The sequence below is a fragment of the Thiomicrorhabdus cannonii genome (genome assembly GCF_013391695.1).
Taxonomy (GTDB): Bacteria; Pseudomonadota; Gammaproteobacteria; order Thiomicrospirales; family Thiomicrospiraceae; genus Thiomicrorhabdus; species Thiomicrorhabdus cannonii.
Map to the genome: position 1 here is coordinate 403,501 of NZ_JACBGH010000001.1, position 115,343 is coordinate 518,843.

General features: G+C 52.9%; 111 protein-coding genes (2 of these 111 only partly in view). 46 read left to right on the plus strand and 65 right to left on the minus strand.

Annotated features, from left to right (window positions below; translation table 11 throughout):
* From HZ297_RS01975 to guaB, 9 genes are all read right to left on the minus strand, one after another.
* Positions 1–2,540, minus strand: partial view of a sensor domain-containing protein gene (locus tag HZ297_RS01975; RefSeq protein WP_178861293.1) — the 5' portion only. Its footprint begins 316 nt before the window's first position; the window shows 2,540 of its 2,856 coding nt (coding positions 1–2,540); the start codon lies at positions 2,538–2,540; its stop codon lies off the left edge, out of view.
* A 234-nt stretch (positions 2,541–2,774) separates the two neighbouring features.
* Positions 2,775–4,664, minus strand: coding sequence for a molecular chaperone HtpG (gene htpG, locus HZ297_RS01980; RefSeq protein ID WP_178861294.1), 1,890 nt, complete (start codon positions 4,662–4,664; stop codon positions 2,775–2,777).
* 185 nt (positions 4,665–4,849) lie between these two features.
* A complete protein-coding gene (locus HZ297_RS01985) occupies positions 4,850–5,773 on the minus strand; it encodes a hypothetical protein (protein ID WP_178861295.1) in 924 nt (307 codons plus the stop codon).
* A 245-nt stretch (positions 5,774–6,018) separates the two neighbouring features.
* On the minus strand, positions 6,019–6,606 hold the full coding sequence (locus HZ297_RS01990; protein WP_178861296.1) for a hypothetical protein: 588 nt from the start codon (positions 6,604–6,606) through the stop codon (positions 6,019–6,021).
* 60 nt (positions 6,607–6,666) lie between these two features.
* Positions 6,667–8,763 carry a chemotaxis protein CheA gene (locus HZ297_RS01995; RefSeq protein ID WP_178861297.1) on the minus strand — a complete coding sequence of 699 codons (2,097 nt, stop codon included), beginning with the start codon at positions 8,761–8,763 and terminating at the stop codon, positions 6,667–6,669.
* Between the two features lie 11 nt (positions 8,764–8,774).
* Positions 8,775–9,350 (minus strand): chemoreceptor glutamine deamidase CheD, encoded by a 576-nt coding sequence (cheD, locus tag HZ297_RS02000; protein ID WP_178861298.1) that lies wholly within the window; start codon positions 9,348–9,350, stop codon positions 8,775–8,777.
* 143 nt (positions 9,351–9,493) lie between these two features.
* Entirely contained in the window at positions 9,494–10,042 is a 549-nt protein-coding gene (tadA, locus tag HZ297_RS02005; RefSeq protein WP_343034751.1) for a tRNA adenosine(34) deaminase TadA, read from the minus strand.
* Between the two features lie 108 nt (positions 10,043–10,150).
* Positions 10,151–11,731: a glutamine-hydrolyzing GMP synthase gene (gene guaA / locus HZ297_RS02010; protein WP_178861299.1), complete on the minus strand. Its 1,581-nt coding sequence runs from the start codon at positions 11,729–11,731 to the stop codon at positions 10,151–10,153.
* A 72-nt stretch (positions 11,732–11,803) separates the two neighbouring features.
* On the minus strand, positions 11,804–13,264 hold the full coding sequence (gene guaB, locus HZ297_RS02015; protein WP_178861300.1) for an IMP dehydrogenase: 1,461 nt from the start codon (positions 13,262–13,264) through the stop codon (positions 11,804–11,806).
* Positions 13,265–13,586: 322 nt separating this feature from the next.
* Between guaB and HZ297_RS02020 the strand changes: the two genes are divergently transcribed.
* The gene (locus HZ297_RS02020) at positions 13,587–13,919 is read left to right on the plus strand and encodes a class I SAM-dependent methyltransferase (RefSeq protein ID WP_178861301.1); all 333 of its coding nucleotides are present in this window, start codon (positions 13,587–13,589) and stop codon (positions 13,917–13,919) included.
* A gap of 69 nt (positions 13,920–13,988) precedes the next feature.
* On the opposite strand, the gene HZ297_RS02025 is transcribed toward HZ297_RS02020, so the two are convergent.
* Entirely contained in the window at positions 13,989–14,651 is a 663-nt protein-coding gene (locus HZ297_RS02025) for an energy-coupling factor ABC transporter permease (RefSeq protein WP_178861302.1), read from the minus strand.
* Between the two features lie 106 nt (positions 14,652–14,757).
* Between HZ297_RS02025 and HZ297_RS02030 the strand changes: the two genes are divergently transcribed.
* Together HZ297_RS02030 and serB are read left to right on the plus strand one after the other, a co-directional pair.
* Positions 14,758–15,156 carry an RDD family protein gene (locus HZ297_RS02030; RefSeq protein ID WP_178861303.1) on the plus strand — a complete coding sequence of 133 codons (399 nt, stop codon included), beginning with the start codon at positions 14,758–14,760 and terminating at the stop codon, positions 15,154–15,156.
* Positions 15,157–15,201: 45 nt separating this feature from the next.
* On the plus strand, positions 15,202–16,032 hold the full coding sequence (serB, locus tag HZ297_RS02035) for a phosphoserine phosphatase SerB (RefSeq protein WP_178861304.1): 831 nt from the start codon (positions 15,202–15,204) through the stop codon (positions 16,030–16,032).
* 89 nt (positions 16,033–16,121) lie between these two features.
* Here the strand turns inward: serB and HZ297_RS02040 are convergent, their stop codons facing one another.
* Complete coding sequence (locus tag HZ297_RS02040) at positions 16,122–17,114, minus strand: MBL fold metallo-hydrolase (protein ID WP_178861305.1); 993 nt, start codon at positions 17,112–17,114, stop codon at positions 16,122–16,124.
* A gap of 238 nt (positions 17,115–17,352) precedes the next feature.
* Here HZ297_RS02040 and exbB point away from each other — a divergent pair, with 238 nt between their 5' ends.
* The 4 genes from exbB to HZ297_RS02060 all read left to right on the plus strand — a co-directional run bounded on the left by exbB (position 17,353) and on the right by HZ297_RS02060 (position 19,439).
* Positions 17,353–17,784 carry a TonB-system energizer ExbB gene (exbB, locus tag HZ297_RS02045; protein WP_178861306.1) on the plus strand — a complete coding sequence of 144 codons (432 nt, stop codon included), beginning with the start codon at positions 17,353–17,355 and terminating at the stop codon, positions 17,782–17,784.
* Positions 17,781–18,170: a biopolymer transporter ExbD gene (locus HZ297_RS02050; protein ID WP_178861307.1), complete on the plus strand. Its 390-nt coding sequence runs from the start codon at positions 17,781–17,783 to the stop codon at positions 18,168–18,170. Before exbB ends, HZ297_RS02050 begins: the two co-directional genes overlap by 4 nt.
* Positions 18,167–18,910 (plus strand): energy transducer TonB, encoded by a 744-nt coding sequence (locus HZ297_RS02055; RefSeq protein WP_178861308.1) that lies wholly within the window; start codon positions 18,167–18,169, stop codon positions 18,908–18,910. The genes HZ297_RS02050 and HZ297_RS02055 overlap by 4 nt, the downstream gene beginning before the upstream one ends.
* Positions 18,911–19,001: 91 nt before the next feature.
* On the plus strand, positions 19,002–19,439 hold the full coding sequence (locus HZ297_RS02060) for a SufE family protein (protein ID WP_178861309.1): 438 nt from the start codon (positions 19,002–19,004) through the stop codon (positions 19,437–19,439).
* Between the two features lie 38 nt (positions 19,440–19,477).
* Here HZ297_RS02060 and HZ297_RS02065 read toward each other — a convergent pair whose 3' ends face one another.
* From HZ297_RS02065 to gatC, 5 genes are all read right to left on the minus strand, one after another.
* A complete protein-coding gene (locus HZ297_RS02065) occupies positions 19,478–19,972 on the minus strand; it encodes a transglutaminase-like cysteine peptidase (RefSeq protein ID WP_178861310.1) in 495 nt (164 codons plus the stop codon).
* 139 nt (positions 19,973–20,111) lie between these two features.
* The gene (gene htpX, locus HZ297_RS02070; RefSeq protein ID WP_178861311.1) at positions 20,112–21,011 is read right to left on the minus strand and encodes a protease HtpX; all 900 of its coding nucleotides are present in this window, start codon (positions 21,009–21,011) and stop codon (positions 20,112–20,114) included.
* 222 nt (positions 21,012–21,233) lie between these two features.
* Positions 21,234–22,667: an Asp-tRNA(Asn)/Glu-tRNA(Gln) amidotransferase subunit GatB gene (gene gatB / locus HZ297_RS02075; protein ID WP_178861312.1), complete on the minus strand. Its 1,434-nt coding sequence runs from the start codon at positions 22,665–22,667 to the stop codon at positions 21,234–21,236.
* A gap of 18 nt (positions 22,668–22,685) precedes the next feature.
* The gene (gene gatA / locus HZ297_RS02080; protein ID WP_178861313.1) at positions 22,686–24,140 is read right to left on the minus strand and encodes an Asp-tRNA(Asn)/Glu-tRNA(Gln) amidotransferase subunit GatA; all 1,455 of its coding nucleotides are present in this window, start codon (positions 24,138–24,140) and stop codon (positions 22,686–22,688) included.
* Positions 24,141–24,170: 30 nt separating this feature from the next.
* Positions 24,171–24,458, minus strand: coding sequence for an Asp-tRNA(Asn)/Glu-tRNA(Gln) amidotransferase subunit GatC (gene gatC / locus HZ297_RS02085; RefSeq protein ID WP_178861314.1), 288 nt, complete (start codon positions 24,456–24,458; stop codon positions 24,171–24,173).
* 323 nt (positions 24,459–24,781) lie between these two features.
* Between gatC and HZ297_RS02090 the strand changes: the two genes are divergently transcribed.
* The 15 genes from HZ297_RS02090 (at position 24,782) to HZ297_RS02160 (ending at position 40,498) form a co-directional block, all read left to right on the plus strand.
* Entirely contained in the window at positions 24,782–25,834 is a 1,053-nt protein-coding gene (locus tag HZ297_RS02090) for a rod shape-determining protein (protein ID WP_178861315.1), read from the plus strand.
* 100 nt (positions 25,835–25,934) lie between these two features.
* On the plus strand, positions 25,935–26,732 hold the full coding sequence (gene mreC / locus HZ297_RS02095; RefSeq protein WP_178861316.1) for a rod shape-determining protein MreC: 798 nt from the start codon (positions 25,935–25,937) through the stop codon (positions 26,730–26,732).
* On the plus strand, positions 26,725–27,228 hold the full coding sequence (mreD, locus tag HZ297_RS02100) for a rod shape-determining protein MreD (protein WP_178861317.1): 504 nt from the start codon (positions 26,725–26,727) through the stop codon (positions 27,226–27,228). The genes mreC and mreD overlap by 8 nt, the downstream gene beginning before the upstream one ends.
* 9 nt (positions 27,229–27,237) lie before the next feature.
* Positions 27,238–29,061, plus strand: coding sequence for a penicillin-binding protein 2 (gene mrdA, locus HZ297_RS02105; protein WP_178861318.1), 1,824 nt, complete (start codon positions 27,238–27,240; stop codon positions 29,059–29,061).
* A gap of 19 nt (positions 29,062–29,080) precedes the next feature.
* Positions 29,081–30,208, plus strand: coding sequence for a rod shape-determining protein RodA (gene rodA / locus HZ297_RS02110; RefSeq protein ID WP_178861319.1), 1,128 nt, complete (start codon positions 29,081–29,083; stop codon positions 30,206–30,208).
* A gap of 264 nt (positions 30,209–30,472) precedes the next feature.
* Positions 30,473–31,612: a D-alanyl-D-alanine carboxypeptidase family protein gene (locus HZ297_RS02115; RefSeq protein ID WP_246261596.1), complete on the plus strand. Its 1,140-nt coding sequence runs from the start codon at positions 30,473–30,475 to the stop codon at positions 31,610–31,612.
* A gap of 28 nt (positions 31,613–31,640) precedes the next feature.
* Positions 31,641–32,531, plus strand: coding sequence for a D-amino acid aminotransferase (locus tag HZ297_RS02120; protein ID WP_178861320.1), 891 nt, complete (start codon positions 31,641–31,643; stop codon positions 32,529–32,531).
* Positions 32,532–32,612: 81 nt separating this feature from the next.
* Positions 32,613–32,897: a YbeD family protein gene (locus tag HZ297_RS02125; protein ID WP_178861321.1), complete on the plus strand. Its 285-nt coding sequence runs from the start codon at positions 32,613–32,615 to the stop codon at positions 32,895–32,897.
* Between the two features lie 80 nt (positions 32,898–32,977).
* Complete coding sequence (lipB, locus tag HZ297_RS02130) at positions 32,978–33,571, plus strand: lipoyl(octanoyl) transferase LipB (RefSeq protein ID WP_246261597.1); 594 nt, start codon at positions 32,978–32,980, stop codon at positions 33,569–33,571.
* An 84-nt stretch (positions 33,572–33,655) separates the two neighbouring features.
* Entirely contained in the window at positions 33,656–34,678 is a 1,023-nt protein-coding gene (lipA, locus tag HZ297_RS02135) for a lipoyl synthase (RefSeq protein WP_178861323.1), read from the plus strand.
* Positions 34,679–34,721: 43 nt separating this feature from the next.
* On the plus strand, positions 34,722–35,576 hold the full coding sequence (gene hslO, locus HZ297_RS02140; RefSeq protein WP_178861324.1) for an Hsp33 family molecular chaperone HslO: 855 nt from the start codon (positions 34,722–34,724) through the stop codon (positions 35,574–35,576).
* Between the two features lie 211 nt (positions 35,577–35,787).
* Positions 35,788–36,750: a hypothetical protein gene (locus HZ297_RS02145; protein ID WP_178861325.1), complete on the plus strand. Its 963-nt coding sequence runs from the start codon at positions 35,788–35,790 to the stop codon at positions 36,748–36,750.
* A gap of 12 nt (positions 36,751–36,762) precedes the next feature.
* Entirely contained in the window at positions 36,763–37,539 is a 777-nt protein-coding gene (locus HZ297_RS02150) for a type II secretion system protein (RefSeq protein ID WP_178861326.1), read from the plus strand.
* Between the two features lie 11 nt (positions 37,540–37,550).
* Complete coding sequence (locus tag HZ297_RS02155; RefSeq protein ID WP_178861327.1) at positions 37,551–39,053, plus strand: type II secretion system protein; 1,503 nt, start codon at positions 37,551–37,553, stop codon at positions 39,051–39,053.
* Positions 39,053–40,498: a type II secretion system protein gene (locus HZ297_RS02160; RefSeq protein ID WP_178861328.1), complete on the plus strand. Its 1,446-nt coding sequence runs from the start codon at positions 39,053–39,055 to the stop codon at positions 40,496–40,498. Before HZ297_RS02155 ends, HZ297_RS02160 begins: the two co-directional genes overlap by 1 nt.
* A 102-nt stretch (positions 40,499–40,600) precedes the next feature.
* On the opposite strand, the gene yaaA is transcribed toward HZ297_RS02160, so the two are convergent.
* Positions 40,601–41,377 (minus strand): peroxide stress protein YaaA, encoded by a 777-nt coding sequence (gene yaaA / locus HZ297_RS02165; protein ID WP_178861329.1) that lies wholly within the window; start codon positions 41,375–41,377, stop codon positions 40,601–40,603.
* Between the two features lie 187 nt (positions 41,378–41,564).
* Here yaaA and HZ297_RS02170 point away from each other — a divergent pair, with 187 nt between their 5' ends.
* The 3 genes from HZ297_RS02170 to HZ297_RS02180 all read left to right on the plus strand — a co-directional run bounded on the left by HZ297_RS02170 (position 41,565) and on the right by HZ297_RS02180 (position 45,903).
* The gene (locus HZ297_RS02170) at positions 41,565–44,360 is read left to right on the plus strand and encodes a bifunctional diguanylate cyclase/phosphodiesterase (protein ID WP_178861330.1); all 2,796 of its coding nucleotides are present in this window, start codon (positions 41,565–41,567) and stop codon (positions 44,358–44,360) included.
* Positions 44,361–44,467: 107 nt separating this feature from the next.
* Positions 44,468–45,118: a rhodanese-like domain-containing protein gene (locus tag HZ297_RS02175; protein ID WP_178861331.1), complete on the plus strand. Its 651-nt coding sequence runs from the start codon at positions 44,468–44,470 to the stop codon at positions 45,116–45,118.
* Between the two features lie 116 nt (positions 45,119–45,234).
* Entirely contained in the window at positions 45,235–45,903 is a 669-nt protein-coding gene (locus tag HZ297_RS02180; RefSeq protein ID WP_178861332.1) for a rhodanese-like domain-containing protein, read from the plus strand.
* A gap of 27 nt (positions 45,904–45,930) precedes the next feature.
* Here the strand turns inward: HZ297_RS02180 and HZ297_RS02185 are convergent, their stop codons facing one another.
* On the minus strand, positions 45,931–47,184 hold the full coding sequence (locus tag HZ297_RS02185; RefSeq protein ID WP_178861333.1) for a TsoY family (seleno)protein: 1,254 nt from the start codon (positions 47,182–47,184) through the stop codon (positions 45,931–45,933).
* A 339-nt stretch (positions 47,185–47,523) separates the two neighbouring features.
* Here HZ297_RS02185 and HZ297_RS02190 point away from each other — a divergent pair, with 339 nt between their 5' ends.
* Both HZ297_RS02190 and HZ297_RS02195 read left to right on the plus strand, forming a co-directional pair.
* The gene (locus HZ297_RS02190; protein WP_178861334.1) at positions 47,524–47,787 is read left to right on the plus strand and encodes a hypothetical protein; all 264 of its coding nucleotides are present in this window, start codon (positions 47,524–47,526) and stop codon (positions 47,785–47,787) included.
* Positions 47,788–47,987: 200 nt separating this feature from the next.
* On the plus strand, positions 47,988–48,848 hold the full coding sequence (locus HZ297_RS02195) for a bile acid:sodium symporter family protein (RefSeq protein WP_178861335.1): 861 nt from the start codon (positions 47,988–47,990) through the stop codon (positions 48,846–48,848).
* 64 nt (positions 48,849–48,912) lie between these two features.
* Here the strand turns inward: HZ297_RS02195 and HZ297_RS02200 are convergent, their stop codons facing one another.
* The 6 genes from HZ297_RS02200 to HZ297_RS02225 form a co-directional block, all read right to left on the minus strand.
* Positions 48,913–49,179, minus strand: a complete 267-nt coding sequence (locus tag HZ297_RS02200) for a hypothetical protein (RefSeq protein ID WP_178861336.1) — start codon at positions 49,177–49,179, stop codon at positions 48,913–48,915.
* A gap of 131 nt (positions 49,180–49,310) precedes the next feature.
* Positions 49,311–50,027, minus strand: coding sequence for a pseudouridine synthase (locus tag HZ297_RS02205; protein ID WP_343034752.1), 717 nt, complete (start codon positions 50,025–50,027; stop codon positions 49,311–49,313).
* Positions 50,024–51,304 carry an arsenic transporter gene (locus HZ297_RS02210; RefSeq protein ID WP_178861337.1) on the minus strand — a complete coding sequence of 427 codons (1,281 nt, stop codon included), beginning with the start codon at positions 51,302–51,304 and terminating at the stop codon, positions 50,024–50,026. Before HZ297_RS02210 ends, HZ297_RS02205 begins: the two co-directional genes overlap by 4 nt.
* A complete protein-coding gene (locus HZ297_RS02215) occupies positions 51,301–51,633 on the minus strand; it encodes an SMR family transporter (protein WP_178861338.1) in 333 nt (110 codons plus the stop codon). Before HZ297_RS02215 ends, HZ297_RS02210 begins: the two co-directional genes overlap by 4 nt.
* 13 nt (positions 51,634–51,646) lie before the next feature.
* Entirely contained in the window at positions 51,647–52,393 is a 747-nt protein-coding gene (gene murU / locus HZ297_RS02220) for an N-acetylmuramate alpha-1-phosphate uridylyltransferase MurU (RefSeq protein ID WP_178861339.1), read from the minus strand.
* Between the two features lie 2 nt (positions 52,394–52,395).
* Positions 52,396–53,451 carry an aminoglycoside phosphotransferase family protein gene (locus tag HZ297_RS02225; protein ID WP_178861340.1) on the minus strand — a complete coding sequence of 352 codons (1,056 nt, stop codon included), beginning with the start codon at positions 53,449–53,451 and terminating at the stop codon, positions 52,396–52,398.
* A gap of 57 nt (positions 53,452–53,508) precedes the next feature.
* Here HZ297_RS02225 and HZ297_RS02230 point away from each other — a divergent pair, with 57 nt between their 5' ends.
* The 6 genes from HZ297_RS02230 (at position 53,509) to HZ297_RS02255 (ending at position 60,621) form a co-directional block, all read left to right on the plus strand.
* Positions 53,509–55,914, plus strand: coding sequence for an LPS-assembly protein LptD (locus HZ297_RS02230; RefSeq protein WP_178861341.1), 2,406 nt, complete (start codon positions 53,509–53,511; stop codon positions 55,912–55,914).
* Positions 55,915–55,935: 21 nt separating this feature from the next.
* Entirely contained in the window at positions 55,936–57,234 is a 1,299-nt protein-coding gene (locus HZ297_RS02235; protein WP_178861342.1) for a peptidylprolyl isomerase, read from the plus strand.
* Positions 57,235–57,312: 78 nt separating this feature from the next.
* Complete coding sequence (gene pdxA, locus HZ297_RS02240; protein ID WP_178861343.1) at positions 57,313–58,302, plus strand: 4-hydroxythreonine-4-phosphate dehydrogenase PdxA; 990 nt, start codon at positions 57,313–57,315, stop codon at positions 58,300–58,302.
* Positions 58,295–59,146 carry a 16S rRNA (adenine(1518)-N(6)/adenine(1519)-N(6))-dimethyltransferase RsmA gene (gene rsmA / locus HZ297_RS02245; RefSeq protein WP_178861344.1) on the plus strand — a complete coding sequence of 284 codons (852 nt, stop codon included), beginning with the start codon at positions 58,295–58,297 and terminating at the stop codon, positions 59,144–59,146. Before pdxA ends, rsmA begins: the two co-directional genes overlap by 8 nt.
* A gap of 8 nt (positions 59,147–59,154) precedes the next feature.
* Positions 59,155–60,024 (plus strand): symmetrical bis(5'-nucleosyl)-tetraphosphatase, encoded by an 870-nt coding sequence (locus HZ297_RS02250; protein ID WP_178861345.1) that lies wholly within the window; start codon positions 59,155–59,157, stop codon positions 60,022–60,024.
* Positions 60,025–60,063: 39 nt separating this feature from the next.
* The gene (locus tag HZ297_RS02255; protein ID WP_178861346.1) at positions 60,064–60,621 is read left to right on the plus strand and encodes a hypothetical protein; all 558 of its coding nucleotides are present in this window, start codon (positions 60,064–60,066) and stop codon (positions 60,619–60,621) included.
* A 29-nt stretch (positions 60,622–60,650) separates the two neighbouring features.
* Here HZ297_RS02255 and HZ297_RS02260 read toward each other — a convergent pair whose 3' ends face one another.
* Positions 60,651–60,953: a BolA family protein gene (locus tag HZ297_RS02260; RefSeq protein ID WP_178861347.1), complete on the minus strand. Its 303-nt coding sequence runs from the start codon at positions 60,951–60,953 to the stop codon at positions 60,651–60,653.
* Between the two features lie 144 nt (positions 60,954–61,097).
* Between HZ297_RS02260 and HZ297_RS02265 the strand changes: the two genes are divergently transcribed.
* On the plus strand, positions 61,098–61,619 hold the full coding sequence (locus HZ297_RS02265; protein WP_178861348.1) for a DsrE family protein: 522 nt from the start codon (positions 61,098–61,100) through the stop codon (positions 61,617–61,619).
* 98 nt (positions 61,620–61,717) lie between these two features.
* Here the strand turns inward: HZ297_RS02265 and HZ297_RS02270 are convergent, their stop codons facing one another.
* The 5 genes from HZ297_RS02270 to ectA all read right to left on the minus strand — a co-directional run bounded on the left by HZ297_RS02270 (position 61,718) and on the right by ectA (position 66,346).
* Positions 61,718–62,593: a TPR end-of-group domain-containing protein gene (locus HZ297_RS02270; RefSeq protein ID WP_178861349.1), complete on the minus strand. Its 876-nt coding sequence runs from the start codon at positions 62,591–62,593 to the stop codon at positions 61,718–61,720.
* On the minus strand, positions 62,581–63,996 hold the full coding sequence (locus HZ297_RS02275) for an aspartate kinase (RefSeq protein WP_178861350.1): 1,416 nt from the start codon (positions 63,994–63,996) through the stop codon (positions 62,581–62,583). Before HZ297_RS02275 ends, HZ297_RS02270 begins: the two co-directional genes overlap by 13 nt.
* Positions 63,997–64,056: 60 nt before the next feature.
* The gene (locus HZ297_RS02280) at positions 64,057–64,449 is read right to left on the minus strand and encodes an ectoine synthase (RefSeq protein ID WP_178861351.1); all 393 of its coding nucleotides are present in this window, start codon (positions 64,447–64,449) and stop codon (positions 64,057–64,059) included.
* 30 nt (positions 64,450–64,479) lie between these two features.
* Positions 64,480–65,748: a diaminobutyrate--2-oxoglutarate transaminase gene (gene ectB, locus HZ297_RS02285; protein WP_178861352.1), complete on the minus strand. Its 1,269-nt coding sequence runs from the start codon at positions 65,746–65,748 to the stop codon at positions 64,480–64,482.
* Positions 65,749–65,836: 88 nt separating this feature from the next.
* Positions 65,837–66,346, minus strand: coding sequence for a diaminobutyrate acetyltransferase (gene ectA / locus HZ297_RS02290; protein ID WP_178861353.1), 510 nt, complete (start codon positions 66,344–66,346; stop codon positions 65,837–65,839).
* 542 nt (positions 66,347–66,888) lie between these two features.
* Between ectA and HZ297_RS02295 the strand changes: the two genes are divergently transcribed.
* Positions 66,889–67,140, plus strand: coding sequence for a 2Fe-2S iron-sulfur cluster-binding protein (locus HZ297_RS02295; RefSeq protein WP_178861354.1), 252 nt, complete (start codon positions 66,889–66,891; stop codon positions 67,138–67,140).
* Positions 67,141–67,254: 114 nt separating this feature from the next.
* Here the strand turns inward: HZ297_RS02295 and HZ297_RS02300 are convergent, their stop codons facing one another.
* Positions 67,255–68,217 (minus strand): PstS family phosphate ABC transporter substrate-binding protein, encoded by a 963-nt coding sequence (locus HZ297_RS02300; protein WP_178861355.1) that lies wholly within the window; start codon positions 68,215–68,217, stop codon positions 67,255–67,257.
* Positions 68,218–68,452: 235 nt separating this feature from the next.
* Between HZ297_RS02300 and HZ297_RS02305 the strand changes: the two genes are divergently transcribed.
* A complete protein-coding gene (locus HZ297_RS02305; protein ID WP_178861356.1) occupies positions 68,453–70,024 on the plus strand; it encodes an inorganic phosphate transporter in 1,572 nt (523 codons plus the stop codon).
* 63 nt (positions 70,025–70,087) lie between these two features.
* Here the strand turns inward: HZ297_RS02305 and phoR are convergent, their stop codons facing one another.
* The 6 genes from phoR to HZ297_RS02335 all read right to left on the minus strand — a co-directional run bounded on the left by phoR (position 70,088) and on the right by HZ297_RS02335 (position 77,724).
* Positions 70,088–71,401 (minus strand): phosphate regulon sensor histidine kinase PhoR, encoded by a 1,314-nt coding sequence (phoR, locus tag HZ297_RS02310; RefSeq protein WP_178861357.1) that lies wholly within the window; start codon positions 71,399–71,401, stop codon positions 70,088–70,090.
* Between the two features lie 2 nt (positions 71,402–71,403).
* Complete coding sequence (phoB, locus tag HZ297_RS02315) at positions 71,404–72,102, minus strand: phosphate regulon transcriptional regulator PhoB (RefSeq protein ID WP_178861358.1); 699 nt, start codon at positions 72,100–72,102, stop codon at positions 71,404–71,406.
* Between the two features lie 35 nt (positions 72,103–72,137).
* Complete coding sequence (gene phoU / locus HZ297_RS02320; RefSeq protein WP_178861359.1) at positions 72,138–72,866, minus strand: phosphate signaling complex protein PhoU; 729 nt, start codon at positions 72,864–72,866, stop codon at positions 72,138–72,140.
* A gap of 16 nt (positions 72,867–72,882) precedes the next feature.
* Positions 72,883–73,701 carry a phosphate ABC transporter ATP-binding protein PstB gene (gene pstB / locus HZ297_RS02325; protein WP_178861360.1) on the minus strand — a complete coding sequence of 273 codons (819 nt, stop codon included), beginning with the start codon at positions 73,699–73,701 and terminating at the stop codon, positions 72,883–72,885.
* An 82-nt stretch (positions 73,702–73,783) separates the two neighbouring features.
* Positions 73,784–75,430: a phosphate ABC transporter permease PstA gene (pstA, locus tag HZ297_RS02330; RefSeq protein WP_178861361.1), complete on the minus strand. Its 1,647-nt coding sequence runs from the start codon at positions 75,428–75,430 to the stop codon at positions 73,784–73,786.
* A gap of 23 nt (positions 75,431–75,453) precedes the next feature.
* Complete coding sequence (locus tag HZ297_RS02335; protein WP_178861362.1) at positions 75,454–77,724, minus strand: ABC transporter permease subunit; 2,271 nt, start codon at positions 77,722–77,724, stop codon at positions 75,454–75,456.
* A gap of 378 nt (positions 77,725–78,102) precedes the next feature.
* Here HZ297_RS02335 and glnA point away from each other — a divergent pair, with 378 nt between their 5' ends.
* Positions 78,103–79,509, plus strand: a complete 1,407-nt coding sequence (glnA, locus tag HZ297_RS02340; protein WP_178861363.1) for a type I glutamate--ammonia ligase — start codon at positions 78,103–78,105, stop codon at positions 79,507–79,509.
* Between the two features lie 125 nt (positions 79,510–79,634).
* Here glnA and glnE read toward each other — a convergent pair whose 3' ends face one another.
* Together glnE and HZ297_RS02350 are read right to left on the minus strand one after the other, a co-directional pair.
* On the minus strand, positions 79,635–82,373 hold the full coding sequence (gene glnE, locus HZ297_RS02345) for a bifunctional [glutamate--ammonia ligase]-adenylyl-L-tyrosine phosphorylase/[glutamate--ammonia-ligase] adenylyltransferase (RefSeq protein WP_178861364.1): 2,739 nt from the start codon (positions 82,371–82,373) through the stop codon (positions 79,635–79,637).
* Positions 82,374–82,591: 218 nt separating this feature from the next.
* A complete protein-coding gene (locus tag HZ297_RS02350; RefSeq protein ID WP_218644506.1) occupies positions 82,592–83,401 on the minus strand; it encodes a class I SAM-dependent methyltransferase in 810 nt (269 codons plus the stop codon).
* A gap of 187 nt (positions 83,402–83,588) precedes the next feature.
* On the opposite strand from HZ297_RS02350, the gene HZ297_RS02355 reads away from it, so the two are divergent.
* The gene (locus HZ297_RS02355; protein ID WP_178861365.1) at positions 83,589–83,927 is read left to right on the plus strand and encodes a P-II family nitrogen regulator; all 339 of its coding nucleotides are present in this window, start codon (positions 83,589–83,591) and stop codon (positions 83,925–83,927) included.
* Positions 83,928–83,962: 35 nt separating this feature from the next.
* Entirely contained in the window at positions 83,963–85,207 is a 1,245-nt protein-coding gene (locus HZ297_RS02360; protein ID WP_178861366.1) for an ammonium transporter, read from the plus strand.
* A gap of 77 nt (positions 85,208–85,284) precedes the next feature.
* Here the strand turns inward: HZ297_RS02360 and HZ297_RS02365 are convergent, their stop codons facing one another.
* A complete protein-coding gene (locus HZ297_RS02365) occupies positions 85,285–85,713 on the minus strand; it encodes a hypothetical protein (RefSeq protein WP_178861367.1) in 429 nt (142 codons plus the stop codon).
* A gap of 74 nt (positions 85,714–85,787) precedes the next feature.
* On the opposite strand from HZ297_RS02365, the gene HZ297_RS02370 reads away from it, so the two are divergent.
* The 3 genes from HZ297_RS02370 (at position 85,788) to HZ297_RS02380 (ending at position 90,196) form a co-directional block, all read left to right on the plus strand.
* Positions 85,788–86,576: a flagellin N-terminal helical domain-containing protein gene (locus tag HZ297_RS02370; protein WP_178861368.1), complete on the plus strand. Its 789-nt coding sequence runs from the start codon at positions 85,788–85,790 to the stop codon at positions 86,574–86,576.
* 175 nt (positions 86,577–86,751) lie between these two features.
* Positions 86,752–89,523, plus strand: a complete 2,772-nt coding sequence (locus tag HZ297_RS02375; protein ID WP_178861369.1) for a valine--tRNA ligase — start codon at positions 86,752–86,754, stop codon at positions 89,521–89,523.
* On the plus strand, positions 89,501–90,196 hold the full coding sequence (locus HZ297_RS02380) for a TIGR04211 family SH3 domain-containing protein (RefSeq protein WP_178861370.1): 696 nt from the start codon (positions 89,501–89,503) through the stop codon (positions 90,194–90,196). The genes HZ297_RS02375 and HZ297_RS02380 overlap by 23 nt, the downstream gene beginning before the upstream one ends.
* A 68-nt stretch (positions 90,197–90,264) precedes the next feature.
* Here the strand turns inward: HZ297_RS02380 and HZ297_RS02385 are convergent, their stop codons facing one another.
* From HZ297_RS02385 to ffh, 7 genes are all read right to left on the minus strand, one after another.
* Positions 90,265–90,996, minus strand: coding sequence for a DsbC family protein (locus HZ297_RS02385; protein ID WP_178861371.1), 732 nt, complete (start codon positions 90,994–90,996; stop codon positions 90,265–90,267).
* A 103-nt stretch (positions 90,997–91,099) separates the two neighbouring features.
* Positions 91,100–92,017, minus strand: a complete 918-nt coding sequence (xerD, locus tag HZ297_RS02390; protein ID WP_178861372.1) for a site-specific tyrosine recombinase XerD — start codon at positions 92,015–92,017, stop codon at positions 91,100–91,102.
* A 147-nt stretch (positions 92,018–92,164) separates the two neighbouring features.
* Positions 92,165–92,509 (minus strand): 50S ribosomal protein L19, encoded by a 345-nt coding sequence (gene rplS, locus HZ297_RS02395; protein ID WP_178861373.1) that lies wholly within the window; start codon positions 92,507–92,509, stop codon positions 92,165–92,167.
* Between the two features lie 137 nt (positions 92,510–92,646).
* Positions 92,647–93,348: a tRNA (guanosine(37)-N1)-methyltransferase TrmD gene (gene trmD, locus HZ297_RS02400; RefSeq protein WP_178861374.1), complete on the minus strand. Its 702-nt coding sequence runs from the start codon at positions 93,346–93,348 to the stop codon at positions 92,647–92,649.
* Positions 93,345–93,881 (minus strand): ribosome maturation factor RimM, encoded by a 537-nt coding sequence (rimM, locus tag HZ297_RS02405; protein ID WP_178861375.1) that lies wholly within the window; start codon positions 93,879–93,881, stop codon positions 93,345–93,347. The genes trmD and rimM overlap by 4 nt, the downstream gene beginning before the upstream one ends.
* Positions 93,882–93,910: 29 nt before the next feature.
* Positions 93,911–94,147: a 30S ribosomal protein S16 gene (gene rpsP / locus HZ297_RS02410; RefSeq protein ID WP_178861376.1), complete on the minus strand. Its 237-nt coding sequence runs from the start codon at positions 94,145–94,147 to the stop codon at positions 93,911–93,913.
* Positions 94,148–94,423: 276 nt separating this feature from the next.
* Entirely contained in the window at positions 94,424–95,806 is a 1,383-nt protein-coding gene (gene ffh, locus HZ297_RS02415) for a signal recognition particle protein (RefSeq protein ID WP_178861377.1), read from the minus strand.
* A gap of 219 nt (positions 95,807–96,025) precedes the next feature.
* Here ffh and HZ297_RS02420 point away from each other — a divergent pair, with 219 nt between their 5' ends.
* The 3 genes from HZ297_RS02420 (at position 96,026) to HZ297_RS02430 (ending at position 99,062) form a co-directional block, all read left to right on the plus strand.
* Positions 96,026–96,808: a cytochrome C assembly family protein gene (locus HZ297_RS02420; RefSeq protein WP_178861378.1), complete on the plus strand. Its 783-nt coding sequence runs from the start codon at positions 96,026–96,028 to the stop codon at positions 96,806–96,808.
* A 191-nt stretch (positions 96,809–96,999) separates the two neighbouring features.
* Positions 97,000–98,232 carry an HlyC/CorC family transporter gene (locus tag HZ297_RS02425; RefSeq protein ID WP_343034753.1) on the plus strand — a complete coding sequence of 411 codons (1,233 nt, stop codon included), beginning with the start codon at positions 97,000–97,002 and terminating at the stop codon, positions 98,230–98,232.
* A gap of 11 nt (positions 98,233–98,243) precedes the next feature.
* Positions 98,244–99,062, plus strand: coding sequence for an inositol monophosphatase family protein (locus tag HZ297_RS02430; RefSeq protein ID WP_178861380.1), 819 nt, complete (start codon positions 98,244–98,246; stop codon positions 99,060–99,062).
* A gap of 71 nt (positions 99,063–99,133) precedes the next feature.
* Here HZ297_RS02430 and HZ297_RS02435 read toward each other — a convergent pair whose 3' ends face one another.
* The 18 genes from HZ297_RS02435 to HZ297_RS02520 form a co-directional block, all read right to left on the minus strand.
* Positions 99,134–100,405, minus strand: coding sequence for an OmpP1/FadL family transporter (locus HZ297_RS02435; RefSeq protein ID WP_246261570.1), 1,272 nt, complete (start codon positions 100,403–100,405; stop codon positions 99,134–99,136).
* A gap of 97 nt (positions 100,406–100,502) precedes the next feature.
* Positions 100,503–101,861: a DNA repair protein RadA gene (gene radA / locus HZ297_RS02440; RefSeq protein WP_178861381.1), complete on the minus strand. Its 1,359-nt coding sequence runs from the start codon at positions 101,859–101,861 to the stop codon at positions 100,503–100,505.
* Positions 101,862–101,950: 89 nt separating this feature from the next.
* Positions 101,951–102,616, minus strand: coding sequence for a cytochrome c1 (locus HZ297_RS02445; RefSeq protein WP_178861382.1), 666 nt, complete (start codon positions 102,614–102,616; stop codon positions 101,951–101,953).
* Positions 102,616–103,854 (minus strand): cytochrome b, encoded by a 1,239-nt coding sequence (locus HZ297_RS02450; protein ID WP_178861383.1) that lies wholly within the window; start codon positions 103,852–103,854, stop codon positions 102,616–102,618. Before HZ297_RS02450 ends, HZ297_RS02445 begins: the two co-directional genes overlap by 1 nt.
* Positions 103,854–104,468, minus strand: coding sequence for a ubiquinol-cytochrome c reductase iron-sulfur subunit (gene petA, locus HZ297_RS02455; RefSeq protein WP_178861384.1), 615 nt, complete (start codon positions 104,466–104,468; stop codon positions 103,854–103,856). The genes HZ297_RS02450 and petA overlap by 1 nt, the downstream gene beginning before the upstream one ends.
* 166 nt (positions 104,469–104,634) lie before the next feature.
* Entirely contained in the window at positions 104,635–105,375 is a 741-nt protein-coding gene (locus HZ297_RS02460; RefSeq protein WP_178861385.1) for a Nif3-like dinuclear metal center hexameric protein, read from the minus strand.
* 78 nt (positions 105,376–105,453) lie between these two features.
* Entirely contained in the window at positions 105,454–106,755 is a 1,302-nt protein-coding gene (gene hisD, locus HZ297_RS02465) for a histidinol dehydrogenase (protein ID WP_178861386.1), read from the minus strand.
* Positions 106,748–107,389 (minus strand): ATP phosphoribosyltransferase, encoded by a 642-nt coding sequence (gene hisG / locus HZ297_RS02470; RefSeq protein ID WP_178861387.1) that lies wholly within the window; start codon positions 107,387–107,389, stop codon positions 106,748–106,750. Before hisG ends, hisD begins: the two co-directional genes overlap by 8 nt.
* Positions 107,390–107,456: 67 nt before the next feature.
* Positions 107,457–108,719: a UDP-N-acetylglucosamine 1-carboxyvinyltransferase gene (gene murA / locus HZ297_RS02475; RefSeq protein ID WP_178861388.1), complete on the minus strand. Its 1,263-nt coding sequence runs from the start codon at positions 108,717–108,719 to the stop codon at positions 107,457–107,459.
* 44 nt (positions 108,720–108,763) lie between these two features.
* The gene (locus HZ297_RS02480) at positions 108,764–108,982 is read right to left on the minus strand and encodes a BolA family protein (RefSeq protein ID WP_178861389.1); all 219 of its coding nucleotides are present in this window, start codon (positions 108,980–108,982) and stop codon (positions 108,764–108,766) included.
* 18 nt (positions 108,983–109,000) lie between these two features.
* Entirely contained in the window at positions 109,001–109,771 is a 771-nt protein-coding gene (locus HZ297_RS02485; protein WP_178861390.1) for an ABC transporter permease, read from the minus strand.
* Positions 109,768–110,685 (minus strand): ABC transporter ATP-binding protein, encoded by a 918-nt coding sequence (locus HZ297_RS02490; protein WP_178861391.1) that lies wholly within the window; start codon positions 110,683–110,685, stop codon positions 109,768–109,770. Before HZ297_RS02490 ends, HZ297_RS02485 begins: the two co-directional genes overlap by 4 nt.
* 21 nt (positions 110,686–110,706) lie before the next feature.
* Positions 110,707–111,009, minus strand: coding sequence for an STAS domain-containing protein (locus HZ297_RS02495; RefSeq protein WP_178861392.1), 303 nt, complete (start codon positions 111,007–111,009; stop codon positions 110,707–110,709).
* Positions 111,006–111,656, minus strand: a complete 651-nt coding sequence (locus HZ297_RS02500) for an MlaC/ttg2D family ABC transporter substrate-binding protein (RefSeq protein ID WP_246261571.1) — start codon at positions 111,654–111,656, stop codon at positions 111,006–111,008. The genes HZ297_RS02495 and HZ297_RS02500 overlap by 4 nt, the downstream gene beginning before the upstream one ends.
* A gap of 11 nt (positions 111,657–111,667) precedes the next feature.
* Positions 111,668–112,129: an outer membrane lipid asymmetry maintenance protein MlaD gene (gene mlaD / locus HZ297_RS02505; RefSeq protein ID WP_178861393.1), complete on the minus strand. Its 462-nt coding sequence runs from the start codon at positions 112,127–112,129 to the stop codon at positions 111,668–111,670.
* 12 nt (positions 112,130–112,141) lie between these two features.
* Positions 112,142–112,918 (minus strand): lipid asymmetry maintenance ABC transporter permease subunit MlaE, encoded by a 777-nt coding sequence (gene mlaE, locus HZ297_RS02510; protein WP_281357386.1) that lies wholly within the window; start codon positions 112,916–112,918, stop codon positions 112,142–112,144.
* Between the two features lie 5 nt (positions 112,919–112,923).
* Positions 112,924–113,736, minus strand: a complete 813-nt coding sequence (locus HZ297_RS02515) for an ABC transporter ATP-binding protein (protein WP_178861395.1) — start codon at positions 113,734–113,736, stop codon at positions 112,924–112,926.
* A 108-nt stretch (positions 113,737–113,844) separates the two neighbouring features.
* The gene (locus tag HZ297_RS02520) at positions 113,845–114,444 is read right to left on the minus strand and encodes a DUF72 domain-containing protein (RefSeq protein WP_178861396.1); all 600 of its coding nucleotides are present in this window, start codon (positions 114,442–114,444) and stop codon (positions 113,845–113,847) included.
* Positions 114,445–114,637: 193 nt separating this feature from the next.
* Here HZ297_RS02520 and HZ297_RS02525 point away from each other — a divergent pair, with 193 nt between their 5' ends.
* A protein-coding gene (locus tag HZ297_RS02525; RefSeq protein ID WP_178861397.1) for a calcium/sodium antiporter crosses the window boundary here: on the plus strand, positions 114,638–115,343 show its 5' portion. 281 nt of this gene lie beyond the right edge of the window; the window shows 706 of its 987 coding nt (coding positions 1–706); it begins with the start codon at positions 114,638–114,640; its stop codon lies beyond the right edge, outside the window.

The window sequence follows — 115,343 nt, forward strand, 5'->3', positions numbered from 1 at the left end:
CCCAGATCGCGTATCTGTTGCAGCTTGGCGGTCATCTCGTCGAGATTTTTCATAATGTCGCTTTCGGTGATCTCGAACTCCAGCCAGTGCGGATCGCAGCCGGTGGCTTGCAACAGCGCCTGCAAATGATCGATGAAATCGGTCTGCTGCAACTGCTTGACCGCCAGATTGAGCGACAGGATGCCGTCGAACAAACCCTCGCCGCGCCATTGATACAGCTGACGCATCGCCTGCTGCATGACCAGCCGGTCGAGCTCCACAATCAGGCCGATCTCCTCGGCAATAGGAATGAATTTGGCCGGCGAAACGATGCCCATTTGCGGATGCTGCCAGCGCACCAGAGCCTCCAGTCCCACCAGTTTGTCCTGCTTGGCATCCACCTGCGGCTGGTAGTACACCACAAATTCCTGATGCGATATCGCCAGACGCAGACTGGTCTGCATGGCGATATGTTCAAACGCCATCAGGGTCATGTCGTCGGTGTAGAACTGGAAGTTATTGCGCCCTTCGTCCTTGGCGCGGTACATGGCCGCATCGGCGCATTTGAGCAAGGCTTCGTAGGTGTTGGCGTCTTTGGGATAAAGGCTGATACCGACGCTGCCCGACAGGAAAAACACATGCTCCCCGACCTTGATCGGCTGACGGGTCGCCTCAATAATCTTTTGCGCCAGATCGGTGGCTTCGTGCGGATGCTTTAACGACTCCTGAACAATGGTAAATTCGTCGCCGCCGAGACGGGCCAGCGTATCCCCCTCTGTGGTAATGGCCTTGAGATTGTTGGCCACCTGCTGCAATACCTGATCGCCGACGTCGTGTCCCAGGGAATCATTGATTTTCTTGAACTGGTCCAAATCCACAAAAAACAGCGCAAACTGGGTGTTTTTCAACCTGGCCTGTTCAATCGCGTGTTCGATGCGATCCTGCAGCAGAACGCGGTTGGGCAACTGCGTCAGCGCATCGTGATGCGCCTGATGGTGCAGAATTTCGGCCTGTTCCTTGAGCTTGTGTTCCATCTCGCGAATCGAGGTGATGTCCTCGTAGGAACCCAACATGCCGATGGTATTGCCATCACCGTCTTTCAGCGGCACGCGCGAGGTCAGCCAGACACGCATGTTGCCCTCGTCATCCATGCTGACGTCTTCGTTGTGCAGACGGGTTTCGGCGCTATGCACAATTTTCATATCGCCATAATAGTAGTGATCGCCCTCGGTCTCGCCCCAAGGCATATCGTAGTCGGTTTTGCCGATCAGCTCGGCCCGATCGGTTATGCCGGCGTCCTGCAAAAACAGTTCGTTGGCGCCGAGATAACGCCCCAGATAATCTTTCCAGAAGATACGCACCGGTACGCTGCTCAGGATGTTCTCCAACAACTGGTTCTGATGCAACAACTCGGTTTCGGTACGTTTCAGTTCGGTGATGTCGGTATCGAACAGTACAACGGCATCATGCCCCTGAAAACGGACATGCTGCAAACTGGCTTTAACCGGATAAGTGGAGCCGTCCTTGCGCTGATGCACACTGACATTGCTCACCGTTTGCTGGGTCGACTCCAACGATTTGAGGTGAGTCACGATGTCCGGTGTCAAAAACGGATTGGTATCGTAGACGGTCAGCTGTTTCAGCTCCTCCAGAGAGTACCCGAGGTTGTCGAGCGCGCTCTGGTTGGCGTACAGATAATTGAGCGTGTTGTAATCGAAGATATAGACTTCCTGATGGGATTTTTCCAGCAGGATGGCCAACTCCTCGTTGCGCTGTTTTAACTCCACCAGATGGGTCACATCCATCGAAGAGCCGACCATTTTCACCGGCTGACCGGCGGCATCGTAAATAACATGGCCGCTGACTTCGACAATGGCGGTGCTGCCGTCGGAACGGATATGGGTATGCGTCATGCGCTGCGGTTTGCCGGTGCGGATAGCCTCTTGCAGCTTGGCCTTAATCGCCGGAATCTCGTCGGGTGCGGCATGTGCCAAGAAGTTTTCATAACTTGGGGTGAAGTGCTGGGGGTCTTCGCGGTAAATCTCATACAGCGAGGCCGACCACTCGATCTGCATGGTGCGCAAATCCAACTCCCACGTTCCCACCCTCGCCAAATGCTGGGTGTCGTCCAGACGCTTTTCGCTGAGCGCCAGCTGCGCCTGTGATGCGGCCAGCGCCTCGGTCAACAGCGCTATACTGCGCTGCATTTTCTCCATCGAATCGAGCACGTCAAACGCCAACAGGCGATAGAACCCGCCATCCAGCATGAGCTCCCGGCTGCTCAACAGAAACCAACGCGATTGGCTGTCGCCGCATACCAACTGCAACGGTGTGTTTTGCGGTGCGTTTGTCCACAGGTTCTGCCAAGGATCGGCGTCGGGACACAAGGTCTCGCAACACAGGCCGAACTGCTCGCTAAACGCCTGATTGACGAAATAGACCTGCTCTGCAACCACTGCGTTTTCCAGAGACAACAACATCACGGGAACGGTCTGTGCGTTCAACTCGGCCAAAAATTCCGTAACATCATTAACATCGGTGGGAAGGTGTGAAAGGGTCATCAAAACGGTTCGGTTATTATGAATCGGTATCATGCTGCCACACGGCGGCGGCATCCAATCCCTGCACTGCCACTTACTTGCAGGGAAACCAAAAGATAACAGAAAGCGCCAACGCAATCCATAATTTCAGTGCGGAAATTATCGTATTTCGGTAACAGCATACAAAAAAGCCCCGTCAAACTCAGCAGGCCGGCTGAATTGGACGGGGCTGGATCGCTAAAAGCGCAGCGACAATTAAAGCATTTCGCTCAACAGCGCATTCATGCGTTTGATGAACGCGGCCGGCTCTTCAAGCTGATCGCCCTCGGCCAGTTGCGCCTGCTCCAGCAGGAACAACGACCACTCTTTGAGCTTGGCTTCATCCTCGACGGAATCCAGCTTCTTGACCAGAGCATGCTCCGGATTCAGCTCCAGCACCGGCTTCTGCTTGGGCACGCTCTGCCCCATCTGCTCCATCAGACGCGCCATGTGCGCCGACATATCGCCGGCCGCACTGACGACACACGCCGGGGAGTCGGTCAGACGGTGGGTAATCTTGACGTCCGACACCTGCTCTTCCAGTGCTTTCTTGACCTTCTCGGTCAAGGCTTCACGCGCCTTTTTCTCGTCGTCGGAGAGGGTTTTTTCGGCCTCTTCGTCAAGCTTCAGATCGGCCGAGGTGACCGACTGCAGCGACTTGCCTTCAAACTCAAACAGATGCGATACCAACCACTCGTCGATACGGTCGGAAAGCAACAACACCTCGATGCCTTTCTTGCGGAAAATCTCCAGATGCGGGCTGCCTTTGGCCGCTGCATGGGTATCGGCGACGATATAGTAGATCTTGTCCTGATCGGCCGGCATGCGGTCGATATACTGCTGCAAGGAGATGCGCTGCTCGGCGGCATCATCGTGCGTGCTGGCAAAACGCAACAGGCCGGCAATCTTCTCCTTGTTGGCGTAATCTTCGATCACCCCCTCTTTCATCACCTGGCCGAATTGCTCCCAGAAGGTGTTGTAGGCGCTTTGATCCTCGTCCTTGGCAAGTTTCGCCAGGTGATCCAAGACACGTTTTACCGAAGCGGAGCGAATCTTATCGACGACCTTGTTGCTTTGCAGGATTTCGCGCGACACGTTCAGCGGCAGATCGGCCGAGTCGATCACCCCGCGCACAAAACGCAGATAGGCCGGCATCAGATGTTCGGCGTCATCCATAATGAAAACGCGCTTCACATACAACTTCAAACCGTAACGGCGCTCACGGTCGTAGAGGTCAAACGGCGCTTTTTTAGGGATATACAGCAAAGAGGTGTATTCGAGCGTGCCTTCGACCTTGTTGTGGATGTGCGCCAGCGGCTCGGTAAAGTCATGCGACAACGTCTGGTAGAAGTTGGTGTAATCCTCGTCCGTCAGATCCGACTTGGACTGCGTCCAGATCGCCGTGGCTTTGTTGACCTGCTCCAGTTCATCGGTGGTTTTCTGCTCTTTGGCGTCATTGTCCCACTCGGTTTTGAACATTTTGATCGGGAAATTGATGTGATCCGAATAGGTCGTAATGATGTTTTTGAGACGGTAATTGTCCAGGAACTCGTCCATATCGGCCTTAAGATGCAGCACGATCTCGGTGCCTTTGGTCGGCTTTTCCACGGTTTCCAGCGTGTACTCGCCTTCGCCCTTGGAAACCCAGCGCGTGCCCTCGGCGGTCGGCGTGCCGGCTTTGCGGGTAATCAACTCCACTTCGTCGGCCACAATAAACGACGAATAGAAACCGACCCCGAACTGACCGATCAGGTTGGAGTCTTTGGCCTGATCGCCTGTCAGACTTTCCAGAAACTTCTTGGTGCCGGAGTTGGCGATCGTCCCGATATTGGCGATCACCTCATCGCGCGTCATGCCGATGCCGTTGTCGCGGATGGTGACAGTACGCGCGTTCTTGTCAAACCAGACGCTGATCGCCAGCTCGTCCTCGCCTTCATGCAGGCTGTCGTCCGATACCGCCTGAAAACGCAACTTGTCCAACGCGTCGGAGGCGTTGGAGATCAGCTCGCGCAAAAAGATCTCCTTGTTGGAATACAAGGCGTGAATCATCAATTTTAACAGTTGGTTGACTTCCGTCTGAAACGCATGGGTTTCTACTACACTCATCAATCGTCTCCAATGATGTTACAAATAGTTGGCTTAAAAATTCTCAACAGGCCGGGTATACGGCTTAAAAAGGTCTTATACAACTGGGGATAATACGGCTATTTTTCAAGTGCCCAAAAGCAAAAAAGCGCGGAAAACCGCGCTAAACAGGAGGTGAAATTCACAGCAAGCGTGAATGCAGGCTATTAATAAAGGCCGCTTTCCTTTTCGACCGCCTGGTTTTTGGCGACCGCCTTCAACGCCTTGATAATGTCATCCGGCGCATTGGAGATACTCATAAAACTGCCGTCCCCCATCATCGACAGGCTTGGCCAGTTCAAGGCAATACGGAATTTACCGTTCAAGGCGACAACTTCATCGTCCACCACCAGCAACTCGTAAGGAAAATGCGCGGCGTGGCTTTCGACATTCACATCGATTTTCGACTGGATAAACTGGTCGGCCGCCTCACCGTTCGTCAAGGCAACGCCAAACACGCTCATCTTGGTACCCGGGATATCAATACGGTAAACCTTTTTGGCGCCTGCTTTGCCCGATGCCAGTCCTGCCTCGACCTTTTTGACCGCTTCATCATAAGAACCGTATTCGGCCAATTCGTCCTCATCGTCAAAGTACGGCATCATCATTTTATAGTGATACTCGCGCAACTCATCGGCACTCAAGCCCTTCTCGGCACCAAACTCCTTGGTTGCGCCGAGTGCGGCCTGCATGGCTTTTTGCACCGGCATAATATCGCCTTTCATGCGATAGGCGTTCCACATATACACCGGGTTGGTATAGCTAACCTGCACCTGACCGTTGCGATTGACGATCGAAACACGCTCCATTGCGCCAAACCCGCCCTTTTCGGAGGCCGCCGCCAAGGCTTTCAAGGCATTGTTGGTAACCACCAACACCTGCGTATCCGCGTTGGGCGCATAACTGCCGACCACTTCAAAGCCGTTGTTTTGCAGGGCATTTTGCGTTTTGGCAACGACACTTTGCAGATCAGCAGATTCAACGCTTCCCAAAATAAAAGGCATATGGTTCGATGCCCAAGCCGCTGCCGAGGTACTGCTTAAGATCAGTCCGAAAAGAGCCGAAGCCCAAAGTTTGTGTAGCTGTTTCATGTTGTATCCTTCTTTCTGCGTACTGTTAGCAAAAAATCCTTAGCAAAAGTCGCTCTGATTCATGTCGGCGTTGTGACGCTCTGTTTCTGTCCGGCAACCATTGTCATAAATTTTTTTAAAGTTTGAAAAGCAAATATTTTTATGACCTAATAAACACCCGGTAAGTAATAAACAGTAATCGCTCAGAAAAAAGCTATAAAAAAAACCCCATAAAGGGGTTTTAGTAATCAGGCGTCAACACAGTATTAAAACAGTTCAATCTCGTCGTCTGCCGCTTGCTCTTCCTCATGCATCCTCTCCAGCATGCGCTGACGCATGATGTTAATCGCCTCTTCAGTCGGAATATGCTGATCGAAAATCAGCTCAAACAGCTCTTCCTCTTCACGCATCGTGGTGCCCTTGCGCACGCTTTGCTTGAAAGCCTCCCACTCTTCGCGATTTTTGACGCGCATCTCATGAGAGACGATTTCCGCCAATCCGGACAAACCATGCGAGACATGATTGAGGCGTTGACTCAGCTTGTCATAAAACTGGAAAGCAATGATCGCCTGCTGCATTTTGGCCGCCAATTCGGCGGTATGACTGGTGAGCAATGCATTGTGCTCCTGCACCGCTGCATTATCACCGACCGCTTGCAAAATATTGGCGCTGGAGTTCTGGATTTCCTCTATGTGCTGCGACATAAACGTAAAGGAGTCGATTAAGGTATTAACGGAGTGATCGCCTTCGGTAATCGAAAGATCGATTTGAGCCACCGATAAATTTAAAACCAGAATGGTCTGCTGAACCTCTTCAGCCCCCAAAGCAAATCCTTCCGCAAACTCCGTTGTCATCCAAACTCCTCAATTAATCTATTTTTTTTATACCGTCATGCAGGCCGCAAAGGGCTTTTGTTAAGCCACATTCATTTGTGGATGCACGCCGCCTTTATGGCTGGAAACCGCCTCTTTAACATCCAGAATCAACGACACCGTGCCATCGCCCAGAATGGTTGCACCGGCAATGCCGTCAATTTTCATGAAGTTGCTTTCCAGGCTCTTAATCACCACTTGCTGTTGCCCTAACAGGTCATCCACAAAAATGCCGGCACGCTTGCCGCCGTCTTCAACCACCACCAACAAGCCTTCCGACAAATCTTCACAGGCATCTTTGACGCCCAGTTTCTGATGCAGGCGGATCACCGGAATATAGGTATCACGCAACTTGTAAAGTTCGGCCTGGCCGGCAATGCCTTTGACCAGGGCTTTGTCCACCTGAATAGACTCGATAATCGAAACCAGCGGGAAAACATAGGTTTCGCTGCCGACTTTACACAACTGTCCGTCGAGGATCGCCAGCGTCAATGGCAGGCGAATCGTGAAAACACTTCCCTCACCCTGCTTGGTTTTGACCTCGACCGATCCGCCCAGCCCTTTGATATTACGGCGTACCACGTCCATACCCACGCCACGCCCGGAAATATCACTGACCACATCGGCGGTTGAGAAGCCCGGATGGAAAATCAGATCGATAATCTCCTCACGCGACAAATTGTGATCCGGTTCGATGACGCCTTTTTCAATCGCTTTGGCTTCCACTTTGGCATAGTTGATGCCGGCACCGTCATCGGTAATCTGAATCAGGATATTGCCGCCTTCATGGAAAGCGGCCATTTTCACCGTGCCTTTTTCAGGCTTACCTGCCGCAACACGAACATCAGGATTTTCGATACCATGATCGATCGAGTTGCGCACAATGTGCACCAGCGGATCGGTCAGCTGTTCCAGCATGGTCTTATCCAGTTCGGTGCCCTCACCTTCCATAACCAGCTCGATCTGTTTGCCCAGTTTCTGGCTGACGTCATGCACGATACGCGGCATACGGTTAAAAGCAAAACTCACCGGCAGCATACGGATATTCATGACGCTTTCCTGCAGCTCGCGGGTATGTCTCTCGAGATGCGTCAGCCCCTCCTTGAGTTTGTCGATCCACTCGGAACTGCCGCTTCCCTGTTCCTGCTCAGCCTGCTCGCCGAACTGACTCAACATCGACTGGGTGATGACCAGTTCACCGACCAGGTTCACCATCTGGTCGATCTTGCTCAGATCGACACGGATAGAACCTTCCTGTTTGGGTGCGGCCTTGGCATCGGCCTTAACTTCGGCAGTTTCTTTGGCCGCAGGTGCGGCGGCTTTTCGCGCTTCCGCAATCGGGGTAACCGTAGCAACCTGCGGTGCAGCGACCTTAGGCGCCGCCTCAGGCTGTTCTACAACCTGGACTTCAGGCTGGGATTGCTCGGGGGCCTGGATCGTAATGTCGGCGCCGTCGCCATCAATCCACTCAAATACTTCTTTAATGTCGTCTTCTTTGACATCATCACCGCTAAGTGTCAGCTCCCAGTTGATATAGAGATTTTCCGGTTCAAACGTTTCAATCGCCGGCAGGGCTGACAAATCCGCCTTGGCCGTTAACTCGCCCAAGGTTTCAAGTTCTCTGAAAATGCGCAACGGCTCGTTACCGGTTTGCAGCAACTCCTTTTCAGGAACGATTTTGATCTGCCACGTACCGCCGCCAACCTGGGGAGCGACCTGGGCGGCTGCCTGTGCCGGAGCCTCGGCCTCATCCCCCATCCCCAGAATACGTTCCAACTCACCCTGCACCTGGGCGGCACGCGCTTCATCAATCGGCTGGTGGTTTTGCAGTTTGGTGAGCATATCGCGCAACACGTCAACCGCCGCCAGCATCGCATGGATAGCCGGCTGGGTCACGTCGCGGCGGCCGTCACGCATCTCATCCAACAGGGTTTCCAAAACATGGGTAAAGCCGGCGATTTCAATAAAACCGAAGGTACCACTTCCCCCTTTGATGGAGTGCGCCGCACGGAAAATTTCGTTAATCTTCTCATTGTCAGGCGTGCCGGGCGGCAAATCCAGCAGCCCGCGCTCCATGACATCCAAACCTTCAAAACTCTCTTCCAGATAAGTTTGGCGAAACGTTTCCATCATATCCATAGCAAATAACCTCAGAACAGTTCTACATCACCTTCAACAGGCTTAGATCCAATATTGTTAATATAGCGATTTTCTTGATCAGCCAGCGACTGATTATGCATCGGATTCAGACGACGCACTCTGACTCGACCGGTCAACGGGTAATACAGCACCTTGCGCGGATACACATCGCCAATATCCTGGGAGACGACTTTGAAACCCTCAGTGTATACATAATCAAAAGCGAATCCGATATTGTACCAACCGATGTTGGTCATCGAACTCATAATGCGGCCGCCGCCAAACAGCTTGAACTCCAGACGCTCACGCTTGGCGCCCCTCGATAGAAGCGCGTTGACGAGATTTTCCATTGCATAGTTGCCGTAACGGTTGGCATCCGACAATTCGCCGACACGCGAATTACCTTTGTCCACAGGCAACATAAAGTGATTCATACCGCCGACACCGGCAATAGGATCGCGCACACAGGCGGAAATGCAAGAACCCAGAACCGTTTCAATACGCTCGTTTTCATGGGTGACATAAAACTCACCCGGCAGTATTTTGATCGTCATGATCCCTTCTGCCGGATCGACACTTTTTTGCATAATAAAATCTAAAACTCGTCCAAGCTATTATTATTGTTAGAGGTACGGACTACAATCAATCTATCAGCACGCCTAAGACGGGCCTTGCCTCTTCCAGCGGTTCCGTGGACTATATTCGCATTGTTTACATGGGGTATCAAGATTTAAGAAGATGAATTTTTCTTTAACAACGCCCTTAACCCTTTATTCTGCTCCCTCTTGGCCTTAAAAAAGGCGCTGATCTTTTGGCTGCAGGCGTCTTGCAACACTCCCGCCGTGACCTCAAGGCGATGGTTTAGCAACGGCGAATCCACCAGATTAAACACCGATTGCGCCGCGCCGGTTCGCAAATCCGGCGCGCCGTACACCAGCCGTTTGACCCGCGCATGCACCATGGCACCGGCACACATCGGACAGGGTTCCAACGTCACATATAAAGTGGCCTCCACCAGCCGGTAGTTCTCGACAACTTCACCCGCACGCCGCAGCGCAAGAATTTCGGCGTGCGCGGTCGGATCATGCCGCTGAATCGGCTGGTTCCACCCTTCGGCAATCAGCTCGTTGTGCAGCACCACCACCGCACCGACCGGCACCTCGCCTTCCGCCTCGGAGCGCTCCGCCAAACGATAGGCATGCGCCATCCAGAAGGCATCCTGTTCCGCCTGACTCAGCCCTTCCGGACAACGGATAGGCTCCATATCCTCTGCTTCCACTTTCACTTCCTATCAAACAAAAAAGGCTTTCAATTTGAAAGCCTTTTGCAACTTTAGCAAACTCAACAGGCCGGGTAGAAAACGACTTTACCCGGCCTGTTGAATTTTTTATTCCCACTCGATTGTCGCTGGCGGCTTGCTCGAAATATCGTACACCACACGCGAAACACGCGGAATTTCGTTGATAATGCGGTTGGAGACTTTTTCCAGGAACTCGTATGGCAGATGCGCCCAGCGCGCCGTCATAAAGTCGATGGTTTCGACCGCGCGCAACGCAATCACATAATCGTAACGGCGCGCATCGCCGACCACACCGACCGATTTGACCGGCAAAAACACCGCAAAGGCTTGCGAGGTTTTGTCGTACAGATCCGCCGCACGCAACTCTTCGATGAAGATATGATCCGCCAGACGCAGAATGTCGGCATACTCTTTTTTGACTTCACCCAAGATACGCACGCCCAACCCCGGACCCGGGAACGGATGACGATAAACCATGTCGTAAGGCAAGCCGAGCGCCACACCGAGTTTACGCACTTCATCCTTGAACAGTTCACGCAACGGCTCGATCAACGACATTTCCATATCTTCCGGCAGGCCGCCGACGTTATGGTGCGACTTGATGACCTTGGCTTTACCGGTTTTAGAACCCGCCGATTCGATCACATCCGGATAAATCGTCCCTTGCGCCAACCACTTAACGCCTTTCAGCTTGGCTGATTCTGCATCAAACACCTCGATAAATTCGCGGCCGATGATCTTACGCTTGACTTCCGGATCGGTCGCGCCGGCCAAGGCACCCATGAAACGGGCTTCGGCATCGGCACGGATGACGCGAATCCCCATGTTCTGGGCAAACATCGCCATGACCTGATCGCCTTCCTGATAACGCAACAAACCGTGATCCACAAACACACAGGTCAGCTGATCGCCAATCGCCTTGTGCAGCAGTGCCGCCACCACGGAGGAATCCACGCCGCCGGACAGCCCCAGCATCACCTGATCAGAACCGACCTGTTCGCGAATACGGGCGATACTGTCATCAATGATATTTTGCGTCGTCCACAGCTTTTCACAGCCGCACAACTCCACCACAAAACGCTCGATAATACGTTTGCCCTGTTTGGTATGCGTCACTTCCGGGTGGAACTGAATCGCATAAAAACCTTTATCTTCATTTGCCATGCCGGCAATCGGGCAGCTCGGCGTGCTCGCCATCAGCTTGAAGCCTTCCGGCATCACATCGACGCGGTCGCCGTGCGACATCCACACATCCAACATGCCGTAGCCTTCAGGCGTAACATGGTCTTCGATGTCAATGAACAATTTGGTGTGACCGTGCGCCCGCACCTGAGCGTAACCGTATTCATGCTCGTCGGCGTGAATCACCTTGCCGCCGAGCTGTTCCGCCATGGTCTGCATACCATAACAGATGCCCAGTACCGGCACACCCAGTTCAAATACCACCTCGGGCGCCGCAGGGGCGTTATCACCGATGACCGTTTCCGGACCGCCCGACAGAATAATGCCGCGGGCGCCGAAATCGGTCACGGCTTGCGGATCGATATCCCAAGGTTCCACTTCGCAGTAGACCCCAATTTCACGGATACGACGCGCTATGAGCTGGGTATATTGCGAACCGAAGTCCAAAATGAGAATTCGATGTTCATGGATGTTTGCTTGACTCATAAGGGTTCCAAAAATCAATAGGCGTTAAATACTAGAAATAAGAAAAGGCCTGCTTGGCAGGCCTAAAGATGATTACAAACGGTAGTTAGGGGCTTCTTTAACCATGGTCACGTCGTGAACATGGCTTTCGGCCATACCGGCAGAGGTGACACGTACAAACGAAGGTTTGCTGTTCATCGTCGGGATATCCTTACAGCCGGTGTAACCCATGCTCGAACGCACGCCACCCATTAACTGGTGGATGATCGGCGACAGCGGGCCTTTATACGCCACACGACCCTCAATCCCTTCCGGAACCAACTTGTCTTCGGCATTAGACGCCTGGAAATAACGGTCGCTAGAACCGGTTGGCTGCGCCATTGCGCCCAATGAACCCATACCACGATAGGACTTATAAGCACGCCCTTGATAATATTCGATTTCGCCCGGGGATTCTTCCGTACCGGCAAACATACTACCGATCATGCACGAAGAAGCGCCGGCCACCAATGCCTTGGCGATATCGCCCGAGAAACGCAATCCGCCATCCGCAATCAAAGGCACACCGGTACCCTGCAAAGCTTTGGCGACGTTAGCAATCGCAGAAATCTGCGGCACACCCACACCGGCAACAATACGTGTCGTACAGATAGAACCGGGGCCGATACCCACCTTCACCGCATCGGCACCGGCCTTAACCAAATCCAATGCCGCTTCGGCCGTCGCGATATTACCGCCGATAACATCAATTTGCGGATAATTCTGCTTAACCCAGGCTACACGATCCAATACCCCCTGTGAATGGCCATGCGCAGTATCAACGATGATCACATCCACACCCGCTTCAACCAAGGCCGCAACACGCGATTCGGTCTCTGCACCGGTACCCACGGCGGCACCCACACGCAAACGGCCGTTTTCATCTTTACAGGCATTCGGGTGGTCAGACGACTTCATCATATCGGAAACGGTAATCATCCCCTTCAATTTGAAATCGTCATTGACAACCAAGACACGTTCAATGCGGTGCTTGTGCAACAAATCCAGTACGACCTGACGATCTTCTTTCTCTTTAACCGTGACCAAACGCTCTTTTGGCGTCATGATTTTGGAAACCGGTTGTGTCATATCGGTGACAAAACGGATATCGCGACTGGTGACAATGCCAACCAGATTACTGCCATCCATAACCGGTGCGCTGGAAACACGATTTTTCTTGGTCTTGGCAATCACGTCGGCCACGCTATCGGTTACCTGAACGGTGACCGGATCCAAAATCACACCGTGCTCGTATTTTTTCACTTTGCGAACTACATGCGCCTGCTGCTCAACTGTCATGTTCTTGTGGATAATCCCGATGCCGCCTTCCTGAGCCATCGAAATAGCCAAACGCGCTTCGGTAACAGTATCCATGGCGGCCGAAACAAGCGGAATGTTTAAACTGATATTACGCGTCAATTTGGTTTTCAAAGAGACATCTTTTGGCAGCACCGTCGAATGCGCCGGAACCAGTAGAACATCATCAAAAGTTAAAGCTTCTTGTAAAATTCGCATCTTTTCGCACCTTAATATAAAACTTATAGGCTAATCAGTTATTTTTCTAAACACCCCGGCCAACTCTTAAATAAAACATGAAAACCTTAATTTTCAACACCTTACCAATAAAAAGCCGAATTTATACGTGAAAAATAGCCAATTTTTAATTTATTAGCAGCCATTATAAAGATTGACACGACCGGGGTAAACTGAATAACGTATGCATCTAAACGAAAACAGTAAAAAAACTGTTCGTTATTAGCTTTTATATGACAAAGACTTCACCTAGAATAAGGTGGGCTAAACAGAATAGAGCTCTTTCAACTGGAGGAAAACAATAATGAAGAAATTTTTAATCGGTGCCGCTTTTGTCTATGCTACCGCCAGCCTGACTGGCTGCACAGGCAACGAAACCAAGGCTGAAACTTACGATGCCATCGTAGCGGATGCAACGGCTGCTCATGCAGAAGCCAAGAAAATGAACAACGTCTGGAAGCAGAAAGCAATGAAACTGTCTTACGTTGATCATTACCTGGATTTGGCGGCCAAAGCCAAAGAGAAAGGCGATGAAGCTGGCGCAATCAAACACGCCAAAGCAGCTCAAAAAACAGCCCACGCTGAAGTTGCTCAAATGAACAACAATCAAAACATCAAAGCAGCTTGGGAAAAATAATCCCTCTGTTCAGATGATCAAAAAAACCGGCTTAATGCCGGTTTTTTTATGGCCGTCATTTTTTAATGACTACTTGAAATATTCCCGATCATTAAACGAACTGACCCACTGCGGCTTAAACAGCACCAGCGCCGTCATCAGCATGCCGTTCAAAAATCCCTCCGGAACGACCAACAACGGAATATACGGTATAAAACTCTGCTTCAATACCGACAAACTGTGAATTTCCGCAGCGTACATCACCGTCGCGATCAATCCCAACGACAGCAAACTTCCCACTGCCGCCGATAAAAAACCGTTAAAAAACACAAATACAAAAAAGTTGTGATCCAGAAACCGGTAGGCCCAACGCGCCATCCACCAGGTGATGAAAATCGGCACCGCCCCCATCAGCACGGCATTCATACCGAACGCCAACCATCCCAAATCCTGCTGAAACGTCACCCCAGCCATCGCCAGACTCACAGCCATCAGCGCAAATTGCGGCCCAAACAACAACGTCAAGGTCGTCATCAACAGAAAATGGAAGCCGATACCGTTATCCAGCTGCGCCCCGAACTGCCAGACCAGAAACACGACCAGCGCCGCACCCAGCAATACGTGCTGCGCGCTCCTGTCCCCGTTGACCTTATACCAGGGCGCAGTGCGTAGCGCCCAAATCAGCAACGCTGCCCAAATCAGCAGACTTCCGACCATCCAGGGCAGATTCAAACCCACAGTTGCTAAATTCATATCCATTCCAACCTAAAATTAATTGATGCCCGCCAAGCAACGCATAACCTCGATAAACGTGTACAATAGGTTCACATTATAAAGGACTCTGCTTCAACTGTTAGCCATGAACCGTTTTAAAATCCTGTTTGCCCTCGTTTACGATCTGATTCTACTCCTCGCCGTCTGGTTTTTTGCCGCACTGCCCTATGTGCTTTGGCAAGGAGAGAATTTTCAAAACAGCCCAGTCGCGAGCTTAGGATTCCAGCTTTATCTGTTAGCCATCACCTATTTGTATCTGACCTATTTTTGGACTAACAGCGGTCAAACCCCCGGCCTGCGCACCTGGAAATTGCAGCTGGTGCGCGAAGACGGTTACCTGCTGACGCGCCATAATGCCAACGTGCGCTTTATCTGGGCGGTGCTGTTCTGTCTGATTGGCTGGCTCACCCTTTTTCTCTCTCCCAAACAACAATCTTTGCAGGACATCCTGGCAAAGACTAAAATAGTCCCCATTTCAGATTAAGACTTGAGCCGATCACGGCCCACTACCCACACCAACAGGACAACTATGGCAACCTTAATCATTCACACTAATGTCTTGAACTTTGAACAAAGCAAAACACTGGAACGCAAATTCGGCAAACTGACTGCCGTGCAAAACCACTTCCGCGCCGAAGTCGAAACCGCGCCCACGCATGAAGAGCTTAGCCAGTTGCGTGAAGAGTTGCTGCTGGACATCAACGTCCTGCCGGCCAATTTCGATGCCGATGCGATCAAACTCGTGATCAGCGACATGGATTCCACCCTGATCAGCATCGAGTGTATTGACGAGATTGCCGATTTCATCAATGTCAAACCGCAAGTGGCTGCCATTACCGAAGCCGCGATGCGCGGCGAATTGAATTTTGAACAATCGCTGACACAGCGTGTTTCCCTGCTCAAAGGGCTGGATCAATCCGCCCTGCAGCACGTTTATGACGAACGTCTGACGCTCAACCCCGGCGCGGAAATCTGGATTGACGGCCTCAAAGCCAATGGCATTAAGTTCGCACTGGTTTCCGGCGGCTTCACCTTCTTTACCGAACGCCTGCAAAAGCGTCTTGGAATCGATTTTACCCGTGCCAACACGCTGTCCATCAGCGACGGCAAATTGGACGGCACCGTGGTTGACGGCATTATCGGCGCCAAAGCCAAAGCGGATTTTCTGATTGAACTGTGTGACCAGATGGAAATCCTGATGAGTCAAACCATTGCGGTCGGCGACGGCGCCAATGATTTGATGATGATGCAGGAAGCCGGCTTGAGCGTTGCCTACCACGCCAAACCCAAAGTCCAGGAACAGGCCGACACCGCCCTCAATTATCGCGGGCTGGACGCCATTCTCGACTTTATCGCCTAAACACCCCTACCCGGCCTGTTGAGTTTTTCAAAGGCCCAAAAAGCAAAAAGCCGGAACATGTCCGGCTTTGTCATTTCAGCGATTTACGCTTAGAACATGCTCTTTTCGACTTCCGCAACCGCCACGGCAATAAACTTGCCGACTGTGCCTTCATATCCAGGCCACTGGCTCGCCACATCCTTCATAAAAGGCTCAGCCATAATTTTCGGCTTCATTTCAAAATCCGACAAACCTTCATCGTAGTACTTGGCGGCATTCTCATAAATCACTTCACAGAAGGTCTGCATATCTTCGCAGATAGACACATTGTCGTGCGGACCATGCCCCAGGATATAGTGGTTACAACCCAGTGCTTTAGCCTGCTTCATGGTCTCGATCGTTCCCTTGAAAGAGCCGTCCGCCATATTGGCTACACGGCGCATGGCGGTATCGCCCAGAAACGCAACCTTATCTTCCACCACTTCCACAATCAGATCCGACTCGGTATGCGCACGGCCAAACTGGTGGATCTTCAAGGTAGTATCGCCAAGCTTAACGGTTTCGCCGCCGTTAAACGTTTTGGTTGGCAAGGTCACGACCGTACCGGAAATACCGTTATTGGAGTTGCGCTGCATAAAGCCATACCAGAAATCGCCACCGCCGGATTTAATATTCTGAATGGCCGTTGGGTGGCTATAGATGTCAACATTCGGATAGGCTTCGACAAACGCGTGGTTACCCAGGAAGTGGTCACCGTGATAGTGAGTGTTAATCACCATAATGACCGGCTTGTCGGTAACCTTCTTGATTTGACGCAGCACCATCTCACCAATCTGCACCGAACTGCCGGTATCGACAACCACTACGCCTTTGCTCGTGACAATAAAGCCCGGGTTGTTGAAGAAAGCATGGTTTTCCGGAGATGGCTCGGGATCGGCCGCCAAAATATAGTAACAACGATCCGACACCTTGGTGGCCGGCACATCATACATCGGATCGGCTTTGACCATCAGCTCGTCCGCATACAAAGGCTTAAGCGCAGACACACCAATCAAACCGGCCGTTAAACCAAACGCAGACTTCAATAATTCGCGACGTTTCATCTGGAAACCACTCCTCTATTTCCAATTACAATTTAACGAGCCAATATACCGATACAGACAACAAACCGCAATACGCAATCTCTTCTAGCAACTTAAGGAACCTCTGATTAAATAAGAGCTTCCTTAACACTCTTTAAAGGCTTTAAGGTTGCATTGCCCCGCCGCATTTGGCAGACTAAGCCGATTTAAACAACACAGATCTAGCCACCCGGCCTGTTCACTTCTAAATAATGGCGCTATGGAATTCTTAAAACTCTACCTCGACCCCTTTATTTTCGGGACCCTCGGTCTAATGGGCTTTATTGCCTTATGGATCACCCTTGAAAGAACCTTCTATTACCAGAAACTCAACCTCAACGACTTCAATCAGGGTGAACTCCTGCAAATCGCCATCACCAAAAACCTGACCACCCTCTCCACCATCGGCGCCAATGCGCCTTATGTCGGATTGCTGGGAACGGTGCTTGGCATCCTCATCACCTTTTTCGACCTTGGACAAGAACAAAGCATCGACACCGGCGCGATTATGACCGGTCTGGCACTGGCGCTCAAAGCCACCGCGGCCGGCATCGCCATCGCCATTCCCAGCATCATGAGTTACAACGGCCTGATGCGCCGTGTCGATGTGCTGCAAGCGCAATTCACCGCCCAGCAAGCGCCTAAGCCATGAAACGCTTCGATTCCATCAACGTCATCCCCCTTATCGACGTTATGCTGGTGCTGCTGGCCATCGTCCTGACCACCGCGAGCTTTATCGTCAAAGACAGTCTGAACATCGAACTGCCGGAAACGCAAAGCACCCAGGCCTATAAACCGCCGCAGGAGCAGAAGCCGTTTAAACTCCATATTGACCACAGCAACCAACTGTTTGTAAACGAAACGCCCCGCAACCTGCTCGAACTGGACGGCATTTTCAGCCAACTGGATTCGCAGCAAGCCATTACCCTGGAAGTGGACAAACACGCTAATTTCGGCACTTTCGTTGAACTGGTCGACACCCTTAAACGGCATAAACTACACAACCTGACGATTCTGACCCAAGCCAAAGCGTCATGAAATCCTGCTCCACCAAAGCACTGCTGCTCTCTATCGTCATTTACGGCCTGTTGCTGACCGTGGGGGTTTGGCTGTTTAACCGCCCGATTGAAGAGATCAAACCATTGCAAACCGTGCCGATTAGCTTGGCCATGTTTCAAACACCGAGCGCGGAACCTAAGCCCGAACCTAAGCCCGAACCTAAGCCCGAACCTAAGCCCGAACCTAAGCCCGAACCTAAGCCCGAACCTAAGCCCGAACCTAAACCCGAGCCTAAACCCGAGCCTAAACCCGAGCCTAAACCCGAGCCTAAACCCGAGCCTAAACCCGAGCCTAAACCCGAGCCTAAACCCGAGCCTAAACCCGAGCCTAAACCCGAGCCTAAACCCGAGCCTCAAATCACCGCTACCAAAACAGAGGCGGCCCCCATTGCCCAATTCAGTGCGCAACAGACCGCCAATGACGAGCAGCAATATCTGTCAGAGCTGCGCAATACCATTATGCAACACGCGGCGCACAGCTATCCCCGTCAGGCCAAACGCCGTCACTGGGAGGGGATTGCGACTCTCCAATTCACACTTCTGCCCGACGGCAGAATAACCGGTCTTGCGCTACTCGACTCCTCGGGCAAAAGCCTGCTCGATGAAGCCGCTTTGGACATTATCCGGGAGCGCATGGCCAATCGTTTCCGGCCTTTTCCCGACTCCGTTTCGCGCCGTCAGTGGTCGATTCAAGTTCCCGTAAGCTTCCGTTTGCAATAAAACACTTCCTCAACTCGCAACGCCGACTATTTAGCTCTTAACGCAAAAATGTTAAGATGTGCGCCTTTAATGAATAACCGAGGAATTGAGTGTGGAATTCATCCCACCCAAACAAACTATCGAAGAAGTGCAGGCCGACTTAATCAAGCGCTTTACCCATTTCGCCAACCCGAAAGACCGCTATAAGTACCTGATTGATATGGGCAAACAACTGCAGCAGATGGATAGTGACTTTGCCACCGAAGAAAACCGTATTCACGGCTGTCAGTCACAGGTTTGGATTCATATTGAAGAGCACGACGGGCGTTTGTATATGCAGGCCAAAAGCGATGCCGCCATCGTGTCCGGGCTGATCGCCCTGCTGTTACGTGTTTATAACGGCCGCACACCACAGGAAGTGGCCACGGCGCCATTGGAGTTTCTGGGAAAAATCGGCCTTTTACAGCAACTCAGCCCAAACCGCTCAACCGGTTTATACCACATGATTAAACGCATTCAGGCCGAAGGCCAGAAACGTTTAACTGCCTAACAACTGCGGCACCCTCCCTGTGTGGATGCCGACAACCTTTAGCCGGCCACGGCGACCAACCCTCTTTTTCTTGCCAGAATATCGGCGCGACTGGGCAGCTTCGCCAGACTGTCCGCATCGGCTTTAACGCGCTTGATAACATTGGTTCGATTATCCAACAGCAGCGCTTCGTCTTCATGCTCGACCAACAAGAGAATATGCTCGTTGTGAATCAGATAATGCATGGATTCGGGCGCAATCCCCGCCTTAAGCAGGAAATACTCCTTGAGCATGACAAACTCTTCGCAATCGCCCGCGGCCAATTGCCAGCTCTGCTCCGGCCCGACCCATTTTTCCGACAGGCCGAAAAGCTGCTGGTCTTCCACATAAGTCAGGTGAGCGTTCACCTTAAGATTAATGGCCGACACCTTCAGAAAGAATGGATTCCCCCCTACCACTTTGGCCATTTTGCTGGCCGCTTCATCCAGTGAACCCGCATAGGCCTTGGAAAAAACCGGCAAGGCCACCACCAAAAAAAGGACAATTCCGCGCATCATTCTGCTCTTATCTCATTATTCGTTTAAACAGCACACGGTTAAGCAGGCAGAGTGCCAACCAGGCGTTTTATTCCCTATAAACAAAAAACCCGCGCTTTTGGCGCGGGTTCGATCAACCAATCCCTATTTAAAAGGATTAGGCGACTTTCAATGCATTGCTAGGCGTCGCTTCCAGGCGTGCAATACGGTCTTCCAAATCCGGATGAGACTTGAACAAATCACCGAAAGAAGACTTCTTCGCAGAGATACCGAAGGCGGCCATCTGATCCGGCAATTCGCCCGGGTGCATGGTCTGCAAGCGGCGCAAGGCTGCAATCATGTTCTCTTTACCGGCCAGGTAAGCCCCACCGTTGTCGGCATGGAACTCGCGGTAACGCGAGAAAGCCATCGCCACCATGCTCGCCAGAATACCGAACAGAATCTGCGCCACCAGATCGGTAATAATAAACGCCCAGCTATGGCCTTCTTCTTCATTTTTCAGCACCACGCGGTCAACCACGTAAGCGACGATTTTGGCAAAGAAAATCACAAAGGTGTTCAATACGCCTTGCAACAGTGCCATCGTTACCATGTCACCATTGGCGACGTGCGCCACTTCGTGACCCAATACCGCTTCCACTTCGTTCTGGCGCATAGAGCGCAACAAACCGGTCGATACCGCCACCAGCGAGTTGTTTTTGGTCATACCGGTCGCAAACGCATTCGGTTCCGGCGAATCGTAAATCGCCACTTCCGGTGTCTTGATACCGGCTTTTGCCGCCTGGCGGCTCACCGTTTCCAACAACCACTGTTCGTCCGCGTTACGTGGTTGCTCGATCACCTGCGCACCGGTGGTCATTTTCGCCATCCATTTTGACATCGCCAACGACACGAAAGAGCCGGCAAAACCGAAGATCAACGCAAACATGAACAGATTGCTCAAATTAAGGCTGGTGCCTTCCATGTAATTGCCCACACCCAGAAGGTTCATGGTAATCATCGCCACCGCAATGACCGCAATGTTTGTCAGTAAAAACAGACCAATACGTTTAAACATATTTTTCTCCTTAGAAAAAATCGGTGTCGGCATAACCAGCAATCAGAGAGTTCTGCAGCCTGATTAAGCCCTTAACGCTACTATAAGGATTTTTTATATCCTTTCAAGAAAAGAAAAAATAATTTTTCACAAAACAGCCAAAAAAAAACTGAACAGGCCGGGTAGCCGGTTCAGTTTTCAATTGCCCGTCGGGCGATTCTAAAACCCTCAAAATCAGGCGGTTCAACCGCCCAGCTTGGCTTTCAGAATCTGGTTGACCTGGCCGGGGTTGGCCTGACCGCCGGAGGCTTTCATAATCTGCCCGACAAAGTAACCCAGCATCTTCTCCTGACCGGCCTTGTACGCCTCGACTTGAGCAGGGTTGTTGGCCAACACCTCTTCCACCAGCGCTTCGATCGCGCCGCTATCGGTAATCTGCTTCAAGCCCTTGCTGGCAATGATGTCGTCTGCCGAACCTTCGCCGCTCCACATCGCATCAAACACCTGCTTGGCGAGCTTGCCGGAGATGGTATTGTCCTGGATACGGGCAATCATCCCCGCCAGATGCTGCGCAGAAATCGGCGATTGCGAAATCGACAGGCCGGCTCTGTTCAAGGCCCCGGACAGGTCACTCATAATCCAGTTGGCGCATACCTTGGCGTCCTTGCCGCCGGTGGCCGCCAATACGGCTTCAAAATACTCCGCCAGCTCGCGTGATCCGGTCAGCACACCGGCATCGTAGTCGCTCAAACCAAACTCGGCAACGTAACGCGCCCGTTTTGCGTCCGGCAATTCCGGCATCTGCGCACGCACCGCCTCGATATCCTCATCGGTAATCACCACCGGCAACAGGTCGGGACACGGGAAATAACGGTAGTCGTTGGCCTCTTCCTTAGAGCGCATGGAGCGCGTCACATCATTGTCGGCGTCATACAGGCGGGTTTCCTGCACGATCTTGCCGCCGCTTTCCAGCACTTCAATCTGACGGGCAATTTCAAACTCAATCGCCTTCTCGATAAAACGGAACGAGTTGATATTTTTCAACTCGGTGCGCGTGCCCAGCGGTGCGCCCGGACGGCGTACCGAGACGTTGGAATCGACACGGAAAGAGCCTTCCTGCATATTGCCGTCACAAATCCCCAGGTACTGCACCAACTCATGCATTTTGCGCGCATAGGCCACCGCTTCCTTGGCGGAACGCATATCCGGCTCGGAAACGATTTCCAGCAGCGGCGTGCCGGCACGGTTCAAATCGATGCCACTCATGCCCGGCAGAATACCATGCACCGACTTACCGGCATCTTCCTCCAGGTGAGCGCGTGTCACACCGATGATTTTCTTGACGCCGTCCACCTCGATTTCCAGCGTGCCTTTGCCGACAATCGGATATTGCAGCTGCGAGGTCTGATAGCCCTTCGGCAGATCAGGATAAAAATAATTCTTACGCTCAAAAACAGACTTCTTGCCGATCTCGGCATTCAACGCCAGCGCCAGACGGATCGACTTGCCGATGACCGCCTCGTTCAACACCGGCAGCATGCCCGGCATCCCCAGATCAATCGAACAGGCCTGCGTGTTCGGCTGGGCGCCATACGCAATGGAGGAGCCCGAAAAAATCTTGGTATTGGTCGTCAACTGCGCGTGGATTTCCAATCCGATTACCACTTCCCAACTCATTGTGTTCACTCCTTCCTGTTACTGGTATTGCGCCGGCATCTGTTTATGCCAGTCGGTCGCCTGCTGATATTGATGGGCAATATTCAACAGCTTCGCTTCACTGAAATAAGGACCCACAATATGCAGCCCCACAGGACGGTTGTTCACAAAACCGGCCGGCACGGAAAGCCCCGGCAAACCGGCCAAATTGACGGGAATCGTGTAAAGATCGGCCAGATACATGCTGGTCGGGTCATCGGTTTTTTCACCGATATTGAATGCCGGCGTCGGCGCGACCGGCCCCATAATCACATCGCACTGTTCGAATGCGCGCGTGAAATCATCGCGCACCATGCGGCGCAACTTCTGCGCCTTCAGATAATAGGCGTCATAGAAACCGGCCGACAGCGCATAGGCACCGACCATGATACGGCGCTTGACCTCGGCACCAAAACCTTCGGCACGCGAGCGCGTGTAAAGGTCTTGCAGATCTTTCGGTTTCTCGCAACGATGGCCGAAACGCACCCCGTCAAAACGCGACAGGTTGGATGAGGCTTCCGCCGGTGCAAGAACATAGTAAGAAGGCACGGCCAAATCCTTGTTCGGCAGGCTGACTTCAACGATTTCAGCGCCCTGCTTCTGGATTTCGGCAATCGCGTCTCTGACCACTTTCTCGACCTGTGGATCCAAGCCTTCACCAAAATATTCGGCCGGCACACCCACTTTCAAACCGTTGAGCGGCTGATTCAGCTCGGCGGCATAATCCGCACCATCGCGCTGTAAGCTGGTTGAATCACGCTCGTCAAAGCCGGCCATCGCATTGAGCAACCAGGCCGCCTCTTCCGCGGAACGCGTCATCGGGCCGGCCTGGTCAAAACTGGAGGCATAGGCCACAATACCAAAACGCGACACGGTGCCGTAGGTCGGCTTGATGCCGGTAATACCGCAGAAAGCCGCCGGTTGGCGGATTGACCCGCCCGTATCGGTGCCGGTCGCCATTGGCGCCAGACCGGCTGCAATCACCGCTGCCGCACCGCCCGACGACCCGCCGGGCACGGCCTGATGATCCCACGGGTTTCTGGTCGGACCATAATAACTGCTCTCCGACGACGACCCCATCGCGAACTCGTCCATATTGGTCTTGCCCAAAATCGGCATACCGACCTTCTTCAGCTGCGTCACCACATGGGCGTCATAAGGGGCGATAAAGTTATCCAGCATTTTCGAGCTGCACGAGGTCTTGACGCCGTCGGTACAGAAAATATCCTTGTGCGCCACCGGAATGCCGGTCAATAACTCAGCGGTTCCATTCTGTAGGCGTTCGTCCGCTTGCTTGGCCATCTCCATCGCCAATTCCGGCGTAACCGTCACATACGCGTTCAACTCGCCGTCATATTTAGCAATGCGGTCAAGATAGTGCTGCGTCAATTGCACGCTGGTGATCTCACCGGCGTGGAGCTTTTCGCTCATCTGTTTAATCGTTAAATTATGCATCTTTTCTACTCTTTCCAAATCTCGCGCAACTTACTCAATGACCTGCGGCACCAAATACAACCCTTCCGACGTCGCCGGCGCGACACTTTGCAGCTTTTCATGCTGGTCGGTTTCGCTAATCACGTCGCGGCGCAAGCGCTGCACCTGATCCAAAGGATGCGCCATGGGCTCGACACCCTGCGTATCCGCCGCTTCCATCTGTGCAAACAGATCCAAAATATTCGACAACTTCGCGGCGACCTCGTCCACCTCGCCATCTTGTACCGCAATGGCCGCCAAACGCGAGATATACTCGACTTCGGTTTTTCCTAAAGACACACCTAACTCCTCATGCTTTTGCGTACGTGAATGCACCCGCACGCAACCAGCCCAATTCAGACAAAAAACAATGCCGCGTAACATACCACATTTTGCGGTTACACTAAAGAGCCAAGCCGCCTGCCGGGCGCTTAAATAATGCTCCGCCATATGCGCCGGATTACAGGCAATTCCAGCTTCCTCTTGCTAGAAAAACCCATTAAAAACCCTTGAAAACACCCCTAATATTTTTTATCCGTCAATCCATTTTTTTCTACTTCGATTCAACCAGTTGTTATAGAATAACCGGATTATTTTTGCCTACTCTTCGAGGACAAGACCGCATGTTTCGCAAACTAATGGGACTTTTTTCCAACGACCTTTCCATCGACCTTGGAACCGCCAATACACTGATCTACGTGCGCGGCAAAGGCATGGTACTAAACGAACCTTCCGTCGTTTCTATCCGTAATAACCGCCGCGGCTCGGGCTCCAACAGCCGCTCAATCGTCGCCGTGGGTGAAAATGCCAAACTGATGCTCGGCAAGGAAAACCAGGATATTCAAACCATCCGCCCGCTGAAGGACGGCGTTATCGCCGATTTCGAAGTCACCGAAAAAATGTTGCAGGCCTTTATCCGCAAAGTGCATGAAGCCAAATTCTTCCAGCCAAGCCCACGCGTCCTCATCTGCGTGCCTTGCGGTTCTACGCAGGTGGAGCGTCGTGCGATTCGTGAGTCTGCAGCCGGTGCCGGCGCCCGTGAAGTTTATCTTATCGAAGAACCGATGGCGGCCGCCATTGGTGCCGGCATGCCGGTCAGCGAACCAACCGGTTCCATGGTTGTTGATATCGGCGGCGGCACCACCGAGGTCGCCACACTGTCACTGAACGGCATTGTCTGGTCCGACTCCGTTAAAGTCGGCGGCGACCGTTTCGACGACGCCATTATCAAATACGTACGCCGCAACTACGGCATGGTGATTGGCGAGAGTACCGCAGAAAAGATCAAGAAAACCATCGGTACTGCTTATCACATGGTTGAGCCCGATACGATGGAAGTACACGGCAGCAATATCGCCGAAGCGGTACCGCGCCGCTTTACATTGAACAGCAACGAAGTGTTGGAAGCCCTGCAAGAGCCGCTTTCGGCGATTGTCAGTGCGGTGCGTACCGCATTGGAAAACACCCCGCCTGAACTGGGTGCCGACATTGCCGAGCACGGCATTGTGCTGACCGGCGGTGGCGCATTGCTTCGCAACCTGAATACATTGCTGTCCGAAGAAACCGGCATTCCGGTGATTATTGCCGATGACCCGCTGACCTGCGTGGCTCGCGGAGGCGGACGTGCACTTGAATTGATGGACGAAAAAGGTTTGGACGTTTTCTCGTTTGAATAATTTGTCCTACCCGTCTGGCGGCGCACACCAAACGCCGCCAGGCTTATAATTCAGGAGCAAAACCATCAATCCCAACGTTTCCAGCCCGCAACAAGAGGGGATGCAATTTGTCGTTGCATTTATCTTCGCGATTGCCTTGATGGCGGCCGATCACTACGGCCACCTGCTGGGCAGTGTGCGCAGCGCGCTGCTGACGACACTAAATCCCATCGAACATCTCGCGCAAATACCGTCGCAACTCTACGAAACCGTCACTCAGGACTTCACCTCCATTGACGAACTGCGCCAGGAAAATCAAAAACTCAAAACCGAGTTATTGCTGATCAAAGCCAAAATGCAGCAACACGCCAATATGGAACTCGAAATTGAGCGTTTGCAGGCATTACTGGGCACAACGGGGAAGATACGCAATCAAAATGTGCAGATTGCCACCATCACCTTTTTCAGCAGCAACCCCCTTTCACAATTCCTTTCACTCAACAAAGGCCAGCTCGACAACATCCGGCCGCATCAGGTCGTGATTGATGACCAGGGCATTATGGGACAGATCATCGACACCACACCGACCTCCTCACGGGTGCTGCTGATCAGCGACCCCGATCATCAACTGCCGGTGCGCATCCAGCGTACCGGCCAGCGCGGCATTCTGACAGGCACCGGACACGACCAGCTGACATTGCGCTTTATTCCCAAAAACAGCTCGCTGCAGATCGGGGATATCATCGAAAGCTCAGGCATGGGAGGGATTTTCCCGGAAGGCTATCCTGCCGCCAAAATCACCCAGATCAACGAACTGAAAGAAGAACCTTATCTTGAAGTGCTTGCCGAGCCTATCGCCAAGCTCCGCCAGGCCCACAAAGTGTTAATCCTCTCCAGACAAGAGGTTGCAAATGACTGATCGCTTTATCAATGTCGCATTCCATCAAGCGCGCTGGCTCGTCATTTTCAGCTACTTTGTCGGCATTACGCTGGACACCATGCTGGTATTGAACAGCGCCAACCTGTATCTGCCGCCTTTCACCCTGCTGCTGTTGCTTTACTGGTCAGCGCAATTTCTCAAACAGACACACTTTATCAGTGCCTTTCTACTCGGGTTGCTGCTGGATGCGCTGTACCAAACGACGCTCGGAGCGCACGCCCTGCAATTTATTGTTGTGACCTTCATCATGTTGCGCTATCGCCTGCTTTTCCGCTCGCACTCCGTGTTGCAACAAGCCCTGGTGATTTTCTTCTATCTTTATGCCTACCAGCTTTTGAGCTTTGTCGTTCTGGCGCCGGTGTTGCCAAGCGATGCACAAGTCGCCTACTGGCTCATGCCCTTTTCCTGTCTGCTGATCTGGCCTGTGCTGGCATTAAGCCTGCGCTGGCTGACGCAACGACTCATCAGAGCCTAATCGACGACCATGAGCGAACGTCTCGACTTCAACAGCGATGCAGAAGCCTTTGCGGAAAAAAAGCTGTTCCGTAACCGTTTGCTCTTCGGCTTTATTTTTGTACTGACTTTGTTTGGCGTTTTAATCGGCCGCATGGTTTATCTGCAATGGTTCAACTTCGAACACTACCATTTGCTGGCGGAAGACAACCGCATCTCCATCGAAACGCTGCCCCCGACCCGCGGCAAAATATACGACCGCAACCATGTACTGCTGGCGGATAACCAACCGGTTTTCACCCTCAAGTTTACCCGCGAGAAAATCGACGACCTTGCCCAGACAGAAGCTTTTATCAGTGAACTGTTACCCAATCTGAGCGAAGCGCAACGCCATAAATTTTTTGAAAAGCTGCGCCGTACCGGACGCTCCAGATCGATTCTGCTACCTTATAGCTTGAGCGAAGAAGAGGCCGCGCAGTTCGCCGTACAAAGCTATCAACACCCCGGACTCTCGCTGACAGCCCGACTCAAACGGGTCTACCCGTTCGGGCCGACTGCGGTTCACGCTCTGGGCTATGTGGGGCGGATTAACAGCAAGGAGCTGAGCCAACTCGATGAACGCGATTACCGCGGCACGGAGGTCATCGGCAAACTCGGCATCGAAAAATACTACGAATCCAGACTGCACGGCGAGCCCGGCATCCAGCAGGTTGAAACCAATGCCAAAGGACGCGTGTTACGCAAACTGGAAAACATTCCGGCCATTCCGGGCGACGACATTCAGCTGACACTGGACATCCAACTGCAGCAATATGCCGAATCGCTTTTCAGCGAGCATAAACGCGGCTCCATTATCGCCCTCGACCCTAAAACCGGTGAGGTGCTGGCGTATGTCAGCATGCCGGTATTTGATCCCAATCTGTTTGTGGACGGCATCGACCAGACCACCTACTCGGCGCTGTTGAACAACCCGCACAGACCCATGATTAACCGCGGCATTAACGGACAATACCCTCCCGGCTCAACCATCAAACCTTTTGTCGCGCTGGGCGCGATCGAAAACAACTATATTTCGCCTTTGAAAAAAATATTTGATCCCGGTTATTTCGAATACAAAAACCACCGCTACCGTGACTGGAAACGCACCGGACATGGTCTGGTCGACATGAATGACGCCATTACGCAGTCGTGTGACACCTATTTCTACGAACTCAGCCTGGATATGGGGATCGACGCCATACACGACGCGCTGGCGCCCTTCGGCTTCGGCAATGTCACACAGATTGACATCCCCGGAGAATCCAAAGGGATTCTGCCTTCCCAGGAGTGGAAAAAAACCACCAAAGGCGAACCCTGGTATCGCGGCGAAACCATCATCAGCTCAATCGGCCAGGGTTACAACCTAACCACTCCGGTGCAACTGGCGAAAGCGACGGCCATCCTCGCGAATGGCGGTAAAATCATTCAGCCGCACCTGCTAAAAGATGCCAAACTGCCTGCACCACAGCAAATTGAAATAAAAGACATTCAAAACTGGAACCGCGTGATTGCGGCGATGCACAACGTCATGCACAGCCCAAGAGGCACCGCCCGCAAGCACGGTCAGGGCTTGGGATTTGAGATGGCCGGCAAAACCGGTACCGCCCAGGTTTTCAGTTTGAATGAGGCGGATTACGATGCCGACAGTATCGACAAACGTCTGCACGACCACTCCTTATTTGTTGGTTTCGGCCCGATCGAAAATCCGCAAATTGCCGTGGCCGTGATTGTTGAAAATGGCGGTAGCGGTAGCGGCACGGCAGCGCCCATGGCGGTTGATGTCATCAAAAAATACCTGGAACTCAACACCCCCTAAAAGCAGTCAGTGACACGTTATGAAAATCACCTTGAACCCCTCTCACAACGTCTATCGCCGCAATAAGACGATTTTGCAGATGCTGCATATCGATGGCTGGCTGCTTCTGGGCATTTTATTACTCTTGGCGGCAAGTACACTTTTGGTGTACAGCGCCTCCGGCGGCGAAGTCGAAGTGGTGACACGCCATTTGATGCGTATAGGTTTTGCTTTCGCACTGATGCTGCTCTTTGCGCAGATTCCGCCCAACATCCTCTATGTCTTCACCCCCTGGCTGTTCGGCGCAGGCATTGTGATGCTGATTGGCGTATTGCTGTTCGGAGACATCGGCAAAGGCGCGCAGCGCTGGCTGGAACTGGGGCCTATTCGCTTCCAGCCTTCTGAACTGATGAAACTGGTATTGCCGATGACGGTTGCCTGGCTGTTTGCGCACTCCAATTTCCCACCCAGCTATAAACGCCTCGGCGCCGGTGCCGCTTTGATTGCGCTGACGGCCGGACTCATTGTGGTGCAGCCCGATTTGGGCACCTCCATCCTGATTGCGATGAGCGGTCTTTTTGTACTGTTTTTCGCCGGCCTGCCGTGGAAGATCATCTTCGGATCAATCCTCTCCGTCGTGGCCAGCCTGCCGGTGGTATGGCATCTGATGCACGACTATCAGAAACAGCGCGTACTGACGTTTTTGGACCCCGAATCCGACCCTTTAGGCAGCGGCTACCATATCATCCAGTCCAAAATCGCCATCGGTTCGGGGGGAGTTGAAGGCAAAGGCTTTATGGGCAGCACCCAGGCCCATTTGGAATTTCTACCCGAAAGCACCACCGACTTTATCTTCTCGGTGCTTTCCGAGGAGTTCGGCTTGGTCGGCGTGATACTGTTGCTGGCAATGTATGTGTTTGTCATCGCCCGTGGACTCTATATCGCCTCACAGGCGCAGGACAATTTCACCCGCCTGATCGCCTCGAGCATGATGATGACCCTGTTTGTGTATGCCTTCGTCAATATCGGCATGGTCAGCGGCTTGCTGCCAGTTGTCGGTCTGCCTCTTCCGCTCATCAGTTACGGCGGCAGCGCCCTGGTGACCCTGATGATCAGCTTCGGCATTCTGATGTCAATTCACACCCACAAAAAAATGTTGGCCAAATAACACTGCGCTTATCCGGTTTCTTTATTCGGTTTCTTTATCCGCCGGATAAGAAACCTTCAACAAACCCTTGAGATGGCACCAAACTCCGCTGTTCGGCCGTTCAGATTTGCGGCGAATTATGGTAAATTATCGCTCTTACAGAATTCATTGAATTCAACGCGCTAGAATCCGCTTTTTAACCCCACTGCCCCTAAACAAGGCCCGATGACTATGCAACTATTCAAACTTCCATTCCTGATGCTTCTGCTTGTTCTGACTCCGTTCATGGCGCAGGCAAACCCACAGCCCCTTCCCGAACCTGCCGAGATTCCGCATGTTGTTCCCTCTCCACCGCAAATAGCCGGAACTTCTCACCTGCTGATCGATTTTGACAGCGGCAAAGTACTGGCGGCCAAAGACCCCGATGCGCGCATCGAACCGGCCAGTTTGACCAAGATCATGACAGGTTACGTGGTTATCAACGAGTTGACCAACGGCAACATGAGCCTGGACGAAATGGTCACCATCAGCGAAAAAGCCTGGAAAATGCCCGGCTCGAAAATGTTCATTGAAGTCGGCAAACAGGTATCGGTACGCGATTTGATCAAAGGCATGGTGATCCAATCGGGTAATGACGCCAGTGTCGCTTTGGCCGAATATGTCGCCGGCAGTGAAGGGGTGTTTGCACAGCTCATGAACAAATATGCCAAAGCGCTGGGCATGAACAATACCCACTTTGTAAACGCTACCGGCATGCCTGATCCCGACCATTACACCACCGCGAATGACCTGGCTATCTTGACCAAGGCGCTGATCACCAAATTCCCGGAAGAGTACAAATGGTATTCAGAGAAAAAATTCACCTACAACGGCATCACCCAATACAACCGCAATAAACTGCTGTGGCAAGACCCGACGGTGGACGGTCTGAAAACCGGCCATACCGAAACCGCCGGTTACTGTCTGGTTTCCTCCGCCAAGCGCGACGACATGCGTCTGATCAGTGTGGTACTGGGCACCAACAGCATGGAACAGCGCATCCAGGAAACCCAGAAACTGTTGAACTACGGTTTCCGTTTCTTTGAAACCCATCCGCTCTACAAAGCCAACCAGCGTCTGAATGATGTCAAAGTGTGGGAAGGCAGCAAAGATCTGTTGGGCGTGGGGCTGCAAAACGACCTGTTTGTGACCATTCCGCGCGGCCAATATAAAAACCTGGTGATTGAAAGCACTCTGGAGCCTGAAATCGTCGCGCCGATCACAACCAATCAGCCGCTGGGCACCCTGCATGTGTCGCTGAACGGCCAGACCGTTGCCGATCAGCCGCTGGTGGCGCTTTCGGACGTGGAAGAAGGTTCGTTCTTCAAGAAACTGATCGATCAGATCAAACGCATGTTCAGTTCACTGTTCAGCTTTTTAGATTAATTTTTCGTGTGTTAGGAACCGCATTTATATGAGCCAAAATCTTTCCGTCGTCAGCCAACAGATCGTCTATCTGAACGGCGAATATATTCCCATGTCAGAATCGCAGATCTCCACGCAGGATCGCGGTTTTCTGTTTGGCGACGGTGTTTACGAGGTCATCCCGGTTTATCAGCAAAAACTGTTTGCCTGGGAAGAACATCTGCAACGCCTCAAGAACAGTCTGGCGGCGGTGAGCATTCCCAACCCGCTGACGGATGACGCCTGGCTCGATTTGCTCAACACCCTGATTGCCAAACACCCCTGGCAAGACCAGTTCGTTTACCTGCAAGTGACCCGCGGCATTCAGATGCAGCGTGACCACCTGCCTGCGGACTGTCTGACGCCGACCATCTATGCCTATACCAACCCGTTGAAACCGGTTGATGCCAAAATCCTCACGCAGGGCATTCAGGTGGTCACCCTTGAAGATATCCGCTGGCTGCGTTGCGACATCAAAGCCATCGCCCTGCTGCCGAATGTATTGATGAAACTGGCGGCCAAACACCAAGGGGCCGACGATGCGATTTTGGTGGGCCGCGACGGCACGATTTCCGAAGGCAGCGCCAGCAACGTCGTCATCGTTAAAAACGGCGAACTGCTCACGCCGCCTAACAGCCATAAACTGTTGCCGGGGGTCACGCGCATCGTGATCGAACGCGTTGCCGCCTCGCATCAGCTGTCTTTTGTAGAACGCGAACTGACCCTGCAGGATTTACAAAGCGCCGATGAAATCTGGCTGACCAGCTCCACCAAAGAGGCGTTGCCGGTCACCCTGCTGGACGGAGTGAAAGTCGGTTCCGGTGTTCCCGGCCCGGTGTGGAACAGAATGCGTGACCACTATCAGCAATACAAGGCACAATTTGTCTCTGGGCTTGTATAAACCGCCCCGAGTCACTACTTTACGAATTTAGGCAAATTTTCGCTGATAACAGCAGTAACCGAACAAACGAGCGAGAATCGTATGACAAAAGATTTACATGCCCCGGATACGGAAACGCTACTCGAGTTTCCGTGCGATTATCGTTTAAAAGCGATGGGACACAACACCCAAGAATTTATCGACCTCGTCTTTGAGGTCACCAAACGCTATGCACCGGAAGTCACCCGTGAGCACATTCAAATCAAAGGCTCCTCGGAGAAACGCTTTATTTCCGTCAACATCACTATTTATGCCACCTGCATCGAACAGCTTCACGGCATCTACGGCGATTTGAAGAAACATCCTGAAGTGCTCTTTACGCTGTAATGGCGGGAACTGGCTTGTCCGTTTTAACACCGCAAATCAAATACCTTGGCCTGCAACCCTATGAAGCAACCTGGCAGGCCATGCAAACCTTCACCGACAACCGTCTTGCCGATACGCCCGACGAACTCTGGATTGTGGAGCACCCGCCGGTTTTCACCCAAGGGCTTAACGGCAAAGCCGAACACCTGCTAAAACTCGCCCCCAACATCCCACTGGTGCAGACCGACCGCGGCGGCCAGGTCACCTATCACGGCCCCGGACAACTGGTGCTCTATATCCTGATTGACCTGAAACGCGCCCATCTCGGCGTGCGTGCGTTGGTCACCGCTATGGAGCAGGCGGTCATCGGCCTGCTCGCGGAGTTTGGCATTGCCTCCCTCGCCCGCAGCGACGCCCCCGGCGTGTATGTTGACGGCGCCAAAATCGCCTCGCTCGGCCTTAAAATCCGCAAGCAGAAAAGCTATCACGGTCTGGCGCTGAATGTGAAGATGGATCTCGCCCCATTTCAAATGATCAACCCCTGCGGCCTGCAAGGCATGCGCATGACCCAGCTATCCGACCTGCTCTCTTCTAACGACGCCGCCGACCCGGCCTGTTCAGATTTGCAAAGCCTCGGCCAACGCCTTGCCAATCTGCTGACGAAGCAGATTCACCAAGCGCAAACCACCCGCTAAGCGCTTAAATCAGCAGAGTTTTTGACAATCCTTTATAATACGCGGTTATCGAAACAAAACGGCACCTAACGCCCGATTAAGCCTATGCAAAACGCACCGCAATATCAAGAAATCAAGCTGGACGACATCGGCAACCGCCAGTCGCTGAAAACGCGAAACGACGCCATGCCTAAAGGGGAATACAAAACCAAATCCCTCAAACACCGTCCCGACCCGGAAGCCGAGCGCCTGCAAAAACCGCGCTGGATCAAAGCCAAGCTGCCCAAAGCCAAAGACATCCACCGCGTTGCCGAGCTCAAGGCGATTATGCGCGAAAAAGGCCTGCACTCCGTCTGCGAAGAAGCCTCCTGCCCCAATCTGGGAGAATGCTTCGGCCACGGCACCGCCACCTTTATGATTATGGGCGACATCTGCACGCGCAAATGCCCGTTCTGCGACGTGACTCACGGCCGCCCCAAACCGCTCAATCCCAATGAACCGGCCCATCTGGCCGAAACCGTCGCCGCCATGCGCCTCAAATATGTGGTCATCACCTCGGTGGACCGCGACGACCTGCGCGACGGCGGCGCCCAGCATTTTGTGGAATGCGTCAGCGCCCTGCGCGAACAACTGCCGGAACTCAAAATCGAAACCCTGGTGCCCGACTTCCGTGGCCGTTTGAGCGTCGCGCTGGAAACCTTAAGCGAGTGTGTGCCGGATGTATTGAACCACAATCTGGAAACCATTCCCCGCCTCTATGAAGAAGCCCGTCCAGGAGCGGATTACCAATCCTCACTCGATCTGTTGAAGCGCTTCAAACAGATGAATCCCAACGTCATCACCAAATCGGGTCTGATGGTGGGACTTGGCGAAACGCTCGACGAACTGCTGCAAGTGATGCGCGATTTGCGCGCCCATGATGTCGATATGCTCACCGTCGGCCAGTATCTGCAACCCAGCAAATTCCATCTGGCGGTCAAAAAATACTGGACGCCGGACGAGTTCCAGCAAATTGAACAGGCCGGGTACGACATGGGCTTTAGCAATGTCGCCGCCGGGCCGATGGTGCGTTCTTCGTACCATGCCGATTTGCAGGCGCATGAGCTCGCAAACTCACTGGCAAACTAATTTTTTTATCGTTTTTCACTGGTTAAGGCAAAGAGAACACACCATGTCCAACACCGTTCAACGCTTTTTATTCAAAGAACTCAATATCCGCGGCCAGCACATTCATCTGCAGGAAAGCTGGCAGGCCATGCTCAAAGACCGTCACTACCCGCTCTCCATTATCAAACTGCTGGGCGAACTGACCGCCGTGTCGGTGTTGATGGCCAGCGGCATGAAACACCAAGGCCGCATCACACTGCAGGTTCAGGGCTCCGGCCCGGTCACGCTACTGGTGGTGGAAGTCACGCACGATCTTAAAATCCGCGGCATGGCCAAAACCGACCGTACTATCACCACCGAAAACACACTGGATGAACTCTTGGGCGACGGCCAGATTCTGGTGACGCTGGAAAACATCCAGACCAACCATCACTTTCAGTCTTATGTGCCGCGCCAGGGCAACAGCATCAGCGAAGCCTTTGAAGAGTTCTTGAGCCAGTCGGAACAACTTCCTTCCAAACTTTGGTTGGCGGCCGACGAACAGGCCATTGGCGGCGTCATGATTCAGAAAATGCCCGATACCGACGGTCATGATTCTGACGGCTGGGAGCGTGTCATGCACATCACCACCACGGTTCAGGACCAGGAACTGACGCAACTGCCTACCGAAGAACTGTTGCACCGCCTCTTCCACGAAGAGTTGCTGGAGTTGTTTACCCCGTCCGAGGTGCAGTACGAATGTCCGCAAGACCGCGAGAAGGTCGATAATATGCTGCGCTCGCTGGGCGAAGAAGAGGTCCGCAAACTGCTCGAAGAGCAAGGGGAAATTGTGATTCATAACGAAATCTGCAACTTCCACCTGCGTTATGGGCAAAAAGAGGTGGATAGTCTGTTTCATGGCAAGGCTACCATTCAATAAAACTCCCCTCGCAATCACATCTCAAGCCTGTTTGGCATCTAACAGGCTTGAGATGCATTCCACTACAATCTCTCCAAGTTATTAACTTGACAGGTGCTTATGGCGTAACAGTATAAGATTACATTTTCTTGCAATTAATTATAAAATCGAGCCATTAAATAACTTCAACGTGATCTGCCATAATCGTTCAGGCTTCGCTGAGACAGTCATCATGAATAAAGTCACACAACACAAGATTCCAAATCCGTCTAAACAGCGCGGATTTATCGTACTGATGACAATGATGATGTTAGCAGTCGGCACCGCCATATGGTTTGGAACTTTGGGACAAATTCGTTCCAATACCATGAAAATAGAAAGTGAGGATCGCCAACTCCTGGAATTACAGGCCATTAAGGAACGTATGCTGGCCTATGCGGTGCTCCAACCAGAAATTTTCTCCGATCAGGCGGTCATCCCCGGCGTGGGGTATTTCCCTTGTCCCGATACTAACGGCGATGGTACGGCTGACAGGCCCTGCGGCTATGATTCAGCAACCAACCAACTGTTTGTCATCGGTCGGGTGCCCACACAGGAAACCAGCCATTTCTTCTCATTCATTGATTCTGGCATCGATCCCTCGCTTTACTGGTTTGCCGTCGATGCACGATTGGTTGACCACCATGCCTACTATGCCTATGACAATGCGTTGCGCTTTGCGCCGGTTAGTGTGCAAATGCCGGTTGAGGTGCCGGACCAATCAAACAATGATGTTCCACCGCTAACGGTAGATGGCAAAGACGAAATTGTGATGGCACTTTTTTATGCCGGCCCTGCTTTGAGTAATCAAACACGTCCAAGCAATAGCATCAACGACTACTTGGAACAACCTACTGCAACCCTCGGTTACAGCATAAACTTTCAATCCGTTGGCGCCACGCCGGATGTATTTAATGACTATGTCATTACCATTACCCGCAAGGAGTGGGAAGCGGCCATGTTGGCTAGAGTCAGTCAGGATATTTCGCCCCAGGATGGCGTGCCCGATTTATGTTCACTTGTTGCTGAAAATACTGCCGACTGGTTCAACGCCTGCGCCTATACCCATCCGACAAATCGCCCTGTTTACACCTGTGATGGCACAGCTGTCAACAATCTCGCCGGCCAAGACTGGCGCAGTTTGGTTTGCCCATAAGGAACGCGTAAAATGAAGCCCATGTCATCTTATCGCTCTTGCCATTACCAATCTGGATTTTCACTGCTGGAAATGGCTATCGTAGCCGTCATTCTCAGCATACTCTCAATCCAACTCATCCATTCCAGAACGATCAACGAAGATTATGACCGCCAACGTGAAAACCGCTCACTCACGCTTGAAGCCAAAACCCTTCTGATCAGTTTTGTGCAAACCAACGGTTACCTTCCCTGCCCGGATACCGACAACAATGGCTGGGAAAATCGTACAGGTAATCAATGTACCGCAACAATAGGAAAACTGCCGCACCTGATGTTGGGGGCACCACCGGATGATGCCTGGAATGAGTCTCTCTTCTACCAGGTCAATACGCATGCCAACAGTGCCGACATAGAGGATAGCAACTCAGCAGCCAGCTACTTTTCAGCCTCATCTGCACCCTTATTCACGCTAAACACACCTCCCATAGGGGTCACAGCCGGCGCAGGCACCATGACCGTATGCTCCGAAACCGAAGCCTCTCAGTGCAATGCCTCGACTAATGGTGACGATATTCTGGAAAAAGGTGCCATCGCCGTGATTGTCAGCTTTGGCAAAAACAGTACGCAAACCTGGAATCTGATCGACACCGCGAGTGTGAATGCTCTGTCTGCCGTTGAAAAGGAAAATGCCGATGGCGACGCTTACTTCTGGCAATCTTCCATCAATCAGGCAGACGATGCGTTGGCTTGGCTAAACGGCTATGAAGTGAAATACGCTGTTTTGAAATCCGAGCGCGGTTTAAACTGAGGAACAAATTAATGAACAATCATCCCCGTCGATCGCATCATCAAGGCTTCACCTTACTTGAACTCGCTGTCGTTATTGCCATTGTCTCGGTACTGGGTGCCGGTTCGCTTGCGGTTTACTCGGAATTTCACGACCATGCCAAATGGCAGGAGAGTCAGGCAAAATTACAGGTCATTAAAAAGGCGATTCTCAAATTCACCGAAAAAAATAATTTCGTGCCCTGTCCCGACGCCAACCAAAATGGCTATGAATCCCGAACAAACGCCAGCGGAAGAATTCCGGCCGTTCCGGCAACCCCCGCCATTCCAGCCGTTCCCGGAACAGAAACCAGACCGACTATTCCTGCGATTCCAGCCGTTCCGGCACAGCCTGCCATTCCTAATATTCCGGTTTCTACCTGTAGCGCTCATACCGGCACAGTGCCTTATGAAACGCTGGGATTAAGCCGCGCCTCCGTCGAGGATAGCTGGGGGAATTTAATCGTCTACGCGGTGGATCAAGGCGTGACCGATGCCGATCTGATGCTGGAATGCCCGACAGATACCTCCTGCTTTTTTAACCGCAACCCGATTCCCTCTCTCCCGGCCAACCGGGTTTTTCCGGGCAGTGCACTTCCCGCTTTTAATGACGCCACCTTACCCACCGAAACGCAATTGGGTGCAAACAATTTAAGAATCTGTGCCGATAGTGCCTGTTCAGAAATCGTTGCCAATGGTCAGGTGGTGATTTTGCTTGCCAAAAACCAAAACGGCCAGTTATCAAGCGGATTGGATGCCGACGAAGCTGACAATATAGATCTTGATCGAAACTTTGTGGTGCGCTCCTACTCCAAAAACCCATTCTATGATGACTCTTTGCTGGGAGTCAGCGCCTACGAATTGAAAAAACAAACGGAAACCGAGACTTATGAAACCGTTAATAACATCAACACCAACACCAACGTCACGCTGAAAAGCGGCGAGAACATTTTGGGCGGCGGCGCCGATAAAAGCATCGGCAATATCGGCGACAACAACCCCTATAGTCAGAATGTACAGACAGCGGTAGCCAGCCAGACGATCAGCTTTGGTGCGGAAAACGCCGGTAAAACCGTCATCATGCAGCTCGATACCAAGGCATACGGCACCTGGGATCAACCCAGCAGACGAGATTCGGGGCTTACCAGTGACCAAGCCTTTATTGCCGCCAACGGTGAGATTTTGGAAACGCTGGCTTACGATTCCACCCAAAATGATCACGACGGTTATTACAACTACTACGACCCCGCTCTGGGCGGTGACCCAAACACGCCCAACAGAACGGAAAAGTACTGGGAAGATTCGCATGAAGTCAGCTTTATCCTGGACGGAAACGGCGACGCTAATCTCGAATTTGCCGTGGCGACAACGGGCACGGATGAACAAGTCGACTTTACCAACATTCAGCTGATTCTCTATAGCACACCGCCATTGATGCCCGATTTTCCAAGCGTCCAACCGATTGATGGCATTTCACAGACACAGGGGTTAGAGTGATGCTTAAGAACCCTATGCCAACTCCCGCCACACTGAACAAGATGACTGGCTTCACGCTTGTCGAACTGGCCGTCGTGACGGCCATCTTGGGCATTATTCTGATTGGAGTCTCTTCCAATATCGGTTCAATTCATCATGTGCAAAAACTCCAAGAATCTCAGCACAGCTTAAACAATATTAAGCAAGAACTTCTCAATTTCGGCCGGATTCACAAATACTTACCCTGTCCCGATTCGGACAACGATGGCCATGAAAACCGCATTTCTGTGACGGTTGGAAGCGATACTATCGAAAAATGCACGGCAAACAACGGCACCCTTCCCTATCTTGACCTGGGCCTTCAAAAAGCCGAGGTCTATGATCCTTGGAATAATCCGCTGCGTTATGCGGTGAATACAGATACGACCGATGCAGCCCAGATTTGCGACAAACGCAGTTCAGCCAGTTTTTTCTGCAATCTGGGAGCGAATGCAGTGCCTTGGTTCAGCATGACCAGTACTCCGCCCAATTCTGCCGATCGCGGCAATGGCAACTACTACGTCTGCAATCAAAGCACTAATGCATGCAATGCTGCTACCGTGACCAACCATGCTAATCTTGCTATCCACACTGCCAGCGTGGTCTTAGTGGCTTTTAACCAGGATGGTGAAAACGCATTGAGCAACTGTGCGGGGCAAAATGCCGCATCGCAAGAGAACTGTGACACCGACCTTTATTACCATCAGGCCGCAGCAAGCAACGCGGACAACGCCTTTTTTGACGATACCATCGTGCCTATCAGCGGTTATGAAATCAAAGCTCATGTATTGGCAAAAAACGTTAGCTGGGACAGCTTTACTTCCACCAGCACCTCAACCGGCCTCACTCCTACCTACGAAGACTTTGATATTACCGCCGATGACACCGTGCCGGTTTCAAATGATGCCGACAGCCCGGACGTGATACTGGTCAACCACAATGTCGAAACCGACATCAATCTGGGAGGTGGCGACGACTATCTGGCCATCGGCAACAACCTCACATCCGGCAGCGATATTGATACCGGTTACGCTAACGACCAGCTCTATATCGTCGGCAATGCCCAGGGTGATGTCGATTTAAGCCGCGGTGATGATGAGTTCGTCCTCGGTGGCGATCTCTATGGCGACATGCTCGGAGACCGTGGCGATGACAAGGTGTGGATTCAAGGCAATATCCAATCCGGTTCAGGATTGAATATGGGACGGGACGATGACGTATTGTGGATTGGTACAGCAGGCCAGGACAGCACCGGCCAAATCAACGCCTCCATTAACGGTGGTTTGGGATATGACATCCTAGTTTTGGAAAATACCAGCAAAAGCGAATGGTTGGGCAACAGCACCTTGCGAAGCCGGGTGAGCAACTTTGAACTGGTCATTTTTGAAGCCGATTCATCCGGCAACAGAGAGTATATTGAACTCTGAGCATTGCAAAATAATCTGTTTTAAAAATTGAACAGGCCGGGTAAAGACGTCACTTTACCCGGCCTGTTCAGTTTTTAAACCGCCTTTTTAAGCCTGATTCACTCAGTCCTCAATACGACGGGTAAACACCCAGTCGGTTTCCGAAGAGAGTTCCGGCATAAAGGCGTAGCCTTCGCAATCGAAATACTTGAGCTCCTCGGCATTTTCGATCTGCTGGTCGGCCGCATAACGCGCCATCAGGCCGCGCGCTTTCTTCGCATAGAAGCTGATGATTTTATACTGGCCGTTTTTCCAGTCCTTGAAAATCGGCGTGACAATGCGCGCTTTCAGCAACTTGGGCTTCACCGCCTTGAAGTATTCGTTGGAAGCCAGGTTCACCAAGGTCTGGCTGCCCTGCTCCGCCAACTCCTTATTTAACTGCTCGGTTATCGCATTAGCCCAGAACGCATACAGATCCTTGCCCTTGGCATTGGCAAAGGCCGTACCCATTTCCAGACGGTAAGGCAGCATCTCGTCACAGGGTTTCAGCAGACCATACAGGCCCGACAAAATGCGCAGATGGGTTTGCAGGTAATTCACGCCTTTTTCATCCAATGAATAGGCATCCAATCCCTGATAGACATCGCCTTTAAATAGCCACGCCGCTTGCTTGGCCTGTTCGGCCGGAAACGGCAGCCGCCAGTTCTGAAAACGCTCGTAATTCAACTCCGCCAATTTGTCGCTGATATGCATGAGCTGCCCGATTTCAACCGGACCGACTTTTTGCAATTCATCAATCAGTTCGGCAGCGCGATCCAAAAACACACATTGCGTATGCAGACGGGTTTGTACAGGGGTGTTCTCATCCAGTGACTTAGCCGGAGAAACTAGCATTAACATGACATTTCCTTTTCTGTTTAGTCCAACAGGCGAGGCTATTATACCTAAATTACGCCCTTCATTTTTACGGCAGTGGATGAGCCTATCGGACTTTTTGGGTAAATTAATAATTGACGCAAATAAAACTACTGTTAATATGGTTTTATATGTAATTAGCCGTATTAGAATTCATGCCATTTAGAAGACTATGAAAACACTCAATCATCTCTTTTCCACACAGGCAGAACTGGATGCGTTCCTACACGACGAGATGATCACTGCCTATCAGGGTGACGTGCTGTTACAAGTGTTCAGCAGCACGCGGAATCATGCAACCATTGAATCGATACTCCATGCCGTCATTCGCCAATGCCCTGATATACACATTATCGGTGCCAGCAGCGGCGGCGAAATCATTAACGGACACATAACCCATCAACAGACGGTGCTGAGTTTTACCTTATTTGAAAACACCCGGGTCACCACATTCATCCATCCCGACAAGGTTCCTGCAGAGGCCAATCTACTCGCAAAAGACCACATAAAAGACACGACGCGCTGTGCTATCGTTTTTGCGGAAGCCGGTCATCCCATGGCACAGCAGTTGTTACATGATCTTGCCGCCATTGCGCCGCAGCTGGTGGTTGCCGGCGGCTACGCGGCAGACACCTCCCATTCGGCTCAAACCTATGTGATTCACCAGAACCGCCTGTATCCCCACGGGGTGGTAATCGCTTTTCTGCATGGAGAGCAACTACGTGCGGCCAACGGTTATCTGCTCAACTGGGTCCCGCTTGGGCAGACTTTTGAGGTAACCGCAACCCGCGACAATACGATTATCTCTCTGAATCATAAGCCGGTTAAACAGGTCTATCAGGAGTATCTGGGTAAAAACGTTACCGAAAACCTGCCTGAAAACATCATCCAGTTTCCCATTATCAAAGAAACGGAAAACATTCCGGTTGCGCGCTGCGTCATCAACGCCAATAGTCAGGGAGAGTTCGTCTATGCAGGTGCATTTGAACCCGGCGACAAGGTGCGTTTTAGCACGGTGGATGACTCGACCCTGATTCATGAGGCCTATCAAAAAGCCTGCCATCTAAAATACCAGCTACAGCCGCAAAGTTTGTACGTGTACTCCTGCAGCGCGCGTAAAATGTTTCTTAAAGAGCTTATGCAGGATGAAATTGAGGCCCTGTGTGATGCCCGCGCCTGCAGCGGTTTATTTACCTATGGCGAATTTTTCCACACCGCTAGCCACAACTATATTCTCAATATCACCACCACCTATCTGGCGCTTTCCGAAGCACCGCTAAAACCGGTTTCCATTTCCGAAGCGGAGGTGATGGATTCAATCGGCGAAAACCATCAATCCACCTTGAGATCGTTGATGCATCTCGTCAACAAGACCACACATGATCTGCAAAGCCAACTCAGTCTGAAGCAGCAGTACAAACAGGTACTGGAACAAGCCTCCATAATGGTGGAAACCGATGCAAACGGCGTGATTCTGAGGGTCAACCATGCCTTTGAGAAAGTTACGGGATATTGTGCCCATGAAGTAGTCGGACACACGCACCGCATGATCAGCCACCCGGATACTCAGGACGACGTCTTTGCAGAACTCTGGCAAACCATTACGCAAGGCAATATCTGGCAGGGAGTAATCAAAAACCGCTGCAAAAACGGCAGCAGTTATTATGTGCAAACCGTCGTCGCCCCGATTTATGGAGAAGATGGCGAGCTTTTGCATTATCTGGGAATCAGTAACGACATCACCGAGCAAATCCACATACAGCGTCAAATCGAGGCGGAACGAACCGACAGCCTTACCGGCCTGCCCAGTCGCATGCAACTGATGGAGGACAAGAAACGCCTGAATGCCGACAAACTCGCCCTCATCAACCTCCAGAACTTCAAAGCCTACAATGACTTTTACGGTCTGAAAATAGGCGATAAAATCCTCATGAATTTTGCCTCTTTTCTGGAAGCGCTGGCGGCAACCGAACGCTTAATCCTTTACCGGGTCTACGGCGATCGTTTTGCCCTTTTGCCGCTTGACTCCATGCCTTTGGAAACGTTTATGATAGTGCTGCGCAAAATAATCGGCGCCGTTCACGATCATGAAATCCCCATCGAAAACAGCGTGATCGATTTGGAGATTGAAATTGGCGTAGGCTACGGCAAACAACATCTTCTGCAGCTGGCAGAAACCGCCCTGCAGAGCACCAAACAGAACAACCAGCATACGATTGCGATCGCCAGGGAAGAACCGCAGCGCGATCAAGAGCATTTACATTGGCTCAAACACATCCGCCAAGCGCTGCAAAGCGGACATATTATCAACCTCTATCAGCCGATCTTTAATCCCAAAGATCCGGGCACGCCAAAATACGAAGCCTTGGTGCGTTTAAAGTTACCGAACGGCGAAATCATTCCTCCCAGCCGTTTTCTGGAAATTGCCAAACCCACCCGCCACTACCTGCGCATCACCCAAACGGTCATGCGCAACGCCTTCCAAATGGCCGCTAAAAAAGGCCACAGCGTTTCCATCAACCTCTCTATACAAGACATTGAAAACCCCGGATTGCACGAAGAAGTCCTGCTGCATTTGGCCACACATCAGGGCGGGAAAATCATTTTTGAAATTACCGAAAGCGAATCGATATCCGATTTTGAAATCGTTAAGGAATTCATTGACGATGTGAAACGACACGGTGCTGAAGTGGCCATTGATGACTTTGGCAGCGGCTATTCCAACTTCTCCTATTTAGTCAACCTCAATGCCGACTACATCAAGATCGACGGTTCACTCGTGCAAAAAATCCTCACCGATGACAAAACCGCCATGGTCGTGGAAGGCATCATCCAAATGGGCCGGGGCTTAGGCTTCAAGACGGTTGCCGAATTCGTCAGCGACCAACAGATTGCCGAACGTCTGCTGTTAATGGGAATCGACTTCATGCAGGGTTATTACTATGGTAAACCGCAGTATCTGGAGTAAATTTCTGCTGACAAAACAAGCCTCTATATACCACTAACCGTCAGGCGTATAATAAAACGCAAAAGGTTTCCTGCCTTTACTCAAAGATTGTGCCTAGGAGGTTCCTGATGCAATGGCTTAGACTGATGGCTCTGTTTGTTGCTTTGTGTTGCTTGCATGGTGTCCATGCGGAAGAAGATTCGGCTGTTGTTCTGATCGACAAGGGAGTCCAATCCATCACCCTGCATCTGCAAGGCAAAACCTATGTGATTGAGCGCAACCAGAACCCTGAAAACACCCTGACCGACCTGTACACCAACACCACCGTAGGAACCTTGCAGCCCTTTCACCTCGCGCCCGGCGTCGAAACAATCGGGGAGTTAGAGGTGTTGGATTACCTGCAACGCATGCAAACCGATGCCTCGATTATAGTAGTCGACACCCGCCCCCCCATCTGGTTTGAACGCCTGCGTATTCCGGGTTCGATCAATGTCCCCATGTCCACCTTCAATAACGAACTCGGCGCCATCGAAGCCCTGGAAAAATACTTTAACGTCAAAACCAAAGCCAACGGCGAACTGGATTTCAGCCAAGCCAAAACCATCGTCGCCTACTGCAACGGCCATTACTGCGGACAAACCCCGGCGGCCGTAAAAGCCAACCCTTTTGCACTGCTAAAACTGGGGTATCCGCCGGAAAAAATCAAATATTATCGCGGCGGCATGCAGGCCTGGACCTCGGCGGGGTTGACCGTGATCGGCAAAGAGGCGTTTAACTGAGCCTCTTTGCCATAAAAAACCGTGATAACCTGTTGAAACCCAATAACAAATTCAATTAATAATCAAACTCATTACGGTTAAAATTAAGACATGAACCTTTCAGAAGGGAGGTCATCATGTCCATCTTGACAAGGATTTTAATCCCATTCATCGGCACCAGCCTATTGATCTTTGCGTGTTCTCTGCCCGCTGCCGACACCGGGCCAGTTCAGGGCAGGGTGTTCATTGCGCCTGGCGTACTCGCCATCCCGTTGGAATTGCACGGCGAAAAATGGCTCATTCAACGCAATCAAGACCCAACCCTGACTCTCACGCCGTTGTATACCAATACCACGGTGGGATATCTGCAGCCCATCAAACTCGCTTTCGGAGTCGACACCATCGGCGAGCTTGAACTCTTGGACTATCTGCAGAAAATGCAGCATGACGACTCGATTGCCCTGATCGACACCCGCCCTTTTCAGTCCTATGAACGCCTGCATATTCCGGGTGCGGTCAATATCCCGCTGTTGCTTTTCAAAAACGAATTATCGGCTATTGAAACGCTGGAACGTGAATTCAACGTCACCTCCAACGCGAACGGCGAACTGAACTTCGACAAGGCAAAAACCCTCATTGCCTATTCCAACGGTCACTTCTGCGCCATGACCCCTTATGCCCTCAAAAATGCGCGTTACGCCCTGCTCAAGCTGGGTTATCCGCCGCAAAAGATCAAATACTACCGCGGCGGTATGCAGGACTGGACATCGGTGGGTTTGACCAGCGCCGGACAGGATCACTTTTAAGCTCACATCCCATAAGGCTGAAAGCCCCTATCGCGGAGGCAGTTGCGACTGTACTTCGTGCATTTGCCAGCAGCGCATATTACCTTTTAGCAACATGCGGAATACCAAGATGCTCACGGTGGCCAGGGTCAATCCCACCAGCATCGCTTCCAAGCCCCAAAGGGTATTCCATGTCAGATCGTATTTGGCAAACCAACCCAGTTTTGCAGCCGTCATGGTAAACAATGCGGTCAACACATAAGTAGACACCAGCATACAGATCAAGCCCAATGTAAAGATCAATTTGCGGCTGCGATCAAACAGATGCGCCATAAAACCACTGCGCCAAAACGCCCACAACACCAACAGCAGCAACGGCCAGGTTAAAACCAGTCCCCAGGTCAGACTGTTTTTAAGCGCCAAGTCGAAGTTGCCCATTTGTTCGCTGTAATTAAGATAGTTACGGATAGTGGTAATCTGCCAGACGTTGAAGGTTGTTACCGCCGTAGCCAGATTCATCATGTGCCCCCATTGCCGCACTTGCTCCTGACGCTCCGCCAGCCGCACTTGGCCACCCTTGATGGCCCAAGCCAATGCCTTCAAGCCGGAACCTATGGCAGCACGCTTCTCCCACACCAACGCCACCGACAGCGCAATAAACAGCATGGACGCCAGCATCGACACCGCCGATACCGTCACCTCGGCACTCAAGGCACCCGGACCGGCCAAATTCAACCCCATGAAACCGATGGCAAACGGTACCACCATGGAATAGTGTTCGGGATTATCCGCCTGTTTACGCAACGCCCGGTACCACGCCAACTGAAAAAGCGCCATCAACGCAATCGCCACATCGTAAACCAACCAAAACGGCCACAGAATATCGTCAGCCGCACTATCCAACCCCAGCAGCATAATCACCGCAAAGCCGCTCACATTGCCAAACATCGCCAAACTCAGAGGCATCCCAAACCAACCGGCGGTTTCCATCACATTGCGATCGGACATCTGATGCGCGCCAGCGCGCAAGAACTGCACCGACTTGTAAATGAACCACACCAGCAACAGAGTACCAACCAGATACAGAACCCAAAAGAGTACCGCAGCGCCTGCAATCACAACCGGCATCAGCCCTGCGCCGGCCGCTACCTGCTGCCACACCTGATCCATAGCGGGCAAGAAAGCCCCCTTATGAGGAACAAATACATTCAAAACAAACACCATCATGATACTCATGCCCATCACACCCAAAGGCATGAGCCAGTGTCTGGGATACCATTTTTGCAAATGCAGCTCATTCATAATCATTCCCTTATATAAATTAATGAAATATACTCATAGATATTATTAATCGATAGATATGATAATGATTTCCAATTACAAAGATACGTATTTATCTTAATTCAATACTTTATCAAGCGTTTCTCAATACTTTAAAAACACATCCAAAATCAGAGCTTTATTCTTATATTTCAACATGTTAAACATACACTGTATGACAAAACCCATCCTGCGAACATAAAACGGGACAAACACCACTTGCAGAGAAAATATAAATAAGTAAACTCTTATATAGATTTTGATTATTTATGCATTATTTTTGTTTATTTCAATTTTATGACCACATCCCCAGGAGTCGCCATGAAAACCACTTTGCACGCCTTAGCCTTCGCCGCCGCGAGCGGTGCACTTATGTTCACCTCGCAGGCCCAAGCGGATAGCTGGACGTTTGACGGCAACGAACAAGAAATCAGCGCCCTAGTCAGCCAGGCAGAAAAAGCCCGCGCACAACAAAATTTGTATGTAGAGGTCTACCAAAACCAGATGAACTGCTGGTCGTGGGACGCTTGTGCAGACAAAGCCCGAGTGTACGGCATCGTTCGCGACAGCCACGCATTCAACTGAGACAGGCGCATGGCGCAGGGAGTGTGCTCTCTGCCAAACCGCGCCTCATCAGGTTGTACTCTCCTCCGTTACCTTATTTCGGCTTAGCCTGAAATAAGGTTTTTTTATACGTAACACACAGACTTTCCGTTAAAATCCGCATTCTCTAAGCGACGTCACCCCCTTTCAACGACTTCGCGCGTCACTACTACGGAGCCTGTATGTCCAGCGATATTCTCACCACTCTCATCCTGCCCGCCGCCCTGTTCCTGATCATGTTCGGCATGGGCTTGTCACTCCGTCCCGACGATTTCAAACGGGTCGCACTGGCCCCCAAAGCGGTCGGCATCGGCTTGATCGGGCAGATGCTGCTGTTGCCGCTGGTGGCTTTCGGGATTGCGGTGGCGCTGTCGTTACCCGCCGAAATCGCCGTGGGGCTGATGATTATCGCGCTGGCGCCCGGCGGCGCCACCTCCAATATGTTCACCTACCTGAGCAAAGGCGATGTGTCGCTGTCCATTACCCTCACCGCCGTGGTCAGCCTGATCACCCCTTTTACCATCCCGCTGCTGGCCGCTTGGAGCATGACCTATTTTATGGGCAGCGGCACCGAATTCAGTCTGCCACTGGTGAAAACCATCGTGCAACTGCTGGTGATTACGGTGATTCCGGTGGCGCTCGGCATGTTTGTGCTGTCACGCTGGCCGCAGGTGGCCGCCAAACTCGAAGCCTTTTTCAAATGGTTCTCGGTCGCTTTTCTGCTGCTGGTCATCATCCTGATTGTGCTTAAAAACGCCGCCAACATGGCGAGCTTTTTTGCACAGGCCGGGTTGGCAACGCTGCTGCTCAATGTCAGCGTGCTGATTCTGGGCTATCAGTTGGCCAAACGCGCCCGCCTGTCCCAGCCGCAGGCGGTTTCCGTCGGTTTTGAAGTGGGCATCCAGAACGGCACCTTGGCATTGGTGGTGGCCGGAACCTTGATCGGCAACGCCGCCATGATGATTCCCGCCGTGACTTACTCGTTGTTGATGTTTGCCAGCGGTGCGGCCTTTGCCTGGTGGGTCCAGCGCCGCACAGTCTGACCCCCGGAAAGCAAAAAGGCCTGAAAACCAGGCCTTTTACGCGAAAGAAGCGATAACGCAAATCTCAGTGTGCGTGCGGTTTGACGCCCACGCTTTCCAGAAAATGACGCAACTGGCTGATCTCCGTCTTATCGGAAATTTCATGACCGTGGTGCGGCAGACTCATGACAAACTCTGCGCCGTTCAACACAATCTTGGCACGGTTGGAAGCGGTAATCTCGATTTCCGCACCGTAGTGTTCCAAAGCATGTTGAATTTTCGTCCAATCCAGGTTGGTCGAAATCGGGTGAGCATAAATTTTCTCAATCATCGCTTCGTGTTTGTGACTCATAGCTTTTCCTTTTGGTTTCTTGTTGTTTATTGGGTTTGATTTCATTTTAAAAACAAACCCGCCAACCTGCTCCAAAAGCGTTTTAAAAGTTATTCCAGATTAAGCAGATTATCGTCTTTATCATGACTGATCTAACTTTGAGAGTGCTGCAGACTCTCCTGCAACGTCGCCAACTCCCCATCGCTCAGATGACGCCAAGCCCCAACCGGCAAATCGCCGAGCTGCAGATGCACTATCGCCAACCGCTGCAAACGCATCACCCGGTAACCCAACGCCTTGCACATGCGCCGAATCTGCCGGTTTAGCCCTTGGGTAAGCACCAGTTCAAACACGTTTTCTTCGGTCTTGAAAATCTCGGCAGGCCGGGTCACCGTATTCAAAATCGGCACGCCTTGCGCCATCTGCTGTAGAAATTCCGGCGTGATGGCTTTATCGACCGTCACCCGATAACGCTTGGCATGGCCGTTTTCCACCCGCAAAATGCGGTTGACGATCTCGCCCTGATTGGTCAGCAGCATCAAGCCTTCGGAATCCTTATCCAAACGCCCCACGGCAAACACCCGCTCGGGAAACGCCAGCGCCTCCGCCAGATTGTTTTTCACCGTCACATCATGTGTGCAGACCACGCCCACCGGTTTGTGATAAAGCAGATAGAGCGGTTCAACCGCTGTCCGAATGCGCTGACCGTCCAGCAAAATCGCATCGGACTCGGACACGAGCATGCCCATCTTGGCGGTTTGGCCGTTGACCTGCACCCGACCGGCGGCAATCCAGCGGTCCGCCTGCCGGCGCGAGCAGGCCCCGGCGCGGCTGAAAAACTGGTTGATGCGGATGTTTTTTGGCGTCACATTGACCACGCCAGCGCCAACAAGGTTGCCAGCAATACCGGCGGTGTCAGCAACAGACCGTATGCCATATAACGCTGCCAGCTGATCGCCACCCCTTTTTGCATCAGCACGTGCAACCAAAGCAGGGTCGCCAACGAGCCCCAAGGCGTCATCTTCGGCCCGAGATTGCTGCCGATGACATTGGCATACGCCAACGCCGTCTGCCCGGCCTGCCCGGTTTGCGCAATGGCAATATCCATCAGCATGACCGTCGGCAGATTATTCATCAAGGCGCTCAACACCGCGGAGAGAAACCCGGTGGCGACAATCTGCGCCGTCACGCCCCAAGCCGCAAAATCGCCGACGCTTTCTGCCAGCCAATCGGTCAGGCCGGCGTTTTTCAGCCCCCATACCACCACATATAGCCCGACACTGAACCACACGATCTGCCAAGGTGCGATCTTCAACGTCATCCACACCTTGCAGGTGCCAAAATACTGCCCCATCCACAGCAACACTAGCGCCCCGCCCAAGGCGAACAGACTGATCGGCAAGCCGAACTCGTCGCCCACGCCCATGCCGATAAAAATCAGTGCCAAGACCAACAGACTCCAACGGAACATGGCGGTGTTTTTAATCGCTTTATGCGCCGGTTTAAGCTGGGAAAGGTCGATTCGTTTGGGCAGATCACGATAAAACAGCGTCCACAACAACAGCACACTCACTGCCACGGCCACCAGATTGGGAAGCCACATGACGCTGGCGTACTCCCAAAAACCGATGTCAAAGTAATTGACGGTGACAATATTCGTCAGATTGGAGAATACAAACGGCAGACTCGCCGCATCACTGATAAAACCCGCCGCCAGCGCAAACGCCAGCAAGGCTTTAAGATTAAGCTGCAACAGACGCATTTTGGCCAGAATAATCGGTGTCAGAATCAAGGCCGCGCCGTCATTGGCAAAAAACGCCGCCACCAACGCACCCAACAGCAACGTATAGATAAACATCAGATGGCCGTTGCCGTTTGACCAGTGCGCCATTTTGATCGCCGCCCACTCGAAAAATCCGAGCTCGTCCAGCACCATCGAAATGACGATAATGCCGATAAACGCCAGGGTCGCATCCCACACAATCTGCGTCACCTGCCACACATCGGCCAGGCTCACCAGCCCCAACAGCATCGCCAGGCCCGCCCCCAACACCGCCGAGGTACCGATCTGCAAGCCGCGCGGCTGCCAGATCACCAGCGCCAAGGTCGCCAAAAACACCGCGCCCGGCAACCAAAGCCCACTCATTGTCCGGAAACCTTAGAAAACACCTGCAACACGACCACGCCGCTTATAATCAGTGCAATGCCCAGCAGTGCTGGCCAGTCAAGTTTCTGCGCAAATACCAACCAGCCGATCAGCGTAATCAAGGCAATGCCCGCGCCCGACCAAATCGCATAGGCGACCCCCACCGGAATCTGCTTCAAGGTCAGTGCCAGCAGATAAAACGCCAAGCCGTAACACAGCGCCACGACTAAAACCGGCCAGGGTTTACTGAAACCGTCGCTCAACTTAAGCGCCGTGGTGCCAATCACCTCCACCACTATTGCCAGCCCCAATAAAAACCAGACATTCATCTGCGGCCTCCCGTTAGTCTATGCTTTCGGCACAGAGCTGGGCTTGCATGGTCGTCAACCGCTCCAAGGTACCAATATCCGACCATAGACCTTCATACAGTTGCCCGCTGACTTTTCCGGTCTGCATGGCGTCGCGCAGAATCGGGGCGAGTTTGATAAAACCGGCTTGCATATTTTTGAACAGGCCGGGGTGCAGCACGCTTAAGCCCGCAAAGGTGTATTGACCCTCTGCCAAGACCCGGCCTGTTGAGTTTGTTTGAGCCGGATTTTGCGGTAAATCATGCGCGCCATCTTGCACCAGGCCGAAATCGCCTTTGGCATTGAATTCGGGACTGGGAACGAGTACCAGATGTGCCAAACGCCCATTCTGCAGCGACCCGGCCTGTTGAATCAGTTCGGCAAAATCGAATTCGCAGTAGACATCACCGTTGATTACCAGAAACGGCGCGTCGCCAAGCAGCGGCAAGGCGTTGATAATGCCGCCGGCGGTTTCCAGCCCGCCTGCCGGCTCCGGCGAATAATGGATGGTGATGCCCCAGCGCTCCCCATTGCCAAGCGTCTGCTCGATCTGCTCGCCGAGCCAGGCGTGATTGATAACAATCTCCTGCACCCCAGCCGCCACAAGTTTCTCGATATGATATTCAATCAGCGGTTTGCCGCACAAAGGCACCAGCGGTTTGGGAAGGGAGTCGGTCAACGGGCGCAGACGGTTGCCGCGCCCGGCGGCCAAAATCATAGCCTTGACGGTACGTTTTTGCATCCTCAGCCGACCTTCTTCTGCAAAAGCGGATGCGGCAGCATGGCGCTTTCAATCAGGTTCACCAGCCATTTCATCTCGGGATAAGCGCGACCCACCTCAACGATATACTGCAAGGTCTGCGGAATATCGTTCAGATAGCCGTCCTTGCCGTCGCGGTGATCGAGGCGCGCGAAAATCCCCGCGGCTTTGAGGTGACGCTGAATGCCCATATAGTCCATCGCTTTCAGAAAACCGTTCCATTCGTCCTGACACAGCAGACCGCGGGCACACAGCTGCAAAAAGTAAAAACGCTGCCACTCGCGCACCTGCTCCGCCGGCCAGGCGATATAACAGTCGCGCAGCAAGGAGACCGCGTCATAGGTCAGCGGGCCGTAAACGGCATCCTGAAAATCCAAAATGCCGGGGTTGGCTTTGGCGGTGATCATCAGGTTGCGGCTGTGATAGTCGCGGTGCACATAGGTTTTGGGCTGCGCCAAGGCGGATGCCGCCAACACTTCCTTGACCTTCTGCCAATCGTCCTGCTGCAAAGTGGAAAGCGGCTGCTCCAGATGGGTACCCAGCAACCAGTCACTGAAGAGGTTCATTTCGTTATTCAACAGGGTCGCGTCGTAAGGCGGCAGCTGCTGCGCGGCTTGCTTGCCTTTGGCCTGCAACTGCACCAGTGCATGCAGGGCATCGCGATACAAACGGTCCACTTCACTTTCTTCGGCGGAATTCAGCACCGACAGATAGGTGGTATTGCCCAGATCGGTCAGCAACAGAAAGCCCTTGCTTAAATCCTTGGCCAATACCTTCGGCACATTCAAGCCCATCTCGGCGAGTTGCGCCGACACGGCTATGAACGGCTCGCAGTTTTCGTGCGTAGGCGGCGCGTCCATAATAATAAAGGTCTGGCCGGCGCTAACCTCGGCGTGGCGCTCGGCGTCTTTAATGACCAGCCGGAAGTATCGGCGGAAGCTCGCATCGCTCGAGGCCGGCTGCGGTTCGTCATACAGACTGTCCGCCAGCATCGGCAGTTTTTGCAGCCAGTCCAACATCAGTTGAAATCTTTCATTCATCGTAAAAATACTCGGTTAAAATAGGCAATTCACGAATAATTAATGATTCCACGCTTGATGTCAAACCTCAAACCCGGCTTTTATCGACTTTTTGTGGCGCGCGCGCAAAACCGCGTAAAAACTCAACAGGCCGCCCTTTTTGGGAGTGTCTTTGCGCCGCGCTTAAAATTACCGAAACTGATCGGTGCCCTGGCCTTAGCCTGCTATGGCGTTGCCGCCCAAGCCGATAACTGCCAACCGCAGTGGATCGCCGAGCCGCTCGATGTGCCGGCACTTAAAGGCGACGACCAGGCGACCCATCTGGAAGCCGACGAGCTGACCCAGCCCAACAGCAATGTGCTGCAAATGCGCGGCAATGCGCGCATCGCCCAGCCGGGCACGGTGCTGCTGGCCGACGAGGTGCAGTACCAGAAAGCCGAGCAACAGGCACACGCCTTTGGTCAGGTGCAGTTGCACCGTCCCGATGTGATGATGACCGCGACCGAAGCGCACCTTGACAATCAGGCGCAAACCGCCGAACTGCAGGAAACGCGCTACCAGATCAAGCAGAACCGCGCCCACGGCCAAGCCAAAAGCATTCAACTCGATAAACAAAGCGAAATCGCCGATCTGGACAACGCGACCCTCACTACCTGTCCGCTGGAAAACCTCAAAAACGGCATACAACCGGACGAAAAACGCAAAGTCGGCGAGCATGTTGCCTGGGAGTTGGAGTTCGACGAACTGCAGATCAACAATCACACACGCCGCGTGGTCGGCCACAACACCACGCTGTTTTTCAAAGGCGTGCCGGTGTTCTATACGCCCTACTTCGACTTTCCGCTCGACGACCGCGCCAGCGGCCTGCTGATTCCCGAATTCGGCGGTTACAAAGCCATCACCGAAGATCGCTCAAGCTTCTATGTCAGACTGCCCTACTATTTCAATCTGGCGCCCAACTACGACGATACGTTGAGCGTCCTCTATATGGAAAACCGCGGGCCGATTGTCGAAAACGAATTCCGTTACCTGCTCGATACGCACGGCATCCGCCACAGTGCGGAATTCACCGTGACGCTGCTTAACGACGCCAAAACCGCCGATGAAGGTCTGGCCTATGTCGACAACAGCGGCAATATTTATTACGGCGACAAGATCGAACAGCGCTGGCGCGGCAAACTCTTGGCCAGCCAGCAGTGGAATCCCAACTTGCGCAGCGAAATCGTCTGGCACGAAACCTCCGACGAAAACTTCTTTGCCGACATTCCGGTGGAGAGCGCCTTCAAAAGTGTGACCTCCACGCCACGTTGGGCGCGCATCGACTACAACGACCAGAACTGGCAGGCCTATGCCCAGGTATACAGCTACCTGCGTCTGCGCGATGCGGCCAACAACTACGAGAAACGCCCGGAAGTCGGCCTGCGTTACCGCGAACGTTTCGGCAATCTCAATCTGAACGTCGTCACCGAAGCCACCGAATTCGACATTCCGCTGAGCGACCCGCAAAAACCCGAGGCGCTGCGCACGCGCCTGGCGCCCGAACTCAGCTACAGTCTGCGTCGCCCGTGGGGTCATCTAAAAGCCACCGCCATCGCCAATGGTTTGAACTACGCCATGCACGACAACGGCTATAACACCACCGGCGAAAATCAGATTCAGCACACCGTCATGCAATATGCGCTGCAGGGCGGCCTGGTGTTTGAACGCGACTGGCAGTTCGGCGAGAGCCGCTATGTGCAGACCCTGGAACCGACGCTGCAGTATCTGCATGTGCCCTATGCAAACCAGTCCAAAGCGCCGTTGTTTGACACCACCACCAAGAGTCTGGACTTTTCCAACCTGTTTGCGCTCAACCGCTTTTCCGGTTACGACCGCATCGGCGACACCACGCAGGTTTCTGCGGCGCTGACCAGCAAACTGCTGACCGCCGACGGCGCGCCGTTTCTGGAAGCCGGTATCGGCCAGATTTATTATCTGGCGGACCGCAAAGTGGCGCTCGGCAATGATGTACTCGACACCACGGCCGAATCGGATTACTTTGCCAAACTGGCCATGACCGGCGGCGACCTCGCTTTCAGCTCCACCAGCCAGTTCGACAAAACCGATCTCGCGCTCGTCAACACCAACAGCCGGGTGCACTGGCAGCTGTCGGATAAAAATAAGGTGTTACTCAACTACATCTTAAGCAATAATAACACCGCCAACGAACAGGCCACGCTGGGCCTGGGCGGCACGGTGCGTCTTAACCGCAACTGGGAACTCGGCACCTACTGGAACTACGACTTCACCCATGAGGTGCGTAATGAAGTGCAATACGCCGCACGTTACGACGACTGCTGCTGGGCGGCCGAATTCTCGCTGGAAGAAACACAACTCGAAAATGGGCTGTATAATTACAGCGTCCAGTTTATGATTGAGTTCAAAGGCTTGAGCGCCAGCGGCCGCACCTTTAAAAACTACTTGGACAACAAACTCAACTTTTAATGACTTAAAACAGGCCAACGCATGACAACATCTCTTTCCAAGCGACTTTACACGCTGTTTTTCGCACTGTTTACCGCCCTGCTGGTTTACGCGCCGGCGAGTCAGGCCGACCAGCTGATCGACCGCATTGCCGCGGTGGTTGACCACCAGATCATCCTGCAAAGCGAACTGCAGCAAAAAACCATCGAAGCCGCCCAGGAGTTGCGTGCCAAACAGATTCCCATCAGCAATCCGGCCGAACTGCAAGCCCAGGTGCTTGACAATATGATTATGGAAATCCTGCAAAAACAACGCGCCGCCCAGCTTGGCCTGTCGGTATCGGACGACGAGATCAACCAGCGCCTGCTGGAGATCGCCAACCAGAACAATATGACCCTGCCGCAGCTGCGTGACCGCCTCAACAGCGAAATGAACGACGGCTTTATGAAATTCCGCGCCAAACTGCAAACCCAGCTGCTGATTCAAAAAGTGCGCGAGCAGGAGATCATCAGCCGCACCATGGTCACCGACGATGAGATCAACAACTACCTGCAGCGCAACCGCCTGGACAGCAGCAGCACCGAATACCACCTGCGCCATATTCTGGTCACCCTGCCCGAATCAGCCACGCAGGCCGACCGCGATGCGGCGTTGCAAGAGATCAACGAGATCGCCGCACGCATCCGCAGCGGCGAGGATTTCAGCCAGATGGCGGTGCGTTATTCCAAAGGTAGCCAAGCGCTAAGCGGAGGCGACTTGGGCTGGCTTAAACAGGAGCAGATTCCAACCTTCTTCGACAAGGAACTTAAAAACTTGCAGCCCGGCCAGGTCAGCGAGGTGATTTCCAGTCCGAGCGGCTTCCACCTGATCAAGCTCGAAGAGGTGCGTGATGCGCAGCGTCAGATGATTACCCAATACCATCTGCACCGCTTCCTGATTTTGGACGACTCTGCCCGCCAAAACCGCATTCCGTTGGAAATCCGCCAGTTGTTAGAACAGATTCGCTCACTTGAGGAGTTCAATGCGCTGAAATCCCGCTATGCGGACATTCCGGCCGAGGTGAATGCCAATATGGATCAGGGCTGGAAAGTGGCCGACGAGCTGACACCGGCGCTGCAGCGCGAGTTGAGCCAATTACAGCCCAACCGGATGGCCACCCCGATTGCCACCGAAAAAGGCTGGGTGTTGTATTTCACCGAAGCCGTGCGTCAGGTGGATGCCAACGAGAACAGCGAACGCCAGCAGGCGATTCAAGCCATCCGCATCCGCAAGGCCAACGAAACCTTTGAAATCTGGTTGCGCCGCCTGCGTGACGAAGCCTTTGTGGATATTAGAATTTAACACCATTCAACATTTTCAACAGGCCGGGTTGACCCGGCCTGCTCACTTTTGGAAACCCCATTTTCAGGAAACCGTTTTATGACTCGACGTTTAGTGATTACCTCCGGCGAACCTGCCGGCATCGGCCCCGATCTGGTGATTGCGCTGGCGCAATGCGACTGGCCGGTCGAACTGGTGGTGCTGGCCGACCGCGACGTGATTGCGCAGCGTGCCGCACAGCTGGGCGTGGCAATCGAGCTTGTCGACTACCGTGCCGAGGCCGCCGCCCAACCCAGCCGGGCCGGCAAAATGATCTTGGAACACCTTCCTGTGGCGCAAACCGTTATTCCCGGCAGACTCAATGCCGCCAACGCCGGCTTCGTCATCACCATGCTGAAACGCGCCATTCACGGCTGCCTGAGCGGCGAATTCGCCGCCATGGTCACTGGCCCGGTGCATAAAGGCATTATCAACGAAGCCGGCCTGCCGTTCAGCGGCCACACCGAACTGCTTGCCGAAGAGAGTCGCACCGACCGCGTGGTCATGATGCTCGCCACCCCCGGCCTGCGTGTTGCCTTGGTGACCACGCATCTGCCGCTGGCGGAGGTTCCCAAAGCGATCACCCAGCCGTTGCTGACCGAGATTCTGAGCATCACCCACCGCTCTCTCAAAGAGCAGTTCGGCATCAAGGAACCGCATATTCTGGTGGCCGGACTCAATCCGCACGCCGGCGAAAGCGGTCACATGGGGCGCGAGGAGATCGATGTCATCGAACCCGTGCTGGAACGACTGCGCAGCAGCATGAAACTCTACGGCCCGCTGCCGGCCGACACCCTGTTCACCCCCAAATACCTTGAAAAGGCCGATGCGGTGGTGGCGATGTACCACGACCAGGGCTTGCCGGTGTTGAAACACATGGGCTTCGGCAATGCGGTGAATGTGACCTTGGGATTGCCGTTTGTGCGCACCTCGGTCGATCACGGCACGGCGCTCGATCTGGCGGGCAGTGGCAAAGCCGATACCGGCAGCTTCCGCTACGCGATTGACGTGGCCCTGGAGATGATCGGTGCGGAGGCTGACAATGGCTAAACAAGAGCGCCGTCCATCGCGCAAAAACGGTTCTTCAGGTTCGGCCAGCTCCGGCCACAAACACAAAAAACAGTTCGGCCAGAACTTCCTCAACAACCCGCAGATCATCCGCCAGATTGTCGCCTCCATCCGCCCGCAGGCCGATGACCATCTGGTCGAAATCGGCCCCGGTGAAGCCGCACTGACCGCCCCGCTGCTGGAGGTAGTGCGCAAGATGGACATTATCGAAATCGATAACGACCTGATTGGCCCGCTGACCAAAAAGTTCGGTTCCAACCCGGCCTTCCATCTGCATCACACCGACGCCCTGAGCTTCGACTACGCCACCCTGTTGGGCGAAAATGAAGAGACGCTGCGGGTGGTCGGCAACCTGCCCTATAACATTTCCAGCCCGCTGCTGTTCCATCTGCTGGAGTACGCCGAGCACATCAAAGACATGCACTTCATGCTGCAAAAAGAGGTGGTGGATCGCATCTGCGCCGCCCCCGGCAGCAAGACCTTCGGCCGTCTGAGTGTGATGATGCAGTACGCCTGCGAAACCGAATACCTGTTTACCGTCGGGCCGGAAAATTTCACGCCGCCACCCAAGGTAGATTCCGCCATCGTGCGTCTGCTGCCTTACCGCCAAAAACCGTTTGTGGCGGCCAATGAAACCGATTTTGCCGAGGTGGTCAAGCAGGCCTTCAGCCAGAAACGCAAGACCCTGCGCAATACGCTGAAGGGCTGGCTGGATGGTGAGGCGATTGAAAGCCTGGGGATCGACCCGGGCGATCGCGCCGAAAGTTTGAGCGTGGCGCAGTTTGTGGCCTTAGCGAACTTGTATACACAGAAAAAAGGGCAGTAAGGCAGGCTATGGCAACCTACATTATCGGCGATCTGCAAGGCTGTTATGACGAACTGCAAGCGCTTTTGCAGCAGATCGGCTATGCAGCGGAAACGGATGAGTTATGGTTTGTCGGCGATATTGTCAATCGCGGGCCGAAATCGCTGGAGTGTCTGCGCTTCGTCAAACAGCTCGAAGAGCAGGGGCGCGCCAAGATGGTGTTGGGTAATCACGACTTTCACCTGCTGGCGGCCTATTCCGGTCTGAAACGCTTCCAGTCCAAATCGGACACGCTCGACGACATCTTCGCCGCCCATGACGCGCCTGAACTCATCGACTGGCTGCGACGCCAGCCGCTGATGGTGAGCCATCCGCTGTACGAGGTGGTCATGGTGCATGCCGGCATTCCGCCGCAATGGAGCATTGCACAGGCACAGGCGCTGGCCAAGGAAGTGGAACCGCATCTGCGAGGCGACAACTGGCAGACGTTTGTGACCGAACATCTGTTTGGCGGCGAACCGGATAGCTGGTGCGACTCGCTGCAAGGCTGGGACCGCATCCGCTATATCGTCAACGCCTTTGCACGCATGCGTTACTGCAATGCCCAGGGGCAGCTGGAGTTCAAACTCAAATCGGCGCCGGGCGAACACCCTAGCGGAAATGCAGGCGCTTTCCATCCGTGGTTTGTGCACCCCAACCGTAAAAACAAAACCCATGAGATCTTTTTCGGCCACTGGTCGACACTCGGCGCGATGGACGCCTACGGCATCCACTCCACCGACACCGGCTGCCTGTGGGGCGGCCTGCTGACGGCCTACTGTCTGGAAACCAGACGGCGTCATACCTTACAATGCATACAGAAGTGCCAACCCAAAATCAAAAAGACAGCCAAACAATAAGGCTGCGACCCTATCACTGAGAGGCGGATTGAAGGAAGAATGGAAGCGACCAACCCAAGCGAAAACAACAGCGAAAACCCGATTCCCAGCGCGGAAACCATGCTGGCGCGCCTTGCAGCCGTGGATGTCAGCCAGTTTGATCTGGCGGCCACCGCCAATCAGCTAAAAGGCAACAAGCAGTGGATATCGATTCTGACCATTCCGGTCAGCGCCATTTTGCTGATGATTTTCACCCTGCTCGGCACCTTTCTGTTCGATGCCCCGATCGCCAGTTTTCTGATTTCCGCGGGTGTGATTTATGTGGTGGGACGCATGTTCGACCAGTATGAACAGCAATACCGGCTGCGCGCGCGTCAGCTGGTGATGCGCCGCATTGCCGAAACCGAAGGCGAGTTCGGACTGATTCCGCATTTCAAGCATTTTCTGCCGACCAAATACCGACACCTCTGGCAATCGCTGCGCAAAGGCAATTATCTGTATATTGACCAGTACATTCAGGCGGTTTCCCTGCTACAGAACAAGCTGGAACCGGCCAAATTCACCAAAATCTGGCATTTGCACCATCCCGAAATCGCGCCGCCGGAGGACGAAGAATAAACTCAGCAGGCCGGGTAGCCCGCCGGACATCAGTGACCGCCGCCGCACTTTGGCGAGGCGGGTGCCTGAGCGCCGAGCTGCTGCCACTCTTCGGGCGTATAGGTGTGCAACGCCAGCGCATGGAACTGCGGCATCAGTTCACTCAATGCCTTGTATACCGCTTGCTGGCGTTTGACTTTGGACTGGCCGCTAAAATCGTCGGATACCAGCGTCAGTTTGAAGTGCGATTCGGTCTGCGGGCCGGCGTGCATATGACTTTCGTTCAGCAGCTCGATAAAGCTGATTTGAAAATTTTGGCGAATGGCTTGTTCGATCTGGGGTTGTAGCAACATTTGAAAAGTTCCTGTTTAATCGGGTACGAATCCATAAAGTATAAAACTGTTGTATAGGCCATACAAAACTTTTTATCAATAAAGCCGCATATGATTTATCATGTTCGATACAGAAAATAGTGAGTCAACCATAGGAGTCCAACCATGAGCCGCATGAAATCCCTTCTCACCTTCGCTTTCACCCTTTACCTGGCCGCTTTCGGTTTAACGGCGCACGCTGCGGATCAGGTCGCAAGCGACTTCCGTCTGAAACCGGTGCCGGAATTGCAGGATCCGCCGAGCGGACGTTTTCCCGGTGATCCGGCCGAGCATAAGGCGCTGTATATGTGGAACAGCAATGATGCGTCCTATCAGACCAGTATCCTGAATTCGATTCAGGCGATGATCAAATACTATGGCGACAATGTCGAGATTGCCGTCGTCGCCATCGGCCCGGGCATGCATGCCTTGGCTAAAAAACCGTTACGCGAGGTCGATCCGCTGAACTATGCCCGCGTGGAAAGTTTTGCCAAGGATTACAAAGTGCGCTGGATCGCCTGCGGCAGCACCATGAACACGGTGCATTGGACGCATTCCGACATCCGCCCTTTTGCCGAGTTTGCCGAAGTGGGTGCGGCGGCTCTGATGGAGCTGCAGGAAGAAGGCTTTAAGATGATTGTGTGGTAATCCACCAGCGAATTCCCCACTGCCCATTTTCCTGCTTTTTCTACTTCAACACCGCGCCGGGAAAGCGTTAACAACACTGACCCGGCGAGGCTTTCTCCCTAAACGCTTTTATCCTCGTTGCCCGACAGCAATGTCTGAAACGCTGCGTTTTCGTGCAGTTCGGCAAAGATCGCATCCTCCAGAATCTGCTCGCGATAGCCTTCGGAGCCCTCCAGCGCCCTGCGCAGATACTCCACCGCCTCGACAGGTTTATGCAATAACGCGTGTGCGCCGGCCAGCTGATAAAAGGCGTGGCGGTTCTCCGGTTCAATCGCCAACGCCTGCTGGCACAGATTGATCGCCCATTGCGGTTCGTTCATCTCCAACGCCGTATCGGCCTTGTAGGTCAGCGCCTCGGCATTGTGCGGATCGAGCTTCAGAATCTGGTCATAGATCGCCAGACGGTTGCTCAAAATGGTTTCCTGAGCAGCCTTGAGCCACAGACTGTGGATATCCTGATGCTGCGCCAGATTCTGCTGCGCATGGCGGATGCCCTTGCTTTTGTGATTCAAGTCCTCTTCCAGCTTGGCCAGACGCGCCTCGTAAAGCGCCACCATCTCGTTGACCTTGCTGTCGGCCAGGTGATGCACCCTCTCCTTAATGTCGCGGATCGAGTTCCAGCCGACCAAAAGCAATACCGAACTGATGCCGGCGATCAGATAGAAGAAATAGGTCACCGTGTCGGTGGCATAAGCGACCGCCCGCTGCGTGGCGGCAAGTTCACGGTCCACCACCTCTTTGGTGAGGGTCACGTCAAGCGCGTTCATATCAACCCGCAGCTGGCGTAATTCGTCCATCACATAGCGCTCCACAAAAGGGTTGTAGAGCGGCTCCTGCAGTTCATCGACCTGCTGGGTCTGTTTGTCGTGGTACTGCGCGGCAATGGCGCTTCCAGACACCGACAACAAGCCGAGAATCAATATCAATGCACGCATATCGCCTCACCGTGGTTATGAATCTCGATCAGTTCGCGATGCAGCGCCTTCACGGCGTCCGCATAATCGTCTTCGTTGACCATGAACTGCATCTCCACCTGACGCGGATTCTGATGCACCGCCTCAATATTAATGGCTTGATCCGAAAGCGTCTGCACCGCTTTGGCCAACAGCCCCTTGAGTGCCATATCGCTGCCCATCACCGACACCAGCGCGATTTTGGAGGTGCTCACCTGCGCATTGGGAAACAGCGTTTCGATGCGCGCCGTCAACGCCTTGAGCTTACTGAGATTGGCACGGACATAAAGGGTGATGGTATTGGCGTTAAAATCCTTGGTGACCCATTCACAGCCCTGCAGACTATCGTGCAGACGCCGCTCGTAATCGGCCTGCTGGCCGAGCATCTCCTGATCGAAAATCTCCAACGCCACCAGGCGGGACATGCCGGCGATGATTTCGACCTGCGGCACCTGCGAAACATAGTCGTCGCTGATCAGCGTGCCGTGGTGCTGCGGCTCGAAGGTGTTCTTGATACGCAACGGGATTTGCGCCTGCCGCAACCCTTTGGCGGCGCGCGGATGGATCGCCTCCATCCCCAGATTGGCCAGCTGGTCGGCAATATCGTAATTGGTTTTGCCGATGGGCACGACCTGCGACTCCCCGACAATGCGCGGGTCGGCGCTGCTGAGATGGTACTCCTTGTGAATCACCGCCTCGCCGGCAGCGGTCAGCACCGCAATGCGGCTGAAGGTCATTTCGCTGTAGCCGCGGTCGAAGGTGTGCATGAGGTTCTCGCTGCAATGCGCGTAACCGGTCACAATCGGCAAGGTGGTATTGAGGTCGATAGCGTCGAATGCGTCGGTAATCAAGCTATCAAGCGGTTTGATTGTGTCGTTCTGCCAACCGGTCAGATCGATGAGTTTTGCATTGACCCCTTCGGCACGCAGCAGCTCGGTCAGGTTCCAGGCGCTGTGCGCCTCCCCCAGACTGGCAAGCAGTTCGCGCACGGTCAGCAGATGTGACTCCAGCGAGAAATGGCCGTGCCGGCAAAGGCTTTGCAAATGGCTGAGCAGTTCTTCGGTTTGCAGCAGACGCTCGGCAATAAAGGCATTGGCTCTTGCCAGCAGAAGCTCATCGTCAAACAAACCGGCATTGACCGCATGGAAGCGCTGCTGGAGCGCGTTTAGCGCGCTGCGCCAGTCCTGACCGTCGGCAAACAGCGCAAACACCCCGGCCTGTCCGGTTTTTTTATGTTCAAGCAGTGCATCGGTAATGCCGCCATAGGCGGATACGACCAGAATACGTTGGTAAAGTGCTCCCGGATAACGCACGATGTTGTCGCGCACGGCGGCGTAATGGCTCATGGAGGTGCCGCCGATTTTTTCAACTGTTAATGTAGGCATAATCCCTTTGTCTAATCGGTTAGAAGTCAGTGTGCTGATATGACAGCATCAAGATAAAAATCATTCCGGCAACGCATAGGCGCCGTCTTTGTCATGCACCTCCCGGCCGGTGACCGGCGGGTTGAAGACACACACCATGCGCATCGCCACGCCCTTGTTGGCGCGCAGGATATGCTGGTCATGTTCATTCAATGCGTAAACCGTGCCTTCGCGGATCGGGTGAACGCTACCGTCTTTTTTCTCGACGATTTCACCCTCCCCTTCAATGCAGTAAACCGCCTCGAGATGGTGCTTGTACCACAGGTGCAGGTCCTCTCCGGCTTTGATCAGGGTATCGTGCAGCGAAAACCCCATGCCGTCCTTGGCGAGCAACAGGCGGCGGCTGTTCCATTGCGGGGTGTCCACATCGGCGTCGGTGCCGATGACGTCGTCGTAAAGGTTTTTAACAATCATCTGTTCTCCTTAAATATCGATTTACTTGACTTAAGCGGCGCTATGCTGGGCCACAGCCTCGCGCATGGCCTCCTGCAAAATGGCGTAACCTTCCTCGATCAAGGCCTCGCTGATCACCAAAGGGCCGAGAAATTTGACGACCTGCCCGTCGGAACCCGCGGTTTCAATCACCAGCCCTTTGTCAAACGCCAGCGAGCAGACCCGGCTCGCCAACGCCGAATCCTTGAACTCCATCCCCCAGATCATGCCATAACCGCGTACATCGACAATCTGCGTCGGAAACAGCGTTTGCATCCCGTGCATTTTGGCTTCAATCAGCTGCGCCTTCTTTTTCACTTGCTCAGAAAATGAGGCATCCTGCCAGTAATAGCGAATCGCCGCATTGGACGCCACAAACGCCAGATTGTTGCCGCGGAAAGTCCCGGAATGCTCCCCCGGACTCCATTTATCGAGTTCAGGTTTGAGCAAGACCAATGACATCGGATGGCCCGCGCCGATCGACTTGGACAGGGTCACGATATCCGGCACGATACCGGCGCGCTCGAAACTGAAGAAGTCGCCGGAACGGCCATTGCCGGTCTGGATGTCATCGACAATCATCAGAATGTCGAAATCATCGCAGATCTGGCGCAGCTCTCTGAGCCATTCGGCGCCGGCCACATTGATGCCGCCTTCCGCCTGAATGGTTTCCAGCACAATCGCCGCGGGCAGTTCGGTACCGCTGGAGTCGTCCTCCAGAATCTTGCGCAGGTAGGCGATGGTATTGACCTTATCGCCCAGGTAGTTGTGAAACGGCACCTGCGTGGTATAGGCCGGCACGCCGTAGTTCTCGTCGTGGTAATAACGGTTGCCGGTAATGCTCAGGGAGCCCATCGACATGCCGTGAAAGCCATTGGTAAACGACATCACCTGGGTGCGTTTCTTGACCTTGCGGGCGATTTTCAGCGCGGTTTCCACCGCATTGGTGCCAGTTGGCCCCACAAACTGCAGTTTGTAGTCGAGGTTGCGCGGCTTGAGAATGTTGTTCACAAATCCCTCGATAAACTCGCGCTTGGCCACCGTGGCCATGTCGAGTGCGTGGCCGATGCCGTTGGCTTGCAGATAGTCGATGACGGCGTTATTGACCACCGGATTGTTGTGACCGTAGTTAAGCGCGCCGGCGCCGGCAAAAAAGTCGATATAGCGTTTGCCGTCCTCATCCCAGATCTCCGCGCCTTTGGATGTGGCGAAAGTGGTCGGGAAAGAGCGGATATAACCGCGCACCTCGGACTCGTATTGATTAAAAATGGATAAAGGCATAATGATTTCCTCTGAAAGTACGGTAAATAGTTAAAGCGATGCCCGGATGCAGAGTAACCGCACCTTGAGCAATGAACGTTATTTGGAACTACGTAGCAGGCGTCAGGGTGTAGAGAATCTCGGCCTCGTGCCCCTCGCTGCCAAAATCCTCGGCCTGTAAATACGGGCAGGTGGCGATGTCAAAAGCGTGGCGTTTGGCAAACGATTTAAAAAGCGCTTGTGACGCCTGATTCGAGGGGCTGATGGTCGTCAGCAACCGCTTGATTCGACCCGGCGACTGGCGCGCCACAAGGGATTCGAGCAATCTAACGGCGATTCCCTGGCCTTGGGCGTGCGGATGCACCGCGACCTGCCAGATAAACAACGCATCCGCTTGGTTCGGCGGAAAATAAGACGAGACGAAACCGACGACTTTGCCGTCCTGTTCGGCCAGCATGCAGCTTGCCGCAAAATGGTCCGCCAGCAGAAAATAGAGGTAGCGTGAATTCAGATCAAGCGGCGGGCAGGCCTTGACCAGTTCAAAAATGGCCGCCCCATCGGCGGGTGTCGGCTGTCTGAAATAAATCGGGGTTACAGGATGTAAGGGGTGATTCTCCATAAAATAAGTCTGTTTCTATTAAGGGTGAAAAATTCAACCAATCGCAAAAAACGGAAGAAAAGCTGACGGCGGATAACAGATTCGGACATAAGGCTGCCCTCCTCCTGCCGCAATGACAGAGGCATAAAACGATGCCCTACGATTGATTCCTCAGGACGCGTCCATTGGATTAGACTCGGCCCGGAAACCTCCGGACCTAAGGCAGAAAAGCGCCTAAACGCAAATGACAGTGTAGTGACTACAACTGGATAAAAGATAATCTTAACCTTTTGGGTTATGAATTTATGTGCGCTATATTATAACAAAATAATATTTAAAATCAACATGTTATAAATTGCATCCAGCTTACTTCCGGACTTTAAGCCCTGTAACCTCTTGAAAAATGGAGCATTATCCAAACAGACAAAAACACCCAAAAACCTCAGCCGGCCAATAAAACAAGCGGTAAATTTTATGCACCTTAACTGCGAGCCTCACGGCTAAAATTGGTAAAATGCTGGGAGTTTGATTTTAAAAAACATTCAATAGTTGGGAACTAAAACATGACAAAAATTGTGGTAAAAGGACAGGGAGAGTGTGAATTTGACGGTCAGTTTTCAATGCTCGAAGCGCTCGACGAAAACGGTTTTGATATGCCTTACAGCTGCCGTGGCGGAAATTGCGGTGCCTGTGCGGTGCGCCTAATTTCCGGCGAAGTCGAAGAGATTCAGAGTCCGGCTTACGAAGCGCGCAAAGGCGAGATTCTGACCTGCAGCGTGATTCCGTTGACCGATGTGGAAATCGAAATCATCTAAGATTCGATTCACCTCCGTTACCCGGCCTGTTGAGTTTTGAAACGGCCGAAATCCGCAAAACAAAAACCCCGCCAAGGCGGGGTTCGACTGGGAAAAACCGAAACTTTTAGGAGATTATTTCAATTTAGCCAGTTCTTTGGCAGCCACTTTAGCCGGAAGCGCGATATAACCGTCTTTCTCGACCACTTGCTGACCTTCTTTAGACAACACCAGCTTGAAGAACTCGCCGACAACCGGATCAACCGCTTTGTTAGGCGCCTTGTTCACATAAACGTACAACAGACGCGACAACGGGTAAGTGCCGTTCAAGGCGTTTTCAGTGGTAGCGGGAACCATTTCGCCGCCTTCTTTCTTAGACAATGCCAGAGCTTTTACGCCAGCCGTCTTGTAACCGATACCTGAGTAACCGATACCGTTGATAGACGCAGAAACCGACTGAACCACAGACGCAGAACCAGGCTGTTCGTTTACAGAGTTCTTGAAGTCACCTTTACACAGAGCGTGTTTTTTGTAGTAACCGTAAGTACCGGAAACTGAGTTACGGCCGTAAATCTGGATCGTTTTAGAAGCCAGATCACCGCTCGCACCCGCATCACCCCAAGTGGCGATATCCGCTTTGGCTCCGCACTTGCGCGTTGAAGAGAAAATCGCGTCAACTTGTGGGATGCTCAAGCCATTGATTGGGTTGTCTTTGTTGACGTAAACCGCCAAAGCATCGATGGCTACCGCAACAGGCGTTGGCTTATAGCCCCACTTCTGTTCGAATGCGGTTTCTTCTTTGTCCTTCATTTTACGGCTCATAGGACCGACGTTTGAAGTGCCTTCAGTCAACGCCGGTGGAGCAGTAGAAGAACCCGCTGCCTGGATCTGGATATTGACGTTAGGGTAAGCGCGCTTGAACTCTTCCGCCCACAAAGTCATCAGGTTAGCCAACGTATCCGAACCCACCGAGTTCAGGTTGCCCGAAATACCGGACACTTTCTGATAAGAAGGCAGGGCCGCGTCCACAGCGGAATACGCTGTCTGAGAAGCAAAAGCCGTTGCCAGGCCCATTGCTAAAAGAAGTTGACGTTTCATCGTGTGTATTCTCCGAATAAGGAATGAAAAATTAAATCCAACGGAGCAGATTATAGGAAGCCTTAATAACAGTATTTTTAAGGAAATGTGACAAGTGTGTGACACCGAACCCAAAAGCGCCTAAAATAAGCCGGCCTGTTCAGATCAACCAAAAGTTGGCCTGGACAAAGATCGCAAACGGCCCGTTGCAAACAGAGCAAACCGGCTGACGATTGACCCCAAAAGAGATGCAACTATGGAATTTCGTGACCTAAACGACATCGAACACGCCACCCAACGCAGCCGCAAAGAGATGTTCCGCTTTGGAACCGCTTTACTGTTCATCATTATCATCATGCTGTTCACCGCCAACCTGCAAACCGGCACCGGTGTCGTCAGTATCGAACTGGTCATTGCCGCCATGATCGGCGGCTATATGGCGCTGAATATCGGCGCCAACGACGTCGCCAACAACGTCGGTCCGGCCGTCGGCTCCAAAGCGCTGACCCTGACCGGTGCCATCATCATCGCCGCCATCTTTGAATCGGCCGGCGCATTGATTGCCGGCGGCGAAGTTATCAGCACCATCAGCAAAGGCATCATCAACCCCGACAATATCGGTGACAGTGAAACCTTTATCTGGCTGATGATTGCCGCGCTCCTGGCCGGTGCGCTCTGGCTCAACGTGGCCACCGCACTGGGCGCGCCGGTGTCCACCACCCACTCCATTGTGGGCGGGGTTCTGGGTGCGGGCATTGCCGCCGCCGGCTGGGAGATCGCCAACTGGGACAAAATGGGCTCGATTGCGGCCAGCTGGGTCATCTCGCCAGTCATCGGCGGTTTGATTGCGGCGCTGTTCCTGATGTGGATCAAACGCAGCATCACCTACAAAGATGACATGCTCGAAGCCGCCAGAAAGATGCTGCCGGTGCTGATTGCGCTGATGGCCTGGGCCTTCTCGACCTACCTGATTATGAAAGGGCTGAAACATATCTGGAAGGCCTCCTTTATCGAAGCCCTGCTGATCGGCCTGGCATTTGGTGTGGTGATCTACCTGCTTGTCAAACCGTTGATTTCCCGTCAGGCCGCCGGATTGCAAAACGGCAAAGCCGGCGTGAATGCCCTGTTTACCATTCCGTTGATTTTCGCCGCCGCACTCCTGAGCTTTGCGCACGGCGCCAACGACGTCGCCAACGCGGTCGGCCCGCTGGCGGCGATTAACGACGCCATTCACACGCACGGCATTTCCACTAAAGCCGAAATTCCGTTGTGGGTCATGCTGATCGGTGCCGTCGGTATCAGCTTGGGCTTGCTGCTGTTCGGCCCTAAACTGATCCGCACGGTCGGCAGTGAAATCACCGAACTGGATCAGATGCGCGCCTACTCCATCGCCATGGCCGCAGCCATTACGGTGATCGTCGCTTCACAGCTGGGGCTGCCGGTCAGCTCGACCCATATCGCCGTCGGCGGTGTCTTCGGGGTGGGCTTCCTGCGCGAATACCTGAAGCGCAACTATGCCAAAACCCTGCAAGAGATCAAAGACCATCACCACGGCCAGGATCAGGCAGAATTCGAGCGCTTTGTGAAAAAGTTCGAGAAGGCCTCGCTGATCGAAAAGAAAGCCATGCTGGCGCAGCTTAAGGCCAAACAGGCGGAAGTGGAATTGAGCAAGAAAGAACGCAAGACCCTGAACAAGGTTTACCAGAAAGAGCTGGTGAAACGTTCCGCCTTCCTGAAAATCGTGGCGGCCTGGGTCATTACCGTACCGGCCTCCGCACTAATGGCGGCGATCATCTACTTCACCATTCGCGGCATGATGCTGCCCTAAAACGAATACGGGCCAATCATCACCTATAAAAAAAGGGGCTTCATGCCCCTTTTATTTTAGCGGTTAGTCGTCATCATCAGCCGACTCGCTGACCTGCACCCTTTGCAGCGCAAAGTCGCAGCGGAAGGTCGAGCCCTTGCCGATCAGACTGTCGACATGCAATTTGGCGTTATAGCGCTCCAGAATATGTTTGACGATCGCCAATCCCAGCCCGGTGCCGCCGGTGGCGCGCGAGCGCGCGGTGTCCACCCGGTAGAAACGTTCCGTCAAACGCGGGATATGCTCCTTGGCGATGCCGATGCCGGTATCCGTGACCGCAAAATGGGCGCCTTTGGCGTCGTGGTACCAACGCACGCTGATTTTGCCGCCGGCGGGCGTATAACGCACCGCATTGGAGACCAGATTCATGAACACGCTTTTGAGCGGCTCCGCGTGGCCGCGAATCAACAGCGAGTCATCCACCGCAAACTCAAAATCATGCTGCCCTTGGCTGAGCTGTTCGGCTTCGGTATGCAGTTTTTTCAGAATGGTCGGCACATCCACCATGACCTCTTTGGCGGTAATGGTTTCCGACTCCATTTTAGACAGGGTCAGCAAGTCCTCCAGAATGGCCTGCATGCGTTCGGACTGGTTCTCCATATTCTGCAAGGCCGGCAACCACATCTCCTGATGCGGGCCGGGGGTATCGATCATCGCTTCCAGATAGCCCTTCAGCACCGTTAAGGGGGTGCGCAACTCGTGCGACGCATTGGCGATAAAGTCGCGGCGAATCTGCGCCATATTGTAAAGGTCGGTAATATCCCTGACGATCAGCAGCTTATGGTTATCGAAATAGGGAATGATCTTGATGCGGAACGTGCGCTGTACGCCTTGCAACGAATGAATCGTCAAGGATTTCTGATAGGATTGCGCTTTGAGATATTCGATAAACTGCGGCTGGCGGATCAGGCCTTCGATCTTGCGGCCTACGTCCTGGCGGCGCAGTTCGAGGATTTTTTCGGAGGTGGCGTTAAACCATTCGATGTGATTCTGCTGATCCAACGACACGATCGCATCCGGAATCAGCATGGAAGCGGCTTTGAACTGTTCCGACTTGTAGAACTGCAGGTCGGCGTGTTTTTCCAGCGCGCGCTGCTTGCGCGACACCAGATAGGTCAACTCGCTCCATAACCCCGATGCCGGCGGGAATGCGGCCTGGGTGCCGCCCTCCATCCACTTCTCGAACTTGCGCATGCTCCATAACTGGCGCGCAATATAAAAAAGCAGATAGAAAACGAAGCCCTCTATCCACCAATCGGTGACCCAGCAAAAAAACAGCAGCGCCCACAGCGTGGTGACGATCCACGTAAGTTCCCGCTTGATCCCGCTGGAAAACACCTTCAGGCCTCAATCACCGAGAAACGGTAACCGGAACCCCGAATGGTTTGAATATAGTCGGCCACGCCGGCCGGTTCGAGAATCTTGCGCAGACGGCGGATATGCACATCCACAGTGCGCTCTTCCACCACCACATTCTCGCCCCAGACATAGTCCAGCAGCTGCATGCGCGAATAGACGCGGTTGGGATGCGTCATGAAAAAGTGGATCAACTTGAATTCGGTCGGCCCGAGTTTGATCTCTTCGTTATCGACGCTAAAACGGTGGCTGCTCAAATCCAGCGCCATTTTACCGGCCTGCAAGCGCTCTTCGCCGCCCGGCTCCACGTCCTGACGGCGCAATAGCGCTTTGATGCGCGCCACCAGCGCGCGCGGCGAAAACGGCTTGACCACATAATCGTCGGCACCGGCTTCGAAACCCTGCACCTGATCATCCTCTTCGCACTTGGCGGTGAGCATGATGATCGGAATCGCGCGGGTTTTGTCCTGCTGGCGGATGCGCTGCGCCAACGAAACGCCGCTGACGCCCGGCAACATCCAGTCCAATAGAATCAGGTCGGGCATGGCCTCGTTGGTCACCTGCCAGCCTTGCTCCGCATTGGGCGCTTCCAACACGCTAAAATCGGCCGAGCTCAAGGTAAATTTGAGCATATCGCGGATGGCCGCTTCGTCTTCGACAATCAAGATGGTCTGTTTACTCATAAACTCCGGTCGCCTGTGGCTTTGCAATGAACATCCTATTTTAGGTTGTTTAGGAACGCCGTCAACTTCTCCGGGTCGATATTGCGAATATCGCGCCCTTCCACCAGATAAACCACGCTTTCGGCGATATTCGCGGCGTGATCGGTGACACGCTCGCTCGCCTTGAGTGCATAGACCATCTCCAGCAGACATTCCGGATCGATCTGTGCGGCGTGAAAACCGTCCACCACTTTGGCAATCGCCACCTTAAGCAGTCGATCCATGCGTTCCTCTTCGTCCAGAATCTGGATGACTTCGGACAAGTCCAGACGCGCAAACGCATTCAACACCTGCTTCAACATGGCATTGGCGGTATTGGAAATCTCCAGCAGTTCGGCGTAACCCGGCAAATCCGGACAGGCCACCCCTTTGTCGGACAGTTTGACCACCAGTTTGGCGGTTTTGGTGACTTCGTCGCCCATGCGCTCCAAATCCACCGCGATGCGGATCGCCATGATAATCAGGCGCAGATCCGAGGCGGTCGGTTGCTGGCGCGCCAGGACGCTGGCACACAAACGGTCGATCTCGACCTCTTCCTTGTTGATCAGGCGGTCGATCACCAAGACCTCTTTGGCCAGTTCCACGTCTCCATTGGACAGCGCCTTGACGGCATTTTCCAACTGCCGTTCGACCAGACCGCCCATTTCCAGAACCAGATTAAACAGGTCTTCGAGGTTACGGTTAAGCTGTTCTGAAATATGTGTTTTAAATTCCGTTCTTTCCATGACTCACTCCTCTGGCTTAGCCGTAACGTCCGGTAATGTAATCTTCTGTACGCTTCATCTGCGGATTGGTGAAGAGCGTATCGGTGTCGGTGTACTCAATCAGTTCGCCCATATACATAAAGGCGGTGTAATCGGAAACACGCGCCGCCTGCTGCATATTGTGGGTGACGATCAGAATCGTAAATTCCTTTTTCAACTCGAAAATCAGCTCCTCGATCGCCAGCGTGGAGATCGGGTCGAGCGCCGAGGTCGGCTCGTCCAACAACAGCACTTCCGGTTTGATGGCGATGGCGCGCGCAATGCACAGACGCTGCTGCTGCCCGCCCGACATGCCCAGAGCGTTTTCGTTCAGACGGTCCTTGACCTCATCCCACAAGCCCGCACCTTTCAACGCCCACTCCACGGTTTCGTCGAGCGTCGTCTTGTCGTTGATGCCCTGCAGACGCAGACCGTAGGCCACGTTCTCGTAAATCGATTTAGGAAACGGGTTGGGCTTTTGGAACACCATGCCGACGCGACGGCGCAGCGAGGCGACATTCATCTCTTTGGCGTACATATCGTCGCCATGCAAAGTCATGCAGCCTTTGACATTGACGATGTCGATCAGGTCGTTCATGCGGTTGAAACAGCGCAGCAAGGTCGACTTGCCGCATCCTGACGGACCGATAAACGCCGTCACGCGGTTTTCGGGCACGACCATATTGATGCTTTTCAATGCCTGCTTGGAACCGTAGTACAGATTCCAATCCTTGACCTCGATGGCGACCTTCTCATCTGCCAATGACAGCCCTCGAATATCGCGATCCAATGCCACACTGATATTTTGTTCACTCATCTCTCTATTCCTCTCTGACCCGGCCTGTTGAGTTTTTGGCCGGGTTAAAAATTCGATTTTTCTTAGTCGCTAAATCTAATGTTTAATGATCCAGCGACTTATATTTTTCGCGCAGGCGGTTACGAATCGTAATCGCCCCCAGATTCAATCCGAGGATAATCAGCACCAGCAACAGCGAGGTCGCATAGACCAGCGGCTGCGAGGCTTCCACGTTAGGGCTTTGGAAACCGACATCGTAAATATGGAAGCCCAGGTGCATGAACTTGCGGTCCAGATGGACAAACGGCGCCACCATATCCAGCGGCAACTCCGGCGCCAACTTGACCACGCCCACCAGCATCAAGGGAGCCACTTCGCCCGCCGCGCGGGCGATCGCCAGAATCAGACCGGTCATAATCGCCGGCATCGTCATCGGCAGCACAATGCGCATAATGGTTTCCGACTTGGTGGCGCCCAGCGCCAGCCCGCCTTCACGCAGGGCGCGCGGCACACGCGACAAACCTTCCTGGGTGGATACAATCACCACCGGCAGGGTCAGCAGCGCCATCGTCAGCGACGCCCACAGCAGGCCGGGCGTGCCGAACGTCGGGCTTGGCAAGGCATAGCTGTAGAACAGTTCGTCGATCGACGATCCCAGAATATAGACAAAGAAGCCCAGACCGAAGATACCAAAGACAATCGAAGGCACCCCGGCGAGGTTATTGATGGAGATGCGCACCATGCGCAGCAACACACCTTCTTTGGCATACTCGCTCATATAGATCGCGGCGATGACCCCCATCGGCGTCACAAAAATCGCCATCAGCATCACCATCGTCACCGTACCGATAATCGCCGGGAAAACCCCGCCCTCGGTGTTGGCTTCGCGCGGTTCGTCCCACATGAACTTGCCGATGTTGCTAAAGAAGAAACCGATCGACTCCGCCGTCGTCATATTATTAGGCTGCCAGAAGCTGACGATTTTATTCACCGGCACGTTCAAGGTACGCTCACCGGCAATGCGCAGCGTCACCTCACCCGTAGACTCGGCCTGTTGATACAGCACCTGAACGGCTTGATGCAGGGTATCGAACTCCTTTTGCAGTTCGGCACGTTCCGCCGCCAGACGCGCTTCGGCTTTGGCGTCGAAATCGTTGTTGGCGCGCAGGCGTTTCTCCTCCAGACGCAGGCCTTCTATCTTGTAGTTGATCGCACCGATCTCGATTTTTTCCAGATGATGGATCTCGCTGTGTAAAGCGGAGCCCTTTTCAACCTGCTCGGCCAACATCTCCAGTGCCTTATGTGGATTGTATTCGACCTGTCCGTTGAGCTTGACCGACTCGATATGGCCGTAGACGTTGCCGTACTCGTAACGCTCGATGACCACCACATCTTTTTCGAGACGCTCGACACCGCCCACCATGTCCTCACTACTGACCCAGCGGAAATCGATACCGTAGACATCACGGTTGCCGATTTTAAACAGATATTGCGGCACCTCTCGACTACCGTGCGGCGCCGTGTTGTCCTCAACCTGCTTCATTTTGGTGTCGTGCAGCTCACCGACAATCACTTCCTGCTGCCCGCTTTGATGCTGCACCTCAATGTGATACACGGCGTGCGGCCAGAAATGGATCAGGCCCTTCCACGCAATCATGCCCAGTAGACCGAACACCAGCACCACACTGATACTGACGGTTGAAGCGCTGAACCAGATCCAATGTTCGCCTTTTTTAAACCACTCTTTCACAATCAAACTCCTTACCAGCGAACTTATAGCGAACCGTATTTGCGGCGCATGCGTTGACGCACCACTTCGGCCAGGGTGTTGAACACAAAGGTGAAGATAAACAGCACCAGCCCCGACAGGAACAAGACGCGGTAGTGTGAACTGTCCACCGCCGCTTCCGGCATTTCCACCGCGAGGTTGGCCGCCAGCGTGCGCATCCCTTCAAACAGGTTGGCTTCCATCAGCGGCGTGTTACCCGACGCCATCAACACAATCATGGTTTCACCGACACCGCGCCCGAAACCAAGCATAATCGCCGAGAAAATCCCCGGACTGGCCGTCGGCAGCACGACACCCACCAGTGTCTGCCAGCCGCTGGCACCCAGCGCCAAGGAACCGTTGATCAAATAGCTCGGGACGTTATAGATGGCGTCTTCGGTGACCGAGAAGATGGTCGGAATCAGCGCAAAGCCCATCGCAAACCCGATGACCATCGCATTGCGCTGGTCAAAGTCGATGCCGGCACTGTAGGTCAGCCAATGACGCATATCGCCGTCAAAGAAGGTGTTTTCCAGCGGATCGCTCATCTGCAACGCCAACCAGCCCAGAATAATCACCACCGGAATCATCAGGATGGCGCGCTTGCCTACCGGCACCAGCAAACGGATTTTTTCCGGCAGATGCGCCCACATCAGGCCGAAAGCCACAATCCCCAACGGAACCACGATCAGCAACGAAAAGAAGCCGGGCAGATGCGCTTCCATATAAGGCGCCAGCCAAAGCCCCGCCAGAAAACCGAGGATAACCGTCGGTAGCGCTTCAATCAGCTCAACAGACGGCTTAACCCACTGACGTGTTTTCTTGTCCATAAAGAAAGCCGTGAAAATCGCCGCCAACACCGCGATCGGCACCGCAAACAGCATCGAATAGAGCGCCGCCTTCAAGGTACCGAACGTCAGCGGCGTCATCGAGAACTTGGGTTCAAAATCGGAACTGGCCGAAGAGGACTGCCAGACATAATCCGGCTCGCTGTAACCTTCGTACCAGACCTTGCCCCACAGGCTCGACACCGACACATCCGGATGATGGTTCTCGATCTGGTAGTGCACCAGCTCGCCATCGGCCGTTTCCACCAGCGCGCCGTCGCCACGGCTCGCCAAGGTCACAAACACCGCCGGCTGCTGACTCACCTGACTTTCATTCAGGTGGCGCTCCGCGGTGGAGTGAAACAGGTTGAAGGCGCCGGCATCATCGGTTGTTGCAAAGCCTTTACGCCCTTTTTCGATGGCAATCGCACTGATCGGTGACTCGCCGACCTTGAAGCTGCGAATCGACTGCAACGCAAATTCGTTGTGCTGGTTGCGCACCGGGAACCACTGGTACACCACCCCCTTGTCGCTTCCCAGCATCAGCGAGTAATCGCCCAGCAGGAAACGCGCGACCGTCAACTGCTCGCCGGCCGGCAACAGATTCAGATGCTGCACCAAACGCGGATTCTCCAAATCGCTCAGGTCAAAGTAATCCGCCACACCCGACTTGCCGATCAGGTAGAGGTTGCGCATACTGCCGTCCAGCAGCAGCCAGTCGACATTACCATTGGCGTTGACACTGCTTGCATAGCCCTCTTCGAGAATCAAATTATCCGACAGCATCGATTCGATTTTGCCGAACTGCTTGACTTGCAGCTGACTGGAACCGGCCTGTTGATAAACAAACACAATATCCGACTCGTTCTGTTTCACCGCCAGCTTGACGATCTTGCTGTTTGCCAGCGCAATGATGTCCTCGCCAAACGGAAATTCGACCTTAGGCGTGATGGTACGCACATCGTTTGGATAGGAGACGCTGTAACCGTATTTAGCCAATAGCACCCCGCCGCCGCTCAAGCCAAACGCCAGCAGATTGTCCGCTTCGGACACCACCGTAAAAGCGGTGATGCTTTCGCCGTTCAACGGCAGACGCTCGGCCGAAATCTGCTGGCCGTCCGCCACCTTGAAACCCACCATCTCACCACTCTCGGTAAAACGCAGCGCGGTTTCCTGATACTCATCCATACCGTAGTACAGCGTGTGCTGCGCCTTGCTGCCAGGTACAATAAACTCCGATTTCTTATCCACGCTGGCGGGCACAAACAACGGCAATACCACATACAGCAAGAAAAACATGATCAGCAAGACCGCCATAATGACGCCGACACCGCCGATACTGATCCCAAAAGCAGAAGCCGAATCCTTGAGATTGCGTCGTTTCACGCGACGTTCAAACTCCGGCCCTTTCAGCGCTTGCTCGAGCGCCTGCTGTGTTTGACTATTCATAAAATTTAGACCTGTAATAATCGAATGGGGTATGGTTAAAATATCAATTTGGCGCTAATATACTTCGCTAATATGACAAACAGATTGCAATGCATAATCACTCTGTAAAAAAATGCGATTAGGTCAAAATCGGGGCGTGGAACAACGCGCTCCGCGACGAATCGAAAGCCGGTGAAAATGCACCAAAAAAAAACCAGAGCACCATAAAAGATCATGATCCGCCTGTTTTTTCAGCATTAATGTCAACCTCATAATTCCCGTTTATACTTTCAAATCAACCACTTGAAATATAAATAAGAAAAATTGGATTTTTGGCACGGTTCAAGCTAATATCCACAACGTTTATTTAAATAACCCTCCTACAAAGGACACAGCAATATGCCACAAGCGATCTTAGATTTAATCAAAGAAAACGATGTGAAATGGGTTGACCTGCGTTTCACCGACACAATCGGTAAAGAACAGCACGTAACCATTCCTGCGTCAAAAGTTGACGAAGATTTCTTTACTGACGGCCAATCTTTCGACGGTTCTTCAGTCCGCGGCTGGAAAGGTATCCACAACTCTGACATGGTTCTGATGCCACAAACTGACGGCTATGTAATGGATCCTTTCACTAACGACCCTACTCTGATTATCCGTTGTATGATCGTTGAACCTTCCACTATGGAAGCTTACGAAAAAGATCCTCGTGGTATCGCTAAACGCGCTGAAGCTTACCTGAAGTCTACCGGCGTTGCTGACTCTGCCTTCTTCGGTCCAGAACCAGAATTCTTCATCTTCGACGACGTTCGTTGGGGTGCGGACATGACGGGTTGTTTCGTTAAGATCGACTCTAACGAAGCGGCATGGAACTCTGAAAAAGTATTCGAAGGCGGTAACATGGGTCACCGTCCAAAAGTCAAAGGCGGTTACTTCCCGGTTCCTCCTGTTGACCAATTGCACGAAGTGCGCGCTGACATCTGCGCCATGGCTGAAGCAATGGGTCTGAAGCTGGAAGCTCACCACCACGAAGTGGCTAACGGCGGCCAGTGTGAATTGGCAGTTGGCGGTAACACTTTGACTGCGAAGGCGGACGAAGTACAAATCCTGAAGTATGCCGTTCACAACACGTGCCAAGCGTTGGGCAAAACAGCCACGTTCATGGCTAAGCCAATCGTGGGTGACAACGGTTCTGGTATGCACATCAACATGTCGCTGTCCAAAAACGGCAAAAACATTTTCGCCGGTGATGTTTACTCGGGTCTTTCACAAGAAGCGATCTGGTACATCGGTGGTTTGATGAAGCACGCGCGCGCGTTGAACGCTTTCACCAACCCAGGTACTAACTCTTACAAGCGTTTGGTTCCAGGTTTCGAAGCACCAATCCTATTGGCTTACTCTGGTAAAAACCGTTCAGCGTCTATCCGTATCCCATACGCTCCTTCTGAGCGTGCACGTCGTGTAGAGTTGCGCTTCCCTGACCCAACAGCTAACCCATACCTGGCGTTTGCGGCCTCTATGATGGCGGGCCTTGACGGCATCCTGAACAAGATCGATCCAGGCGCGCCTGCTGAAAAAGACTTGTATGACTTGGAGCCGGAAGAAGAAGCAACCTTCAACACCGTGTGTTCTTCTTTGGATCAAGCGTTGGAAGCATTGGATGCAGACCGCGAATTCCTTAAAATGGGCGGCGTGTTCACTGACGAAGTCATCGATGCTTACATCAAGCTGAAGATGGAAGACGTCACTCGTTTCCGTGCCACTACGCACCCAATCGAGTTCGACATGTACTACTCAGCTTAATCAACAAGCTGCCTAGTCAAACAAAAAGCCCGCTTTCGCGGGCTTTTTGCTTTTTAGGCTTTTGAAAACTGAACAGGCCGGGTCAAGTTATAACACCCGGCCTGTTCAGTTTTGTGGCTTGATTTTTAAGCGCCCATCAACTGCTGCCAAATCGCCTTGACCGCTTCGCGCTGCGGCAGATAACAGGTGCTTTCCACCAACGGCTTCTGGTTTTGCAACGCCACACGATGGTATTTGGAGCGGTAGGTTTTATAGGCATCCACCAACTGCGCCACCTGCTCGCCACTCAGCAACCCGGCCTGCTCAATCGCTTCCAACATGCGGATATTGTCGCTATAAACCGCCAATCCAGGATGCTGATGCGCAAACGCCAGCACCAGATACTGCACCATAAACTCGATATCGACGATCCCGCCCACGCCGTGCTTGAGGTCAAACACCTCATCGGTGGATTTATCCAGCGAATCGCGCATTTTCTGACGCATCTCCGCGACCTCAGAACACACCTTGTCGGCATCGCGCGACTGGCACAGGAAACGGCGTCTGAATTCATCAAACGCCGCCCGGCTTTGGCTATCTCCCACCACCGCACGTGCGCGGGTAAACGCCTGATGCTCCCAGTTCCACGCCTTGTTTTCGATATACGCCTTGTAGGCCTCGAAATCGACCACCATCAACCCGGACGCCCCGTTGGGACGCAAACGGGTATCGATCTCATACAAAATGCCGGCCGGCATCAAGGTGGTGATCAACGAAATGACTTTCTGCCCCATGCGCACAAAATAGAGCGAATTTTCCAGTTCACGGCCGCTGTCGCTTTTGGCCAGATCACTCGGACTGACACCTTCGTACAGCATCACCACGTCCAGATCGGAACCGTAACCCAACTCGATGCCGCCGAGTTTGCCGTAACCCAGCACCAGAAACGGATTACGTACCTGCTCGGCGGCCAGACCGCCAGGCAGCCCGGTGCGACGCTGCATAAAACGCCAGGCAAACTCCACCACGCCATTCAAGGTCGCCTCGGCAATCCACGTCAGATAGTCGCTGACCTTCATAATCGGCACGCTGCCGGTCACATCGGCCGCCGCCACCTTAAAGACCTGGGCATGACGCCACTGACGAATCTGCTCCATAAACTGCTCCTCGTCATCACCCACCTCTTGCAGCAGATGGCCGACCTCGCGGTTCAACGCATCCAATTCCAGCGGCGCATAGAGTGAGCGTTCATCCAATAACTGATCCATCAACGCCGGATAACGCGCCAACATATCACTGAGCCACGGACTGACACGGCACAGCTCCACCAGATGTTTCAAAGCGACCGGATTCTCCTTGAGCAGCACCAGATAGACACTGCGTTGCACCACGCTTTCCACCACCTTGAGCACGCGCTGCAAGGTTTCAGGCTCAAACGTTTGTAGCAACAGGCGTTGCAGCAACAGCGGCATAAAGGCGTTCAAACGCTCCACCCCCTCTTTGCTCAAACGCCCGACCGAACGGGACTCTTTAAAATCGCGCATCAGTTTCAAAAACACTTCCGCCTGCTCGATCTCCAGGCCGTGCAAATCCTCTTCCGTCTGCAAATCACTCAACCAGATATTGCTGAAAGGCTGCACCTCCTGTGTCGCCGCCTCCTGCGCAAAGACTGCATTGAATTGCGCCTGCACAAAGTCGCGGTGACGGTTCAGCTCAACCATAAAGGCCGCATAATCCGCAAACCCCATCGATTCGGCCAAAGCCTGCTGCTGTTCAGGCTGCGTCGGCAACGCATGGGTCTGCTGATCCATCCACATCTGCAGCCGGTTTTCCGCACGGCGCAGGAAGATATAAGCGGCGCGCAGCCCGTCATGCGCCTCCTGATCGATATACTCACGCTCCAACAACAACGCCAAGGTCGGCAACAGCGAGCGACCCTGCAAGGCTTTGTCGCGCCCGCCATGCACCAACTGGAACGCCTGCACAATAAATTCCACTTCGCGGATGCCGCCCGGCCCAAGCTTGACGTTTTCCTGCATGCCTTTTTTGGCGACTTCCGCCGCAATCATCTGCTTGAGTTCGCGCAAGGATTCCATTGCGCTGAAATCGACATAACGACGGAACACAAACGGCCGCAAAATACTGAAAAGATATTCGGCTTCACGCTTATCGCCCGCCATCGCCCGCGCCTTGACCAAGGCATAACGCTCCCAGGCGCGGCCGTGCACTTCATAATAATGCTCAATTCCGGCAAAGCTCACCGCCAGCGGCCCAGCATCGCCAAACGGGCGCAAGCGCATATCCACCCGATACACAAAACCGTCTTCGGTCATCTCCACCAGAGACTTGTTGAGCGCCTGCCCCAGGCGGATAAAAAACTGGTCGTTTGACGTGCTACGCGCCGCACCCTGCGTTTCGCCGCCTTCGGGGAAGACAAAGATCAGATCGATGTCCGAGGAGAAATTGAGTTCCTGACCGCCCAATTTGCCCATCCCCAGCACAATCATCTTTTGCGGCTCGCCCGATTCGTTGCCAATCGGCGTGCCGTAGCGCTCGCAATGTCTTTCGTAATGCCAGTCCAAAGCGCTGGCCACCAGCGCATCGGCCAAGTCGGACACCTCGCGGATCGACTCCTCCAGTTCCGCCAACCCTTTCAGATCGCGGATGGCGATACGCGCCATCAGTTTATTGCGCTGCTGGCGCAGATGGCGTTTCAGTTCGTTTTCATCCGCCGAAGCGCGTACCAGCGCGTAAACCTCGCGATATAGCTGCCCCGGTGCATTTTGTGTTTGCCAAAAAGTCTCATCCATGACTTCAGGGTAGCGTCGCGCCATATTCTCCACAAAACGACTCCACGACTGCACCTGTTCAAGACTATAGCCCATTGCCTCTCCTTAACTTAATTGACACCGCACCATGCCTGCGGATAACTGCACTCTATTCGGTTGAATGTAGCATGAAAACGCCCTTGCAGCTGCCTTTAAATGCCGCCGGAAGGCGCTTTCATTCAGAAATTTGATGCAAGACAAACTTGCCTACCCGGCCTGTTGACTTTTTTCGCCCGATTTTCGCCGAAGTTTTTTTGCGGGCACAACACACCATCCTAATCGTCGGCGAAGTCACCAAGCGGAATTACCGGACGCTCGCTTATCTCATACAGATACAGACGCGTCTGGCGGCGATCGCTAAGCTCCCAAACCTGCGACGGCGCAACATCGGGCACGGCAAAACTATTGCTCACAAACACACTCCCCGCGCGCATCTCCGCCTGCACCTTCTGCCACAATTTCGGCATCGGCTCGGGCGACAAAAAGGCGTACACCATGTCAAAGCCGCTCAAATCGACTTTCCATAAATCCTGGGCATGGATCTCACCGCCCCGCCACCAAGCCTGCAGACGCGAGATAAAATAGGGCAAAGGCGCGGTTTCCACCCCCAAAGCCCGTTCGATTTGCGGCAAGCGACTCATAAAGCAGACATTGCCCCCTAAACCGCATCCCAAATCAATAAAGCGCTGCATCCGGCCTTGCTGCGCCGCCCGTTCTTCGGCCAACACCCTCAAGGCCTGCCGCGTTACCGAGTTGGTCAAATACAACGGTACCCGCTCCTTATTGACGTTGGCAAACACCAGCCAGAGCACCACAAAAACCGACAAACTCCACCATGGATCCATTTGGATTATCCAGGCGCCGTACAGCCCGAGCGGCAATAAAAACTGAATCCAGCGCCACCACACCGGCAGGCGCCAACTCAGCAGCGCCGCCAAGCCTCCTTGCATCAACACCAACCCCCAGACGGGATAGGGAGGGGTGAAAACATGGCGCGCCATATAGACACCCACCGCCAAAATAGCTAACGCCACAAACTGCAGCAACAACGCCCGCAACAGCTTACCCACACCGCCCTCAAACAAAATGCACCACCTTAATGCAATAAAGCACCACTTGGTTCCAAAATTGGTTTTTTAATAAAAAATAATGCCAGGAAATACAAACAGAAAATCCACATATATATGATTTTAAATGGTATTTATTAAAACTGGCACATTAAATGTTTTAGGTTAAGCGAAACGCTATATCCATCAAATCAGAGAGGTTAGTATGAAACTGGTTGTTGCAATTATCAAACCTTTTAAACTCGATGATGTCCGGGAAGCTTTGCACGAAGTGGATGTGCACGGCATGACAGTGACGGAGTCGAAAGGTTTTGGCCGTCAAAAAGGCCATACAGAGATCTATCGCGGAGCTGAGTACGCGATTGAGTTTTTACCAAAACTGCGCCTTGAAATCGCGGTTTCAGACGACAAAGTGGAACGCGTGGTTGAAGCCATTGGTGCTGCAGCCCGTACCGGCAAAATCGGGGATGGCAAAATCTTCGTTCTGCCTATCGAACAAGCGGTCCGCATCCGTACAGAAGAAACCGGCGACGTCGCTCTATAAGGTCGCACTAAAAAGAGAAATGTGAGGAAATAATTATGGAACAAATAACGCATCTCAGCTATGCAATGGACACCTTCTACTTCTTGATGTCCGGCGCTCTGGTCATGTGGATGGCAGCAGGTTTTGCCATGTTGGAGGCCGGCCTGGTCCGCGCCAAAAACACCACGGAAATTCTGGCTAAAAACGTCGGCTTGTTTGCCATCGCTTCAATCATGTACATGTTGGTGGGTTACAACATCATGTACGGCGACAGCATTAACAGCTACATCCCGGGCATCAGCTTCCTGCTAGGTGGCGACAATGCCGTGGCAGATGTTCTTGCCAGCAACGGTGAGACTTACTATTCAAGTATGTCTGACTTCTTCTTCCAGGTTGTGTTCGTAGCGACCGCCATGTCGGTGGTATCCGGTGCTGTGGCTGAACGTATGAAGCTGATGTCGTTCTTCGTCTTCGCGATTGTGATGACAGGCTTTATCTATCCGGTTGAAGGCTTCTGGAAATGGGGCGGCGGGTTCCTTGACGAACTGGGCTTCTTGGACTTCGCAGGTTCAGGTATCGTTCACATGACAGGTGCCGCTGCTGCTTTGGCCGGTGTTATGGTACTGGGTGCTCGTAAAGGCAAATACGGTCCTAACGGTGAAGTACGCGCGATTCCGGGTGCCAATATGCCTCTGGCTGCACTGGGTACCTTCATCCTGTGGTTGGGTTGGTTCGGTTTTAACGGTGGTTCTGAGCTTAAAATCTCTAACATCGAAGAAGCCAATGCGGTCGCCATGATCTTCGTGAACACCAACATGGCTGCGGCCGGCGGTGTCATCGGTGCCCTGTTGATCTCTAAAATCCTGTTCGGCAAAGTTGACTTGTCAATGATCCTGAACGGCGCTTTGGCTGGTCTGGTTGCCATCACTGCCGAGCCTTTGACTCCAACACCATTGGCTGCAACGCTGATTGGTCTGGTAGGCGGTATCATCGTAGTGTTTGCCATCCTGGCAATGGATAACAAACTGAAAATCGACGACCCGGTAGGTGCGATCTCTGTTCACGGTATCGTCGGTATCTGGGGTCTGATTGCGGTAACCTTCACCAATGCGGATGCTTCTTTGAGCTCACAGCTAATCGGTACTGCAGTGATCTTCGCTTGGGTATTCATCACTAGCTACATCGTCTGGAGCATTATCAAAGCGGTTATGGGCGTACGTGTTAGCGAAGAAGAAGAGTATGCCGGTGTGGACAAATCAGAATGTGGTATGGAAGCTTACCCAGAGTTCACCAACAAATAATCCTTTCTTAGTCTGAATTACTCCTCGGTAATCAAAGCTTGGCCCCGTTTACGGGGCTTTTTTTATCTACAAAAGCATCACAAATTGCGCATCTTGTACAAAAAGCGCAGCCAGTAATCCTTTAAGGTCAATTTGGGCTCAAGCGGATGCGAAAACACCAACAGCACCGACGTTGTTTGCGGATTGAACAACGGATGCTTGGACCAATCCATCAAATCCTCGTAAGCCACCCCCGAATCCATCGCAATCAACTGCCAAGGAAAATTCCTGCTGTCAGCTATTACGCGCGGCCCGTCAAGGGTAAATTCCAAACGGAGTTTCTCTTCCAAAATGACCGTTTTGGTTTCACCCGACTCCATCCAGATGCGAATCACCTCCCCGGCTTCCAGCAAGGTCCCGTAGGGCAAAAACTGATAATTGGCGTTCAAACTCGTCACCGGATTATCCACCAACGGCGGACCTTCCGGAAACTTAAACTGACAATAACCTCCTGAACAACAAGACATTTTTAGCTTTCCTCAACACTCAAAAAATCGTAATATATTCAATAACGAATGCATTTTAGAAGCGGAGCAAGATCATGGCAATTCAATCCTACGGCTCTATCACATCCAACAGCTACATTCCCAATGTTACCCCAAGCAGCAGCCTGGCAACGGGAAGCCGCATCAATCAGGCAGCAGACGATCCGGCCGGCTTGGCGGTGACCGCCTCTTTGACGACACAGGTTAACGCGCAGGACATGGCTGTGCAAAATGCCAATAACGGCATCGCCCTCTTGCAAACGGCCGACGGCGGCAGTCAATCGATTACCCAAAGCGTATTGCGCATGAACGAACTGGCGCTGCAAGCGCAGAACGGCACTCTGTCTGACCAGCAACGCTCTATGCTGAATGTCGAGTTTCAGCAGAACCTGGAAAACATTAACAACATTGCCAACAACACCAGTTACAACGGCATCAACTTGCTAAACGCTGATACCTCAAACGTCAATATCGCACTGAATGACAGCAATAACGCGCTGAACCTGCCGAATTTCACAACCGATTCATTGGGACTAAGCGGCTTGGACATCAGCAACTCCGCCAATGCCGCACTGGCACTGCAAGGCCTAAGCACGGCAACGGAACAGCTCAGCAACGGCCGCGCGCAATTCGGCGCCCAGCAAAACGGCCTGATTTCAAGCGTGAACAATTTGAACTCGCAAAACGTCAACACCCTGGCCAGCCGCAGCACCATCAGCGATGCCGACATGGCACGTGTTGCCACTGAACAAACCCGCCAATCGATTTTGAATGAAGCCTCAATGGCGATGCAAGCGCAAGGCAACCAGTCTCGCGCCAGCGTCTTACAACTTCTAGGTAGCTAAGGACGCACAAAACGTCCCCTTTAAATTTGTCTTCCTCCTAGAAGCACCTCATCGGCCACCGACATTTTCTCATGGTGGCCGAATTTTTTCCTTTTTTCTCCCCCTAACACCCACCAAGCCCATGCGCTCTTTGCTATAATTTTGGGCTTATTACATTTAAGAAAACAAAAGACCGATGGAAAAGCATTTCGACCCCAATACAATTGAATCCAAGTGGTACCAACTCTGGGAAAACAAAGGGTATTTCAAACCGCAAAATAACGACGCGGCTCCCTACTCCATTATGATCCCGCCGCCAAACGTCACCGGCAGTCTGCACATGGGCCACGCGTTTCAGGATACGATTATGGACACCCTGATCCGCTACCATCGCATGCAAGGCAACGACACCCTGTGGCAACCGGGTACCGACCATGCCGGGATCGCCACCCAGATGGTCGTCGAAAGACAGCTGGCCGCCAAAGGTTTGAGCCGCCACGATCTGGGACGAGATGCATTTATCGACAAAATCTGGGAATGGAAAGAAGAGTCCGGCGGCACCATCACCAAACAGTTGCGCCGCCTGGGTGCGTCACCTGACTGGTCGCGCGAACGCTTCACTATGGACGATGGTCTGTCGAATGCAGTCAAAGAAGTCTTTGTACGCCTCTATGAGGAAGGCCTGATCTATCGCGGCAAACGCCTGGTGAACTGGGATCCGATCCTGCACACCGCGGTATCCGACCTGGAAGTCATCTCCGAAGAGGAACAGGGCAATCTATGGCACATGCGTTATCCATTGTCCGACGGCTCCGGCCATCTGGTGGTCGCCACCACCCGTCCTGAAACCATGCTCGGCGACCAGGCGGTCGCGGTCAACCCGGAAGACGAACGTTACAAGCACCTGATCGGCAAAACCATCACCCTGCCGTTGGTGGATCGAGAAATCCCGATTATCGCCGACGACTACGTCGATCTGGAGTTCGGAACCGGCTGTGTCAAAATCACCCCGGCGCACGACTTCAACGACTACGAAATGGGCAAACGTCACAATTTGCCGATGCTCAACATCTTCACCATCGATGCCGCCATCAACGACGAAGCGCCGGAAAAATACCGCGGCCTGGACCGTTACGAGGCGCGCAAACAGATCATTGCCGACCTGGAAGCCCTGGGGCTGATGGAAGACATCAAACCGCACACTTTGATGGTACCGCGTGGCGACCGCTCGCATGCCGTCATCGAACCTCTGCTGACCGACCAATGGTATGTTGCGGTGGAATCGCTTGCCAAACCGGCCATCGACGCCGTCAAAAACGGCGACATCGAATTTGTGCCTAAAAATTGGGAAAACACCTATTTTGAATGGATGAACAATATCCAGGACTGGTGTATCTCGCGTCAGATCTGGTGGGGGCATCGCATCCCGGCCTGGTACGACGAAGCCGGCAATGTCTACGTCGGTCGCGATGAAACGGAAGTGCGCGGAAAACACAATCTCGCCGCAGATGTCAGCCTGCGCCAGGATGATGATGTTCTGGACACCTGGTTCAGCTCTGCACTCTGGACCTTCTCAACCCTGGGCTGGCCGGAACAGACTCCGGAACTGGCTAAATTCCACCCGACTTCAGTATTGGTCACCGGTTTCGACATCATCTTCTTCTGGGTTGCACGCATGATTATGATGACCTTGAAGTTTACCGGCCAGGTACCTTTCAAACAGGTCTACGTGCACGGTTTGGTACGTGACGGCGAAGGTCAGAAGATGTCCAAGTCCAAAGGCAACGTGCTCGACCCGATCGACCTGATCGACGGTATCGATTTGGAAAGCCTGGTGCAAAAACGCACTTACGGCATGATGCAACCGGAAAAGGCGGCCAAAATTGAACAGGCCACCCGCAAACAGTTTGCCGACGGCATTCCTGCCTATGGCACGGATGCACTGCGCTTCACTTTTGCGTCGCTCGCCTCGACCGGACGCGATATCCGCTTTGACCTGAACCGCGCCGAAGGTTACCGCAATTTCTGCAACAAGCTGTGGAACGCCACGCGTTACGTGCTGATGAACACCGAAGGTTACGACACCGGTGTGGACGCCTCCCAGCCGGTGGAACTCTCTCTGGCGGACCGCTGGATTGTTTCGCGCCTGCAGCAGATTGAAGAGGAAGTCGCCAAGCATTTTGACAACTACCGCTTTGACCTGGCGTCGAACGCGCTGTACGAGTTCACTTGGAACGAATACTGCGACTGGTATCTGGAGCTTGCCAAACCGATATTGAATAGCGCCGACAGCAGTGACGCCGCCAAACGCGGTACACGTCGCACGCTGGTGCGTGTACTGGAAGCCTTGTTGCGTCTGCTGCATCCGGTCATTCCGTTCATCACAGAGGAAGCCTGGCAGGCGGTAGCGCCTTTGGCCGGGAAAGACGGCGCCACCATTATGTTGCAACCCTATCCGCAAGCGGAAGCCGATAAAATCGACAGCGCCGCCATGGCCGAACTGGAGTGGGTTAAACAGTTCATTATGGGCGTGCGCCGCATTCGTTCCGAAATGGACATCGCACCTAGCAAAGCTCTGCCGGTACTGTTAGCCAGCCTGAATGACACCGATGCAGCCTGGCTGGAAAACAACCGTCTGTTCTTGCAGTCTTTGGCCAAGCTGGACAGCATCACGGTCTTGCAAAACGAAGCCGACGCACCGGAATCCGCCGTGAGCCTGGTCGGCGAAATGAAGGTGCTGATCCCTATGGCCGGTCTGATCGACAAGGACGCCGAACTGGCGCGCCTAGCCAAAGAGATTGGTAAACTGGAAGGCGAAATCAAGCGTTTGTCAGGAAAACTCGGCAATGAGAGTTTTGTGGCCAAGGCCCCTGCAGACGTGGTGGCGAATGAACGTCAGAAACTCAGCGACAATGAAACCGCACTGAATAACTTGAAGGTTCAATATGAAAAAATTCAGCAACTTTAAAACGCTCGCGCCGGCCATCCTCCTTGGTCTGAGCATTCTGAGCCAGCCTGTACAGGCGGTCGAATCCGCGGCAGGCGGCGTGCGCTACATCACCGACTCGTTTGAAGTCCCGATGCGCAGCGGCGCCAGCCACAAGCACCGCATCAAACGCATGGTCAAATCGGGCAGTGAAGTCAAACTGCTGGAGGTCAACGAAGAAGGCTGGGCCAAAGTCAGTTATGCGGGCACAGAAGGCTGGATGCCGGCAATGATGCTCGAAAACCAGCCGATTGCCCGTGACCGTCTGGATGCCCAAATGGCCAAAACCACTGCGGTGGAGGCTAAACTCAACGACTTGAAACAGGAATTGAGCACCCTGCAAATCCGCTATGACGAAACCAGCAACGAACTCAAAACCGTCAAGCAGGAGAAGTTTGAAATCACGCAGGAACTGAACCGCCTGAAAGAGGTTTCCAGCGGTGCGGTTGAACTGGACAAGCAAAACCAGGAGATGAAAGCCCGTCTGTCCCGCCTGGAAGACGACAACGCGATTATGCGCGAACAGATCGACCAGTCTGACGATGCCATCAAACGCCAATGGTTCCTGACAGGCGGCGGCGTGCTCCTGCTGGGTCTATTGCTGGGTCGTTTCTTCAGAGTGCCTAAAAAACGCCAGAAATGGGGTGAACTTTAAAAGCCAACTCTGCTAAAAACGCAAAACGCCCTCTTATGAGGGCGTTTTTGTTGATAACAACCGTGCGCTTAATGCTTTTGCTGCAACATCTGCACCAACTCTTTGGCCGGCACATACCCCGGAATCATGTCGCCGTTCTCAAGAATGATGTTCGGCGTGCCATTCACGCCAAATATCTGTGCCTGTTGCATATGCGCCAGAACCGGATTGTCGCAGCTTTTGGAAGCCACCTGTTCGCCGGCCATCAGCTTGTCCATTGCTTCATTACGATTTTCCGAACACCAGGCTGTTACCCCCTTCTGATAGGCCGGTGATCCGGCGCCGGCACGCGGATAAGACAAGTAACGCACCGTGACCCCCGCTTCGTTCAAAGCCGGAATCTCTTTATGCAACTTATGGCAATACGGGCAGTCGATATCGGTGAATACCGTCACCACATGCTTTGCTTGGCCTTTTGCTGGGTAGGTAATCATGCTATCGGCAGGAATTTTGGCCAATGCGGCTTTGCGGGCGTTGGCCTTGGTGCGTTCCGTCAGGTTTTCACGGGTATGCAGATCGATCAAACTGCCGTTCAAAACGTATTTGGCATCGCCCGTCATGTAAATCACCATCGGCCCCACCGAAACCTCATACAGCCCCGGAAGTACGCTGGGGGTGATGTTTGCGTCAGGCGCATCCGGAATAATGTTTTTCAACTGCTGCTGAATCGCTTGCTTATCACTTGCCATATCGGCATTTACCGCCGAGAAAGGCAGCGCTCCCAAACTCAACGCCAAAACTGTTTTTTTCAAAATATGCATCGTTAAACCATCTGTTGCTTTATAAAGTGCATGGGACTATAGCACAGTTTTAACCCGCTTCCCAATGCTCGAATATGGATAAAATCTGACGATAGACCCCCGCTCATCCGCGCGGATGATGCTGCTGGTGAATGCGGTGCAGTCGCTCTTTGGCAACGTGTGTATAGATTTGTGTGGTGGAGAGATCGCTGTGCCCCAGCAACAGCTGCACGGTTCGCAGATCTGCCCCGTGATTGAGCAGATGCGTGGCAAAGGCATGGCGCAGACCATGCGGAGAGAGCTTGCCGTAAATGCCTGCAGCAAAGGCGAGTTGGTGTACCCTGTGCCATAGAGTCTGGCGCGTCATCGGCCGTCCGATGCGTGACACGAATAGCGTCGGCACCCATTTCTGCCCGACCAGCTGCGGACGGGCATCACGCACGTAGCGTCCTATCCACTCTATGGCCATCTCGCCCATCGGCACAATACGCTCCTTGGAACCCTTGCCCGTCACCTGCACCAGTCCGGCACTTAAATTGACCTGTTCAAACGGCAGCTCCACCACTTCGGACACGCGCAAGCCGGACGCATACATCAACTCTAAAATCGCGCGGTCACGCAACCCCAAAGGCGTCATGACATCAGGGGCATTCAATAGCGCGTCAACCTGCTTTTCACTGATGACCGACGGGATTTCGCGCGGGATTTTGACGGCTTTGAGCAAGGCCGTCGGGTCGGAAGCAATTCGCTCGTTGAGCGCCAACCACTGATAAAAGCGCTTTAAGGTAGAAAGCAAACGTGCATTGCTCTTGGCTTTGCGCCCCTGATCCTGCATGGATAACAGAAAATCTTCGATATGCTGCTTTTCAGCCTGCTGAATTGCCAGCGGCAGGCTTTGCAATTCCCACCAGGCCAGGTAGAGCTGCAGATCTTTGCGGTAGGCCGCGAGAGTATTGGCGCTCAGCCCTTCGACAAAGGCGAGCTGATTGAGAAACTCCTCGCAAATTGCGGGCAACGGAATGGAGAATGGGGCACGCTTCATTAGACAGCTTTAAAGGGATTAACTGAAATCCATTATACGGCAAGCGGCTTAAAATGCCTGAATACAAAAACGCCCCAGATCGAGACCGATCCGGGGCGTTTCATCTGTCTGACAGCCAATCCATTGCTGGATGGATGCATCAAGAAATTATACTTTTTCTTTGATACGTGCTGCTTTACCAGACAAGTCGCGCAGGTAGTACAATTTAGCACGACGTACGTCACCGCGGCGTTTCACTTCAATGCTTTCAACCAGTGGGCTGTAAGTTTGGAATGTACGCTCAACGCCAACACCGTGAGAAATCTTGCGAACGATGAAGTTAGAGTTCAATCCACGGTTTTTCTTAGCGATAACAACACCTTCATAAGCCTGAAGACGTTCGTTTTTACCTTCGATAACCTTAACTTTAACAACAACTGTGTCACCTGGAGCAAATGAAGGAATTTCTTTGTTCATTTGTTCCGCTTCAATACGCTTGATGATATCGCTCATCTTTAAGCACTCCATTTTTTGTTTAAAGCCGCCTTGAATGTATCGGTCTTTAAACGTGAAAACGCACCTTTATGCGGTTGACGTTTTCAACTGCATTCATCCAACATTCGCCGGGCTTGCCGACCAGAGGTTGAACCCTAATTGTCACCTTCACTGACCAGTTTGGTCAGAAGGTCGGGGCGCCGCTGCTGCGTACGCTCCCGTTTTTGCGCCTGTCGCCAGGCTTCAATTTTTGCGTGATTACCTTCAACCAGCACACTCGGCACCGCCATGCCGTCCACCACTTCGGGACGCGTATAGTGCGGACAATCCAGCAGGCCGTCGGAAAACGAGTCCTGCTCGGCCGACTGGTTATGCCCCAAGGCGCCCGGCAGGAGACGAATCATCGCATCCATCAACATCATGGCCGGCAGCTCACCGCCACTGACCACAAAATCGCCGATACTGATTTCCTCGTCCACTTGCGATTGCAGCAAACGCTCATCCACCCCTTCGTAACGGCCGCATAACAGGGTTACGCAATCGTACTGCAACAGGGATTGCACCTTCGCCTGCGTGAGCGGTTCGCCCTGCGGAGAAAGATACACTACGTGCGGCTTGACGGACACTTCGCTGCGAATGGCATCAATAGTATCCTTGAGCGGCTGGTACAGCATCACCATCCCCGGACCGCCGCCATAAGGCCGGTCATCGACCGTCTTATGTCTGTCAGTCGTGAACTGACGCGGATTCCAGGTTTTTAATTCATATAGACCGGTTTGCAGTGCGCGACGGCTCACGCCGGACTCCGTCAATGCGCTGAACATTTCCGGAAACAGGGTGATAATGTCGAACCTCACTGGTCTTCTTCCAAATCCCAGTTAACCACAATCAGTTTGTGTTCGATATCGACGGAGAGAATAAATTGATCCATGACAAATGGAATCAAATCCGGATGTTCGCCTTCAACACGCAGCACGTCATGCGCGCCGGTTTCGACCAACCCGGTGACCTCTCCGAGCAGTACGCCGTCCTGATTTTTGACCTGACAACCGATCAGATCAATCCAGTACATCTCCTCCGCCGGATTTTCCAGCTGAGAGCGGTTGATCGCGATTTCGCATCCCATGTACTCACGGGCGATATCACGATTCTCCACCTCTTCCAGCAAAGCCACCAAGGCTTTTCCGCCTTGTTGTACTTTGCCTTCCAAGAGCGTAACGGCTTGCCATTCACCTTTATGTGAACCGCTTGGGCAGCGCACCCACCAGGGTGAATAGCTGAAAATATTTTCACGCGGGTCGGTATGGGAAAAAATCTTCACCCAGCCTTTTACCCCGAAAACACCGCTAATCTGGCCGACAATGAGTTTTTCTTCAGAAGCTTCCGACATCGTTTGACAGCCCGATTGCGTTATTCAGATTAAGCGTTTTTAAGGATGCTTTTTACGCGATCGCTCATTTGAGCGCCTTGAGCGATCCAGTGATCAACACGCGCCTGATCTACACGGACTTTTTCTTCGTTGCCACGTGCAACCGGGTTAAAGAAACCAACTTGCTCGATGAAACGGCCAGTTGCTTTGTAACGCTGATCAGCTACAACCATTTTGTAGAAAGGACGCTTTTTAGAACCACCACGGGCTAAACGGATAACAACCATTATATTTCTCCAATTAATAAATCAGGCGATGGGAAGGAATCTCCCCAACAAATTCTTCTAACCTTTCCCACTATCCGGGAAAAGCGGAATTATACATAAGAACAACACGCGGTTCAACCGCCTTATTGCGATGATTTATTGAAAGTTTTCAACTTTTTAACGCGACTGCCAACCTAACAAACCGCGCAGAATTCACGCGATTACAAAACAAACAGGCCGGGTATGCATCCACACCCGGCCTGTTCAGTTTTTTTAAACACATTTTTTAAGCGGCGATTAACGCATTCCCGGCGGCAGCCCCATGCCGCCCAATCCAGGCGGCAACTTGCCTGCCAAGCCGCGCATCATATTCTTCATGCCGCCCTTGGAGACTTTCTTCATCATCTTCTGCATCTGCTCAAACTGCTTCAACAGTTTATTGACTTCCTGTACCGACGTTCCCGAACCCTCGGCAATACGGCGTTTACGCGAACCTTTGATCACCGCCGGAAAGGCGCGCTCATGCTTGGTCATGGAATGAATGATCGCCTCAAGACGCTTAAACTCCTTTTCGGCACGCTCGCTGTCCAACTGGCCTTTAAGCTGCCCCATTCCCGGTAGCTTGCCGATCAGCCCGCCGATACCGCCCATGTTCTGAATCTGCTGCAGCTGTTCCAAAAAGTCTTCCAGATCGAACTGCCCGGATTTCTGGATTTTGCTGGCGAACTTCTCGGCTTTCTGACGGTCGATCTTGGATTCCACCTCGTCGATCAGACTGAGCACATCCCCCATGCCGAGGATACGCCCGGCCATACGGTCGGGATGAAAGGTTTCCAGCGCGTCGGTTTTCTCCCCCGCACCAATGAATTTGATCGGTTTGCCGGTGATTTCGCGAATTGAGAGCGCCGCACCGCCGCGGGCGTCACCGTCCGTCTTGGTCAGAATCACCCCGGTCAGCGGCAAGGCATCGTTAAAGGCCTTGGCGGTATTGGCGGCATCCTGACCGGTCATCGCATCGACTACAAACAGGGTTTCGGCCGGCTTGACGTGATCGTGCAGATGCTTGATCTCCTGCATCATCTCATCGTCGATATGCAGGCGGCCGGCGGTATCCAGAATCAATACATCGACAAACTGCTTGCGCGCTTCTTTATGCGCATTGCGGGCGATTTCCACCGGATCCTGATCGGCACTGGACGGGAAGAAACTGACACCGACCTGCCCAGCCAAGGTCTCCAGCTGTTTGATCGCAGCGGGACGATAGACGTCGGCCGACACCACCATGACTTTTTTCTTCTCGCGCTCTTTCAGCCACTTGGCCAGCTTGCCGACCGTGGTGGTCTTACCGGCACCCTGCAGACCCGCCATCATAATGACCGCCGGCGGCTCCACATTGAAATTCAGCGGCACCGCCGCCTGCCCCATCACCTCGGTCAACTCATCGCGGACGATCTTGATGAAGGCCTGCCCCGGATTCAAGCTGGTGGAAACCTCGGTACCGATGGCCCGATCCTGCACCTTGGTGATGAAGGATTTCACCACCGGCAGCGCGACATCGGCCTCCAGCAACGCGCGGCGCACGTCACGCAGCGCATCCTTGATATTGTTCTCTGTTAAACGACCTTGGCCGCGCAAGGTCTTAAAGGTTTTTGTTAAACGTTCCGATAGATTGTCAAACATGACACACTCCTGCAACAACCGCTTTCCCGATACTTGAACTCATCCGCTACTACGCGTTTATCGGCACGGTCTTCTATTCAAACTGTAATTCCGCTATTATAGCGAAAATATCGCTTCAATGGTTGCACATACCAATTAACACACGTCTTCTTGCATCATTGATGCCACCTGCATCGCAGGATACGGTTTATTCAATTAAAATTTTCACAGGGTCTTTCCATGGTTTTAAGCGGCTTCAGCGCCATCATCGCCAGTCTGTTTTATCTGTTCGCCAGCCTGTTTATCTGGAAACAAATTCAAACCCAGCAGACCCTGCGCCATAAAATCCTACTCACCGCGGGCTTGGCCGTTATCCTGCACGCGCTCGCCCTGAGTGCCACGCTGCTCAAAGGGGCGCAAATCGAATTCGGGCTGGGCAACGGACTGTCGCTGATCGCCTGGCTGGCAAGCACCATCCTGCTGTTCACCAACCTCAACAAGCACACCGAAACACTGGGGATTTTTATTTTCCCGCTGGCGGCTTTTTCGACCCTGTTTCCGTTCGGCTTGCAGGACATTCATCCGCTGCCCTATGAGCTGGGCAGTCACGTGCTGATTTCCATCTCCGCCTACAGCATCATGGGACTGGCTACGGCACAGGCGATCCTCTACAGCATTCAGGAGCGCCGCTTCCGCAAAAAACAGCTCGGCATCGTGCTCAAAGCCCTGCCACCACTGCAAACCATGGAAAAAACCCTGATTCAGCTGATTGTCATCGGTTTTATCTTTTTGAGTTTCGCCCTGCTCAGCGGCGCATTTTTTATTGAGAACCTGTTCGCGCAGCACCTGGTGCATAAAACTTTCTTCGCAATCCTCGCCTGGACGGTTTACGCCCTGCTGCTGCTTGGGCACTTCCAGCGTGGCTGGCGCGGCCAAAAGGCCGCCAGATACGCGATCTGGGCCTATATTTTCCTGGTTCTAAGCTATGTCGGTACTGAAATCATTCTTTACCAAATGGGCTAAACCCCAACAACAGAATCAAATAACCATTAAAAAATAACAGGTTACAAAATTAATTCGCTGTTGCAAACGGTGCTTTAAATAGCACCAACCCTTTTTTATAGCTTCATTAACCGTTATAATTCCAGTCCGATTCATTATTTTATCGAACCCCATTGAATACTTTAGACACCCCTATACTGTTTGGCATCCTGGTGCTACTCATTATTTTATCGGCGCTGTTTTCCAGTTCCGAAACCGGCATGATGGCGCTTAACCGCTACCGCCTCAAACACAAAGCCAAGTCCGGCCACAAATCCGCCATCAAGGCGCAGAAGCTCCTTAAATCACCCGACCGTTTACTCGGTGTTATCCTGCTTGGCAACAATTTCGTCAATATCTTCGCCTCCTCGATCGCCACGATCATCGCCTTGCGACTGTTCGGCGAAGGCGGCATTGCCCTGGCAGCCGGCCTGTTGACTTTAGTCATCCTGGTATTCGCCGAAGTGGCTCCGAAGACGCTGGCGGCCATCTATCCGGAACGCATCGCCTATCCGGCGGCTTATCTGCTCGAACCTCTATTGAAACTGCTCTCGCCGATTGTCTGGCTGGTCAATTTTTTCGCCAACGGTTTCCTGCGACTGATGGGCGCCAAACTCAAACAGAATGACGACCAACACTCGCTGAGCCATGAAGAGTTGCAGACCCTGATCGACGAAGCGACCGGACAACTGCCGAAAGAGTATCGCAGCATGCTCACCAGTATTTTGCAGCTGGAAAGCGTCACGGTTGAAGATGTCATGATCCCCAAACAGGAGGTCTATGGCGTCAATATCGACCAACCGCTCGAAGCCATACTCAAAGCCATTCAAAAGTCGCCCTACACCCGCATTCCGCTGTATCGCGGCTCCATCGATGACGATCTGATCGGCATCCTCAATCTGCGCCGCGCCCTGCCGACCTTGATGCGTTCCGACGTCAGCCTCAAAGACATCGTCAAGCTGACCCGGCCTGCTTACTTTGTGCCGGAAACCACTTCGCTTAATATCCAGTTGAACCGTTTCAACAAGAACAAACGCCGTATGGCGTTGATTGTGGATGAATACGGCGATATTCAAGGCTTGCTGACGATGGAAGACCTGCTTGAGGAGATTGTCGGCAAACTGTCCACCGACGCCAAATCCAAACAAGAAGAGCCGACGGTCATGAACGAAGATGGCTCCTGGACATTCGAGGCCGGTGAATTTATCCGCGAACTCAACAAGGAATACAACTTCACCTTGCCGACGGACGGCCCCAAAACGCTGAACGGCCTGATTCAGGAACAACTCGAATCATTACCCACCGTGGGCACTTGCATTCGCGTGGACGACTATATCCTCGAAGTACTGGACACCTCTTCCAATGCGATTGAGCGCGTCAAACTCATCGATTTATCCAAAAATTAAGACCGTGATTTATGAGCATCAACCACCCCTTTGAGAACGAATCGGCCTGGCAGCAACTCAAGCAAGGCATCACAATCCTTGGTCAACAAGAGGTGCTGTCGCGCTTTGAAAAAGTCGGTTATGAAACCAAAGACGACGGCTCTTTGCTGACCGAAGCCGATACGCAGATGCAACTTCACACCGCCGCTTTTTTAGAGCAGCACTGGCCGCAATTCGCTTTCTTGGGGGAAGAATCCAGCACCGAACAACAGCAAGCCGCCATGAACAGCGCAGCCGGTTGCTGGATTCTCGATCCGGTCGACGGCACCAGCAACTTTGCCAGCGGCATCCCGTTTTATGCCGTCTCCCTGGCTCTGATGATTCAGGGAAAACTCGTCGCCGGCCTGGTTTACGACCCGAGCCGCAACGAACTTTTTGCCGCGCGCCTCGGACAGGGCGCTGAATTGAACGACCAACCGTTAAAAGCCCATACAAGCAAAACCCTGCTCAAACAGTGCAGCGGCATTATCGATTTCAAACGCCTTAAAGCCCCGTTGGCCGGCAATTTGGCAACCCACGCCCCTTACTCGTCACAACGCAGCTTCGGCTCGGTGGCGTTGGATTGGTGCTGGATTGCCGCCGGACGCGGACAACTCTACCTGCACGGCGCCCAGAATATCTGGGACTATGCGGCCGGCTGGCTGATTCTGCATGAAGCGGGCGGACAAAGCAGCACGCTTGACGGCGAAATGGTCGTAACCCCGCAAGTCGTCAAACGCTCTGCCGTGGCTGCCACCACGCCGGAACTATTCGCCCAGTGGATTGCACATATTAAAGAAGCGTCAATGTAAGACGCAAACGTCAGGCATAAAAAAACCGAACTTAATGTTCGGTTTTTTTGTTTTTGCGGCATGAAAATAACTTAGTAATTCCACACCAACTGGGCGCTGACAATATCAACATCGGTTTCATATTCGCCAACCAAAGATGTCGGCGCGGTTTTGTTGATCTTGGCCTTGTCCGCAAACAGATGGCTATAACCAAAGTCCATGCTCATTGCTGGTGTAAATTTGTAATTAAACCCAACTGAAACCCAGGTTTTATTACTATCCGGCGTGCGTGGTGAACGGCTTTCCGCATCCGGCACTGGCGTTTCATCATAAGCCAAACCGGTGCGTAACTTCCATTTATCGTTATAGGCGTAAATCACCCCTAGAGAATAACGCATACTGTCTTTAAAGTTTTGATTGGTTTCAGACAAAGTTGCACCCGATGCAGTTTTAATCACTAACTCATCATAGGCTTTCCAGTTCGTCCAGGTCGCATCGGCTAAAAGTGTGAACTTGTCCCCCATCCCCTGCGACAAACTCAAACTCGCTGTGGCAGGCAAGGTTACATCCGAAGTGATTTTTTGCGAAGCCCCTCCACTACTAAAAGTACCTGTGGCGTTTTGCACCACCTCGGAACGATAGGCCAACCCTACCTGCCCATTCGCTGAGAACTTGCTCAAAAAACCGACATTGTAGCCATAGCCCCAACTGTCAGCTTTAATGGTTGCTTCGGCGGTAGGCGAGGTGCCAACGGTCATTTCCAAATCAACCTGCATCGCATTCAAACCAAAACCAAATGCAGTGTTGGAGGTCAGCTGCTTGGCAACATTAGCATTCAGATTAACCGATTTCAAATCGGTTTTCAGCGCGTGATAACGCCCGGTCCAATTATCCGAATACTCCAACTTCTGACCATAAGGCACATTCACTCCAAATCCTAACGCATAATCACCATATTGGCCTTTCCAGTAAATATTGGGAACTAACCCCGTTGTAGAGGGGCTATCGCTATTACCCGTTGCACTATCGGTGTATTTTGTTTTTGGCAAAATCACATGCGCCGCCACAATCCCCTGACTACCTTGTATTTCAGTCAAGCCGGCAGCATTGAACCACATGACGCTGGCATCTTCGGCATTGGCCGCTGCACCGGCATAGGAAAGCCCTTGTCCGCTGGCGCTCTGCTCGATCAATGCAAAGCCGGACGCCTGCGCCACCGTTGCACTCAAACCACACGCCAAGGCCATTGAAAGCGTTAAACATCCTTTCGGATTGAGTTGGAATTGTTTGACTGTCATTGCCACTCCTCTGTCTTCTCTTTTCTTATCGCACAACATGTAAATAAAAATACGTAAACAGGCCAATTGTAGCAAGGCTTAGAGATTAACTCGCATTAAAAATACTACCACGTTGATAAAGCCGCTAAATCGCTCCCACAAAACTCAACAGGCCGGGTCCAGCTCACAGCAAGTCCAACGCCTGCTGCAGGGTTTTTACCCCCGAGATCTGCATGCCGGGAATACCGCCTTTAGGCACATTCGCCAAAGGCACGATGGCGCGTTTAAAGCCATGCTTGGCCGCCTCGATAATCCTTTCCTGCCCGCTCGGAACGGGGCGGATTTCACCGGCCAAACCCACTTCTCCAAAGATAATCAGATCCTGCGGCAAAGGACGATTGCGCATACTCGACAAAATCGCCGATAACAGCGCCAAGTCCGCGCTGGTTTCGCCGACTTTAACGCCGCCCACCACGTTCACATACACATCCTGATCCCCCGCCTGCACGCCGCCATGACGATGCATGACCGCCAGCAACATGGCAATGCGGTTCTGATCCAACCCCACCGTCACGCGTCGGGGAGAGCCGTATGGGGATTCGTCCACCAGTGCCTGAATCTCTACCAGCAAGGGGCGGGAACCCTCCCAGATGACCATCACCACCGAACCGGGCGCCGGCTCGTCACCGCGCGACAGAAAAATCGCCGAGGGGTTTTTAATCTGCTTCATGCCTTTTTCCGTCATGGCAAACACCCCCAATTCATTCACCGCGCCAAATCGGTTTTTAATGGCGCGTAGCGTTCTGAAACGGCTGTCGGACTGACCCTCCAGAAACAGCACCGTATCCACAATATGCTCCAGCACGCGCGGCCCGGCCACATCACCGGATTTGGTGACATGCCCGACCAGAAACACCGCGATATTATGCTGTTTGGCAAAACGCGTCAGAAAAGCCGCGGTTTCGCGCACTTGCGACACGCCACCGGCGGCACTGGCCACCTCCGCCAGCTGCATGGTTTGAATGGAGTCGACCACCATGACTTTGGGCTGTTCCTTAAGCGCTGCGTGAGTAATGGCCTCGACATCGGTTTCGGTCAACAAGCGCAAATGCTCATCCGGCAACTGCATGCGTTTGGCGCGCATCGCCACCTGTTGCAGCGACTCCTCGCCGGTGACATAGAGCACTTGCATGCGCGTACTGAGTTCACACATGACCTGCAACAGAATCGAGGACTTTCCGACCCCCGGGTCACCGCCGACCAACACCACCGATCCGGGCACAATACCGCCACCCAACACCCGATCCAATTCGCTCATCGACGAATCCAGACGCGGCACCTCGGCCAAATCCACCTCATGGATATGCTTGACCTGATTATCGCCCGCACCGGCATACCCGGCCTGTTGAGTTTTGGTTTTGCTCGTTCCGAGCTTGATCTCTTTCAGGGTGTTCCAGGCCTTGCAGGCCATGCACTGACCCTGCCATTGACTGTGCTCGGCACCGCACTCGGTGCAGACATAAGCATTCTTGATTTTGGCCATGCTCCATCCTCATTCTGACAATGGCGTTATTTTATCGCCATAAAAACAAAAAACCCGCTATTTAGCGGGTTTTGAAACAGGAATCTTGCTTAATGTTTAATATCGCGCCAATACTCTTTTTTGAGTACATAGGTCAACAACAGCAACACCAGCAGGAAAGCGATGACTTTCCAGCCCAGATCCATGCGATCCATTTTGGCCGGTTCGCCCACATACTCCAGGAAGTTGGCGATATCACGCGCGGCTTGCGCATAGTCTTCCGAAGATGCGTGGCGCTGAATGCCTTCCAATACGTTTGGCATGGAAGTTCCTTTAAGTACGGTGTTATCCCAGTTGCCGTTCTCATCCTGATGATAGGCGCGCAGGAAAGTATAGATGTAATCCGTGCCTTTCAAGCGTGCCATCAACGACAAGTCCGGCGGCTCGGTTCCCAATACGTCCATCGCCACACCGGGCAACATACGGGTTTGCACTTCATCCACCACCTTATTCAGGCCGTGTGCCATCTGTGAAACTACCTGCTCGTCGCTCCAGCCGATATCCTTGGCGATACGGTTGTAGCGCATGTATTTGGCCGAGTGACACGCCATGCAGTAGTTGGAGAACAACACGGCACCACGCTGCAAGGAATCGGCATGGCGCAGATTGTTGTGTGCCGGTTCCAATTCGATGCCGGGGCCACCTGCCGCCTGGGCGGCAAATGGCAAGGCCAGCAAACTCGCTGAAAAACTCAATATCCAGATGATTTTTTTCATTAGTGAACCCTCTCTGGTACAGGCTTGGTCTGTTCATGCACGGAGGTGAATGGCAGAACCAGGAAGAACGCAAAATACAATACGGTAAAAATCTGCGCCAACTTAGTCAGTTCAGGCGTCGCAGGCTGCGTTCCCAAATAACCCAGTACCACAAAACTCACCACAAACATGGTCAACAGCAATTTAAAGGAGGTACCACGGTAGCGGATCGACTTCACCTTACAACGGTCCAGCCACGGCATGGCAAACAACACCGCAATCGCCGCACCCATCGCCACAACCCCCAGGAACTTGTCCGGCACCGCACGCAGGATGGCATAGTAAGGCGTGAAATACCACACAGGCGCGATATGCTCGGGCGTCTTCAACGGGTTGGCCGGTTCAAAGTTGGGCGGCTCCAGGAAGAATCCGCCGCCTTCCGGCCAGTAGAAGACAATCAACGCAAACGGAATCATAAAGAAGACCGCACCGAACGAATCTTTAACCGAATAGTAAGGATGGAATGGAATACCGTCGATCGGCAGACCCGCTTCATTCTTGTACTTTTTGATTTCTACGCCGTCGGGATTGTTTGAACCGACCTTGTGCAGAGCCACAATGTGCATGAAGACCAGAATAATCAAGACCAGCGGCAAGGCGATAACGTGCAACGCAAAGAAACGGTTCAAGGTCGCATCGGAGATAACGAAATCGCCGCGCACCCACAACGCCAAATCAGGCCCGATCACCGGAATCGCACCGAACAGCGAAATGATAACCTGTGCACCCCAGTAAGACATCTGCCCCCAAGGCAACAGATACCCCATAAAGGCTTCCGCCATCAACACCAGGAACAGGAACATCCCCAGAATCCACACCAGTTCACGCGGCTCCTTGTAAGAACCGTACAGCAGGCCGCGCATCATATGCAGATAGATGACAATAAAGAACGCCGACGCGCCGGTAGAATGCATATAACGGATCAACCAGCCCCACTCGACATCACGCATGATGTATTCGATGGAGTTGAAGGCCTCCGCCGCACTCGGCTTGTAACTCATGGTCAGCCAGATGCCGGTGATAAACTGATTCACCAGTACCAACAAAGCCAAAGAGCCGAAGAAATACCAGAAGTTGAAGTTTTTAGGCGCGTAATACTCGCCGACGTGTTCGTTCCAGGTGCTGACGATCGGATAACGACGATCCAACCAGGACAGTAAAGACGCACGCTTGGTTTGTGGTTGGTCTTGATAAGACATTAAGCCACTCCTTCTTGTTGAGGATCTTCACCGATACGTACTAGGTGATCATTGATAAAACGATGCGGCGGGATTTCCAGATTGGTCGGTGCAGGCACCGATTGGAAAACGCGGCCGGCCAGGTCGAAACGCGAGCCGTGACACGGACAGAAGAAACCGCCTTGCCAATCCGCCCCGACATCCGGCGAACCGATAGCCGGACGATACAAAGGTGCGCACCCCAAATGGGTACAGATTCCGACCACCACCAAATATTCAGGGTTCACGGCACGCGTCGCATTCTGACAATAGCCGGGTTGAATCGATTCCTGAGATGCCGGATCGCGCAACTGGCCATCCAGGGATGCCAGCTTATCCAGCATCTCCGGCGTACGACGCACAACCCATACCGGCTTACCGCGCCATGAAACCGTCAACATCTGGCCAGGTTGTAAAGCCTGCAAATCAATATCGACCGGTGCGCCCGCCGCTTTGGCTTTTTCACTCGGTTGCCAAGAACTGACAAAAGGCACCGCTAAAAAGGTGGCCCCGGCCGCACCCACGACCCCTGTTGCGCCCGTTAGGATTTTCCGGCGTTTCAAATCCACGCCTGTATTCTTATCTGTTGCCGACATAACTGTCTTCCTATTGTTCACAAGCAAATGAACCGTATTCTACCCAACCGACGGGCAAACTTAAATCCCAATCTACTTATACCTGTAAAAATAAATTTTATCTATAAAGGGCCATTTAATTATTTAATTACTGGGTTTTTACACCCCCTATAGACCTTTTGCCAACTCAAACCGGATTGGCAATATCCACAAACTCCACTTCCAAACCGAAAGTATCGGCCAAATGCTCGCCTAAGGCCTTGATTCCTACTCTTTCCGTTGCATGATGTCCTGCCGCCAGATAGTGAATAGCGCCCTCCGCCGCCAAATGCGTCGTCTGCTCCGACACCTCGCCGCTGATATAAACGTCCGCCCCCCAAGCGATGGCCTGGTCGATATAACCCTGCGCGCCGCCGCTGCACCAGGCGATGGTTTGCACCTTTTCAGGCCCGCCCGGCAAATGCAGAGCCGGCCTGTTCAAACTGGCGGAAACCGTCGCCAAAAATGTTTCTATCGGTTGCGCTTCCGGCAATTTTCCCAATCTCAACAGGCCGGGTTGCGGCGTCATATCCTCCAAGCCCCAGAGCTTGCCGAGCATGGCGTTATTGCCCAATTCCGGATGACCGTCCAACGGCAGATGATACGCCAGCAGATTGATATCATGTACCAATAGACTCTTAATGCGCTTCTGTTTGAAGCCGACAATCTCGACCGGCTCGCTTTTCCAGAAATAACCGTGATGCACCATAATCGCATCGGCATTACGCGCCACGGCCGCGTCAATCAATGCCTGGCAGGCCGTCACACCGGTCACGATGCGTTTAATTTCGGCCTTACCCTCAACCTGCAAGCCATTCGGGGCATAATCTTTATAATCACCCACCTGCAAAAAATCATGCAGGTAGGCGATTAAATCCTGTCGCAACATCTCAAATCTCCTTTATTCAAGGCAAAAAAAACCACCAATGACGGTGGTTTTTTAACGTCTTCTCGCTAAGAAACGGACTTAGCTTTTAACACGGTAACGCGCGGAAGCGGCGTGCGCCTGCAAACCTTCGCCATCGGCCAGAATACCAGCCACCTGACCCAGCATATTGGCGCCGTCTTCCGAACACATAATCAAGCTTGAACGCTTCTGGAAGTCGTAAACACCCAGCGGTGAAGAGAAACGCGCGGTACGCGACGTCGGCAATACGTGGTTAGGGCCTGCACAGTAGTCACCCAACGCCTCCGCCGTGTAGCGCCCCATGAAAATCGCACCCGCATGGCGGATTTTAGGCAACAACGCTTTCGGATCATCCACCGACAACTCCAAGTGCTCCGGCGCAATAACATTGATCATCTCAATCGCCTGATCTTCGTTATCCACCACAATAATCGCACCGCGATCGTCCAGCGCCTTACGAATAATCGCCTGACGCGGCATGGTTGGCAACAGACGGTTCATACTCTCATAGACTTTCTCGGCAAAATCAGCATCCTGTGTCACCAAAATCGCCTGAGCATCTTCATCGTGCTCGGCTTGCGAGAACAGGTCCACCGCAATCCAATCCGGATTGGTTTTGCCGTCGCAATACACCAGAATCTCCGATGGGCCGGCAATCATATCGATACCGACCGTGCCGAATACCATACGCTTGGCCGTAGCCACATAAATGTTGCCAGGACCGACAATCTTATCCACCGCCGGCACGGTTTGCGTGCCGTAGGCCAACGCCGCGACTGCTTGCGCACCACCCAATGTGAAGACACGATCGACACCACAGATGGCCGCAGCCGCCAATACCATCTCGTTGACTTCGCCATCCGGAGTTGGCACCACCATAATCAACGTCTTGACACCGGCCACCTTGGCAGGAATCGCATTCATAATCACCGATGAAGGATAAGCGGCTTTTCCGCCTGGCACATACAAACCGACACTATCCAAAGGCGTGACCTGCTGACCCAGCATCGTGCCGTCGGCTTCTGTGTAGCTCCAAGACTCATTAATCTGTTTTTCGTGGTAAGCCTTAACGCGCTCGGCGGACAATTCCAGCGCTTCGCGCTGATCGGCCGGGATATTTTTCAAGGCTTGCTGGATGCGTTCCATTGAAATTTCCAACTCGGCACCGCTGTTCAAGCTCATACGGTCAAAACGTGCCGTGTACTCCAACAGCGCCGCATCACCTTCAGTGCGAACTTTTTCAACCACCTCTTTAACCACATTGTTGACCGATTCATTCGATACGGTTTCCCATGCCAGAAGGGTATCCAACTCTTTTCTAAAGCCTGCTGCGTTAGCAGATAAACGACGAATATTAAGCATTTTGACTCTCTATTACTGTTTGGAACTGTTTCACAATTTCATTAATCTGTTCAAATTTGGTTTTATAGGCGTGCTGATTCACAATCAGACGCGAACTGATATCCGCAATATGCTCCATCGGCACCAATCCATTGGCACGCAGGGTATTTCCGGTATCCACCAAATCCACAATGCGGTCTGCCAGGTCGATCAAAGGGGCGATTTCCATCGAACCGTACAATTTGATCAGGTCGACCTGCTCACCCTTTTGCGCATAATACGCCTGCGCCGACTTCAAATACTTGGTGGCAATACGCAAACGATGACCGTGCGGCTTTTCCACCTCAGGCCCGGCCACCATCAACTTGCATTTGGCGATCTGCAGATCCAGCAACTCATACAAGTTGTGTTCCGGCGCTTCCATCAACACATCCTTGCCGGCCACACCGATGTCCGCCGCGCCGTGCGCCACGTAGGTCGGCGCATCGGTGGCGCGCACAATCAACAAACGCACATGATCATGATTGGTCGGAATAATCAATTTACGGCTTTTGCTAGGATCCTCCAACGGATGAATCCCGGCCGCTTCCAATAAAGGCACGGTATCTTCGTAGATACGCCCCTTGGAGAGCGCAATCGTCAATGGCTGTTTCATAATCTACATCAATAACTTAAAAATTAAAATTCGTAAAAGCGCGTTCCCGCTGTTCAAAAAGACGGCGTCACTCGTTGTTCAAACGATAGATATGCGCACCCAGCTTATGGAACTTTTCTTCGATCAATTCGTAACCACGGTCAATATGGTAAACACGATTCACAACGGTTTCGCCGTCTGCAATCAAACCCGCCAGAATCAGACTCGCCGAGGCACGCAAATCGGTCGCCATGACCTGTGCGCCCTTCAACTGCTTAACACCACGGATAAAAGCGGTATTGCCTTCAACGCGAATGTCGGCCCCCATGCGAATCAACTCGGACACGTGCATGAAACGGTTTTCAAAAATCGTCTCTTTAATGGTCGACTCGCCTTCAGCGACGGCATTCATCACCAAAAACTGCGCCTGCATATCCGTTGGGAACAAAGGATAGGGATCGGTGACGATATTCACCGGCTTCAAGCTGCGGCCACGCATATCCAGTGTAATCGTATCCGGCGTCGTCTCAATCAAGGCACCGGCTTCCACAAACTTGTCCAACACAGCGGTCAAATGCTCCGGATTAGCCTTGGTCACGGTGATTTTGCTCTGCGTCAACGCCGCAGCCGCCAGATAGGTACCGGCCTCAATACGGTCCGGAATCACGGTATAGTTCACGCCTCTAAGCGACTCGACCCCTTCAACGACCATCGTATCGGTACCAATACCGGAAATTTTGGCACCCATGGCATTCAGAAAATGCGCCAAATCCACCACTTCCGGCTCACGTGCCGCATTACGCAAGGTCGTCGTGCCTTGTGCCAGAACAGCCGCCATCAACAGGTTCTCGGTACCCGTCACCGTCACCGGATGCATCGTAATATCCGCACCTTGCAAACGCCCTGCCTTGGCAACGATATAACCGTGCTCAACCACGATATCCGCGCCCATCTGGCGCATACCGTCGATATGGATATTGACCGGACGTGAACCGATGGCACACCCGCCGGGCAAAGACACTTTCGCCTCACCAAAACGCGCCAGCAAAGGACCTAACACCAGAATCGAGGCACGCATGGTTTTCACCAACTCATACTCGGCTTCTTTCAGCGTGACGTTAGAGGCGTCGATCTCAATATTCAAGCGTTCGTCGAACATCACCTGCACGCCCATCGAAGCGAGCAACTGAATCGTCGTCGTCACATCCTTAAGGTGCGGTACATTCGACAAGGTCACCGGCGTTTCTGCCAACAGACACCCCATCAAAATCGGTAAAGCGGCGTTTTTGGAACCGGAAACTTCTACGGTGCCTTCCAGATGCCCGCGACTGTCAATGACTAATTTATCCATACTTCTACTTTAAAACTCAATTCTTTGCGTTGGCGTCAATCGACTTATTCTACTTGGGTCTTGATTGACAAGGCGTGTAGTTCACCGCTCTCAAATTGAGCCTTAAACACATCATTCACCATTCTGTGACGCTGCAGAGGACTTTTGCCTGCAAACGACGGACTCGTCACCACCACGGCGAAATTGCAGTCCGCGCCGCTCATTTCCACGCGGCTGTCGGGAATGGTTACTTGAATCATCTCTTTGATTTTCTCTGGTGACATGGCACTCTTCCAAAAAAATTACTTGCGTATTTTAACGCCTTTATTTAATAAAATCAGATTAATCGCCGAGATTAACGTCAGGAAGAACAAGGTGACCAGTAAACTCAACCCTATTGATACGTCGGATTGCTCAAAAAAGCCGTAACGGAACCCGTCAACCATATAAAAGAACGGATTCAGGTGCGACGCCTGCTGCCAGATTTCTGGCAAGGCATGGATAGAGTAGAATACCCCACTCAAAAAAGTCAGCGGCATAATAATAAAGTTCTGGAATGCGGCCAAGTGATCATATTTATCCGAGAGGATACCAGCCAACATACCCAAGCCCCCCATCATGGCTGCGCTTAACACCGCAAACAGCAGAATCCACGAAGGCGAATTGAAGCTCAGATCAAACCCAAAAATACCAATCAGCAAAATACCAACACCAACCGCCAGGCCGCGCACAACCGACGCCGCAATAAACGCCAGATAAAATTCGAACGGCGAAATCGGACTGAGCAAGGCGAAGGTCAAGTTTCCGTGCATTTTGGATTGGATCAAACTTGAAGAAGTATTGGCAAACGCATTCTGCAAAATCGCCATCATCACCAAGCCGGGAATCAGGAACTGGCTGTATTCCAGGCCGCTGAACACTTCGATCTGGGTATCAATCACCTGTCCAAAAACCAGCAAATAAAGCAGAGTGGAAACCACCGGCGCAAAAATCGTCTGCACCGAAACCGAATAGAAACGCTTAACCTCTTTGACAAACAGCGCCCAACAACCTGCCGCATTAAAATTATTCATGCCTGCGCCGCCCCCGTTAACGCCATAAACACCTCCTCCAGCGTCGCATCCCGCGTGCGCACATCCTTGACGGCAATACCGCTGTGGTGAAGCATCCCCAACATATCACTCATGCTCTGTTCTTTTTCCAGCCTGAACAGATAACCCGCATTATCATCCTCAACCAAACGTTTTTTCAGCTCCATGCTCAAAGGCGTGTTTCGATTTTCCACCGCCACACGCACATAGCGAAAAGGGTGTGTCGCGAGTAGCTGGCTGGTCGTATCCAGCGCCTTGACTTCGCCGCGCTGCATAATCGCCACCTTTTCGCACAACGCCTCGGCCTCTTCCAGATAGTGGGTCGTCAAAATAATCGTATGACCCTTCTGATGCAGCTCCTTGGTAAACTCCCACAGCGTATGGCGCAAATCGACATCCACACCGGCGGTCGGCTCGTCCAATACCAATACGCGGGGCTTGTGCACCAACGCCATGGCAATCAACACCCGGCGCTTCATGCCGCCCGACAACTGGTTGGTAATCGCATTCGCCTTATCCGCCAATGCCAGCCGTTCCAACAATTCATCAATCCACTGCTTTTGCTCTTTGCCCTTAATCCCGAAATAACCGGACTGCAATTCCAGCAATTGGCGAATCGTGAAAAACGGATCGGCAATCAGTTCCTGCGGCACCAACCCGAGCAAGCGTCGGGTCTGACGGTAATCCTGAATCACATCGTAACCATGCACCTTTATCATGCCGCCAGACGGCACCAACAGGCCCGACATGGCATTAATCAAGGTCGACTTGCCGGCGCCGTTAGGGCCGAGCAGACCAAAAAAAGCGCCCTCTTCAACCTCAAAGGAAATCCCCTTCAAGGCCTCGAACGAACCATACTGTTTGGTAACATGCTGAAACTCAACGGCTAAGGACATTTTAAAAACTCTTCTCGTAAACTACGCGACTGACAACACGCGTTCCAAATCATACAGCGGCAGCAGCGTTTTCAACTGATCGGGCAAAGCCACCACTTGCAATGGTTGTTTAAGCTGTGATTGCCAGCGTAGCAACAATGCCAATGCCACGCTATCCGCCTGCTGCACCCGGCTAAAATCGACGGTTACAGGCACCCTGCCGCTGCTTTCAACCCGCTGTAAAATACCCGGCACGGTGCGCACGGTCACATATTCAGGCAGTAGCAGCATAGTATCGTCGGTCCATGTCACAGCAGACGCTGTCGAGCCCGCTAAGGTTTTCATACGCCGTTAAACTCTTTGTTCTTCTCTTTCATTGAAGAGATCACCGCATCCACACCGATTTTGGCGAATTCCGAATCGTAGGTTTTGCGATAGTTCAGCAACATGCTGATGCCTTCAACCATCACGTCGTAAACCATCCACTTCTTGTGTTTGTCATCCAAATAGGCGCGGTACACCACATTGCTTTTATTGCCGTCAGCCTGCAGCACTTCCGATGAAATGGTGACACGACCAGGTTTCTCTTCCACCATCGGCTGTACCGTTACACTATTGATATTCAGCTTCAACAGACTTTGTGAATAAGAGCGCAACAGGGTTGTGGTGAACTCGTCAATAAACGCTTGCTGCTGAGCTTCCGACGTCATACGCCAATAACGTCCCATGACATAGCGCGCCATCTTTGGGGTATCCACATAAGGCAGTACATACTCGTTGGCAAACGCCTTAATTTTGGCCGGATTGCCCTCCAATTCAGCACGCTGCTCGTTCAAGGCTTTGACCACGGTTTCCGACAACTGCAAAACCATTTTTTCAGGATCGTCTTGCGTGATCTCTGCGGCACACGCACCTGCCGACAAACTCAATAAAAACGCCGCAACCATGCCAAAAAAGACATTCAAGCGGCTCTTTTTGCGTAAAACTAACATGATCCCACCTTCTACTTCTCACTAAACTTCACCAAAAACTGGCCAATCAAGTCTTCCAGCACCAGAGCGGGCTGCGTCAGATCCAACTGATCGCCCTCTTTGAGAAACGTCTCTTCCGATCCCGGCACCAAACCGATATATTGGTCACCCAACAAGCCGGAAGTCAGAATCGAACCGGACGTATCTATCGGCAGATCGCTGAACTCTTTAAACACGCTCATGGTAACCCTGGCCTGGTAGGTTCTTTTATCGACACTGATATCGACTACACGACCAACCACCACGCCGCTGACCTTCACCGGTGCGCGCACTTTCAGCCCACCGATATTACTGAAAAGCCCCGAAATCTGATAACTCGGCTTATCTTTCCAGCTATTGAAATTACTCACCTGAAAAGCAATCACCACCAAGGACACCAGTGTCATCAGCACAAAGGCTCCAACCCAAATCTCCACTTTTAGCTGCCGCTTCATGCCATTTCCTCTTTAACTAAACATCAATGTGGTCAACACAAAATCCAAACCTAACACACCCAAAGACGAATGCACCACCGTGCGGGTAGTCGCATTACTCACGCCTTCAGACGTCGGCATCGCGTCCTCGCCTTGGAACAGCGCAATGACCGCGATCAGGGCGGCAAACGCGATGGATTTGATCACGCCATTCATCACATCTTCCTGCCAATCGACCGAATCCTGCATTTGCGACCAGAACGCCCCTTCGTCAATTCCCAGCCAGCCGACCCCTACCATATAACCGCCCAGAATACCCATAGCGATAAACAGCAGTGACAACATCGGCAAAGCGATAAACGCCGCGACAAAGCGCGGTGCAAAAATAAACTTGCGCGGATCAACCGCCATCATTTCCAGGGCGGAAAGCTGCTCGGTGGAGCGCATCAGACCAATCTCCGCCGTCAGCGCCGAACCGGCTCGCCCGGCAAACAACAATGCCGCCACCACCGGCCCCAACTCACGCAACAACGACAGCGCCGTCATGGTGCCGACCGCCTCTTCCGAGTTGTAATCCACCAGTACATTATACCCTTGCAAACTCAACACCATGCCCACAAACAGACCGGCGGTCAGAATAATCGGCAATGATAATACTGCCGCCACATACAGCTGTTTGACCAGCAGCTCAAAGCGTACAAAGGCATAAGGCAAAGCCGGCAGGAGGCCGGCCACAAAAAAGGCCATGCGCCCCAACCCGGCAAAAAGCGCCAAGGCGCGCGCGCCCAACACCTCTAATTTAGCCATCATCCAATTCATAACCTTACCTCACCCGCACGCATCGCCTGCTCGTAAGTTTCCTCAGTGTAATGGAACGGCACAGGCCCATCCGGCAACCCTTTGATGAACTGCTCCACATAAGCCGACTGACTATTAAGCACCTCATCTTTGGTGCCCTGCGCAATCACGCGCCCCTCGGAAAGCACACACACATAATCGGCAATCGAGAGCACCTCATCCACGTCATGCGATACGACCACACTGGTCAACCCCAAACTGTCATTGAGCTTGCGGATCAGTTCCACCAGTACACCCATGGTAATCGGGTCCTGGCCAACAAACGGCTCGTCATAAAAAATCATTTCCGGATCAAGGGCAATACCGCGCGCCAATGCTACACGCCGCGACATGCCCCCGGAAAGCTCCGACGGCATCAGATAACGCGCGCCCTGCAGCCCTACGGCCTGCAACTTCATCAACACCAGCGGGTAGATAATCGATTCAGGCAAGTCCGTATGCTCGCGCAGTGGAAAGGCCACATTATCAAAGACGTTCAAATCGGTTAACAAGGCGCCGCTTTGAAACAGCATCCCCATTTTCTGACGCAACGCATAAAGCTTGGCGCGCTTGAGGCGATGCACATCCTCGCCCTCAACCAGAATACGGCCCGCATCCGGCTTCAACTGTCCGGCGATCAACTTTAACAGTGTCGTCTTGCCCGTGCCGCTCGGCCCCATGATCGCCGTGACCTTGCCTTTGGGTATCGCCAGATTCAAGCAATCAAAAATCTTGCGCGAACCGCGGGAAAAACTCAAATCCTGTATATCAATCAGTGTCTCGGTTTGCATGCAAACTCCAAACAATACACCCGTAGGCATCAGCCTTGTGAAAAAAAACAGGCCTGAAAACCAGGCCTGTTGAATTCAGATTTATTCAAATGGCGATTTCGCGCCACCTCAGTAGCCGGAAACCTCTCCGACAATCTTCAAGTTTGAAACTTGGGCCATATTAATGGATTCTCCCCCAATAAAAAAGGGGGCGCCAAGCAAGTTCTTCGGCAGGCTCTGCATAAACTCCTTCAACACGGTAGCCTGCAATTTGCCGTCAGCCGGCAACTGCTCAACATAACCGAAAGGGGCGCCCGACAAGACTCTGCCCTCCGTTTCCCACACCCATCCCGCAAGCTGTTGCTTGTTCGAAACCAGACTGACGCGCACGCCTTCCAAGCTTTCATCTGGCAACCAGCTGTCTGAAAAAACCACTACACCGCCCAACAAAACGCCAAAAATCTGTTTAATCATGCGCAGCTGCTGACGTTTCGCTTCATCCCACGTTCCGTCGACCGCCAGATAAAACCAGAAGTCTCCCACCGTATCGGCGTATTCGGCCGCCAAATCCTCGTCCCACGCCAGCCACTGCGCCTCCGGCACCAGAACGACATGCAGGGCATTACTGTAATAATCCAACTGCCACTCTTCAGGCATATCTGCCGGATAAAATGCACCCTGCCAATCCGGATGCAACCAACCCACCGTCCCAATCTGTAAATTATTCAAGATCACCTCACGCACGCAATGCCAATCAAAATCCGGGGCTGCGCCACAGACAAGTTTATCAAGCTATTATCGCTCAAATAGATGACGATTTTAATACACCCGGACCGACTCTTTATGCGCATAAATTTTTTTTATTATTAGAGATCACATTGGTTATAATGCTCGATTGAATTTTTTAATAAAGAGCAGTGACATGACCTTAACTTTACTCCTGCCTTCCATCGCGCTCGTCATCGGTCTGATCATGCTGGCCTGGAGCTCGGATATTTTTATTGACGGCTCTGCCAGCACCGCCAACCATCTTTCCATCTCCCCCCTGATTATCGGGGTTGTCGTCCTCGGCTTTGGTACCTCCATGCCGGAGATATTGGTTTCCACACTCGCCTCGCTGGACAACAGCCCCGGATTGGCCATCGGCAATGCCGTCGGCTCCAACATCGCCAATATCGGCTTGGTTTTGGGGATTACCGCTTTGATCGCACCGATCGCCGTCAAATCCTCTTTGATCCGCCGCGAACTGCCCGTGCTGTTCGCCATCAGCCTTGGGGTTTATCTGTTACTGCTAGACGGCCACCTGGGCCTGATGGATGGCACCATTTTGGCTGCCGGCCTGATTCTAGTCATGTTATGGATGATCAAGGTCAACAAAGAAGCCGACCCAACCGACCCGCTCACAAGCGAAACCTCGCAAGAACTCGCCACCAAAGCCGACTTCACCCTGAAAAAGTCGATTTTTATGGTGATCGGCGGTCTTATCATCCTGATGATCAGCGCCAAAATGATGGTATGGGGAGCGGTTGAAATCGCCCGCTTTCTGGAAATCGACGAAGTGATTATCGGTCTGACGATTGTCGCCATCGGCACCAGCCTGCCTGAGCTGGCCGCCTCGATTGCCGCCG

What these genes read in the sequence shown, in the direction of transcription:
- HZ297_RS02295 (WP_178861354.1), top strand. Translation starts at nt 66,889, where the DNA reads ATGACAAAAATTGTGGTAAAAGGACAGGGAGAGTGTGAATTTGACGGT.
- HZ297_RS02190 (WP_178861334.1), top strand. Translation starts at nt 47,524, where the DNA reads ATGAAAACCACTTTGCACGCCTTAGCCTTCGCCGCCGCGAGCGGTGCA.
- mreD (WP_178861317.1), top strand. Translation starts at nt 26,725, where the DNA reads ATGACTGATCGCTTTATCAATGTCGCATTCCATCAAGCGCGCTGGCTC.
- hisG (WP_178861387.1), bottom strand. Translation starts at nt 107,389, where the DNA reads ATGAAACAGCCATTGACGATTGCGCTCTCCAAGGGGCGTATCTACGAA.
- mlaD (WP_178861393.1), bottom strand. Translation starts at nt 112,129, where the DNA reads ATGAAGCGGCAGCTAAAAGTGGAGATTTGGGTTGGAGCCTTTGTGCTG.
- HZ297_RS02210 (WP_178861337.1), bottom strand. Translation starts at nt 51,304, where the DNA reads ATGAGTGGGCTTTGGTTGCCGGGCGCGGTGTTTTTGGCGACCTTGGCG.
- HZ297_RS02175 (WP_178861331.1), top strand. Translation starts at nt 44,468, where the DNA reads ATGCAATGGCTTAGACTGATGGCTCTGTTTGTTGCTTTGTGTTGCTTG.
- rpsP (WP_178861376.1), bottom strand. Translation starts at nt 94,147, where the DNA reads ATGGTTGTTATCCGTTTAGCCCGTGGTGGTTCTAAAAAGCGTCCTTTC.
- HZ297_RS02090 (WP_178861315.1), top strand. Translation starts at nt 24,782, where the DNA reads ATGTTTCGCAAACTAATGGGACTTTTTTCCAACGACCTTTCCATCGAC.
- phoU (WP_178861359.1), bottom strand. Translation starts at nt 72,866, where the DNA reads ATGGAAAGAACGGAATTTAAAACACATATTTCAGAACAGCTTAACCGT.
- HZ297_RS02145 (WP_178861325.1), top strand. Translation starts at nt 35,788, where the DNA reads ATGAATAAAGTCACACAACACAAGATTCCAAATCCGTCTAAACAGCGC.
- cheD (WP_178861298.1), bottom strand. Translation starts at nt 9,350, where the DNA reads ATGCAAAAAAGTGTCGATCCGGCAGAAGGGATCATGACGATCAAAATA.
- HZ297_RS02265 (WP_178861348.1), top strand. Translation starts at nt 61,098, where the DNA reads ATGAGCCGCATGAAATCCCTTCTCACCTTCGCTTTCACCCTTTACCTG.
- HZ297_RS02200 (WP_178861336.1), bottom strand. Translation starts at nt 49,179, where the DNA reads ATGAGTCACAAACACGAAGCGATGATTGAGAAAATTTATGCTCACCCG.
- HZ297_RS02185 (WP_178861333.1), bottom strand. Translation starts at nt 47,184, where the DNA reads ATGAATGAGCTGCATTTGCAAAAATGGTATCCCAGACACTGGCTCATG.
- HZ297_RS02030 (WP_178861303.1), top strand. Translation starts at nt 14,758, where the DNA reads ATGAACCGTTTTAAAATCCTGTTTGCCCTCGTTTACGATCTGATTCTA.
- HZ297_RS02485 (WP_178861390.1), bottom strand. Translation starts at nt 109,771, where the DNA reads ATGAATAATTTTAATGCGGCAGGTTGTTGGGCGCTGTTTGTCAAAGAG.
- htpG (WP_178861294.1), bottom strand. Translation starts at nt 4,664, where the DNA reads ATGAGTGTAGTAGAAACCCATGCGTTTCAGACGGAAGTCAACCAACTG.
- HZ297_RS02065 (WP_178861310.1), bottom strand. Translation starts at nt 19,972, where the DNA reads ATGCGCGGAATTGTCCTTTTTTTGGTGGTGGCCTTGCCGGTTTTTTCC.
- HZ297_RS02355 (WP_178861365.1), top strand. Translation starts at nt 83,589, where the DNA reads ATGAAACTGGTTGTTGCAATTATCAAACCTTTTAAACTCGATGATGTC.
- HZ297_RS01990 (WP_178861296.1), bottom strand. Translation starts at nt 6,606, where the DNA reads ATGACAACGGAGTTTGCGGAAGGATTTGCTTTGGGGGCTGAAGAGGTT.
- HZ297_RS02495 (WP_178861392.1), bottom strand. Translation starts at nt 111,009, where the DNA reads ATGAAAACCTTAGCGGGCTCGACAGCGTCTGCTGTGACATGGACCGAC.
- gatB (WP_178861312.1), bottom strand. Translation starts at nt 22,667, where the DNA reads ATGAGTTGGGAAGTGGTAATCGGATTGGAAATCCACGCGCAGTTGACG.
- lipA (WP_178861323.1), top strand. Translation starts at nt 33,656, where the DNA reads ATGCAAAACGCACCGCAATATCAAGAAATCAAGCTGGACGACATCGGC.
- HZ297_RS02055 (WP_178861308.1), top strand. Translation starts at nt 18,167, where the DNA reads ATGAAATCCTGCTCCACCAAAGCACTGCTGCTCTCTATCGTCATTTAC.
- HZ297_RS02050 (WP_178861307.1), top strand. Translation starts at nt 17,781, where the DNA reads ATGAAACGCTTCGATTCCATCAACGTCATCCCCCTTATCGACGTTATG.
- guaA (WP_178861299.1), bottom strand. Translation starts at nt 11,731, where the DNA reads ATGAGTCAAGCAAACATCCATGAACATCGAATTCTCATTTTGGACTTC.
- glnE (WP_178861364.1), bottom strand. Translation starts at nt 82,373, where the DNA reads ATGGGCTATAGTCTTGAACAGGTGCAGTCGTGGAGTCGTTTTGTGGAG.
- HZ297_RS02375 (WP_178861369.1), top strand. Translation starts at nt 86,752, where the DNA reads ATGGAAAAGCATTTCGACCCCAATACAATTGAATCCAAGTGGTACCAA.
- phoB (WP_178861358.1), bottom strand. Translation starts at nt 72,102, where the DNA reads ATGAGTAAACAGACCATCTTGATTGTCGAAGACGAAGCGGCCATCCGC.
- HZ297_RS02280 (WP_178861351.1), bottom strand. Translation starts at nt 64,449, where the DNA reads ATGATTGTTAAAAACCTTTACGACGACGTCATCGGCACCGACGCCGAT.
- rplS (WP_178861373.1), bottom strand. Translation starts at nt 92,509, where the DNA reads ATGAGCGATATCATCAAGCGTATTGAAGCGGAACAAATGAACAAAGAA.
- HZ297_RS02170 (WP_178861330.1), top strand. Translation starts at nt 41,565, where the DNA reads ATGAAAACACTCAATCATCTCTTTTCCACACAGGCAGAACTGGATGCG.
- HZ297_RS02115 (WP_246261596.1), top strand. Translation starts at nt 30,473, where the DNA reads ATGGCGCAGGCAAACCCACAGCCCCTTCCCGAACCTGCCGAGATTCCG.
- HZ297_RS02360 (WP_178861366.1), top strand. Translation starts at nt 83,963, where the DNA reads ATGGAACAAATAACGCATCTCAGCTATGCAATGGACACCTTCTACTTC.
- HZ297_RS02150 (WP_178861326.1), top strand. Translation starts at nt 36,763, where the DNA reads ATGAAGCCCATGTCATCTTATCGCTCTTGCCATTACCAATCTGGATTT.
- HZ297_RS02125 (WP_178861321.1), top strand. Translation starts at nt 32,613, where the DNA reads ATGACAAAAGATTTACATGCCCCGGATACGGAAACGCTACTCGAGTTT.
- pdxA (WP_178861343.1), top strand. Translation starts at nt 57,313, where the DNA reads ATGACTCGACGTTTAGTGATTACCTCCGGCGAACCTGCCGGCATCGGC.
- HZ297_RS02500 (WP_246261571.1), bottom strand. Translation starts at nt 111,656, where the DNA reads ATGTTAGTTTTACGCAAAAAGAGCCGCTTGAATGTCTTTTTTGGCATG.
- radA (WP_178861381.1), bottom strand. Translation starts at nt 101,861, where the DNA reads ATGGCCAAAATCAAGAATGCTTATGTCTGCACCGAGTGCGGTGCCGAG.
- HZ297_RS02270 (WP_178861349.1), bottom strand. Translation starts at nt 62,593, where the DNA reads ATGCGTGCATTGATATTGATTCTCGGCTTGTTGTCGGTGTCTGGAAGC.
- ffh (WP_178861377.1), bottom strand. Translation starts at nt 95,806, where the DNA reads ATGTTTGACAATCTATCGGAACGTTTAACAAAAACCTTTAAGACCTTG.
- HZ297_RS02215 (WP_178861338.1), bottom strand. Translation starts at nt 51,633, where the DNA reads ATGAATGTCTGGTTTTTATTGGGGCTGGCAATAGTGGTGGAGGTGATT.
- HZ297_RS02025 (WP_178861302.1), bottom strand. Translation starts at nt 14,651, where the DNA reads ATGAATTTAGCAACTGTGGGTTTGAATCTGCCCTGGATGGTCGGAAGT.
- gatA (WP_178861313.1), bottom strand. Translation starts at nt 24,140, where the DNA reads ATGCATAATTTAACGATTAAACAGATGAGCGAAAAGCTCCACGCCGGT.
- murA (WP_178861388.1), bottom strand. Translation starts at nt 108,719, where the DNA reads ATGGATAAATTAGTCATTGACAGTCGCGGGCATCTGGAAGGCACCGTA.
- HZ297_RS02305 (WP_178861356.1), top strand. Translation starts at nt 68,453, where the DNA reads ATGGAATTTCGTGACCTAAACGACATCGAACACGCCACCCAACGCAGC.
- HZ297_RS02420 (WP_178861378.1), top strand. Translation starts at nt 96,026, where the DNA reads ATGGTTTTAAGCGGCTTCAGCGCCATCATCGCCAGTCTGTTTTATCTG.
- serB (WP_178861304.1), top strand. Translation starts at nt 15,202, where the DNA reads ATGGCAACCTTAATCATTCACACTAATGTCTTGAACTTTGAACAAAGC.
- ectB (WP_178861352.1), bottom strand. Translation starts at nt 65,748, where the DNA reads ATGCCTTTATCCATTTTTAATCAATACGAGTCCGAGGTGCGCGGTTAT.
- HZ297_RS02490 (WP_178861391.1), bottom strand. Translation starts at nt 110,685, where the DNA reads ATGTCCTTAGCCGTTGAGTTTCAGCATGTTACCAAACAGTATGGTTCG.
- exbB (WP_178861306.1), top strand. Translation starts at nt 17,353, where the DNA reads ATGGAATTCTTAAAACTCTACCTCGACCCCTTTATTTTCGGGACCCTC.
- petA (WP_178861384.1), bottom strand. Translation starts at nt 104,468, where the DNA reads ATGTCGGCAACAGATAAGAATACAGGCGTGGATTTGAAACGCCGGAAA.
- pstB (WP_178861360.1), bottom strand. Translation starts at nt 73,701, where the DNA reads ATGAGTGAACAAAATATCAGTGTGGCATTGGATCGCGATATTCGAGGG.
- HZ297_RS02300 (WP_178861355.1), bottom strand. Translation starts at nt 68,217, where the DNA reads ATGAAACGTCAACTTCTTTTAGCAATGGGCCTGGCAACGGCTTTTGCT.
- HZ297_RS02385 (WP_178861371.1), bottom strand. Translation starts at nt 90,996, where the DNA reads ATGCATATTTTGAAAAAAACAGTTTTGGCGTTGAGTTTGGGAGCGCTG.
- HZ297_RS02445 (WP_178861382.1), bottom strand. Translation starts at nt 102,616, where the DNA reads ATGAAAAAAATCATCTGGATATTGAGTTTTTCAGCGAGTTTGCTGGCC.
- ectA (WP_178861353.1), bottom strand. Translation starts at nt 66,346, where the DNA reads ATGGAGAATCACCCCTTACATCCTGTAACCCCGATTTATTTCAGACAG.
- rodA (WP_178861319.1), top strand. Translation starts at nt 29,081, where the DNA reads ATGAAAATCACCTTGAACCCCTCTCACAACGTCTATCGCCGCAATAAG.
- HZ297_RS02450 (WP_178861383.1), bottom strand. Translation starts at nt 103,854, where the DNA reads ATGTCTTATCAAGACCAACCACAAACCAAGCGTGCGTCTTTACTGTCC.
- glnA (WP_178861363.1), top strand. Translation starts at nt 78,103, where the DNA reads ATGCCACAAGCGATCTTAGATTTAATCAAAGAAAACGATGTGAAATGG.
- lipB (WP_246261597.1), top strand. Translation starts at nt 32,978, where the DNA reads ATGCAAACCTTCACCGACAACCGTCTTGCCGATACGCCCGACGAACTC.
- HZ297_RS02120 (WP_178861320.1), top strand. Translation starts at nt 31,641, where the DNA reads ATGAGCCAAAATCTTTCCGTCGTCAGCCAACAGATCGTCTATCTGAAC.
- rsmA (WP_178861344.1), top strand. Translation starts at nt 58,295, where the DNA reads ATGGCTAAACAAGAGCGCCGTCCATCGCGCAAAAACGGTTCTTCAGGT.
- mrdA (WP_178861318.1), top strand. Translation starts at nt 27,238, where the DNA reads ATGAGCGAACGTCTCGACTTCAACAGCGATGCAGAAGCCTTTGCGGAA.
- mlaE (WP_281357386.1), bottom strand. Translation starts at nt 112,918, where the DNA reads ATGATGGCTAAATTAGAGGTGTTGGGCGCGCGCGCCTTGGCGCTTTTT.
- hslO (WP_178861324.1), top strand. Translation starts at nt 34,722, where the DNA reads ATGTCCAACACCGTTCAACGCTTTTTATTCAAAGAACTCAATATCCGC.
- HZ297_RS02365 (WP_178861367.1), bottom strand. Translation starts at nt 85,713, where the DNA reads ATGTCTTGTTGTTCAGGAGGTTATTGTCAGTTTAAGTTTCCGGAAGGT.
- xerD (WP_178861372.1), bottom strand. Translation starts at nt 92,017, where the DNA reads ATGAAGCGTGCCCCATTCTCCATTCCGTTGCCCGCAATTTGCGAGGAG.
- rimM (WP_178861375.1), bottom strand. Translation starts at nt 93,881, where the DNA reads ATGTCGGAAGCTTCTGAAGAAAAACTCATTGTCGGCCAGATTAGCGGT.
- HZ297_RS02195 (WP_178861335.1), top strand. Translation starts at nt 47,988, where the DNA reads ATGTCCAGCGATATTCTCACCACTCTCATCCTGCCCGCCGCCCTGTTC.
- mreC (WP_178861316.1), top strand. Translation starts at nt 25,935, where the DNA reads ATGCAATTTGTCGTTGCATTTATCTTCGCGATTGCCTTGATGGCGGCC.
- htpX (WP_178861311.1), bottom strand. Translation starts at nt 21,011, where the DNA reads ATGTTTAAACGTATTGGTCTGTTTTTACTGACAAACATTGCGGTCATT.
- murU (WP_178861339.1), bottom strand. Translation starts at nt 52,393, where the DNA reads ATGCAAAAACGTACCGTCAAGGCTATGATTTTGGCCGCCGGGCGCGGC.
- HZ297_RS02020 (WP_178861301.1), top strand. Translation starts at nt 13,587, where the DNA reads ATGAAGAAATTTTTAATCGGTGCCGCTTTTGTCTATGCTACCGCCAGC.
- HZ297_RS02250 (WP_178861345.1), top strand. Translation starts at nt 59,155, where the DNA reads ATGGCAACCTACATTATCGGCGATCTGCAAGGCTGTTATGACGAACTG.
- HZ297_RS02370 (WP_178861368.1), top strand. Translation starts at nt 85,788, where the DNA reads ATGGCAATTCAATCCTACGGCTCTATCACATCCAACAGCTACATTCCC.
- HZ297_RS02260 (WP_178861347.1), bottom strand. Translation starts at nt 60,953, where the DNA reads ATGTTGCTACAACCCCAGATCGAACAAGCCATTCGCCAAAATTTTCAA.
- HZ297_RS02040 (WP_178861305.1), bottom strand. Translation starts at nt 17,114, where the DNA reads ATGAAACGTCGCGAATTATTGAAGTCTGCGTTTGGTTTAACGGCCGGT.
- hisD (WP_178861386.1), bottom strand. Translation starts at nt 106,755, where the DNA reads ATGCTTAATATTCGTCGTTTATCTGCTAACGCAGCAGGCTTTAGAAAA.
- HZ297_RS02430 (WP_178861380.1), top strand. Translation starts at nt 98,244, where the DNA reads ATGAGCATCAACCACCCCTTTGAGAACGAATCGGCCTGGCAGCAACTC.
- HZ297_RS02235 (WP_178861342.1), top strand. Translation starts at nt 55,936, where the DNA reads ATGACAACATCTCTTTCCAAGCGACTTTACACGCTGTTTTTCGCACTG.
- HZ297_RS02180 (WP_178861332.1), top strand. Translation starts at nt 45,235, where the DNA reads ATGTCCATCTTGACAAGGATTTTAATCCCATTCATCGGCACCAGCCTA.
- guaB (WP_178861300.1), bottom strand. Translation starts at nt 13,264, where the DNA reads ATGCGAATTTTACAAGAAGCTTTAACTTTTGATGATGTTCTACTGGTT.
- HZ297_RS02515 (WP_178861395.1), bottom strand. Translation starts at nt 113,736, where the DNA reads ATGCAAACCGAGACACTGATTGATATACAGGATTTGAGTTTTTCCCGC.
- HZ297_RS02335 (WP_178861362.1), bottom strand. Translation starts at nt 77,724, where the DNA reads ATGAATAGTCAAACACAGCAGGCGCTCGAGCAAGCGCTGAAAGGGCCG.
- HZ297_RS02460 (WP_178861385.1), bottom strand. Translation starts at nt 105,375, where the DNA reads ATGTTGCGACAGGATTTAATCGCCTACCTGCATGATTTTTTGCAGGTG.
- yaaA (WP_178861329.1), bottom strand. Translation starts at nt 41,377, where the DNA reads ATGTTAATGCTAGTTTCTCCGGCTAAGTCACTGGATGAGAACACCCCT.
- HZ297_RS02380 (WP_178861370.1), top strand. Translation starts at nt 89,501, where the DNA reads ATGAAAAAATTCAGCAACTTTAAAACGCTCGCGCCGGCCATCCTCCTT.
- HZ297_RS01985 (WP_178861295.1), bottom strand. Translation starts at nt 5,773, where the DNA reads ATGAAACAGCTACACAAACTTTGGGCTTCGGCTCTTTTCGGACTGATC.
- HZ297_RS02225 (WP_178861340.1), bottom strand. Translation starts at nt 53,451, where the DNA reads ATGAATGAAAGATTTCAACTGATGTTGGACTGGCTGCAAAAACTGCCG.
- HZ297_RS01995 (WP_178861297.1), bottom strand. Translation starts at nt 8,763, where the DNA reads ATGGATATGATGGAAACGTTTCGCCAAACTTATCTGGAAGAGAGTTTT.
- HZ297_RS02230 (WP_178861341.1), top strand. Translation starts at nt 53,509, where the DNA reads ATGTCAAACCTCAAACCCGGCTTTTATCGACTTTTTGTGGCGCGCGCG.
- HZ297_RS02255 (WP_178861346.1), top strand. Translation starts at nt 60,064, where the DNA reads ATGGAAGCGACCAACCCAAGCGAAAACAACAGCGAAAACCCGATTCCC.
- HZ297_RS02160 (WP_178861328.1), top strand. Translation starts at nt 39,053, where the DNA reads ATGCTTAAGAACCCTATGCCAACTCCCGCCACACTGAACAAGATGACT.
- HZ297_RS02480 (WP_178861389.1), bottom strand. Translation starts at nt 108,982, where the DNA reads ATGTCACCAGAGAAAATCAAAGAGATGATTCAAGTAACCATTCCCGAC.
- HZ297_RS02275 (WP_178861350.1), bottom strand. Translation starts at nt 63,996, where the DNA reads ATGCCTACATTAACAGTTGAAAAAATCGGCGGCACCTCCATGAGCCAT.
- HZ297_RS02155 (WP_178861327.1), top strand. Translation starts at nt 37,551, where the DNA reads ATGAACAATCATCCCCGTCGATCGCATCATCAAGGCTTCACCTTACTT.